The 113,429-nt window shown below is 70.6% G+C and carries 100 protein-coding genes and 4 pseudogenes (2 of these 104 only partly in view); 52 read left to right on the top strand and 52 right to left on the bottom strand.

What is annotated here, in order from left to right; all coding sequences use genetic code 11:
- Window positions 1-375: the 3' portion of a DUF421 domain-containing protein gene (locus J3A75_RS35080; protein ID WP_209651298.1), read on the top strand. The gene continues 108 nt to the left of window position 1, outside the view; 375 of the gene's 483 nt are visible here — the last part of the coding sequence; the start codon falls outside the window, past its left edge; it ends in the stop codon at window positions 373-375.
- 7 nt (window positions 376-382) lie between these two features.
- Here the strand turns inward: J3A75_RS35080 and J3A75_RS35075 are convergent, their stop codons facing one another.
- From J3A75_RS35075 to J3A75_RS35025, 11 genes are read right to left on the bottom strand one after another with little or no spacing between them, the layout of a single operon-like run.
- Window positions 383-679 (bottom strand): cytochrome C oxidase subunit IV family protein, encoded by a 297-nt coding sequence (locus tag J3A75_RS35075; protein WP_012329942.1) that lies wholly within the window; start codon window positions 677-679, stop codon window positions 383-385.
- Window positions 676-1,353 (bottom strand): cytochrome c oxidase subunit 3, encoded by a 678-nt coding sequence (locus J3A75_RS35070; RefSeq protein WP_012329941.1) that lies wholly within the window; start codon window positions 1,351-1,353, stop codon window positions 676-678. The genes J3A75_RS35075 and J3A75_RS35070 overlap by 4 nt, the downstream gene beginning before the upstream one ends.
- Window positions 1,350-3,047, bottom strand: coding sequence for a cbb3-type cytochrome c oxidase subunit I (locus tag J3A75_RS35065; RefSeq protein ID WP_209651297.1), 1,698 nt, complete (start codon window positions 3,045-3,047; stop codon window positions 1,350-1,352). The genes J3A75_RS35070 and J3A75_RS35065 overlap by 4 nt, the downstream gene beginning before the upstream one ends.
- A 28-nt stretch (window positions 3,048-3,075) precedes the next feature.
- Window positions 3,076-4,158, bottom strand: coding sequence for a cytochrome c oxidase subunit II (gene coxB / locus J3A75_RS35060; protein ID WP_043074979.1), 1,083 nt, complete (start codon window positions 4,156-4,158; stop codon window positions 3,076-3,078).
- Complete coding sequence (locus J3A75_RS35055; protein ID WP_209651296.1) at window positions 4,155-4,712, bottom strand: hypothetical protein; 558 nt, start codon at window positions 4,710-4,712, stop codon at window positions 4,155-4,157. Before J3A75_RS35055 ends, coxB begins: the two co-directional genes overlap by 4 nt.
- The gene (locus tag J3A75_RS35050; RefSeq protein WP_209651295.1) at window positions 4,705-5,670 is read right to left on the bottom strand and encodes a hypothetical protein; all 966 of its coding nucleotides are present in this window, start codon (window positions 5,668-5,670) and stop codon (window positions 4,705-4,707) included. Before J3A75_RS35050 ends, J3A75_RS35055 begins: the two co-directional genes overlap by 8 nt.
- Window positions 5,667-6,194, bottom strand: coding sequence for a c-type cytochrome (locus J3A75_RS35045; RefSeq protein ID WP_029357819.1), 528 nt, complete (start codon window positions 6,192-6,194; stop codon window positions 5,667-5,669). The genes J3A75_RS35050 and J3A75_RS35045 overlap by 4 nt, the downstream gene beginning before the upstream one ends.
- Complete coding sequence (locus tag J3A75_RS35040; RefSeq protein ID WP_116656538.1) at window positions 6,191-6,718, bottom strand: DUF3341 domain-containing protein; 528 nt, start codon at window positions 6,716-6,718, stop codon at window positions 6,191-6,193. The genes J3A75_RS35045 and J3A75_RS35040 overlap by 4 nt, the downstream gene beginning before the upstream one ends.
- Complete coding sequence (gene nrfD / locus J3A75_RS35035) at window positions 6,715-8,073, bottom strand: NrfD/PsrC family molybdoenzyme membrane anchor subunit (RefSeq protein ID WP_024827457.1); 1,359 nt, start codon at window positions 8,071-8,073, stop codon at window positions 6,715-6,717. The genes J3A75_RS35040 and nrfD overlap by 4 nt, the downstream gene beginning before the upstream one ends.
- Window positions 8,070-10,865 carry a 4Fe-4S dicluster domain-containing protein gene (locus tag J3A75_RS35030; protein ID WP_209651294.1) on the bottom strand — a complete coding sequence of 932 codons (2,796 nt, stop codon included), beginning with the start codon at window positions 10,863-10,865 and terminating at the stop codon, window positions 8,070-8,072. The genes nrfD and J3A75_RS35030 overlap by 4 nt, the downstream gene beginning before the upstream one ends.
- The gene (locus tag J3A75_RS35025; protein WP_024827459.1) at window positions 10,853-11,512 is read right to left on the bottom strand and encodes a cytochrome c3 family protein; all 660 of its coding nucleotides are present in this window, start codon (window positions 11,510-11,512) and stop codon (window positions 10,853-10,855) included. The genes J3A75_RS35030 and J3A75_RS35025 overlap by 13 nt, the downstream gene beginning before the upstream one ends.
- 298 nt (window positions 11,513-11,810) lie before the next feature.
- Between J3A75_RS35025 and J3A75_RS35020 the strand changes: the two genes are divergently transcribed.
- A complete protein-coding gene (locus J3A75_RS35020; RefSeq protein ID WP_127992982.1) occupies window positions 11,811-12,755 on the top strand; it encodes an SMP-30/gluconolactonase/LRE family protein in 945 nt (314 codons plus the stop codon).
- 196 nt (window positions 12,756-12,951) lie between these two features.
- A complete protein-coding gene (locus J3A75_RS35015; RefSeq protein ID WP_012329930.1) occupies window positions 12,952-14,742 on the top strand; it encodes a thiamine pyrophosphate-requiring protein in 1,791 nt (596 codons plus the stop codon).
- Between the two features lie 104 nt (window positions 14,743-14,846).
- Here the strand turns inward: J3A75_RS35015 and J3A75_RS35010 are convergent, their stop codons facing one another.
- Genes J3A75_RS35010 through J3A75_RS35000 form a run of 3 tightly spaced genes read right to left on the bottom strand, consistent with a single transcriptional unit; the run spans window position 14,847 to window position 16,808 of the window.
- Window positions 14,847-15,512: a dihydrofolate reductase family protein gene (locus J3A75_RS35010; RefSeq protein ID WP_043074975.1), complete on the bottom strand. Its 666-nt coding sequence runs from the start codon at window positions 15,510-15,512 to the stop codon at window positions 14,847-14,849.
- Window positions 15,505-16,005 carry a VOC family protein gene (locus J3A75_RS35005; RefSeq protein WP_029357825.1) on the bottom strand — a complete coding sequence of 167 codons (501 nt, stop codon included), beginning with the start codon at window positions 16,003-16,005 and terminating at the stop codon, window positions 15,505-15,507. Before J3A75_RS35005 ends, J3A75_RS35010 begins: the two co-directional genes overlap by 8 nt.
- Before the next feature lie 11 nt (window positions 16,006-16,016).
- Entirely contained in the window at window positions 16,017-16,808 is a 792-nt protein-coding gene (locus J3A75_RS35000) for a VOC family protein (RefSeq protein WP_043074974.1), read from the bottom strand.
- 99 nt (window positions 16,809-16,907) lie between these two features.
- Between J3A75_RS35000 and J3A75_RS34995 the strand changes: the two genes are divergently transcribed.
- Window positions 16,908-17,600, top strand: coding sequence for a winged helix-turn-helix transcriptional regulator (locus J3A75_RS34995; protein ID WP_029357827.1), 693 nt, complete (start codon window positions 16,908-16,910; stop codon window positions 17,598-17,600).
- 138 nt (window positions 17,601-17,738) lie between these two features.
- On the opposite strand, the gene J3A75_RS34990 is transcribed toward J3A75_RS34995, so the two are convergent.
- The 3 genes from J3A75_RS34990 to J3A75_RS34980 all read right to left on the bottom strand — a co-directional run bounded on the left by J3A75_RS34990 (window position 17,739) and on the right by J3A75_RS34980 (window position 22,999).
- Complete coding sequence (locus tag J3A75_RS34990) at window positions 17,739-19,778, bottom strand: YgiQ family radical SAM protein (RefSeq protein WP_209651293.1); 2,040 nt, start codon at window positions 19,776-19,778, stop codon at window positions 17,739-17,741.
- 137 nt (window positions 19,779-19,915) lie between these two features.
- A complete protein-coding gene (locus J3A75_RS34985) occupies window positions 19,916-22,234 on the bottom strand; it encodes a CHASE domain-containing protein (RefSeq protein WP_209651292.1) in 2,319 nt (772 codons plus the stop codon).
- A 132-nt stretch (window positions 22,235-22,366) separates the two neighbouring features.
- Window positions 22,367-22,999: a phospholipase A2 family protein gene (locus J3A75_RS34980; protein WP_012329923.1), complete on the bottom strand. Its 633-nt coding sequence runs from the start codon at window positions 22,997-22,999 to the stop codon at window positions 22,367-22,369.
- Between the two features lie 257 nt (window positions 23,000-23,256).
- Between J3A75_RS34980 and J3A75_RS34975 the strand changes: the two genes are divergently transcribed.
- On the top strand, window positions 23,257-23,517 hold the full coding sequence (locus tag J3A75_RS34975) for a hypothetical protein (protein WP_029357829.1): 261 nt from the start codon (window positions 23,257-23,259) through the stop codon (window positions 23,515-23,517).
- Window positions 23,518-23,543: 26 nt separating this feature from the next.
- On the opposite strand, the gene bhcR is transcribed toward J3A75_RS34975, so the two are convergent.
- Window positions 23,544-24,392: an HTH-type transcriptional regulator BhcR gene (bhcR, locus tag J3A75_RS34970; protein WP_029357830.1), complete on the bottom strand. Its 849-nt coding sequence runs from the start codon at window positions 24,390-24,392 to the stop codon at window positions 23,544-23,546.
- A 187-nt stretch (window positions 24,393-24,579) separates the two neighbouring features.
- On the opposite strand from bhcR, the gene bhcA reads away from it, so the two are divergent.
- From bhcA to bhcD, 4 genes are all read left to right on the top strand, one after another.
- Window positions 24,580-25,770 (top strand): L-aspartate--glyoxylate aminotransferase BhcA, encoded by a 1,191-nt coding sequence (gene bhcA / locus J3A75_RS34965; RefSeq protein ID WP_029357831.1) that lies wholly within the window; start codon window positions 24,580-24,582, stop codon window positions 25,768-25,770.
- A gap of 11 nt (window positions 25,771-25,781) precedes the next feature.
- Entirely contained in the window at window positions 25,782-26,741 is a 960-nt protein-coding gene (bhcB, locus tag J3A75_RS34960) for a beta-hydroxyaspartate dehydratase BhcB (protein WP_029357832.1), read from the top strand.
- A 34-nt stretch (window positions 26,742-26,775) separates the two neighbouring features.
- A complete protein-coding gene (gene bhcC, locus J3A75_RS34955; RefSeq protein ID WP_058621109.1) occupies window positions 26,776-27,933 on the top strand; it encodes a 3-hydroxy-D-aspartate aldolase BhcC in 1,158 nt (385 codons plus the stop codon).
- A gap of 150 nt (window positions 27,934-28,083) precedes the next feature.
- A complete protein-coding gene (gene bhcD / locus J3A75_RS34950; protein WP_209651291.1) occupies window positions 28,084-29,049 on the top strand; it encodes an iminosuccinate reductase BhcD in 966 nt (321 codons plus the stop codon).
- A 211-nt stretch (window positions 29,050-29,260) separates the two neighbouring features.
- On the opposite strand, the gene J3A75_RS34945 is transcribed toward bhcD, so the two are convergent.
- Window positions 29,261-30,619, bottom strand: a complete 1,359-nt coding sequence (locus J3A75_RS34945) for an 8-oxoguanine deaminase (protein WP_058607729.1) — start codon at window positions 30,617-30,619, stop codon at window positions 29,261-29,263.
- Window positions 30,620-31,059: 440 nt separating this feature from the next.
- Between J3A75_RS34945 and J3A75_RS34940 the strand changes: the two genes are divergently transcribed.
- The 6 genes from J3A75_RS34940 to J3A75_RS34915 all read left to right on the top strand — a co-directional run bounded on the left by J3A75_RS34940 (window position 31,060) and on the right by J3A75_RS34915 (window position 39,284).
- On the top strand, window positions 31,060-32,451 hold the full coding sequence (locus tag J3A75_RS34940) for a nucleobase:cation symporter-2 family protein (RefSeq protein ID WP_012329915.1): 1,392 nt from the start codon (window positions 31,060-31,062) through the stop codon (window positions 32,449-32,451).
- Window positions 32,452-32,463: 12 nt separating this feature from the next.
- Entirely contained in the window at window positions 32,464-35,301 is a 2,838-nt protein-coding gene (locus J3A75_RS34935; RefSeq protein ID WP_209651290.1) for a xanthine dehydrogenase family protein molybdopterin-binding subunit, read from the top strand.
- Window positions 35,298-35,843 carry a (2Fe-2S)-binding protein gene (locus J3A75_RS34930; RefSeq protein ID WP_012329913.1) on the top strand — a complete coding sequence of 182 codons (546 nt, stop codon included), beginning with the start codon at window positions 35,298-35,300 and terminating at the stop codon, window positions 35,841-35,843. The genes J3A75_RS34935 and J3A75_RS34930 overlap by 4 nt, the downstream gene beginning before the upstream one ends.
- Before the next feature lie 8 nt (window positions 35,844-35,851).
- Complete coding sequence (locus tag J3A75_RS34925; protein ID WP_209651289.1) at window positions 35,852-37,183, top strand: cytochrome c; 1,332 nt, start codon at window positions 35,852-35,854, stop codon at window positions 37,181-37,183.
- Between the two features lie 25 nt (window positions 37,184-37,208).
- Complete coding sequence (locus J3A75_RS34920; protein ID WP_089231010.1) at window positions 37,209-38,225, top strand: hypothetical protein; 1,017 nt, start codon at window positions 37,209-37,211, stop codon at window positions 38,223-38,225.
- A gap of 129 nt (window positions 38,226-38,354) precedes the next feature.
- Window positions 38,355-39,284, top strand: coding sequence for a LysR family transcriptional regulator (locus tag J3A75_RS34915; RefSeq protein ID WP_076729945.1), 930 nt, complete (start codon window positions 38,355-38,357; stop codon window positions 39,282-39,284).
- Between the two features lie 10 nt (window positions 39,285-39,294).
- Here the strand turns inward: J3A75_RS34915 and uraD are convergent, their stop codons facing one another.
- From uraD to J3A75_RS34900, 3 genes are read right to left on the bottom strand one after another with little or no spacing between them, the layout of a single operon-like run.
- Window positions 39,295-39,804, bottom strand: coding sequence for a 2-oxo-4-hydroxy-4-carboxy-5-ureidoimidazoline decarboxylase (uraD, locus tag J3A75_RS34910; protein WP_053621538.1), 510 nt, complete (start codon window positions 39,802-39,804; stop codon window positions 39,295-39,297).
- Window positions 39,801-40,757, bottom strand: coding sequence for an allantoinase PuuE (gene puuE, locus J3A75_RS34905; RefSeq protein WP_024827476.1), 957 nt, complete (start codon window positions 40,755-40,757; stop codon window positions 39,801-39,803). The genes uraD and puuE overlap by 4 nt, the downstream gene beginning before the upstream one ends.
- A gap of 40 nt (window positions 40,758-40,797) precedes the next feature.
- Complete coding sequence (locus tag J3A75_RS34900; protein ID WP_024827477.1) at window positions 40,798-42,051, bottom strand: urate hydroxylase PuuD; 1,254 nt, start codon at window positions 42,049-42,051, stop codon at window positions 40,798-40,800.
- A 275-nt stretch (window positions 42,052-42,326) separates the two neighbouring features.
- Here J3A75_RS34900 and uraH point away from each other — a divergent pair, with 275 nt between their 5' ends.
- Complete coding sequence (gene uraH, locus J3A75_RS34895; RefSeq protein ID WP_012329906.1) at window positions 42,327-42,680, top strand: hydroxyisourate hydrolase; 354 nt, start codon at window positions 42,327-42,329, stop codon at window positions 42,678-42,680.
- Window positions 42,681-42,732: 52 nt separating this feature from the next.
- On the opposite strand, the gene J3A75_RS34890 is transcribed toward uraH, so the two are convergent.
- Window positions 42,733-43,632: a helix-turn-helix transcriptional regulator gene (locus J3A75_RS34890; protein WP_024827478.1), complete on the bottom strand. Its 900-nt coding sequence runs from the start codon at window positions 43,630-43,632 to the stop codon at window positions 42,733-42,735.
- Between the two features lie 165 nt (window positions 43,633-43,797).
- On the opposite strand from J3A75_RS34890, the gene J3A75_RS34885 reads away from it, so the two are divergent.
- From J3A75_RS34885 to urtA, 9 genes are all read left to right on the top strand, one after another.
- On the top strand, window positions 43,798-44,379 hold the full coding sequence (locus tag J3A75_RS34885; RefSeq protein WP_209651288.1) for a DUF308 domain-containing protein: 582 nt from the start codon (window positions 43,798-43,800) through the stop codon (window positions 44,377-44,379).
- A gap of 162 nt (window positions 44,380-44,541) precedes the next feature.
- The gene (locus J3A75_RS34880; protein ID WP_058607734.1) at window positions 44,542-45,336 is read left to right on the top strand and encodes an ABC transporter permease; all 795 of its coding nucleotides are present in this window, start codon (window positions 44,542-44,544) and stop codon (window positions 45,334-45,336) included.
- A gap of 158 nt (window positions 45,337-45,494) precedes the next feature.
- Window positions 45,495-45,959 (top strand): urease accessory protein UreE, encoded by a 465-nt coding sequence (ureE, locus tag J3A75_RS34875; protein WP_012329902.1) that lies wholly within the window; start codon window positions 45,495-45,497, stop codon window positions 45,957-45,959.
- Window positions 45,953-46,636, top strand: coding sequence for an urease accessory protein UreF (locus J3A75_RS34870; protein WP_209651287.1), 684 nt, complete (start codon window positions 45,953-45,955; stop codon window positions 46,634-46,636). Before ureE ends, J3A75_RS34870 begins: the two co-directional genes overlap by 7 nt.
- A gap of 10 nt (window positions 46,637-46,646) precedes the next feature.
- Window positions 46,647-47,342, top strand: coding sequence for an urease subunit gamma (locus J3A75_RS34865; protein WP_012329900.1), 696 nt, complete (start codon window positions 46,647-46,649; stop codon window positions 47,340-47,342).
- 10 nt (window positions 47,343-47,352) lie between these two features.
- Window positions 47,353-49,065 carry an urease subunit alpha gene (gene ureC, locus J3A75_RS34860; RefSeq protein ID WP_012329899.1) on the top strand — a complete coding sequence of 571 codons (1,713 nt, stop codon included), beginning with the start codon at window positions 47,353-47,355 and terminating at the stop codon, window positions 49,063-49,065.
- Between the two features lie 42 nt (window positions 49,066-49,107).
- Window positions 49,108-49,734: an urease accessory protein UreG gene (gene ureG / locus J3A75_RS34855; RefSeq protein WP_012329898.1), complete on the top strand. Its 627-nt coding sequence runs from the start codon at window positions 49,108-49,110 to the stop codon at window positions 49,732-49,734.
- Window positions 49,735-49,736: 2 nt separating this feature from the next.
- Window positions 49,737-50,573: an urease accessory protein UreD gene (locus J3A75_RS34850; RefSeq protein WP_209651286.1), complete on the top strand. Its 837-nt coding sequence runs from the start codon at window positions 49,737-49,739 to the stop codon at window positions 50,571-50,573.
- Window positions 50,574-50,749: 176 nt separating this feature from the next.
- Window positions 50,750-51,982 carry an urea ABC transporter substrate-binding protein gene (gene urtA, locus J3A75_RS34845; protein WP_012329896.1) on the top strand — a complete coding sequence of 411 codons (1,233 nt, stop codon included), beginning with the start codon at window positions 50,750-50,752 and terminating at the stop codon, window positions 51,980-51,982.
- 88 nt (window positions 51,983-52,070) lie between these two features.
- Here urtA and J3A75_RS34840 read toward each other — a convergent pair whose 3' ends face one another.
- From J3A75_RS34840 to J3A75_RS34800, 9 genes are all read right to left on the bottom strand, one after another.
- Complete coding sequence (locus J3A75_RS34840; RefSeq protein ID WP_024827482.1) at window positions 52,071-52,490, bottom strand: RidA family protein; 420 nt, start codon at window positions 52,488-52,490, stop codon at window positions 52,071-52,073.
- A gap of 265 nt (window positions 52,491-52,755) precedes the next feature.
- The gene (locus J3A75_RS34835; protein ID WP_083743809.1) at window positions 52,756-53,742 is read right to left on the bottom strand and encodes an alpha/beta fold hydrolase; all 987 of its coding nucleotides are present in this window, start codon (window positions 53,740-53,742) and stop codon (window positions 52,756-52,758) included.
- Window positions 53,743-54,539: 797 nt separating this feature from the next.
- On the bottom strand, window positions 54,540-57,290 hold the full coding sequence (locus J3A75_RS34830; RefSeq protein ID WP_076729949.1) for a PAS domain-containing sensor histidine kinase: 2,751 nt from the start codon (window positions 57,288-57,290) through the stop codon (window positions 54,540-54,542).
- Between the two features lie 298 nt (window positions 57,291-57,588).
- Window positions 57,589-58,032 carry a hypothetical protein gene (locus tag J3A75_RS34825; protein ID WP_245372218.1) on the bottom strand — a complete coding sequence of 148 codons (444 nt, stop codon included), beginning with the start codon at window positions 58,030-58,032 and terminating at the stop codon, window positions 57,589-57,591.
- Between the two features lie 32 nt (window positions 58,033-58,064).
- Window positions 58,065-61,628 (bottom strand): PAS domain S-box protein, encoded by a 3,564-nt coding sequence (locus tag J3A75_RS34820; RefSeq protein ID WP_245365081.1) that lies wholly within the window; start codon window positions 61,626-61,628, stop codon window positions 58,065-58,067.
- An 8-nt stretch (window positions 61,629-61,636) separates the two neighbouring features.
- The gene (locus J3A75_RS34815) at window positions 61,637-62,446 is read right to left on the bottom strand and encodes a Crp/Fnr family transcriptional regulator (protein ID WP_012329890.1); all 810 of its coding nucleotides are present in this window, start codon (window positions 62,444-62,446) and stop codon (window positions 61,637-61,639) included.
- A 167-nt stretch (window positions 62,447-62,613) separates the two neighbouring features.
- Window positions 62,614-63,783 (bottom strand): hybrid sensor histidine kinase/response regulator, encoded by a 1,170-nt coding sequence (locus tag J3A75_RS34810; protein WP_209651284.1) that lies wholly within the window; start codon window positions 63,781-63,783, stop codon window positions 62,614-62,616.
- Window positions 63,784-63,791: 8 nt separating this feature from the next.
- Window positions 63,792-64,217 (bottom strand): response regulator, encoded by a 426-nt coding sequence (locus tag J3A75_RS34805; RefSeq protein WP_012329888.1) that lies wholly within the window; start codon window positions 64,215-64,217, stop codon window positions 63,792-63,794.
- The gene (locus tag J3A75_RS34800; RefSeq protein WP_209651283.1) at window positions 64,201-65,325 is read right to left on the bottom strand and encodes an ATP-binding protein; all 1,125 of its coding nucleotides are present in this window, start codon (window positions 65,323-65,325) and stop codon (window positions 64,201-64,203) included. The genes J3A75_RS34805 and J3A75_RS34800 overlap by 17 nt, the downstream gene beginning before the upstream one ends.
- Before the next feature lie 417 nt (window positions 65,326-65,742).
- Between J3A75_RS34800 and J3A75_RS36870 the strand changes: the two are divergent.
- Window positions 65,743-65,852, top strand: a pseudogene (locus J3A75_RS36870) (IS5/IS1182 family transposase); the annotation flags it as partial.
- Window positions 65,853-66,416: 564 nt separating this feature from the next.
- Here the strand turns inward: J3A75_RS36870 and J3A75_RS34795 are convergent.
- The 3 genes from J3A75_RS34795 to mobB form a co-directional block, all read right to left on the bottom strand.
- Window positions 66,417-66,770, bottom strand: a complete 354-nt coding sequence (locus tag J3A75_RS34795; protein WP_076729952.1) for an avidin/streptavidin family protein — start codon at window positions 66,768-66,770, stop codon at window positions 66,417-66,419.
- Window positions 66,771-66,908: 138 nt separating this feature from the next.
- Window positions 66,909-68,165 (bottom strand): gephyrin-like molybdotransferase Glp, encoded by a 1,257-nt coding sequence (glp, locus tag J3A75_RS34790; RefSeq protein ID WP_012329885.1) that lies wholly within the window; start codon window positions 68,163-68,165, stop codon window positions 66,909-66,911.
- Window positions 68,166-68,169: 4 nt separating this feature from the next.
- Complete coding sequence (mobB, locus tag J3A75_RS34785; RefSeq protein WP_012329884.1) at window positions 68,170-68,688, bottom strand: molybdopterin-guanine dinucleotide biosynthesis protein B; 519 nt, start codon at window positions 68,686-68,688, stop codon at window positions 68,170-68,172.
- Between the two features lie 249 nt (window positions 68,689-68,937).
- Here mobB and J3A75_RS34780 point away from each other — a divergent pair, with 249 nt between their 5' ends.
- From J3A75_RS34780 to fdhF, 3 genes are read left to right on the top strand one after another with little or no spacing between them, the layout of a single operon-like run.
- Window positions 68,938-69,252: a hypothetical protein gene (locus tag J3A75_RS34780; protein ID WP_012329883.1), complete on the top strand. Its 315-nt coding sequence runs from the start codon at window positions 68,938-68,940 to the stop codon at window positions 69,250-69,252.
- 58 nt (window positions 69,253-69,310) lie between these two features.
- On the top strand, window positions 69,311-71,029 hold the full coding sequence (locus tag J3A75_RS34775; protein WP_209651282.1) for an NAD(P)H-dependent oxidoreductase subunit E: 1,719 nt from the start codon (window positions 69,311-69,313) through the stop codon (window positions 71,027-71,029).
- A gap of 55 nt (window positions 71,030-71,084) precedes the next feature.
- Window positions 71,085-74,057 (top strand): formate dehydrogenase subunit alpha, encoded by a 2,973-nt coding sequence (fdhF, locus tag J3A75_RS34770; RefSeq protein WP_209651281.1) that lies wholly within the window; start codon window positions 71,085-71,087, stop codon window positions 74,055-74,057.
- Between the two features lie 139 nt (window positions 74,058-74,196).
- Here the strand turns inward: fdhF and J3A75_RS34765 are convergent, their stop codons facing one another.
- From J3A75_RS34765 to J3A75_RS34755, 3 genes are all read right to left on the bottom strand, one after another.
- Window positions 74,197-74,622 (bottom strand): winged helix-turn-helix domain-containing protein, encoded by a 426-nt coding sequence (locus tag J3A75_RS34765; RefSeq protein ID WP_312892951.1) that lies wholly within the window; start codon window positions 74,620-74,622, stop codon window positions 74,197-74,199.
- A gap of 105 nt (window positions 74,623-74,727) precedes the next feature.
- Window positions 74,728-76,716, bottom strand: a complete 1,989-nt coding sequence (locus J3A75_RS34760) for a molybdopterin biosynthesis protein (RefSeq protein WP_209651280.1) — start codon at window positions 76,714-76,716, stop codon at window positions 74,728-74,730.
- On the bottom strand, window positions 76,713-77,804 hold the full coding sequence (locus tag J3A75_RS34755) for a molybdopterin-binding protein (RefSeq protein ID WP_209651346.1): 1,092 nt from the start codon (window positions 77,802-77,804) through the stop codon (window positions 76,713-76,715). Before J3A75_RS34755 ends, J3A75_RS34760 begins: the two co-directional genes overlap by 4 nt.
- A 376-nt stretch (window positions 77,805-78,180) precedes the next feature.
- Between J3A75_RS34755 and J3A75_RS34750 the strand changes: the two genes are divergently transcribed.
- The 3 genes from J3A75_RS34750 to J3A75_RS34740 are packed head-to-tail and all read left to right on the top strand — an operon-like array spanning window position 78,181 to window position 80,401.
- Window positions 78,181-78,876: an ABC transporter permease gene (locus J3A75_RS34750; RefSeq protein WP_209651279.1), complete on the top strand. Its 696-nt coding sequence runs from the start codon at window positions 78,181-78,183 to the stop codon at window positions 78,874-78,876.
- Entirely contained in the window at window positions 78,873-79,583 is a 711-nt protein-coding gene (locus J3A75_RS34745) for an ATP-binding cassette domain-containing protein (RefSeq protein ID WP_209651278.1), read from the top strand. Before J3A75_RS34750 ends, J3A75_RS34745 begins: the two co-directional genes overlap by 4 nt.
- On the top strand, window positions 79,556-80,401 hold the full coding sequence (locus J3A75_RS34740; protein WP_209651277.1) for a substrate-binding domain-containing protein: 846 nt from the start codon (window positions 79,556-79,558) through the stop codon (window positions 80,399-80,401). Before J3A75_RS34745 ends, J3A75_RS34740 begins: the two co-directional genes overlap by 28 nt.
- Window positions 80,402-81,530: 1,129 nt before the next feature.
- Here the strand turns inward: J3A75_RS34740 and J3A75_RS34735 are convergent.
- Both J3A75_RS34735 and J3A75_RS34730 read right to left on the bottom strand, forming a co-directional pair.
- The gene (locus tag J3A75_RS34735; RefSeq protein ID WP_043074956.1) at window positions 81,531-82,466 is read right to left on the bottom strand and encodes a site-specific integrase; all 936 of its coding nucleotides are present in this window, start codon (window positions 82,464-82,466) and stop codon (window positions 81,531-81,533) included.
- A 264-nt stretch (window positions 82,467-82,730) separates the two neighbouring features.
- Window positions 82,731-83,098 (bottom strand): annotated as a pseudogene (locus tag J3A75_RS34730) (transposase); the annotation flags it as partial.
- A 1,005-nt stretch (window positions 83,099-84,103) separates the two neighbouring features.
- Here J3A75_RS34730 and J3A75_RS34725 point away from each other — a divergent pair.
- The 8 genes from J3A75_RS34725 to J3A75_RS34690 all read left to right on the top strand — a co-directional run bounded on the left by J3A75_RS34725 (window position 84,104) and on the right by J3A75_RS34690 (window position 91,911).
- Window positions 84,104-84,619, top strand: a complete 516-nt coding sequence (locus tag J3A75_RS34725) for an Hcp family type VI secretion system effector (RefSeq protein WP_043074955.1) — start codon at window positions 84,104-84,106, stop codon at window positions 84,617-84,619.
- Between the two features lie 197 nt (window positions 84,620-84,816).
- Entirely contained in the window at window positions 84,817-85,179 is a 363-nt protein-coding gene (locus J3A75_RS34720; protein WP_043074954.1) for a hypothetical protein, read from the top strand.
- A gap of 65 nt (window positions 85,180-85,244) precedes the next feature.
- The gene (tssI, locus tag J3A75_RS34715; RefSeq protein WP_209651276.1) at window positions 85,245-86,057 is read left to right on the top strand and encodes a type VI secretion system tip protein TssI/VgrG; all 813 of its coding nucleotides are present in this window, start codon (window positions 85,245-85,247) and stop codon (window positions 86,055-86,057) included.
- A protein-coding gene (locus J3A75_RS34710) for an IS3 family transposase (RefSeq protein WP_103984744.1) occupies window positions 86,000-87,168 on the top strand; the annotation gives its coding sequence in 2 pieces (ribosomal slippage) (window positions 86,000-86,267 and window positions 86,267-87,168; 1,170 coding nt in all). Before tssI ends, J3A75_RS34710 begins: the two co-directional genes overlap by 58 nt.
- A 15-nt stretch (window positions 87,169-87,183) precedes the next feature.
- Entirely contained in the window at window positions 87,184-88,452 is a 1,269-nt protein-coding gene (locus J3A75_RS34705) for a type VI secretion system Vgr family protein (protein WP_209651275.1), read from the top strand.
- A gap of 9 nt (window positions 88,453-88,461) precedes the next feature.
- Window positions 88,462-89,538: a DUF2169 domain-containing protein gene (locus tag J3A75_RS34700; RefSeq protein ID WP_209651274.1), complete on the top strand. Its 1,077-nt coding sequence runs from the start codon at window positions 88,462-88,464 to the stop codon at window positions 89,536-89,538.
- The gene (locus tag J3A75_RS34695; protein ID WP_209651273.1) at window positions 89,535-90,917 is read left to right on the top strand and encodes a DUF4150 domain-containing protein; all 1,383 of its coding nucleotides are present in this window, start codon (window positions 89,535-89,537) and stop codon (window positions 90,915-90,917) included. Before J3A75_RS34700 ends, J3A75_RS34695 begins: the two co-directional genes overlap by 4 nt.
- Before the next feature lie 4 nt (window positions 90,918-90,921).
- Entirely contained in the window at window positions 90,922-91,911 is a 990-nt protein-coding gene (locus J3A75_RS34690) for a type VI immunity family protein (protein WP_209651272.1), read from the top strand.
- Between the two features lie 694 nt (window positions 91,912-92,605).
- Here J3A75_RS34690 and J3A75_RS34685 read toward each other — a convergent pair.
- Window positions 92,606-92,875, bottom strand: a pseudogene (locus tag J3A75_RS34685) (transposase); the annotation flags it as partial.
- 220 nt (window positions 92,876-93,095) lie between these two features.
- Between J3A75_RS34685 and J3A75_RS34680 the strand changes: the two are divergent.
- Window positions 93,096-93,251 carry a hypothetical protein gene (locus J3A75_RS34680; protein WP_175654106.1) on the top strand — a complete coding sequence of 52 codons (156 nt, stop codon included), beginning with the start codon at window positions 93,096-93,098 and terminating at the stop codon, window positions 93,249-93,251.
- Window positions 93,252-93,311: 60 nt separating this feature from the next.
- Entirely contained in the window at window positions 93,312-93,476 is a 165-nt protein-coding gene (locus J3A75_RS34675; RefSeq protein ID WP_175654105.1) for a hypothetical protein, read from the top strand.
- Window positions 93,477-93,499: 23 nt separating this feature from the next.
- Here the strand turns inward: J3A75_RS34675 and J3A75_RS34670 are convergent, their stop codons facing one another.
- The 3 genes from J3A75_RS34670 to J3A75_RS37320 form a co-directional block, all read right to left on the bottom strand.
- The gene (locus J3A75_RS34670) at window positions 93,500-94,606 is read right to left on the bottom strand and encodes a nickel/cobalt efflux transporter (protein ID WP_076729016.1); all 1,107 of its coding nucleotides are present in this window, start codon (window positions 94,604-94,606) and stop codon (window positions 93,500-93,502) included.
- A 12-nt stretch (window positions 94,607-94,618) separates the two neighbouring features.
- Window positions 94,619-94,891 carry a metal/formaldehyde-sensitive transcriptional repressor gene (locus tag J3A75_RS34665; RefSeq protein ID WP_043074948.1) on the bottom strand — a complete coding sequence of 91 codons (273 nt, stop codon included), beginning with the start codon at window positions 94,889-94,891 and terminating at the stop codon, window positions 94,619-94,621.
- Window positions 94,892-95,042: 151 nt separating this feature from the next.
- The gene (locus J3A75_RS37320; RefSeq protein WP_209651271.1) at window positions 95,043-95,540 is read right to left on the bottom strand and encodes a helix-turn-helix domain-containing protein; all 498 of its coding nucleotides are present in this window, start codon (window positions 95,538-95,540) and stop codon (window positions 95,043-95,045) included.
- Between the two features lie 302 nt (window positions 95,541-95,842).
- Here J3A75_RS37320 and J3A75_RS34655 point away from each other — a divergent pair, with 302 nt between their 5' ends.
- From J3A75_RS34655 to J3A75_RS34630, 7 genes and pseudogenes are all read left to right on the top strand, one after another.
- Window positions 95,843-96,250, top strand: coding sequence for a hypothetical protein (locus tag J3A75_RS34655; RefSeq protein WP_209651270.1), 408 nt, complete (start codon window positions 95,843-95,845; stop codon window positions 96,248-96,250).
- 122 nt (window positions 96,251-96,372) lie between these two features.
- Window positions 96,373-96,651 (top strand): annotated as a pseudogene (locus J3A75_RS37460) (cyclic nucleotide-binding domain-containing protein); the annotation flags it as partial.
- A 275-nt stretch (window positions 96,652-96,926) separates the two neighbouring features.
- Window positions 96,927-97,073 (top strand): hypothetical protein, encoded by a 147-nt coding sequence (locus J3A75_RS36855; protein ID WP_245365022.1) that lies wholly within the window; start codon window positions 96,927-96,929, stop codon window positions 97,071-97,073.
- Window positions 97,074-97,167: 94 nt separating this feature from the next.
- Window positions 97,168-97,884 carry an HWE histidine kinase domain-containing protein gene (locus J3A75_RS34645; RefSeq protein ID WP_043074946.1) on the top strand — a complete coding sequence of 239 codons (717 nt, stop codon included), beginning with the start codon at window positions 97,168-97,170 and terminating at the stop codon, window positions 97,882-97,884.
- 102 nt (window positions 97,885-97,986) lie between these two features.
- The gene (locus J3A75_RS34640; RefSeq protein ID WP_209651269.1) at window positions 97,987-99,009 is read left to right on the top strand and encodes a chemotaxis protein CheB; all 1,023 of its coding nucleotides are present in this window, start codon (window positions 97,987-97,989) and stop codon (window positions 99,007-99,009) included.
- Between the two features lie 119 nt (window positions 99,010-99,128).
- Window positions 99,129-102,620 carry a CheR family methyltransferase gene (locus J3A75_RS34635; protein WP_029359769.1) on the top strand — a complete coding sequence of 1,164 codons (3,492 nt, stop codon included), beginning with the start codon at window positions 99,129-99,131 and terminating at the stop codon, window positions 102,618-102,620.
- Window positions 102,621-102,637: 17 nt separating this feature from the next.
- Window positions 102,638-103,048, top strand: a complete 411-nt coding sequence (locus J3A75_RS34630) for a response regulator (protein WP_116656936.1) — start codon at window positions 102,638-102,640, stop codon at window positions 103,046-103,048.
- 249 nt (window positions 103,049-103,297) lie between these two features.
- Here J3A75_RS34630 and J3A75_RS34625 read toward each other — a convergent pair whose 3' ends face one another.
- A complete protein-coding gene (locus tag J3A75_RS34625; protein ID WP_043074943.1) occupies window positions 103,298-103,528 on the bottom strand; it encodes a DUF6894 family protein in 231 nt (76 codons plus the stop codon).
- A gap of 839 nt (window positions 103,529-104,367) precedes the next feature.
- Here J3A75_RS34625 and J3A75_RS34620 point away from each other — a divergent pair.
- The gene (locus J3A75_RS34620) at window positions 104,368-104,574 is read left to right on the top strand and encodes a hypothetical protein (protein WP_043074941.1); all 207 of its coding nucleotides are present in this window, start codon (window positions 104,368-104,370) and stop codon (window positions 104,572-104,574) included.
- 506 nt (window positions 104,575-105,080) lie between these two features.
- Here the strand turns inward: J3A75_RS34620 and cyoD are convergent.
- Genes cyoD through cyoA form a run of 4 tightly spaced genes read right to left on the bottom strand, consistent with a single transcriptional unit; the run spans window position 105,081 to window position 109,176 of the window.
- Window positions 105,081-105,533: a cytochrome o ubiquinol oxidase subunit IV gene (gene cyoD / locus J3A75_RS34615; protein WP_164891417.1), complete on the bottom strand. Its 453-nt coding sequence runs from the start codon at window positions 105,531-105,533 to the stop codon at window positions 105,081-105,083.
- Entirely contained in the window at window positions 105,530-106,213 is a 684-nt protein-coding gene (gene cyoC / locus J3A75_RS34610; RefSeq protein WP_209651268.1) for a cytochrome o ubiquinol oxidase subunit III, read from the bottom strand. Before cyoC ends, cyoD begins: the two co-directional genes overlap by 4 nt.
- Window positions 106,210-108,219: a cbb3-type cytochrome c oxidase subunit I gene (locus J3A75_RS34605; RefSeq protein WP_209651267.1), complete on the bottom strand. Its 2,010-nt coding sequence runs from the start codon at window positions 108,217-108,219 to the stop codon at window positions 106,210-106,212. Before J3A75_RS34605 ends, cyoC begins: the two co-directional genes overlap by 4 nt.
- Before the next feature lie 51 nt (window positions 108,220-108,270).
- Entirely contained in the window at window positions 108,271-109,176 is a 906-nt protein-coding gene (gene cyoA / locus J3A75_RS34600; protein ID WP_312892961.1) for a ubiquinol oxidase subunit II, read from the bottom strand.
- Between the two features lie 398 nt (window positions 109,177-109,574).
- Here cyoA and J3A75_RS34595 point away from each other — a divergent pair, with 398 nt between their 5' ends.
- Complete coding sequence (locus J3A75_RS34595; protein WP_209651266.1) at window positions 109,575-109,736, top strand: hypothetical protein; 162 nt, start codon at window positions 109,575-109,577, stop codon at window positions 109,734-109,736.
- 465 nt (window positions 109,737-110,201) lie between these two features.
- On the opposite strand, the gene J3A75_RS34590 is transcribed toward J3A75_RS34595, so the two are convergent.
- From J3A75_RS34590 to J3A75_RS34580, 3 genes are all read right to left on the bottom strand, one after another.
- Window positions 110,202-110,948 carry a Crp/Fnr family transcriptional regulator gene (locus J3A75_RS34590; RefSeq protein ID WP_209651265.1) on the bottom strand — a complete coding sequence of 249 codons (747 nt, stop codon included), beginning with the start codon at window positions 110,946-110,948 and terminating at the stop codon, window positions 110,202-110,204.
- A gap of 187 nt (window positions 110,949-111,135) precedes the next feature.
- A complete protein-coding gene (locus J3A75_RS37455; protein WP_409518698.1) occupies window positions 111,136-111,444 on the bottom strand; it encodes an ATP-binding cassette domain-containing protein in 309 nt (102 codons plus the stop codon).
- A gap of 411 nt (window positions 111,445-111,855) precedes the next feature.
- Complete coding sequence (locus J3A75_RS34580; protein WP_053622223.1) at window positions 111,856-112,494, bottom strand: hemerythrin domain-containing protein; 639 nt, start codon at window positions 112,492-112,494, stop codon at window positions 111,856-111,858.
- Between the two features lie 678 nt (window positions 112,495-113,172).
- Here J3A75_RS34580 and J3A75_RS34575 point away from each other — a divergent pair.
- Window positions 113,173-113,429 carry the 5' portion of a hypothetical protein gene (locus J3A75_RS34575; protein WP_053622222.1) on the top strand. Its footprint extends 130 nt past the window's final position, so 257 of the gene's 387 nt are visible here — the first part of the coding sequence; its start codon is at window positions 113,173-113,175; its stop codon lies beyond the right edge, outside the window.

Below are 113,429 nucleotides of genomic sequence, written 5' to 3'. Positions count from 1 at the left end.
GGCCGGAGGACCTTCGGCAAGTGGTCGGCGCTCGATATCGTCGTGTCGATCATGCTCAGCTCCTCCCTCAGCCGGGCCTTGACCGGAAGCGCGCCGCTGTTCGGCACGATGGCGGCGAGCACGATCCTCGTGCTGCTCCACTGGCTGCTGGCGCAGGGCGCGACGCGGTCCTCGCGTCTGGCGCGGCTCGTCGAGGGTGCGGCGATCGATCTGAGCCGCGGCGGACGGCTCGACGAAGCCGCCTGGCTGCGCCAGTCGGTGAGCGCGGCGGATCTCGCGGAGGCGCTGCGGCAGGCGGGAATCGACAGCGTCGGCGAGACCGCCCGGATCACCCTGGAGCCCAGCGGCAAGATCACGGTGAAGCGGGCGAGCTGAGCCGGCGTCAGGTCCGCGCGAGGCGGCTCAGCACGTCGGCCAGGGTCAGCGTGAACAGGATCGCCGACCAGAACAGGCCGCAGGCGGCCGTCAGGCGGATCAGGGCCGGGGCCCGGACGAGGCGCATGAACAGGAGGGCCACGAGACCGGCCTGCGTGGCGGCGACGGCGAAGCTCACCGCCGGGTTCCAGGCGCCCAGCGGCGCGTAGGCGAGCGCGCAGCCGACCGCCAGCAGCGCCATCAGGCCGAGCCAGACCGGCAGCACGCGGCGCCAGATCGCGCCCGCGGAGACGGGGGCGCTCATCCCGCGCGCCCCACGAGGTAGAGGGCCGGGTAGAGGAACAGCCAGACCATGTCGACGAACCCCCAGTAGAGCGTCGCGACCTCGACCTGCGGGCTTCCGGGCAGGCGCCCGGGGTCCCGCCAGCCGATCCGGACCAGCCGCGCGACGAGGCCGACGCCGATCATCAGGTGGAGGCCGTGAATGCCGGTCGACAGCCAGTAGAAGCCGAAGAACAGCTGCGTGGCGGGCTCCTTGAGCTTGAAGGCCGCTCCCGGCACGAGGTGCTCGGCGATGTCCTCGCGATACTCCAGGCCCTTCACGGCCAGGAAGGCGAGGCCGAGGAGCGCGGTCGCCGCGAGGCACCACAGCGTCAGGCGGCGCAGGGACGGGTGGTCGGAGGCGCGCGAGGCGACGGCGGCGGTCAGCCCGCTGGTCAGGAGGATCGCGGTGTTGAGGGTGCCGTAGACGATGTTCGTCTCCCGGGCCGCCTGCGCGAAGGCCTCGGCGTGCTCCAGCCGCACGGCGGCGTAGAACAGGAACAGGGCCCCGAAGAACAGCACCTCGCTGGCGATGAAGATCCAGATGCCGAAGGTTGCGCCGAAGCGCTGGGCGGACAGCGCCGCGTCCTCGGGGAGCTTCAGCCCGTCCCACGGTTCGCGGAGCAGGGCGTCGGGGGCGACGGCGGGATCGCTCATGTCAGCGAGCCCTGCGAGGGGACGCGCGGCTGGTCCTGGAGGGGGACCGCGCCCTCCGGGTGGTAGTTGTAGGGCTTGCCGAGCACGGCCGGTCGACCGACGAAGTTGTCCCGCGGCGGCGGCGAGGTGGTGCGCCACTCGAGGCCCGCGGCGTTCCACGGATCGTTCACCGCCCGCGCGCCGAAGAACAGCGACCACGTCAGATAGCCGAGCGGCATCAGGTAGGCCGCCGCCAGCACCGCGGCGCCGGAGGAGGAGAGCACGTTCCAGACCTGGAATTCCGGCGGGTAGACGTGGTAGCGTCGCGGCATGCCGAGGTAGCCCGCGATGAATTGCGGGAAGAAGGTCAGGTTGAAGCCGAAGAACATCAGCACGGCTGAGAACTTCGCCCAGGTCTCCGGGTACATTCGACCGGTGAATTTCGGCCACCAGAAGTGCAGCCCGGCGAAGTAGGCCGAGACGGTCGCGCCGACCATGATGTAGTGGAAGTGCGCCACGACGAAATACGTGTCCTGCACGTGCACGTCGATCGGGATCGAGGCGAGGAACAGCCCCGTCAGGCCGCCCACCGTGAACAGGCCGATGTAGCCCAGCACGTAGAGCATCGGCGACTCGAACCCGACTTGCCCGCGATAGAGGGTGGCGGTCCAGTTGAACACCTTGATCGCCGAGGGCACGGCGACCACGAAGGACAGGAACGAGAAGATCAGGGCCGCGTAGGGCGACATGCCCGAGGTGAGCATGTGGTGGCCCCAGGTGAAGAAGCCGATCACCGCGATGGCCACGAGCGCGTAGACCATGAACTCGTAGCCGAAGATCCGCCGCCGCGCGAAGCAGGTGATCACCTCCGAGACGATACCCATGCCCGGCAGGAGCATGATGTAGACGGCCGGGTGCGAGTAGAACCAGAACAGGTGCTGGAACAGGATCGGGTCGCCGCCCTTCGCGGGGTCGAAGATCGGCAGGCCGAGGCTGCGCTCGGCCACGACGAGGAGCAGCGTCAGGGCCAGCACGGGGGTGGCGAGCACGAAGATCAGGCTCGTCGTGTACATGGCCCAGACGAAGAGCGGCAGACGGAACCACGTCATCCCCGGCGCCCGCAGCAGGTGCGTGGTCGCGATGAAGTTCACCCCCGTGGCGATGGTCGAGAAGCCGGAGACGAACACGCCGAGCACGCCCACCGTGACGGCGGTGTTGGAGAAGGTGGTGGAATAGGGGACGTAGAAGGTCCAGCCGGTGTCGATGCCGCCCGCCACGACGGCGGCGGCGGTGATCAGCCCGCCGACGACGTTGAGGTACCAGCTCGCGAGGTTGAGCTTCGGGAAGGCGAGGTCCCGCGCGCCGATCATCAGGGGCAGCAGGAAGTTGCCGAACGTGGTGGGGATCGACGGGATCAGGAAGAACCACACCATGATCACGCCGTGGAGCGTGAACAGCTTGTTGTAGGTGTCGGCGCCGACGAGGTCGGCCTGGGGCGTGAACAGCTCCAGCCGCACCATCGTGGCGGCCGCGCCCCCGATGAAGAAGAACAGGGTCACCGACAGCGCGTAGAGGATCGCGATGCGCTTGTGGTCGGTGGTCGTGAGCCACGATCCGAGCGTGCTCCCGGCCGCGAGGTAGCTCTCGGGCAGGCCGAGGGCCAGCTCGTCCGGGTCGGCGAGGCTGAGGGGGCTCTGCGCGACGCGGCTGCTCATGCGCGCTCTCCTGGTCGCCGGGACGGGGTCACGGCCGCACCGCCGGTCCGGCGGGGGCCGGGGTGTCGGAGACGGGGGCGCCCGGCACCATGGCGGGGCTGCGGGCGGGCGCGGTGCCCGGAACCCGCGACGACAGGGGCGGCAGGCCGGGCGTGCGGATCACCCGCGGGCCCGCGCCCAGCGAGCGGATATAGGCGGTGAGCTCCTGGATCTCCCCGTCCGACAGCAGGCCGGCGTAGCTCGGCATGACCGGCGCGTAGCCCGCCACGATGTCCCGGGCCGGCTGGAGGATCGAGTCGCGGATATAGGCCGCGTCGACCGTCGCGCGCTTGTCTCCCGCGAGCTGCACCGCCTGCCCCCAGATGCCGGCGAGGCTCGGGGCGTGGACCGACGAGCCCGGGGCGTGGCAGCCCGAGCAGCCCCGGGCCGAGAACAGGCGCTCGCCCTGGTGGGCGAGGTCGTCGCCCTCCGGCTGGGCCGAGAGCCAGGACGCGTAGTCCTGCGGCTCCATCACGATCACCCGGCCGAGCATCCGGGCGTGGTCGGTGCCGCAATATTCGGTGCACATCAGCTGGAACGTGCCGGTCTTGGTGGCCTGGAACCACGCCTCGGTCGTCTGATCGGGCACCGCGTCGCGCTTCAGCCGGAAGGCCGGGATGTAGAAGGAGTGGATCACGTCCTGCGAGGTCAGGACGAGGCGCACCGGCGCGTTCACCGGCACGTGCAGCTCGTTGATCTCGCGGGCGCCGTTGGCGCTCTGCGCCTTCCACATCCACTGCTTGCCGACGATGTGGACCTCGAGCGCGTCCTTGGGCGGCGAGAAGGCGGTGATCTCGGCCGACGCAGCCCACCAGAAGATGAAGACGAACACGAACAGCGTGGCGGCGGTCCAGCCGATCTCGAACTCGCGGGAGACCACTTCCGGCAGCGGCCCGCGGTCGGCCTTCGACCCCCGCCGGTAGCGGATCGCGAAGGTCACCACGAGGCCGACCACGAGGAGCACGATCAGCGCGGAGATGATCGTGAGGCCGATGAAGATCCGGTCGACCTTGGCGGCCTGCGTCGAGGCCGCCACCGGCATCAGCCAAGCGGGCAGGAGGGATTCCATCAGCGCTCCCCCTCGGAGGCGGCGCGCTGCGCGCTGCCGGGCTGCCCGTCGGGGGAGGGCAGGGCGCCCGAGGCGCCGCCCCGGCTGCCGAGAGGGGGCACCCGCTCGGGCTGGAGGGGCGCGGCGAAGCCGGCATCGCCCTGCGCTGCGAGGCGGGCCATCGCCGCGTCGACCGGCATGCGGGCGATGCCCTTCTCGCGGTCGATCCAGGCATAGCCCGTGAGCCGCGCCTTCTGCTCCCTCAGGAAGGCGTCGAGGTCGCGCGCCGGGGCACGCTGGAGGCGGGGCTCGGGGACATCGCGCGGCGGCCGCATCAGCGGCAGGGACACGGTGCGGGTGTAGTAGACGCGCAGGCCCGCCAGCGTCGCGCCCACGAAGACCACGATGAACAGGCCGGTCAGCAGCACCGGGCGCAGGGCCAGGACGGGCGCCTCCGTGCCGGGGCGGGCATGGCCGACCGCGTCGTCGTGGACGCCGGTGTGGAGCTGGCCCTCGGCCGGAGGCACCGGTCGGTCGGATGCTCGGTCAGGCGCTCGGTCAGGCGCTCGGTCAGACATGGCGCGGCCTCCCGGCGGCGCGGATGCGGGCGACGCGGCGGCCGACCGGCCGCGAGGCGGAGGCGAGCAGGGCGAGGCCCGGCACGGCGAAGAGGGCGGCGAGCCCCGCATCCGCGCCGTAGGCCGGGAGCACGTACCACGCGAGGTGCAGGGCGATTCCGACCAGCACGAGGAGCCCGACGACCCGCAGGGCGGCGGCGCTCCGGCGCAGCCTCGCGAAGAGCAGGGCCGCGAAGGGGAGGATCCCGCCGAGCGCGACGGCGGCGGCGAGCACGGCGACCCAGGCCCCGGTGCCGCGCGTCAGGTACCACGCCGCCTTGGCGGGCAGGTCGCCGTACCACGCGACGATGTAGGACATCAGGCCGAGGTAGAGGACGCCGAGCAGGCTCGCGAGGATCAGCCCGGCGAGGTCCGCGGCGCGGGCCTCGTCGAGCCCCGGCGGGCTCGCGACAGCGGCCCAGGCGAGGCCCGCCAGGATCTGGTGCAGGGCGATCCCCGCCGCGAAGGCGGACGAGGTGAAATGCGGCTCGACCGAGAGGATCCAGTCCACGGCCACGAGGCTGATCGTGAGCCCGTAGAAGCTCAGGCCCAGAGCCGCGACCAGCGGCCCGCAGCGCCCGGCGAGGTAGAGGAGGGCGAGGGCCGACCAGCCGGCGAGCGCGAGCGTCGCCCGCAGGTCGAACAGGGCCGGATCGAGATAGAGCCGGGCGACGTCCGGCTTCACCCTCCCTGCCTCGGCCGCCCAGGGATAGAGGGCGGGCAGGCCGAGCGCGACGCCGAGGAAGGCCAGGCCGGCGAGCGGCACCAGGGCGGCGGCCGGGCGCAGGGCGGGGGCCAGGGCCTCGCCCCAGCGTCCGCCGGTCACGCCGTGGATCAGCATCAGGACGAGGCTGCCCACCGGCACCGCACTCCAGACGAGCCACGCGACGAGCCAGCCCCGGGCGAGGGCGTCCATCATGGCAGGTGCTCCGCGAGGCCCGGCACCGCCGCGACGCGGGCTCCCTGGGAGAGCTGCAGCGCGCGGATGTAGGCGGCGATCGCCCAGCGGTCGCGGGGCTCCACGCGGTTGGCGTAGGGGTACATCACCCCGTAGCCTCGGGTGATCACGTCCACGAAGTACCGGGCGGGCGCCGCGCGCAGGCGATCCTCCTGGTAGGAGGGCGGCGGCGGAAAGCCCCGCTGCACGACCATGCCGTCGCCCGCGCCGGTATAGCCGTGGCAGGGGGTGCAGATCGCCTCGTAGCGCTCCCGGCCCCGGGCCAGCAGGGCCGCGTCGAGATGCGGCGGCGTGGCGAGACCGTCCGCGACGGCGAGGTCACCCTGAGCCACCGTTCCATCGGGCGGCGTCTGCGCCTCGGCGCCCCCGGGAAAGAGCGGCGCCTTGCCGTAGACTTCGTAGCGGTTCTGCACCCGCATCGACTGGTCGTCGCAGGCCGCGAGGCACAGGGCCGGCAAGGCGGCGAGGAGGAGGGCGGTCCTCATGCCCGCAACTCGGACACGAGGACCGCGCCGGCCTCCTCCAGCCGCAGCCGCAGCGCTGCGGGCTCGGCTTTCGGCGCGACGAGGAGCAGGAAGCGGTCCTGGCTCGCCCGCTCGAACTGCGGCATGTCGTGGACCGGGTGGTTGAGCCGCGGCAGGCCGCAGGCCCAGAGCATCGCGGCGAAGCCCGCGACGGCCGCCGCCAGCACTCCGAACTCGAACGGCACCAGGGTGAAGACCGGCCACGAATGGAGCGGCCGGCCGCCGGAATTCAGCGGGTAATCCACGACCGCGCTGTACCATTGCAGCCCGTACATCGCGGCCGCCGCGCCGAACCCCGCCACGGCCATCACGAACCGCACGGGGTTGCGCGCGGGCGGGAGCGCGCCGGACAGCTCCTCCAGCGGGAAGGGCGTGTAGGCGTCCAGCGGCCGGTGGCCGTCGCCGCGCACGAGGCGCAGGGCCCGCACCAGGGCGTCGGGGGTCTCGAACTCGGCGAGGAGCGGCGCGCTGCTGGAGGCACTCATGCGGCGGCTCCCGCCTCGTGGCTGAGCTGCCGGACCTCGTGCATCGAGACCGCGGGGAAGATCCGAACCAGCACCAGGAAGCCGAGCACGAACAGGCCGAGGGGCCCGAACAGGATCGCGAGGTCGTAGAGACTCGTATGGTAGGTGCGCCACAGGCTCATCGCGTGGCCGTGCGAGAGCGTGTTCCACACGATCAGGATGCGCTCGAACCACATCCCGACATTGATCACGACCGCGATCCCCGCGAGCACCCAGAGGTTGCGGCGCGCGAACGGGAACCACAGGGCCTGCGGCACGACGCAGTTGCAGGCGATCAGGGCGTAGTACAGCCAGCGGTAATCACCCGCGAAGAAGTAGCGCACGACGTCCCGGTCGGGATGCTCGCCCCCGTACCAGGCGGTGAACCATTCGGTGGCGTACGACAGGGTCATCACCACGCTGGCGAAGAGCATGACCTTGCCCATGACGTCGAAATGGGCCGGCGTGATCACCGCCTGGAGGTTCAGGCCCCAGCGGACGAAGATCGCGATCATCACGACCATCGCGAAGCCCGAATACATGGCACCGACGACGAAGTAGGGTGGGAAGATGCTCTCCTGCCAGCCGGGCATGAGGCTCGCGGCGAAGTCGAGGCCGACGATCGAGTGCACCGAGCAGACCAGCGGAACGGCCAGCGCCGCCATGGTCTTGTGGAAGGTCTCGTAGACCTGCCAGTGCCGGGCGGAGTTGCGCCAGCCGAGCGCCAGGGCGCCGTAGATCACCTGGCCCCGCCGGGTCGTGGCCCGGTCGCGCATCGTCGCGAGGTCGGGCAGCAGGCCGGTGAACCAGAACAGGGCCGAGAACAGGATGTAGCTGAGGATCGCCCAGAAATCCCACACCAGCGCCGAGCGCCATTGCGGCCAGAGATCCATGGTGTTGGGGTAGGGCGCCAGCCAGTAGGCGTAGAGCGGCCGCCCGAGATGGATGATCGGGAAGATGCCGGCGATCCCGGCGGCGAACAGGGTCATCGCCTCGGCGAAGCGGTTGATCGAGGCGCGCCAGCGCTGGCGCGTGAGCAGCAGCATCGACGAGATCAGCGTCCCGGCATTGCCGATGCCGATCCACCACACGTAGTTGGCGATGGAGAAGCCCCAGACGACGGTGGTGTTCACCCCCGACAGGCCGATCCCCACGGTGAGCACCGCGCCGACGGCGCCGAGCGTCACCAGCACGAAGGGCAGGGTCGCCAGCAGGGCGTAGACCCAGAGCCGGCCCGGTCCCCGTTTCTGGATCGGGTCGGCGATCGCCGCCGAGATCGCGCCGTGGCTGAGCTGCGCCGGGGCGATCCAGCGATGGGCCTGCGGGTCGCCGCTCATGTCCGGCCCCTGAGGTCGGGGTTCGGGGCGCGGAGATCCGCGAGGTAGGTGGTGCGGGGGCGCGTATTCAGCTCCTCCAGCAGGGCGTAGTGCCGTGGATCCTGCCGCAGGCCCAGGACCGGGTCGCCGGGCCGAGCGAGGTCGCCGAAGGTGATCGCGCGGGTCGGGCAGGCGGACTGACACGCGGTGGCGACGGCCCCCATCGGCCGCCCGTCGCGCGCGGCGTCCTGGCGCGCGTTGGCAATCCGCTGGACGCAGTAGGTGCACTTCTCCATCACCCCCCGGGCGCGGACCGTGACGTTCGGGTTGCGCTGCGCCTTGACGCTCTCGACGCCCATGGTCGCGTAGGGCTGGCCGTCGGCGTAGCCGAAGAAATTGAAGCGCCGGACCTTGTAGGGGCAGTTCGCCTCGCAGAAGCGCGTCCCGACACAGCGGTTGTAGACTTGGAGGTTCAACCCCTCGCCGTCATGGACCGAGGCCGCCACCGGGCAGACCGGCTCGCAGGGCGCGTGCTCGCAATGCATGCACGGCACCGGCTGGAAGCCGGCATTCACCGCCTCGGGCGTCCCGGAATCGTAGAGGTCGACCCTCAGCCAGTGCATCATCCGGCCCCGGGCGATCTCCTCCGGCCCGACGACGGGCACGTTGTTCTCGGACTGGCAGGCGACGACGCAGGCGTTGCAGCCGATGCAGGCGTGGGTGTCGATCACCATCGCCCAGGCATGGCCGTCCGCGTCGCCTGTCCAGGGGGTGAGCAGGGTCGGCCGGTCGTCGCCGATGCCCTCGGGCTCTGTGTCCTTCAGGTCCGCCAGCGCGATCTGGCGGAAGAGCTTCCGGGTCTCGCCCTCGATCTGCGTGTAATTCTGGGTGCGCAGCACCTCGCCCGGGCGGTCGAGCTGTTCGACGCTGACGCCCGCCAGCAGGCGCGGCGACGCCGCCGTGGCGAGGCGATAGCCGTCCGTGCCGATGCCGTTGCCGATCGCTCCGGCGCGGGGGCGCCCGTAGCCGAGCGTCAGGGCGCCGGCCCCCTCGGCGACGCCGGATTCGACCGCGACCAGCGCCTCGATGGTCCGGCCGTCCATCCCGAGGCGCACCACGTCGCCGGCCGCGAGACCGCGACGGGCGGCCTCCGCCACCGAGAGGGCGAGCGCGTTGCCCCAGACCTGCTTCGAGACCGGCTTCGGGCATTCCTGCAGCCATGCATTGTTGGCGTAGCGGCCGTCGTAGAGGCAGGGATCCGCTCGCAATTCGACTGCGAGGCCGGTGACGGGCCGGCGCGCCGGCAGGGTCGGGAGCCGCGCCGCGCCGGGGGCGACCGACAGGGCCGCGCTGGCGGGGATCACGCCGTCGTGCAGGGCCCGGCGCCACCAGCCCTCGAAATCGTCCCCGCCCCGGTCGCGCCACGTCGCGCGCACGAGGTCGTAGCCGGCGGTGGCGGCTTCTCCGGCGAGGAGCGCCAGGATCTCGTGGACCGAGCGCCCGCCGTAGAGGGGCCGCACCAGCGGCTGGACGAGGCTCGCCGTGCCGTCCGGCGCGCGCAGGTCCGACCAGCTCTCGAGCTCGTGCGCCAGCGGCAGGTGCCAGTGTGTGACGCCGGCGGTCTCGTCGCCGTGTGTCCCGGCATGGACCGAGAAGCCGGCCCGGCCGATCCGCTCGGCCAGGGCGAGGTCGGCGGGCGCCGTGTGGACCGGGTTGCAGCCGAGGATCGCGAGGCAGGTGACCGCGCCCCGATCGAGATCCGCCGCCAGGGCGGCGAGATCGGCGGGCGCCGCCTCCTCCGGCGGCAGATAGGCGACGGGTGCCTCGAGCCGCCCGTTGATCCAGTGGCCGAGGGCGTGAAGCTCCGGCGCGAGGGCGCCGCCCACGAGGACCAGGGCGCGGCCCTCCGCCCGCGTCAGGTCCGCCGCCACCGCGTCGGCGAACCGCGCCGTCTCCGGCGGCAGATCGGGCACGGGGAGCCCCGCGCCCAGCCCGTTGGCGATCGCGGCGAGCAATCCTCCCGCGTCGCGGGGCGACAGGGCGTGGCGGGCATCGGCCTTGATGCCGCTCTGGGTCAGCGCGGTCTCGGCCACGTAGAGCCGCCCGAACCGCGCTGGATCCCGGCGGCGCTCCATGAAGGCGCGGCTGAAGCGGATCTGGTCCGGCCCGGGCCCGAGCGGGTCGGCGCCGACGCAGAGGATCGTCTCGGCCCGGCCGGGATCGGACAGCGTCCGGTAGCGGCGGCCGAACGCGAGATCGGCGCCGCGCAGGGCCGCCGTGTCGTCCAGGGGCTCGTGGACGTGCCAGCGCGCCTCCGGCAGCGCCGCCAGCAGGGCCGCGATCTGGCGGGCCAGGGTCGGCGAGGTGACGCGTCCGGTGAGCAGGCGCAGCCCCCTGCCATTCTCCCGGCGCGCCTGCGCCAGGGGCGCGGCCAGGGCCCGCTCGGCCATGTCCCACGAGGCGATGCCGGTCTCCCGCTCGGTCACGGTGCGGGAGCGGTCGGGATCGTAGAGGTCGAGGATCGCGGCTTCCGCGAAGACGTCGGTGGCGCCGAGGCTGGCGGGATGGAGCGGGTTGCCCTCGATCTTGATCGGCCGCCCGTCCACCGCGATGGCGTGAACGCCCCGCGCCCAGCCGCCGAGGGAGAGCGCGGTGGCGTAGCGGACCGGCACGCCCGGCAGCAGCCGCTCCGGCTGGACCACGTAGGGCACCAGCTCCTCGGAGGGTTTCGCGCAGGCGCCGAGCCCCGCCGCGATGCCGGCGGAGAGCAGGCCCAGGGCCGTGCGGCGGGTCGGCGGGGTCAGCGGTGGCATATGGAGCACTCGCTGAGCCGGTCCGGCGACTTGACGTGATAGGCCTCGGCGAGCCGCGCCCCCGCGGCCTTCTGATCGGGCGGCGGCGTCCACGTCACGTCGAACACCGCCTCGCGGGGGCGCAGGTTGGGGCCCGGGTTCCGGTGGCAGTCGAGGCACCAGCCCATGGTGAGCGGTGCCACCTGCCGCACGAGCTTCATGGTCTGGATCGGCCCGTGGCAGGTGGTGCAGCCGACGCCCTTCGCCACATGCACCGCGTGGTTGAAGTAGACGTAGTGCGGCAGGGTGTGGACCTTGCGCCATTCGAGGGGGCGCCCCTCGGCGAGGCTGGTGCGCACGGGGGCGAGCATCGGCGCGTTGGTCCAGATCTGCGAGTGGCAGCTCATGCAGGTCTCGGTCGGCGGGATGCCCGGGAAGGCGGCCTTCTCCACGGAGGTGTGGCAGTAGCGGCAATCGATCCCGAGGCCGCCCACGTGGTGTTCGTGGCTGAACGGCACCGGCTGCTCGCGGGTCACGTCCTGCTGGGTGGCGTAGGGCGAGCGCCAGTAGGCGTAGGCGAGGCCCACCCCGAAGACCGGCGCGGCGGCGAGGGACACGAGGACCAAGCGGGCGACGGCGTCGGCGCCCGGTCGGAAGATCTGCACCATTCCGCGCGTCCGCCTCCGCGAGACATCGGATCCGTCGGTCGGTCGAGGTCTAGGGGAGGCCGGCGGGCCTGGCCTCGATCTATGTTTGTCTCGTCGGAGAACGCGGGCTCGATCTCGGGCGGCAGGCGTTCGGGCAAGACGGGCTCGGCTGGGTCGACGCGCGCAGAGGCCGCCTCCGGTCGGACCGATCGGTCGGGTCCGCCGACACCCGGGTCGAGCGAACGACATCTGACGAAGGCGATTGTTTTCTCGAGGGCCGCCGAGATCCGGTCCCCGACAGGCCTTTCGCCGGAGTGTCATGAACGCCGAAGCCGCATCGAACCTCCTGCGTCGACCCGGCCCGCCCGCGCCCGTGCCGCACGTCGATCCCCCGCGGGCCTCCGATCCGCGCTTCTCTGCGGTGGTGCCCCACCACGCCCGCCTCGTCTCGCTCTACGATCAGGCGACGTTCAGCGAGGGCCCGACGTGGTGGCCCGCGCGGGACATCCTGGTCTGGTCGGACATCGAGGGCCGCCGGGTGCTGGGCTGGCATCCGGACGGCTGCGTCCGCGTGGTGATCGACGCCACGCCGTTCATCAACGGCAACACCGTCGATGGGGACGGCAACCTGATCCATTGCGAGCACGGCAACCGCCGCCTGTCGCGCACCACGCCCGACGGGCGCACCACGCCGTTGGTCGAGACCTACGCGGGCCGCCGCTTCAACGCCCCGAACGACGTGGCCTGCGCCGCCGACGGCGCCCTGTGGTTCAGCGATCCCGCCTACGGCCTGCGGCAGCCCAAACAGGGCGTGCTCGACGAGTCGGAACTCGGCCATCACAGCGTCTACCGCTTCGACCCCGCCGACGGCAGCCTGCGGCGCATGGCCGACCTCGGCCAGCCGAACGGGCTCGCCTTCTCGCCGGACGGCCGCATCCTCTACGTCAGCGACACCTCGCGCACGGAGGGCGGGGACGGGCACACGATCTACGCCTATCCCCTGCGGCCCGACGGAGACCTCGGCGAGCGGCGCGTCCTCGCCCAGGTCGAGCCCGGCGTGCCGGACGGGCTCCGCGTCGATCGCCGCGGCTGGGTCTGGACGAGTTCGGGGGCCGGGGTGCAGGTCTTCTCGGCCGAGGGCCATCGTCTCGGACTGATCCCGACGCCGCAGGCCTGCTCGAATTGCTGTTTCGGCCCGGACGAGCGGCGCCTGTTCATCACCGCGAAGGAGCACCTCTACGCCATCGACCTGGCCGGCGGGTGAGGGCGCCGCGCGTCGCGGCCACCTCACGGGAACGTCAGAACGCCCGCGCATCCGGCAGGAACGCCCCCGGCGACCGCCGGTTAGCCCGTGACACAGGGCGCGACGCAGCGCGCCGAGTCAGGAATCCCGGCGCAGGTACCGAGGCGCGCCCCCCTCCGCAGGGACGCGCGGCCGCGCGGGATCGAGGAGCACCCCCATGGCCGACGCCGTCGCCGACTTCTTCTGGAAGCGCCTCGCCGAATGGGGCGTCAAGACGATCTTCGGCTACCCCGGGGACGGGATCAACGGGCTCCTCGGCGCGCTCCAGCGCAACGACCTGCCCTTCGAGTTCATCCAGGTCCGCCACGAGGAGATGGCGGCGTTCATGGCCACCGCCTACGCCAAGTTCACCGGCGAGGTCGGCGTGTGCCTCGCCACGTCCGGCCCCGGCGCGACGCACCTGCTCACCGGCATGTACGACGCCTATTCGGACCACGTCCCCCTGCTCGCCATCGCCGGCCAGCAGGCGCGCAACGTCAACGGGGCGCATTACCAGCAGGAGCTCGACCTCACGAGCGTCTACAAGGACGTCGCCGCCTACGTGCAGCAGGCGGCGAGCCCGGCCTCGGTCCGCCACATCGTCGACCGCGCCATGCGCATCGCCAAGGCCGAGCGGAAGGTCGCGGCGATCATCCTGCCCAACGACCTGCAGGACGTCCCCTACGAGGCGCCGGTGCGCAAGCACGGCAACACCTTCTCGGGCGTCGGCTACACGATGCCGCGGGTCGTGCCCTTCGACGCCGATCTGCGCCGGGCCGCCGACGTGCTCAATGCCGGCAAGAAGGTCGCGATCCTCGTGGGCGCGGGCGCGCTGCACGCCACCGACGAGGTGATCGCGGTGGCCAACAAGCTCCAGGCCGGCGTGGCCAAGGCGCTGCTCGGCAAGGCGGCGCTGCCGGACGACCTGCCCTTCGTCACCGGCACGATCGGGCTCCTCGGCTCCAAGCCCTCCTCCGACATGATGGCCGAATGCGACACGCTGCTGATGATCGGCTCGGGCTTCCCCTGGGCCGAGTTCCTGCCCGAGGAGGGGCAGGCCCGCGGCGTGCAGATCGACATAGCCCCTGAGATGCTGTCGCTGCGCTATCCGATGGAGGTGCCGCTCTGCGGCGAGTCGGCCGAGACCCTCACCGCCCTGCTGCCGCTCCTGGAGCAGAAGAAGGAAGGCGGCGCTTGGCGCGCCGGCATCGAGAAGGGCGTCGCCTCCTGGTGGAAGGAGGCCGAGGATCGGGCCATGGCCAAGGCCGACCCGGTGAACCCGCAGCGCGTCACCTGGGAGCTCTCGCCGCGCCTGCCCGAGCGGGTGATCGTCACGTCGGATTCCGGCTCCTGCGCCAACTGGTACGCCCGCGACCTGAAGATGCGTCGCGGCCAGATGTGCTCGCTCTCGGGCGGCCTCGCCTCCATGGGCGCGGCGGTGCCCTACGCCATCGCCGCCAAGGTCGCCCATCCTGACCGGCCGGTGATCGCGCTGGTCGGCGACGGCGCCATGCAGATGAACAACATGGCCGAGCTGATCACGGTGGCGAAGTACAGGCACCGCTGGTCCAACAAGACCTGGATCTGCTGCGTGTTCAACAACGAGGACCTGAATCAGGTCACCTGGGAACAGCGGGTGATGGAGGGCAACCCGAAGTTCGAGGCGAGCCAGACCATCCCGAACGTGCCCTATCACAAGTTCGCCGAACTGATCGGCCTGAAAGGCATCTACGTGGACGATCCCGCCCGGGTCGGCCCGGCCTGGGACGAGGCGCTGGCGAGCCCGGTGCCGGTGGTGCTGGAGGTCAAGACGGATCCCGAGGTGCCGCCGCTGCCGCCCTTCTTCACGCTGGACCAGGTGAAGAACTTCATGTCGATGCTCGGCAAGGGCGACCCCAAGGAGCGTCACCTGCTCGCCGACACCGCCCGGCAGGTGCTGAGCTCGGTCCTGCCCGGCGACAGGAAGTAGGGCCGGGACCCGGTTCCGATCATGCGTGGTCAGGGTCCGCCGGATCCTGGTCCGGCCGAACGGTGAGCCTCCGGATCTCACTCGGCGGCCTGCTGGGCGCCTGCCTACCAGCGACCCGCCGCCTGGCGCTGGCGGAGCGCGCGCTCGTCCGCGCTCGGGGGTTTGGTGGCGAAACTGCCGGTCCGAACCGCCCCGTCCCGCGCGAGCATCGCGACGTGGACACCCTTCGGCGAGTGGGTCTGCTCGACCAGCGTCCAGGTGCGGGCCGCCGACGGGTCGTCCGCGTACCAGCGCTTGCCGCGACCGAGCATGACCGGGAAGGTGATCAGGACCATCCGGTCGATGAGGCCCGCCGGGAGCAGCGCCGGGTAGAGCATGCTGCTGCCCTGGATCAGGAGGTCGGGCCCGTCGCTCTCCTTGAGGCGGGAGATCGCCGCGACAGGATCGCCAGCGAGCCGGAAGCTGTTGTTCCAGCCGAGCGCCCCGTCGGACGCGGTCACGACATGCTTGCGGATCGCGTTGAAGGTCTTGCCGATGGGCTGATCGGCGTTGTGCGGCCAGTAGGCGGCGAAGATCTCGTAGGTCCGTCGACCGAGAAGCAGCTCGTAAGCGCCTCCGAGCAGCTTGCCCATCGGCGCGGCGAGGGATGCGTCGAAGTACGGGAAGGTCCAGCCGCCGTGCGCGAAGCCGGTCTGATCCTCCTCCGGTCCGCCCGGCGCCTGGATCACCCCGTCGAGGGACTGGAAGAGGGAGCCGGTGATCTCACGCATGGGCCGAGTCTCCGCGGATGGCGGCCTCGATCCGGGCGATGTCGATCCGGCGCATGGTCATCATGGCCTCGAACGCGCGCCGGGCCGCTTCCCTGTCGGGGTGGCTGTTGGCGCGCAGGAGCGCGCGCGGGGTGATCTGCCAGGAGAAGCCCCAACGGTCCGTGCACCAGCCGCACTGGCTCTCCGCACCGCCGTGGCCCACGATGGCGTCCCAGTACCGGTCGGTCTCTGCCTGATCCTCGGTCAGCACCATGAAGCTGACCGCCTGATTGGCCCGGAAGGCGGGGCCGCCATTCAGGCCGATGAACGGCCGGCCGAGCACCGTGAACGCGACCGTGAGTTCGTCGCCCGCGGACCCGCCGGGGAAATCCGATGGGGCGTTCATGGGGGCGCCGACATGGCTGTCGGGGAAGGTCGCGGCGTAGAATTCCGCGGCCCTGCGGGCTTCGCCGTGGTCGAACCACAGGCAGGTCGTCAGCGTGTCGCTCGCCATCGCCGCCTCCCTCACGACGCGTGCCGCGGGCCGGCGAGGCCGAGCCGGTTGCCCGCGGGATCGGCGATGTTGGCCGCGTAGCTGCCACCGGGGATCGGGTCCGGCCCCTGGAGGACCGTGCCGCCCAGATCCCGGACAGTCGCGAGCGCGCCGTCGATGTCGGCCACGTGGACGTACCAGTTCCACCGGGCCGGCGTGCCGGTGGCCGCGCTCGACATCACCGCGCCGGGGCGCAGGTCGCCCCGCCCGATGAAGGCGTACTCGCCCATGTCGCCCATCGGCATGGCCCCGAGCTTCTCCCAGCCGAAGAGCGCGCCGTAGAAGGCGAGGGCCGCCGCGGGATCGGGAGTGGCGAGCTCGATCCAGACGCCGTGGCCGCGGGTCCGCTCCGTGCCGAGGGGTACCGGCCCGAAGGCCCGGCTCGCGCCGGGATTGGCCGGATCCATCACGGCGAAGATCACGCCCTGCGGGTCGCTCACCATGGCGAAGCGGCCGACATGGGGGATGTCGACGGGTCCGAACGGGACCGCGCCACCGAGTTCGACCGCGCGGGCCGCCACGGCGTCGACGTCCCGCGTCGCGAGGTAGATCGCCCAGCCGGGAAGGCCGGGCGCCTCGGGCATCGACCGGCGGATCCCGGCCACGGGCACCCCGTCGGCCTCCGCGATCCGGTAGCCGCCGTGCTCGGGCATCGGCGACGGCGCGACGCGCCAGCCCGCGACCGCCTCGTAGAAGGCCTGTGCGGCGTCCGGGTCGGTTCCGTTCAGCTCGAACCAGATGGGTGTCCCCTCGGCGGGTGGCATCGGGCGCTCCTCCGTGACAATCGGCGCTACGGCCGCTCCGCGGCGCCCCCTCCGGCCCCGCTTTGCCCAGGCTCGCACTCTCGGTTACACAAAGCAACCATGAAGTCAGAAAAAGTAACTGTTTCGGCGTCCGGGCCGCGCGAGCGCGTCTACGACGACGCCTGCGGCACGGCCCTCGCGCTGGAGTTCATCGGCGAGCGCTGGTCGCTGCTGATCATGCGCGAACTGGTCTACGGCCCGCGCCGCTTCGGCGAGATCCGGGCGAACCTGCCGGGGATCAGCGCGAACGTGCTGACGCAGCGGCTCGAGAGCCTGGAGGCTGCGGGCATCGTCCTGCGCTACCGGCTGCCGTCGCCGGCCAACGTGCAGGTCTACGATCTCACCGACTGGGGCCGCGACGCCGCGCCCCTGATGCGCGACCTGGGCCGCTGGGCCGCCCGCTCGCCGCGGCACGACCCGAGCCTGTTCATGTCGGCGGCCTCGGCCATGATGTCGCTCCAGGCCCTGGTCGATCGCGGGCGCGCGGCGGCGCTGTCGGCGACGGTCGCGTTCCACTTCCCCGGCGAGGATTTCGTCGCGACGGTCGCCGGCGGCGAGATCCGCGTGCGCCGGGGCGTCGCGGAGGCGCCCGACCTCGCCTTCACCGGCGACACGCTGGCGCTGCGCCGCACGATCTACGGCAAGGCGCCCCTGGACCGGGACGGCGCCGGCGGCACGCTCGCCGTCGCGGGGGCGGTCGACCTGGCGCGGTCCTTCATCGACCTCTTCACCCTGCCGGCCAAGGCGGGCTGAGGCGCCCGTCGCGCGGGCGCGACGGCCTCCTCGAACGGGCGGACCAGCCCGGGATCGCACCGGGCCGCGCTCAGGGGCGCCGGCCAGCGCGGGTCGGGGCCGGTTCGGCGCTCACCATGACCCGACGCGCCGGACCCGTCACTTGCGCAGCGGCACGCCCTTCGTGGTGAAGCGCTGACCGCCCGGACGGTACACGGGTCGCGGCTGGCCGCCCGAGCGGCCCGCGCCGGCCCCGGTTCCCGGCGGCTGCGAGAACGGCACGAGCTGGTCCGGCCGCGGCCCGATGAGATCGGCGCGGCCCATCTCCCGCAGGGCCTCGCGCAGCAGCGGCCAGTTCTCGGGGTCGTGGTAGCGCAGGAACGCCTTGTGCAGCCGTCGCTGGCGCAGCCCCTTGATCGCCTCGACCGGCTCGCTGCCGCCGCGGCGCACGCCCCGCAGGGGGTTGATCTCGGTGTGGTACATCGCCGTGGCGGTCGCCATCGGCGAGGGCAGGAACGTCTGGACCTGGTCGGCGCGGTAGTTGTTCTTCTTGAGCCAGAGCGCGAGGTGCATCATGTCCTCGTCGGTCGTGCCCGGATGCGCCGCGATGAAGTACGGGATCAGGTAGTACTTCTTCCCCGCCTCCTTGGCGGCGGCGTCGAACATCTCCTTGAAGCGGTCGTAGGTGCCGATCCCCGGCTTCATCATCTTGTCGAGGGGGCCGCGCTCGGTGTGCTCGGGCGCGATCTTCAGGCGGCCGCCGACGTGGTGGGTGACGAGCTCCTTGATGTATTCGGGACTTTTGACCGCGAGGTCGTAGCGCACGCCCGAGGCGACCATCACCTTCTTGACGCCCTTCACCTCGCGGACCTTGCGGTAGAGCCGGATCAGGTCGTCGTGCGACGTGTTCAGGTTCGGGCAGACGTCCGGGAAGACGCAGGAGGGCAGCCGGCACGCCGCCTCGATCTTCGGGTCCTTGCAGGCCATCCGGTACATGTTGGCGGTCGGGCCGCCGACATCCGAGATCACGCCCGTGAAGCCCGGGGTCTTGTCGCGGATCCGCTCGATCTCGCGCAGGATCGAGCCCTCCGAGCGGTTCTGGATGACGCGGCCCTCGTGCTCGGTGATCGAGCAGAAGGTGCAGCCGCCGAAGCAGCCGCGCATGATCGTCACCGAGAACTTGATCATGTCCCAGGCGGGAATCTTCGCGTCGCCGTAGGACGGGTGGGGCGCGCGGGCGTAGGGGAGGTCGTAGACCGCGTCCATCTCGTCGCTGGTCAGCGGGACCGGGGGCGGGTTGAGCCACAGGTCGCGGTCGCCGTGGCGCTGGACGAGGGGGCGCGCGTTGCCGGGATTGGCCTCCCGGTGCAGGACGCGCGAGGCGCGGGCGTAGGCCTCCTTGTCGTCCTTGACCTGCTCGTAGGCGGGCAGCCGGATCACGGTCTCGCCCGGCCGGCGGGTCGCGGCCTCGTCCGTCGAGTCGAGGTCGTCGGCGGGCAGCTCGGTGTAGTGGGCGGGCACGCGGCGGAACAGGGCGACGCCCCGGATCGCGTCGAGCTGGTGCGGCGCCTCGCCGGCCGCGAGGCGGTTCGCCACCTCGACCACGGCGCGCTCGGCGTTGCCGTAGATCAGCAGGTCCGCCTTGGCGTCCGCCAGGATCGAGCGGCGCACCTTGTCGGACCAGTAATCGTAGTGCGCGATGCGCCGCAGCGACGCCTCGATGCCGCCGAGCACGACCGGCACGTCCTTGAAGGCCTCGCGGCAGCGCTGCGTGTAGACGATGGTGCAGCGGTCCGGGCGCCGGCCGCCCTCGCCGCCGGCCGTGTAGGCGTCGTCGTGGCGCAGCCGCCGGTCCGCCGTGTAGCGGTTCACCATCGAATCGAGGTTGCCGCCGGTGACGCCGAAGAACAGGTTCGGCTTGCCGAGTGCCTTGAACGGCTCCGCCGACTGCCAGTCGGGCTGCGCGATGATGCCGACCCGGAAGCCCTGCGACTCGAGCAGCCGGCCGATGATGGCCATGCCGAAGCTCGGGTGGTCCACGTAGGCGTCACCCGTCACCAGCACGATGTCGCAGGACTCCCACCCGAGGGCCGCCATCTCGGCGCGGCTCATCGGCAGGAACGGCGCCGCAGGCCCGCGCGGCGACGGCGTGCGGACGGGGGGCGCCAGGGGGCGGTCGGCGGTCGCTTGCAGTTCCATGATGCCCCTGCATAGGCCTCCGGGGCCGCGATCTCAACGAATGGCAGGGCGGCGATGGCCGCGGCCGTGCCGCCGGAGGGCGCCCTGCGCCGATCCGGCGCAGGGCGGGAGCGCCCGCGGGCCGCCGCCAGGGCCAGTCAGGTTCCGCGCGCGATCATCTCGCGGATGCGGGCGGCCAGGGCCTCCACGGCGAACGGCTTGGTCAGCACAGCCATGCCGGGCTCGAGACGCCCGTCGCCCGGCAGCGCCGACTCGGCGAAGCCGGTGATGAACAGCACCTTCAGGTCCGGTCGGCCGACGCGCGCGGCGTCCGCCATCTGGCGCCCGTTCATGCCGCCGGGCAGACCGACATCCGTGACGAGCAGGTCGATCCGCGCGCCCGACTGCAGCACGCTGAGCCCGCCCGCGCCGTCCGCCGCCTCGATCGCCGTGTAGCCGAGGTCGCTCAGCACGTCCGTCACCAGCATGCGCACCGTCGGCTCGTCGTCCACGATCAGCACGGTCTCGCCCGCCTCGGCCGGCGCCATCCGGCCTCTGCCCGGGTCGGGCCCGTCCGCGTCCGCCTCGCCGAAATGCCGCGGCAGGTAGATGCACACATTCGTGCCCCGGCCGACCGTCGAGTTGATCCGGACCTGTCCGCCCGACTGCTTGGCGAAGCCGTAGATCATCGACAGGCCGAGGCCGGTGCCCTCGCCCATCGGCTTGGTGGTGAAGAACGGATCGAACGCCCGGGCGACGACCGCCGGCGGCATGCCGGTGCCGGTATCCGACACGCACAGCGACAGGTACGGCCCCTCCGGCATGTCCTGCGCCTCGGCCCGCTGCCGGTCGATCCAGCAATTGTCCGTCTCGATGGTGATCCGGCCGCCCTCCGGCATCGCGTCCCGCGCGTTGATGCAGAGGTTCAGGAGCGCGTTCTCCAGCTGGGACGGGTCCGCCAGGACGGTCCAGAGCCCGTCCGCCCCGACGTGCCGCACCTCGACGCTCGGCCCGACCGTGCGCTGGATCAGGTCGAGCATCCCGCGGACGAGCCGGTCGGCGTCGATGGCCTTGGGCGCCAGCGTCTGGCGGCGCGAGAACGCGAGCAGGCGGTGGGTCAGGGCCGCGGCCCGCCGGGCGGCCCCCTGGGCGGCGGCGATGTACTTGCCGACATCCTTCGACCGGCCCTGGGCGATGCGGGCCTCGATGAGCTCCAGCGAGCCCGAGATGCCCGCCAGCAGGTTGTTGAAGTCGTGCGCCAGCCCGCCGGTGAGCTGGCCCACCGCCTCCATCTTCTGCGACTGGCGCAGCGCCTCCTCCATGCGCGCCCGCTCCTCCCCGGCCTGCCGCAGACGGTCGGCCGCCGCCCGGAGATCGCGCGTCCGCTCCTCGACGCGGGCCTCCAGCGACGCGTTGAGCTGGCGGATCTCGTCCTGCGTGCGGCGCTGCCGGTAGGCCGCGAGGGCCAGCAGCGCGGTGGCGAACAGGCCCCCGCCGCAGACGAGCCAGATCTCCGGCAGCGCCGAGCCGCGCCGGGGCGAGACGCGCTGCGCGAACGCGACGGTCCAGGTGCGGCCGCCGAGCTCGAGATGCGCCTCGCGGGTCAGGCGCCCCGCCCCGGCGGCGGGGACCCGCGCGGACCGGTGCAGCAGGTTCGCCTCGCTCGGCGCGCCGTCGTAGATGGCGAAGGCCGCGTCCTCCTCGGCCTCGGCCGCCACGATGCTGTTGAACAGGTCGTCGGCCCGGAAGGCGCCGAACACGAAGCCCAGGAAGCGCCGGCGCCGGTCTTCGAGGTCGGGCGGCACGGCGCCGCCGGCATAGACCGGCATGGCCACGAGGAAGCCCGCCTGCTTGTTCGCGTCGATCTCCTGCACGAGCTGGATCCGCGCCGAGGCGGCCGGCCGGCCGGTGTCCCGGGCGCGCTCGACCATGTCGCGCCGCACCGGGTCGGACATCACGTCGTAGCCGATGGCGGCGAGGTTGCGCGGGTTCGGCGGCTCGGCGAACAGGACCGGGCTGATCATCGGGTTGTCGGTGGGCGGCCGCACCCGGAACTTCTCGACGCCCAGCGCCTCGGCGCGCGCGGCGAAGGTCTCCCGCGCCGAGGCGGGCAGGGTCGGCGTGAAGCCGATGCCGAGGAAGCCGGGATAGAGGCGCTGCAGCTCGATCCGCTGCACGTAGGCCCGGAACTGGGCCAGCGTGACGGTGTCGTCCTCGGCGGCGAACAGGCCGGCGGCGCCGCGCAGGAGGGCCGTGTAGGTGCGGAACTGGTCCTCGACGGTGCGCAGCTCGATCTCGGTGGCGTGCTCGAAGGTCAGGCGCTCGCGCAGCGCCGCCGCCTGCCACGTGAGGGCGGTGCTGACCCCGGTCGCGAGCAGGCCGGCGGCCAGGATCGCGGGCGCGATCCACCGCGCCGCGCCCGCCCCCCGGCGGGCCGCGCTCGCATCAGGACCCTGCGATGAGGAGAGGTGGGGCAAAGGGCGAGACCGGACTTCGACAGCGGCCCGTCAAAGCAGGCATGCGCCGGGATGCAAGCCCATGGTGGCGTCACCGGGGCGGATTCGCGCGCCGCGGCAGCCCCGGCGACGGCCGCCGGCCGCGCGCGGCTCTCAGGGCGCGCGGCACGCCATCGCGGTCGCGGCCTCGATCACGCTCAGCGCCCGGCGCCGCACCTCCAGCGCCGCGTTCGGGCTGTCCGAGACGGCGGAGGCCTCGCGCTTCAGCGCCGCGTCGCAGGCGCACGAGCGGTATCCCGCCGTGTCGTAGCAGGCGTCGTGGCGCATGCACGCCGCATCGAGGGCGTCGGTCGGCGGCAGCCCCTCGCCGCGCTGCCCCGTGCCGCAGTAATTGCCGTGGAACAGCTCCTTGCCGGCGATGACCCGGCCCAGGTCGCCCTTCGGCGGTGCCGGCGCCTCGGCCCGGCCGCTCGGGTTGAGGTCGTTGGCCGGCCCGCCCGCCTTCGACCCGGAGGAGCGCAGGGCCTTCGGGATGCCGGAGCGCTCGCCCGGCTCGTTCAGGGCCTCGCCGGCCCGGCCGTTCGGGTCGGAGATGTCCGGGAGCGGCGGGGGCGGTCCCGGGCGGGGCTCGCCCGGCTCGACGGTGGCGGCGGGCAGGCCCCGGACGTCCTGCACGTCTTGCTGGACGCTCTGGACACGTTGAGGATCGCGGACATCCTGCGCCCTGGACGGGTGCGGGCAGGCGACGAGCAGCAGCCCGAGCGTTGCGAGGAGAGACGGTCTCACGGTTGGCCCCCGATTCAGCGGCCCCTCAACTCAAAGCTCGGCTTTCCCGTTCCGGAATTTCGTCCACCCCGGTTACGGGGCCCTGTACGCGCGTCGCGCGGCCGGGGGCGGCACCGGGCTGTTCGGTGCCGTGCGCGGGCGCACGGGTGTCTGGCTGGCGGGTCGGGCCGCGTGTTGGACCGCGGGTTGGCCGATCCCACATCTCGAGGAACGCGGCCGGGCTGATCCCGGCGACAGATCTGAGCTGGACCGCCGCCATGACCTCTCGTCTACTGATCGGCGCCCTGATCGGGATCGGCCTCTCCGGGCCCGCCCTGTCCGGGCCCGCCCTGGCGCAGAGCTTCACGGCCCCCGCCGGCATCCCGGCCGTCACGGCTCCCGGGGGCCTCCAGGGCCGCGCGGCGGTCGCGGATCCGCGCACGGCGCCGGACGGGCGCGCCGGTATTCTCGACGCCGGCGGCAGACGCCCGCCGACGGTCGGAATCGCCGATCCGCGCCGCCCGCATCGCGAGCGCTAGGGCGCTCCGCGCCGGAGCCCCACTGGTCAGTCCCGGTCGGGCTCGTCCGGCGCCTCGGTCGTCGCGGCGGGCGCGCCGAGGGCGCGCGAGACCGCGGCGGCGCCTCTCCGCACCCGCTCGCCGATCGCGCGCAGCTTCTCGTCGGACAGCCGGTGCGTCGGCCCCGACACCGAGATCCCCGCGATGGCCTCGCCGTGGACGTTGAGGATCGGGGCGGCGACGCAGCGCATCCCGATGCTCCGCTCCTCGTCGTCGATCGCGTAGCCCCGGCGGCGGGTCGCCTCGACGTCGTCGCGCAGCTGGTCCAGCGAGCCGATGGTCTTGTCGGTGAAGCGCGCGAAGGTCCTCCCCCGGAACAGGCGCTCGGTCCGGGCCGGCGCGTAGGTGCTCAGCAGCGCCTTCCCGATGCCCGACGCGTGCAGCGGCGACAGGGATCCCGGCGGGAAGAAGGCGCGGATCGTCTCGTGGGTCTCCACCTGGCTGACGAACAGGACGTTGCCGTCCTTCTCGACGCCGAGATTGGAGGTCTCGCCGGTCTCCTGCATCAGCGTCCACATCATCGACCGGCTCCGCTCGACGACGTTGTGGCGGCGCAGGAAGGCCGATCCGAGCCGGTAGGCCTCCGCACCGACGTGCCACTCCTGCTTGTCGGCGCTGATCTCGACGAGTCCGCGGCGCTCGAGCGTCGCGAGGACCCGGTGCATGGTCGCGACGGATTGCTCGAGCCTCCCGGCCAGTTCGGAGAGCGTCAGCCCGTCGCCGCCCGCCAGAACGTCGAGGACATCGAGGGCGCGGTCGAGCGCCTGGATGGTCGCCGTGGGCTTGGCGCCGCCGAACCCTTTCGGCCGCCCGCGCCGCCGGTTTCCCGTATCCATGGCGTCCTCGCCCCTCCCGGTCCCCGCCTTCCGTAGAGTGGAAAATTTTTTCTCTCAACGGAAAAAGATAAGCCTCTGCCGCGACGCGCGTTTTCAGGGCCTGCGCTATAATGAAAAACTTTTTCAAAAAAATATCAATGCGGCGGGGGCGGTGCTATCGTCCGCGTATTGGAGGAGAGCGCCGCCGATGTTCGCACAGAATCCCGTCTTCATTCCCGGCCCGACCAATATGCCGGAAGTGCTTCGTCGCGCGGCCGACATGCCGACGCTGGATCATCGCTCGCCGCTGTTCGCGCAGATCCTCCACCCGGCGCTCGCCGGCGTGAAGACGGTGCTGAAGAGCCAGGACGCCGAAGTGTTCGTCTTCCCGTCGACGGCGACCGGCGGGTGGGAGACCGCGCTCTCCAACACGCTCAGCGCCGGCGACGCTGTGCTGGCCGCCCGCCACGGCATGTTCAGCCATCGCTGGATCGACATGACCCGCCGCCACGGCCTCGATGTCCGTGTGATCGAGGCCCCCTGGGGGGAGGGTCTTCCGGCGGACCGCTTCGCCGAGGCCCTCGCGGCCGACACGGCGCACCGCATCCGGGCCGTGCTCGTCACGCACAACGAGACGGCGACCGGCGTCCGCTCGGACGTCGCCGCCGTGCGGCGCGCCCTCGATGCCAGCGGCCACCCGGCCCTGCTGCTGGTCGACGGCGTCAGCTCGATCGCCTCCATGGATTTCCGCATGGATGAGTGGGGCGTCGATGTCGCCGTCACCGGCTCGCAGAAGGGCTTCATGCTGCCCGCGGGCCTCGCCATCGTGGCCTTCTCGCCGAGGGCCATGGCCGCCACCGCGACGGCCACGCTGCCGCGGACCTATTTCGACGTCCGCGACATGGCGAAGGGCTACCCGAACGGCGCCTACCCCTACACGCCGGCGGTCGGCCTCCTGAACGGCCTGAAGCTGTCGACGGAACTGCTCCTGGCCGAGGGGCTCGACAACGTCTTCGCCCGGCACCGCCGCATCGCCGACGGCATCCGCGCCGCCGTCGCCGCCTGGGGCTTGGAGCTGTGCGCCGCGCGCCCGGACCTCTACTCGGACACGGTGAGCGCGATCCGCACCCCGGAGGGCTTCGACGCCACGCGGATCGTCACCCACGCGGCGCGCCACTACGACGTCGCCTTCGGGGTGGGGCTCGGCGAAGTGGCCGGGAAGGTCTTCCGCATCGGCCATCTCGGCAGCCTGACGGACGTGATGGCGCTGTCGGGGATCGCCGCGGCCGAGATGGCGATGGCTGATCTCGGCCTGCGCATCGAGCTGGGATCGGGGGTCGCGGCCGCGCAGGCGGTGTACCGCCGCGCCCCGGCCGCCGGCCTGCGCGCGGCCGCCTGAGGGGGAGCGCCATGGAAAGCGCCCTGATCACGCCCACCCTCGACGACGTTCTGGCTGCCCACGCGCGCATCCGGCCGCACATCCACGAGACACCGGTCCTGACCTCGCGGCTCCTCGACGAGGCGGCCTGCGCGCAGCTGTTCTTCAAGTGCGAGAACCTGCAGAAGGCCGGCGCCTTCAAGGCGCGGGGTGCCTCCAACGCCGTCTTCAGCCTCACGGACGCGCAGGCCGCCCGGGGCGTGGCGACCCACTCGTCGGGCAACCACGGCACCTGCCTGTCCTACGCGGCGGGCCGGCGCGGCATCCCCTGCACGGTGGTGATGCCGCGCACCGCGCCCCAGGCGAAGAAGGACGCCGTGCGCGGCTACGGCGGCCGGGTGGTGGAGTGCGAGCCGTCCACCTCCTCCCGCGAGGCCGTCTTCGCCGAGGTCGTCGCCGAGACCGGCGCGGAGTTCGTGCACCCCTACAACGATCCCCGGGTCATCGCCGGGCAGGCGACCTGCGCCCGCGAGCTGATCGCGCAGGTCCCCGATCTCGACGCGGTGATCGCCCCGATCGGCGGCGGCGGCATGGTGTCGGGCACCTGCCTGACCCTGGCCGGGCTCGCCCCGCACATCGCCGTCTACGCGGCCGAGCCCGAGCAGGCGGACGACGCCCATCGCAGCCTGAAGGCCGGGCGGATCATCGCGGACGACGCGCCGGTGACGGTCGCCGACGGGCTGAAGGTGCCGCTGAAGGACCTCACGTGGCACTTCGTCCGCCACCACGTCGCCGACATCCTCACGGTCTCCGAGGCCGAGATCGTCGCGGCGATGCAGCTGATCTGGAAGCGGCTGAAGATCGTCACGGAGCCGTCGAGCGCCGTCGCCCTGGCGGCGGTGCTCAAGAACCGCCCCGTCTTCGCGAACAAGCGGGTGGGCGTGATCATCACGGGCGGGAACGTCGACCTCGACGCGCTGCCCTGGCAATAATGGGAGGCTTACAATGCAGCTGAACGCCCGGCACATGAACGCCCGGACGGCCGATCTCGAAGTCGGCTTCGACGTCCCGGCGCTGCCCGGCATGCGCGAGGACGAGATCCAGACGCCCTGCCTGATCCTCGATCTCGACGCGCTGGAAGGCAACATCCGCAAGATGGGCGACTACGCCAGGGCGCACGGGATGCGCCACCGCGCCCACGGCAAGATGCACAAGTCCGTGGACATCCTGAAGCTCCAGCAGAGCCTCGGCGGCGCCTGCGGCGTCTGCTGCCAGAAGGTCTCGGAGGCGGAGGTCTTCGCCCGCGCGGGCATCACCGACATCCTCGTCTCGAACCAGGTGCGCGACCCGGGCAAGATCGATCGGCTGGCGCGGCTGCCGCGCCACGGCGCCCGCATCATCGTCTGCCTCGACGACGTGGCGAACGTCGCCGAACTCTCGGCGGCGGCGCAGAGGCACGGCACGCAGGTCGACTGCTTCGTCGAGATCGATTGCGGCGCCGGCCGCTGCGGCGTGCGGACGACGCCCGAGGTGGTGGCGATCGCCCAGGCCGTCCAAGCCGCGCCGAACCTGCGCTTCGCGGGGCTCCAGGCCTACCAGGGCGCCATGCAGCACATCGACGGCTACGAGGAACGGCGCGCCAAGCTCGACGCGGCCATCGCCCAGGTGCGCGACGCCGTCGCGGCGCTGAACCGGGTGGGACTCGAGCCGGAACTCGTCAGCGGCGGCGGCACCGGCAGCTACTATTTCGAGGCCGGATCCGGCGTCTACAACGAGCTGCAATGCGGCAGCTACGCGTTCATGGACGCCGATTACGGGCGCATCCGCGACCGGGACGGCAACCGCATCGACGCGGGCGAGTGGCAGAACGCCCTGTTCATCCTCACCAGCGTGATGAGCCACGCCAAGGCCGACAAGGCGATCTGCGACGCGGGCCTGAAGGTCCAGTCGGTCGATTCCGGCCTGCCCTTCGTCTTCGGCCGCGACGACGTGACGTACATCAAGTGCTCGGACGAGCACGGGGTGATCGAGGATCCCGAAGGCAGGCTGAAGGTCAACGACCGTCTGCGCCTCGTCCCCGGCCACTGCGATCCGACCTGCAACGTCCACGACTGGTACGTCGGCGTGCGCAACGGCCGGGTCGAGACGCTCTGGCCGGTCTCGGCCCGCGGCAAGGCCTACTGACTCGCGCTGCACACACTCCGTCGCTGCGGGCGCAGCGCGGCGATCCGGGGACGCGCCGCGCCTGAAAAGGGCCCGCTGCCCTGGGGCGCCTGGCTCCGCCCGCGATGACGGAGGCGATACGACGGCTCACGAACCGAGGAGACATCCGCGATGATCATCGTTCCCGAGCACGCGATCGACGGGCTGCTGACCGAGGCGGAGTGCTTCGGCGCCGTCGAGCAGGTCTTCGCCTCCATGGCGCGGCGGCGGGCCGGGAACTTCCCGGTCGTCCGGGAAGCCATCGGCCACGCCGACGCGCTCTACGGCTTCAAGTCCGGCTTCGACCGGGACAGCCTCGCGCTCGGGCTCAAGGCCGGCGGCTTCTGGCCCGGCAACGCCGCGAAGGGCCTGACCAACCACCAGTCGACGGTGTTCCTGTTCGACGCCGATACCGGGCGCTGCCGGGCCGTGGTGGGGGGCAACCTCCTCACGGCGCTCCGCACCGCCGCGGCCTGCGCCATCTCCATCCGGCACCTCGCTCGCGAGGGCGCGCGCGTGCTCGGCATGATCGGCGCGGGCCACCAGTCGGCGTTCCAGCTGCGCGCGGCGCTGGTGCAGCGGCCGTTCGAGCGGGTCCTCGCGTGGAACCTGCATCCCGGCATGTTCGGCCGGATGGAGGCGGTGGCGCGGGAGCGCGGCGTGCCGTTCGAGGTGGTGGACCTCGACCGCCTCGGCGCCGAGGCCGACGTCGTCGTGACGATCACGTCCTCCTTCGCGCCGATCCTGAAGGCCGCGCAGGTCCGGCCGGGCACGCACGTCGCCTGCATGGGGACGGACACGCGCGGCAAGCAGGAGGTGGAGGCCGAACTGCTCGCCGCCGCGACGGTGTTCACCGACGAGGTCGCGCAGTCGGTCAGCCTCGGCGAGGCGCAGCACGCCGTCGCGCGGGGGCTCCTCGCCGCGGATTTCATCGTGGAGATCGGCGCGGTGATCAACGGCGATCATCCGGGCCGCGTGTCGGACGCCGAGATCACGGTCTTCGACGGAACCGGGGTCGGACTGCAGGACCTCGCGGTCGCCGCGGTGGCCGTCGACCGTGCTCTGGCGAAGGGGCTGGCGACCGAGGTGGGTTTCTGACCGGCTCGACGGGCGCCGCCCACGGGTGAGGGGCCCGGTTCTGTCTCCGCTCTGCGGATGGCGATGATCATATCTCCAGCGGATCGCGACGCTGATGCGGGAGCGCGACGCCCCCCCCGTGCGCTAGTGGGGACCCGCGCCCGATCGTGAAGTCGCGCTGCCGAACCCGATGTCTGGATCCGCGAGTCCCTGTGCGGGGGAGGGGCGCGGCCTACGCCTCGTCTCGCACCAGGGCCGCCGCGAGGGCGTTGTGGCGGGCGGCCAGCGCCTTCGTGTCGAGGGTGGTCAGGCGGCCCTCGCGGACCACGATCTTCCCGTTGATGACGCTCCAGGCTACCGTCTGCGGCGCGCAGAAGGTGAGGGCGGCGACGGGGTCGTGCAGCGCCCCCGCCATGCCGAGACCCCGCAGGTCGAAGGCGACGATGTCGGCCGCCATGCCGGGGGCCAGCGCGCCGATATCGTCCCGGTTCAGCACCTTCGCGCCGCCGAGCGTCGCGATCTCCAGCGCCTCGCGAGCCGTCATGGCCGCCGGTCCGGAGCCGACGCGGGCGAGCAGCATGGCCTGCCTCGCCTCGCCCAGCATGTGCGACCCGTCGTTGGAGGCCGAGCCGTCGACGCCGAGCCCGACCGGAACGCCCTCGCACCGCATCTGCCGGATGGGCGCGATGCCCGAGGCCAGGCGCATGTTGGAGCACGGGCAGTGCGCCACCCCGGTCCCGGTCCGGCCGAACAGCGCGATGCCGGCGCGGTCGAGCTTGACGCAGTGGGCGTGCCACACGTCGGGGCCCGTCCAGCCCAGGTCGGCGGCGTACGCCGCCGGCGTCATTCCGAATTTTTCCAGGCTGTAGCGGACGTCGTCGTCGTTCTCAGCGAGGTGGGTGTGGAGCGAGACGCCGTAGTGCCGGGCCAGTTCGGCCGCGTCGCGCATCAGGCCGCGGCTCACCGAGAACGGTGAGCAGGGCGCCACCACGATCCGGCGCATGGCGAAGCGCTCCGGATCGTGCCAGCGCTCGATCAGACGGCGCGTGTCGGCGAGGATCGCCGCCTCGTCCTCGACCACCGAGTCCGGCGGCAGACCGCCCGCGCTCTCCCCGACGCTCATCGCGCCGCGGGCGGCGTGGAAGCGCATGCCGATCTCCTCGGCGCCCTCGATGGAATCGTCGAGCCGGCAGCCGTTCGGGTAGATGTAGAGGTGGTCGCTCGACGTGGTGCAGCCCGAGAGGATCAGCTCCGCCATCGCGGTCTGCGTCGAGACGCGGACCATCTCCGGCGTGAGCCGGGCCCAGATCGGGTAGAGCGCCTTCAGCCAGCCGAACAGCTCGGCGTCCTGCGCGGCCGGCACCGCGCGGGTGAGCGTCTGGTACATGTGGTGGTGGGTGTTCACGAGGCCCGGCAGCACTGCGTGGCCGCGCATGTCGAGGACGGTATCGGCCCGCTGCGGCACCTCGGCGGCGGGGCCGACGGCGACGATGCGGTTGCCCTCCACGTAGACCGCGCCGCCGGGGATCTCCCGGCGCTGCGCGTCCATCGTCACCAGGATGTCGGCGTTCGTCAGCAGCAGGGAGGTCATCGCGTCTCTCCGGGTGCGCCCTGGAGGCCGCGCCGGATGGGCCGCGCCGCCTCCCCACGGCCAGATGCCGCCCTATGGCAGCAGGAACGCCGTGCCGGGCGCACCGTCTCGGGGCCGTCAGCGGGCCGCAGCATACGGCAGCAGCCACCGGCCACCTTGGCGATTTTTCGCAAACTGCTTCCGAAATCCCGGCATGGCATTCGCGGCCAGCCATGCAAGGTTTGAGAGCCAGCCAAGTCGGCAGCGCATGACCCCGGAGCGGCCGCCGAGAGCCCGCTCCCCCGCGCCCGGGCGTGCCGCCACGGCCCGCCCTGCGACTGGCCCCACACCCGCTCCTGGCGGCCCGGACCCGGAAGAGGTCCGGCCACCGCTGCCGGGTCCCTGACGACACCATCGCGGGACGACGCCTCGACAGGTCCCGGCTGGCGGAGGACACGCCCATGACGTCTCACGACAGGACAACGCGCGAGGTGGACGCGGTCGACGCGATCCCGCCGCTTCCCAAGCTCCTCGCCTACGGCATGCAGCACGTGCTCGTGATGAGCGCGGGGGCGGTGGCGCCGCCGCTCATCCTCGGCGCGGCGATGAACCTGCCGACCGAGACGGTCGCCTACCTCATCAACTGCGACCTGCTGGTGACGGGCATCGCGATCCTGATCCAGTCCCTCGGCCTGGGGATCTTCGGCATCCGCCTGCCGGTCATCATGGGCGTCAGCTTCGCGGCGGTCGGCCCGATGGTGGCGATGGCGCAGGACCCGACCATCGGCCTGCCGGGCATCTTCGGCGCGACCATCGGGGCGGGGGTGTTCGGGCTGCTGCTCCGGCCGTTCTTCTCCAAGCTGGCGAGCTTCTTCCCGCCGCTGGTCACCGGCACGGTCATCCTGATCATCGGCGTCACGCTGCTGCCGGTCGGGATCAACTGGGCGGGCGGCGGCTTCGGGGCCGCCGATTTCGGCGCCCCGGTCCATCTCGGCGTCGCCGCCTTCGTCCTGGCGGTGATCCTGGTGGTCAGCCGCTTCGCCACCGGCTTCGTCGCCAACGTCGCCGTGCTGATCGGCCTCGTCGCGGGCCTGTGCCTCGCCTGGCCGCTCGGCCTGTTCCGCCTCGACGGGCTGGCCGAGCGCCCGCTCATCGCCCTCGTCACGCCGTTCCACTTCGGCTGGCCGACCTTCCACCTGACGGCCGTGGCGGCGATGTGCATCGTCATGATGGTCACGCTGGTCGAGTCGACCGGCATGTTCCTGGCGGTGGGCGACATCGTCGGGCGCCCGGTGGACAAGCGGACCCTGACCCGCGGCCTGATGGCCGACTCGCTCTCGACGCTGATCGCGGGCTGCCTCAACACCTTCCCGCACACCTCGTTCTCGCAGAACGTCGGCCTCGTGAACATGACGCGGGTGCGCAGCCGCTACGTCACGGTCGCGGCGGGCTTCATCATCCTGGGCGTCAGCCTCCTGCCCAAGGTCGCCTTCGCGGTGGCGTCGATCCCGCCGGCCGTGCTCGGCGGCGCCGGCATCGTCATCTTCGGCATGGTCGCGGCGGCGGGGCTCAAGATCGTGAGCGGCGCCGATCTCGGGGACCGCCGCAACCAGATCGTCGTCGCGGTCAGCATCGGCCTGAGCCTCATCCCGATGGCGGCGCCGAAGCTCTTCGCCGCCACGGCGCCGGACTGGGCCGGGCCGATCCTGCACAGCGGGATCACCCTCGGCGCCATCGGCGCGATCGTCCTGAACCTGCTGCTGAACTCGGACCGTCTCGGTGCCGGGGCCGAGCACCGCGCCGCCGACGCGGAGCCCGACTTCGCGCACGCGGCCGTCCTGGACCGGGCCTGAAGGGGAGACGTCATGTCGACCGAGACCATCGGGGCGCTCTCGCGGCGCCACTTCCTGAAGGCCGGCGCGGCGGCGAGCGTCGCCGTGAAGGTCTCCTTCCTGGCGCCCCCGGCCCGGGCGCGGCTCGCCGAGACCGGCCTGTCCGCCGGCTCCCCGTGGACCGCGCCGGGTCGGCCCCGCTACCGCCTCGACGCCGTCGCCAAGGTCACGGGCGCCAAGACCTTCTCCCGCGACTACCGGGCCCGCGACCTCGCCGGCTGGCCCGACGGCCAAGCCCACGCCTTCCTCGTCGCCGCGACCCGCGCCGACCGCCGCTTCACCGGCCTCGACCTGTCGCGGCTCCCGGCCTCCCTGCGGCCGGACCGGATCGTCCGGCACGATGACCTGGTGGCGGACGGGGTCTCGGTCCCGCACGCCGACTTCTTCGGCGACTGGTTCCTCGTGCCCCAGGGCGAGACGCCGCGGCTGCTGGGGCAGCCGGTGGCGATCCTGATCTACGACGACTTCCCGCGCTTCGCCGCGGCCAAGCGCGCCCTGCGCTTCGCCGACGACGTCGTGCGGTACGGCGCGGAGACCGGTCCCAGGCCGCCAGCCCATTACGGCGCCTCGCGCTGGGTGCGGATCGAGGGCGACGCGCCGGACGCGCCCGACCGGTTCTCGCCGTTCGAGCAGTCCCCGATCTTCGCCGGCTTCTCCGGCGACGAGCCCGCTTGGCCGGAAGCCGGCGACGACGGTCCCGTCGCCCGGGGCATGGCGGCGGCGGCCGCCATCGCGGCCGAGATCGACGGCGCCGGCGCGGACGCCCTGGTGATGCGGCGGACCTACCGGTCGCACTCGACGGACGCCTCGGCCATGGAGGCCGACAACGGCAACGTCTGGTACGATCCGGCCACCGGCACGCTGCGCCTGATGATGGCGACGCAGTCGCCCTACGACGTCGCCGAGGCCGCCGCCGCGCTGGTCTCGAAGTCCCGGTTCCCGCTCAGGGAGGTCGATCTCAAGGTCGGCTACACGGTCGGGTACGGGACGAAGGACCACCACATCTTCCCGTTCCTCTGCGTCGTGGCCGCGCTCTACGCGGGCGGGCGGCCGGTGCGCCTCGCCAACGACCGGTTCGAGCAGTTCCAGAACGGGCTGAAGCGCCACGCCTTCCGGATGGACACCGTCCTGCTGGTGGACCGGGCCAGCGGCCGGTTCCGGGCCATGACCGGGCGCTTCGCCTGCGACGGCGGCGGGCGCCCCAACTACTCCGTCGCGGTCTCCTTCGTCGGCGCCACCGCGGCGCAGTCGATCTACTACCTGCCGAAGAGCGACTTCCAGGCGATCGCCCTGGCCTCGCGGGCCGTGGAGGCCGGATCGACCCGGGGCTTCGGCACGCTCCAGACCATGTCGGCCACCGAGATGATGGTCGACGAGGCGGCGGCGCTCCTGGACATCGACGCGATCGACCTGCGCCTGCGCAACGTGCTCCGCTCGGGCCAGCGCAACAGCCAGGGCGCGGTCCCGGCCGGGGCGCTGCGCAACGCGGAGATCCTGACGAAGGCCGCCGCGCACCCGCTCTGGCGGGACCGGGCGGCGCGCAAGGCCGCCTACGAGGCCGCCCATCCCGGCCGCCGCTACGGCGTCGGCTTCGCGCAGGTGCACAAGGATTACGGCACGGGCGCCGAGGCGGCGGTCGCGTCGCTGGAGCTCGACCCGCGGGGCCGCCTGAGCCTGCGCCACGTCGCCCACGAGATGGGCCCGGGCGTCACCACCTCGCAGGCGGTCATGGTGGCCGAGATCCTCGGCCGGGTCCCCGGCGAGACCGCGTTCGGCGTGGTGCGCTGGCCCGAGATGCCCCTCGAGACCTCCGACCAGCCCTACACGACGTCCCAGGAGGAGGAGGACCGCCGGGCGCAGAACCCCCGCTGGACGCCGCGCTTCGCCTCGCCGATGAGCGCGACCAACTCCGCCTACTACCTCGGCCACGCCACCCGGACGGCCGCGCGGTTCCTCGTCGACCACGCCGTCTGGCCCGCCGCCCGCGCGCTCTGGGCGCGGGGCGGCGGCGGCGGGGCGCTGGCCTCCTACCACGTGGTCGCCCGCGACGAGCTGCGGCTGGTGGACGGGCAAGTGCTGGGCGGCGGCCTGCCGCCGCTGTCCCTGGAGGCGGTGGCCGCCGAGGCGCACCGGCTCGGGCTGCCGGTGGGCGTGACCCTCCACACCTTCAACCGCTGGCAATGGGCCGAGGCCGAGTTCGACCTGCCCGCAACGGGCCGGACGCGCCTGCCGATCGACGCCCTGGCGGTGCGCTACGGCGCCGGGGCCCCGCCCGAGCGCCGCGCCCTGATGGCGGATGCGGGCTGGCACTTCGTGCCCCGGGCGGCGGTCTTCTACCCGCCGACCCAGCGCAACAATGTCGGCACGACCTACTACGCGCCGATGGCCACCCTGGCGGAGGTCGCGGTCGACACCGCCAGCGGCGACGTGACGATCCTGTCCCACCACTCGATCCTCGAGTGCGGCCGCCAGATCGTGCCCGCGCTGGTCTCCGGCCAGGTGCAGGGCGGCCTCGCCATGGGGATCGGCCACGCCCTCAAGGAGGTGCTGCCCCTCTACGAGGACGGCCCCGGCGACGGCACGTGGAACTGGAACCGCTACGAGCTCCCCCGCGCCCGCGACGTGGCCCCGTGGAACCAGACGGTGGAGATCCTGCCGCCGCTCTCCGAGACCGACCCGCCCAAGGGCATCGCCGAGGTCGTGATGATCGCCGTCGTCCCGGCGCTGGCCAACGCCGTCGCGCACGCGATCGGCCACCGCTTCCACGAACTCCCCATCCGGCCCGAGCGCATCCGCGAGGCACTGGCATGAGCGCCGCCATCGAGATCAAGGACCTCTCGCTCCGCGTGAACGGCGCGGCGGTCGGTCCGATCCCCGTCCCCGTCGGCACGAGCCTGCTCGACGTCCTGCACGAGTGGCTGGGCCTCACCGGCAGCCGCATGGGCTGCGGGCAGGGCATCTGCCACGCCTGCACGGTGATGCTGGAGGAGGCGGCCGGCCCGCGGGAGATGCGCGCCTGCATCACCGGCGCCCACTGGTTCGAGGGACGGAGCATCCGCACCGTCGAGGGCCATGCCCGCACCGCGCCGGACGGCACCGTCGTGCTCTCGCCGGTCCAGCAGGCCTTCATCGAGAATTTCGCCTTCCAGTGCGGCTACTGCACGCCGGGCTTCGTCACCGGGGCGAGCGTGCTCATCGAGCGCCTGCGCCGCGAGCCGATCCGCCGCGACGAGGTCGAGCGGGTCGTCACCGAGGCCCTCGACCGCCACATCTGCCGCTGCACCGGCTACGTCCGCTACCATCAGGCGGTGCGCGACCTCGTGCTGGCGACCCCCGGTCTGGTGACCGCCTGAGGCGCGCCGTGCGGATCCCGTCCCTCCTCACCACCCCCGCACGGCGCGTCGGCGCCGGGCTCGCCGCCGCCCTCGCGGTCGCCGTCTCGGCGGCCGGCCTCGTCGCCTCCGGCGCCCTGGAGCGCAGCGTCGTCGCGCGCGACGTCGAGACCCCGCTGAGCGCGGAGGCCCTGCGCGGCCTCGCCCCCCGCGGCGCCAAGGTCGCCGCCGCGGCCGACTGCTTCGCCTGCCACACCGCCCGGGGCGGCGCGCCCTGGGCGGGGGGCCTTCCGCTAGAGACGCCCTTCGGCACGATCCACGCCACCAACATCTCGCCGAGCCCGCAGGGCATCGGCGGCTGGAGCCGCGCCGACTTCCACCGGGCCCTGCGCGACGGGATCGCGCCGGGCGGCCGCCACCTCTACCCGGCGATGCCCTACACGTCGTACCGCGGCCTGACGCCGGAGGATGTCGACGGGCTCTACGCCTACCTGATGACCCGCGCGCCGGTCGCGATCGAGAACAGGACCAACACCCTCGCCTTCCCGTTCGACCAGCGCTGGACCCTGGCGGCCTGGAACCTCCTGAGCCTGCCGGCCACGGTCGCCGCGCCCGATCCGGGCCGCTCTCCCCTGTGGAACCGGGGCCGCTACGTCGCCGACGCCCTCGGCCATTGCGGCGAGTGCCACACGCCGCGCAATGCGATCCAGGCCCTGCGCGCCGACGCCGCCTATCGGGGCGCCACGATCGAGGGCGTGGAGGCGCCCGACATCACCCCCGCGGGCCTCGCGCGGATGGGCTTCACCCCGCACGGGCTCGTCGGGTTCATGCGCAGCGGCCTCTCGGCCCAGGGCGGCGCGACGCACCAGATGTTCGACGTCGTGCATTTCTCGACGCAGCACATGGGCGAGGCCGACCTTACGGCGCTCTCCGCCTACCTGTTCGACCGCGACGCCCTGCCGGCCGAGCCCGAGACGCCCGTCGCCGCCACCCCCGCGCCGATCCCCGCGGCGGTCGCGGCCCGCGGACGGGCCAGCTACGCCGGCCTCTGCGCCGGCTGCCACGGCGGGGCGGGGGAGGGGATTCCCCACGTCTCGGTGCCGCTGCGGACGAACGCCGCGATGCGGGTCGCGGGCGCGGGCGGCCTCCTGCGGGCGATCCTCGCTGGGCTCCCGGCGCAGCGCTTCCCGGGCAACGAGCGCATGGAGGCCATGCCGCCCTTCGCCGCCCTGATCGACGACGCGGCGCTCGCCGACCTCGCGACCTGGATGCGGGCCGAGTGGGGCGGGCAGGGTCAGGCGGTCACGCCGAACGAGGTCGCGCGCCAGCGCGCGGGTTTGCGGGCCGACGCTTCGAACTGAAGGCGGCCGGGAGGAGGGGGTGGACATGACCATGGCTTGTCGGATCGCGGCCGCACTGCTGCCGCTCGGGATGACGTGCGCGGCGGGGGCGCAGGACCTCGGGACGGCGTCGTCGGCGCCGGTGGCACCCGAGGCCACGACGGTGGTGGAGGACGGCCCGTTCTTCCTCTTCGCCGACACCCAGATCAGCTACCGCTACCAGTTCCCCACCGTCTCGCCGGGCGTCCAGATCCAGCGCCCCGACGGCAGCTTCGTCTCCCGCGAGGCGCCCAAGCAGATCCTGAACATCTCCCACGCCGATGCCTGGGCCTATGGGACGAACTTCTTCTCCCTCGACATCCTCAAGTCCGGATCCCAGTTCCCGGCCGGCACCACCAACGCGCCTGGCTCCGTCGCCGCCCCGTTCTTCGCCGATTACGGCAACACCGAAGCCTACGGGCTGTACCGCGGCACGCTGAGCCTCAACGCGCTCACGGGCACGAAGGCCTTCACCGTTCCCGGCCTCGTCAAGGAGGTGTCCCTCGCCTTCGGCTTCGACGCCAACGCCCAGAACGACGCCTTCGGCTCGAAGAAGCGCGACATCGTCGGCGGCCTGAACTTCGCCTTCGACGTGCCGGCGGGCTTTCTCAACCTCTCCGTGCAAGCCTACAAGGAATGGAACCGGAACGGGTTCAATCTCCAGCCGGACCGCGACCAGAGCTTCGACACAGTTCCGGAATTCGAACTGGTCTACAGCTTTCCCCTGACCTTCACGGGGCTGCCGCTCAGCCTCGTCGGCTTCAACAACATCGTGCTGCCGAAGGGGCGCGGCGTCCGCAACCCGGCCGCCTTCGCCTTCAACCCGCCCCGCGGGCTCGAAGTCCTGTCGCGCACCAATCTCGTACTCGACCTCGGCAAGCTCGTCTACGATCGGCCCAACCGGGTCGATGTCTTCGTCGGCTTCCAGTACTGGCACAACAAGTTCGGGAACGTCGAGACCGCGACCTTCAAGGGCACCGAGGAGAAGAGCTTCCTCGCCGGGGTCGCCTTCCACGTGTTCTGAGGGACGGCGCGGTCGGGCCCCTTGCCGAGCCGCCGCAGCCCTCGCGGCCGGGAGACGACCGGCGCAGTGTCCGAACGCGCCCGGGAAATTTCGTTGACAGCTTCCGGATGCGTCTGAAGATCTCGACGCATGATGTCCCTCGAGAGCATCCGCATCTTCTTACGCTCGGCGGAGACGGGGAGCTTCTCGGCGGCCGGCCGCTCGCTCCGGTTGTCACCGTCGGTGGTGAGTTACCGGATCCAGACCCTGGAGGAGCATCTCGGCTGCCTGCTGCTGACCCGCACGACGCGGCGCATGAGCCTCACGGAGGCCGGCCGGATCTTCTACGACCGCTGCCTCGACATCACCGCGGCGGTGGAGCAGGCGGAGAAGAGCGTCGAGACCGCGGGCGCGGTGCCCCGCGGGGTGCTGAAGGTGACGGCGCCGCTCGGTCTGGGCCGCCGGGTCGTCGCGCCGCTCGTGCCGCGCTTCCGCGCCCGACACGGCGAGACCGATCTCCGCCTGCGCCTGTCGGAGCACCTCCTCGACCTCGTCCAGGAGGCGGTCGACGTCGCGATCCGCCTGTCGCAGATGCGCGACTCCACCTTCACCCTGCGCAAGGTCGCGGAGATCGACCGGGTGCTGTGCGCGGCGCCGGCCTACCTGGCCGAGCACCCCGCGCCCGCCGAGCCGGCGGACCTGCTGCAGCACGAGTGCCTGCTGCTGCGCTATCCCGGCTCCGAGCAGTTCCGCTGGACCCTGGTGGACGGGCAGGAGACCGTGACCCTGCCGGTCGCGGGGCATATCGATGCCGACGACGGCGACACGCTCACCGCCTGGGCGCTCGCGGGCGAGGGCATCGTCCTGAAGCCGCTGTTCGAGGTCGCGGCGCACCTCGCCGAGGGCCGGCTCGTGCAGGTCCTGGAGCACACCCCGCCGACCAGCGTGACGCTCGGCCTGCTCTACCCGTCCCGCAAGATGCTGTCGGCCCGGACCAAGACCTTCGTCGACATGACGCACGAGGCGCTGCGCCAGCACGTGAGCGAGCAGCTCGCCCTGGTTGGCGCCCGGGCGGTCTGACGCGGGCGCGTCAGTCCGCGACGAGGGCCTCCAGGCGCAGGGCGGCGATCCGTCCGACCTGCCGCAGGGCCTCGGCCCGCTCGGCCTCCGGCGGGTTGCCGAGCCGCTGCTCCAGCCGGGCGAGGATCGCGTCGCGGTCGAGGCCCCGGACCGCGATGATGAACGGGAAGCCGAAGCGCTCGGCGTAGGCCCGGTTGAGGTCCTGCAGTCGCGCCACCTCCGGGGAGGGGCCGCTCAGCAGGCCGCTTCCGGCCTGCTCGCGGCTGGAATGCGCGGTGAGCTCGCCGCGCTGGGCGGCCCGCCCGGCGAGCTCGGGATGGGCCCGCAGGAGGGCGAGCTGACGGACCCGGTCGGCGCCGGCCACCGCCGCCTCCATCGCCGCGTGCAGGTCCGCGCGCGCCGCGAAGGGCCCGCGGTCGAAGGCCGCCTCGGGGACCCAGGGGGAATGCTCGTAGACCTCGGCGAGGAGGTCCACGAAGGCGTCGCGCGCGAGCGCGTTGAGCGCGGCGACGGTGATCACGGGATCGTCCTCTCCGGGGTCGGTCCCGCCGCCGGGGCGCCGGGAGGATGGTGGGCCGCCCAGTGCCGGGCGATGTCGATCCGCCGGGTCACCCAGACGTCGGGCCGGGCCAGGACGTGGTCGAGGAACCGGGCGAGGGCCGGCAGGCGGGCGGGGCGCCCGACGAGGCGGCAATGCAGCCCGATCGACAGCATCTTCGGGGCGCTCGCCCCCTCCTCGTAGAGGCAGTCGAAGGCGTCGCGCAGGTGCGCGAAGAACTGGTCGCCCGACGGGAAGCCGCCGGGGACCGAGAAGCGCATGTCGTTGGTGTCGAGGGTGTAGGGCACCACGAGGTGGTCCCGGCCGGCGACCTGCACCCAGTAGGGCAGGTCGTCGGCGTAGCTGTCGGAATCGTAGAGGAAGCCGCCGTGCTCGACCACGAGCCGCCGGGTGTTCGGGCTGTCGCGGCCGGTATACCAGCCCAGCAGCGTCTCCCCGGTCAGGCGCTGGATCGTCTCGACCGCGCGGGCGAGGTGCTCCCGCTCGAGCGCCTCCGGGACGTCCTGGTAGGGCAGCCAGCGCCAGCCGTGGCCGGCGATCTCGTGGCCGTCGCGGAGAAAGGCCTCCACGGCGGCCGGGTTGCGGGCGAGCGCCTGCGCGACGCCGAAGACCGTGAGGGGCGCACCGCGCTCGCGGAACAGGCGCAGGATCCGCCAGACGCCCGCGCGCGCCCCGTACTCGTAGAGGCTCTCCATGCTCATGTGCCGGGCGGGGAACGGCGTGGCCCCGGCGATCTCGGAGAGGAAGATCTCGGCGTGGGGGTCGCCGTCGAGGACGGAGCGCTCGCCGCCCTCCTCGTAGTTCAGCACGAACTGGACGGCGACGCGGGCGCCGCCGGGCCAGCGGGCGTCGGGCGGCGTCTCGCCGTAGCCGACGAAGTCGCGCGGGGGGCCGTCGGTATGCGGTGCGGTCACGGGCGGGATCCTGCGTGGGGCCGGAGGCGGGGCCTGACGGTTATCGCGCGGTCAGCCAGCGGGCGAGCGCCGCCCGCTCCTCGGGCTGCATGTCGGTGATGTTGTTGGGCGGCATCGCGTGGGTCAGGACGGCCTGCAGGCGGATGGCCGGCGCGAAGCGCGCGACGTGCTCGGGGCTGTCGAGGAGCACGCCCTTGGGCGGGCCCGTCATGCCCGGCCACAGGGGCTCGGCGGCGTGGCACATGGCGCAGCGCGTCCCGACCACGGCCATCACGGCGTCGTCGACCGCGGGGCCCTCGAGGGCGCCTGTCCCGGCCGCCGCGAGGCTGATCGCCGGGGCCGAGGCCGGCTCGGCGGCGGCCGACAGGCCGATCCGCTCGCGGGCGCCCGGCGAGGAGGCGACGCTGATCGCCACCGCCGCCGCCACGCAGGCCGTCGCGACGCCCCAGGTCCACCAGCGGTCGCCCCCGCCGGCGTTGCGCACGTTGAAGTAGTGCCGGACCACGCCGCCCGCGATCACCACGAGGCCGACGATGCTCCAGCTGTAGGGTGAGGACCACGCCATCGGGTAATGGCCGGACAGCATGAAGAACAGCACCGGCAGCGTCAGGTAGTTGTTGTGGGACGAGCGATTCTTCGCCTGCTTGCCCCAGGCGGGGTTCGGGACCCGGCCCGCGACCAGCTCGGCGATCGCCCTGCGCTGGTTGGGCATGATGACGAAGAAGACGTTGCCGGTCATCCAGGTCGCGATCACCGCGCCCGTGTGCAGCATCGCGGCCCGGCCGGAGAAGACCTGCTGGAAGCCGTACGCGAAGGCGACCACGGTGAGGAACACGGCGGCCGCGAGCAGCGGCGGCCGGTTGGCCAGGGGCGAGCGGTTGAGCCCGTCGTAGATCAGCCAGCCGAGGGCGAGGGCGCCGAGGCCGATGGCCGCCCCGGTCATCGGCGTGATCACGCGGACCGCCGGATCGATCAGGTAGAGGTCGGCCTGACCGTAATAGACCCAGCACAGCAGCGAGAAGCCCGACAGCCAGGTCGCGTAGGATTGCCACTTGTGCCAGATCAGGTGCTCCGGCACGCGGTCGGGCGCGACGAGATACTTGCGCACCTGGTAGAAGCCGCCGCCGTGCACCTCCCAGGCCTCGCCGCCCTTGCCGGTCGGGATTGCCGGAATGGCGCGCAAGCTGGCGTCGAGATGCATGAAGTAGAACGACGCGCCGATCCAGGCGATCGCCGCGACGACGTGGGTCCATCGAATGAGGAACCCGCCCCATTCGTGCAGGATCGGATACATGGGACGGATCCTCCGCGATCTGTCACAGGGCCGGGTTCGGCCTCGATCGCGGCTCGTGGTTCGGCCCGAGCCGCTGCCCCGGGTGTGCCCGGAACCGGGGCCGGCAGCGACCCGACCCGGCGCCAAGGACCTTCAAAATCGTTCGGAAAATGCCGGGCGCTTTCCGGGTTGTCCGAGCCCCCGCCGCGTGCTCCTCTCGCCCGTCTCCTTCGGCCCGACGGACCTCCGCCCGCAGCGGGCGGCGGGCGCGGGCCTCTCCGTCCGGGAGGACGCCGATGGGCCATCTTTCGACACACGTCCTCGACACGGCCGCGGGCAAGCCGGCGGCCGGGGTCACCGTCGAGCTCCGGCGCCTCGCCGAGGACGGCACCGGGGAGATCCTCGCGTCGGCCACGACCAACGGCGACGGGCGGACCGACGCGCCCCTCCTCGCCGGCGAGGCCCTGACGCCCGGGACCTACGAACTCGTCTTCGCCGTCGGCCCCTATTTCGCCGGGACGGGCGCCGGCGCCGAGCGACCCTTCCTCGACCGCGTGCCGGTGCGCTTCTGGGTCTCGGACCCCGACGCCAAGTACCACGTGCCGCTGCTCATCACCCCGTGGAGCTACGCGACCTATCGCGGGAGCTGACACGGGGATGGGCCGGCATCGGCCCGGGCGGAGCGGGTCGGAGCGCCGGAACTCAGCTTTCCAGCCGCGCTCCGGCCGCTCGACCGGTCGCCTCCCTGGGCGAGTGGCCGAACAGCGCCTTGTAGGCCCGGCTGAACGCCGCCTCCGACTCGTATCCGACGCGCAGCCCGATCTCGCCGACGCGCCCGTCGCCCGCGGCGAGCATGTCCCGCGCGAGGTTCAGCCGCCACTCGTTCTGGTAGCGCAGGGGTGAGCGACCGACGAGCGCGTTGAACCGCTCGCAGAAGCTCGAGCGCGACATGCCGGCGACGTCCGACAGGGTCTCCACGCTCCAGCGCTGCAGGGGCCTCTCGTGCATGACCTTGAGGGCGCGGGCGATCCGGGGATCGGCCAGGCCGGCGAGCCACCCCGATGTCCGGCCGAGATGAACCCAGGTCCGCAGCGTGCGTATGACCGCGAGGTCGATGATGCGGGAGATCATCAAGGCCGCGCCGGGTTCGGCGTCGGTCGTCTCGACGAGCAGGAAATGCACGAGGCCGTCGAGCCACCCGGCGCCTTCCTCGCGCCGGATGCAGATGTGCTGCGGCAGGAGCGCGATCATGCTGCGGAGACTGTAGGGATCGAACCAGAATCGGCAGACGACGACCTCCGCGCCCTCGGAGGCGATCAATCGCCCGGTTCCGAGGCCGTGGGGCAGGAACAGCAGGTCGCCGGCGCCGACTGTAAGAGCCGCCGCACCGCCTTCAAGGCGCAGGGCGCCCGCGACCACCACGAGGACGTGACCTGCGCCGACATCCAGATCCAGGCGCTCGCCCGGCGCGACCGGCCGGGATTCGACGCGGTCGCCGGTCAGGCGGATCTGGGCGAGCACGTGTGAGAGCAGGTCGCCGGAGGCCGCGCTGCGCGGACCGCCATCCGGAAGATCGGTCAAGTTTTCCAGCGTTTCCGACATGGTCGGCCTCGGCCCCCGATCCTACACGTGGATCCATCGCAGCGCGTATTCGCTCGGCGTATCCGGATCAACAAAGCTATAAATCGGCACCTGTCGTGTCCATCTGGGATGTTCACGAATAGATCCGGCCCGCCGCTCCGCGCTCATGACACGAAGGAGCCGACGATGAGAGCCGTCCCGCAGCACGATCGCGATCCTGCGTTGCCCTGGCTGAGCGCCTATTACTTCGTGCGTGCCGGGGTCGCCGCCGGCTGGGTGGCAGCCGCCCTCGCGTTCGGCAGAGGCATGCCGGCCGTCGCCGCGACGCTTCTGGTCGCGTATCCCGCTTGGGACGCGCTCGCCAACCTGGTCGACGCGCGGCGCAACGGCGGCCTCGCGGACAATCCCAGTCAGGCCCTCAACGCGGCGATCAGCTCGGTGACCGCGCTCGCGGTCGCCGTCGCACTCGGATGGGGGCCGAACGCGGTGCTCGCGGTGTTCGGCGCCTGGGCCATCCTCTCGGGACTGTTCCAGCTTCTGACCGGCGCGCGGCGCTGGAGGGCCGGCGCACAGTGGGCCATGGTCCTGAGCGGCGCCCAATCTGCGCTCGCCGGAGGCTTCTTCATCAAGCAGGCCGCCGGCGCCGCGGTCCCCGGGATCGTGGATGTCGCGCCCTACGCGGCGTTCGGCGCCTTCTATTTCCTCGTCTCTGCGGCCTGGCTGAGGGTGGCGATCATGCGGGACGCATCGCGGACGCGCGCCGCCTAGGCGGCGCGCGTCCGCGCGGGCCGGGCCTCGATCAACGACCCGGATCTCCCGGACACCGCGCCGAGGGGGCGACGTCGGACTGCAATCGCCCCCGAGAGAGCCTCCGCACATCTGCACCGTCGTCTCGTCCGGCCCTTCCCGGACCAGCAGAGGCCATGTTCCATGCGCGAGCGATCGAGCGCGAAGTCGCGAAAGAGTCCGTTCGAGGCCTACCTGCACGTCCTGCACGCGCTGATCCTGCGCGACATGCGCACCCGCTTCGGCGCGTCGATGTGGGGCTACGGGGTCGTCGTCCTCTGGCCGTGCGTGCACGTCTTCGTGCTGATCACGATCTACACGGTTCAGAAACTGGCCGCGCCGCTCGGCGACGACAGGGCGCTGTTCTTCGCGACGGGCGCCGTTCCCGTCCTCGTCTTCCAGTACATCTCGCGCGAGGTCATGAAGTCGGTGATCACCAATCGGCCCCTGACCTACTACCCGCAGGTGAGGCTGTTCGATCTGGTGTTCTCCCGCGTGCTCGTGGAGATCGTGACCGGCTTCCTGGCGTTGCTGGTCGTGAGCGCCGTGCTGGTCGCGCTCGGCACGGACCCGGTGCCGGCGGACCCGCTGACGGCGGTGGGCGGCTATCTCGCCGCCATCACGCTCGGGATCGGGATCGGCACGATCAACGTCGCGATCATCGGCTTCTTCCCCGGATGGCTGATCGGTTACGCCCTGTTCAGCATCGTCCTGTACGTCTCCAGCGGCGTTCTCTTCCTGCCGAGCTATCTGCCGGAGAGGCTCTATTACTGGGCCAAGTTCAACCCGGCCCTGCAGCTGGCCGAATGGATGCGGTCGGCCTATTACCCGGCCGCCGGACTTCAGGTCGACCACCTCTACGTCATCATGTTCGGCCTGACAGCGGCGAGTGTCGGCCTGTGCCTGGTCGTGCGCGGCGGCGGCCGGCTGCAGGGCTGAGCGGGGACGGGACGCCCGAGCCCGAGGGCGCCGTGCCGCGGTCGGCCGCGGCCGCCCGGGCATCGAAAGAGGCCGCCCCGCGTCGCCCGGAGCGTCGACGGACTCGCTTTTGCTAGGCGCTCCCGCGGACGGATCCGGACGGGGGAGGAGCGGCCGACATGCGCGTCATTCATCGCATCCTGGGCAGCCGGCAGGACGCCGCGATGGCGCATCGCCTGCACCATCTCGCGCATCACGGCGCGGTGGACGTGCTCGTCGTGTCGAGCACCGACGTCGCCCGGCGGCGGATCCGCGCGACCACCCAGTCCGGCGAGGAGATCGCCCTGGCCCTGCCGCGGGACGAGCCGCTCTTCGACGGGGCCGTGCTGGCGCTGGACGCGGACCGCGCCCTCGTCGCACGGGTCGGCGCCGAGCGCTGGCTTCGCCTCGTCCCGGCAAGCCAGGCCGCCGCCCTCGAACTCGGCTACCACGCCGGCAACCTCCACTGGCGGGTGCGCTTCGCCGAGGGAGCCCTCCTGGTGGCCCTGGACGGGCCGGCCGACGACTACCTCGTCCGCCTCGGCGCCCTCGTCACCGACGGACAGGTGACCCACACCATCCTCGACGAGGCGGCGCCGTGCTGAGCCGGCTCCTGTCCCTCCAGCAGGCCGACGCCGCGTTCCCGAGCGGGAGCTTCGCCTTCTCCAACGGGATCGAGGGCCTCATCGCGGGCGACCCGGCCTTCGACACGGAGAGCCTGACGCGGACGCTCACGGCCCTCGTGCGCTTCCGCTGGGCGGAGAGCGACCGCGTCGGCCTGATCCTCGCCCATCGCGCCGGCCCCGATCCGGTCCGGCTCGGCCGCGTCGACGCCGCCGTGGAGGCGGCCACGCTCGTCGAGGCGATGCGCACCGGGAGCCGGCGCAACGGCGCCTCCCTGCTGACCACGCACGCGCGGCTCGCGACACCCGGTGCCGCGGAGATCCGCGCCGCCATCCGGTCCGGGCTCATGCTCGGGCACCTCGCCACCGTGCAGGGCGCCCTGTGGCGCGCCCTGGGCCTGTCGGAACCCGAGGCGGCGGCCATCGCCGGCTATCAGCTCGTCTCCGGCCTGGTCTCGGCCGCGGTCCGGCTCGGGCAGGTCGGCGCCATCCAGGGTCAGCAGGCCGTGCAGGCGGTGCTGCCGCTCGTTGCGGAGATCGCCGAGCGGCCGGTGCCGGACGACCCCGACGGCGCCATCGTCCTCACGGGCTTCACGCCGCTGATCGAGGTCGCCGCGATGCGGCACGCGCGCGCCGACCTGCGCCTGTTCGCCAACTAGGGAGCGCGCGATGCTGCTCACGCCCACCGAGCTCGAACGTCTCACGATCTTCACCGCGGCCGAGCTCGCGCGCAAGCGCCGCGCCCGCGGCCTCAAGCTCAATTACCCGGAGGCGGTGGCGCTCATCACCGACGAGATCCTGGAGGGCGCGCGCGACGGGCGCAGCGTCGCCGACCTGATCGGCTGGGGCTCCACGATCCTGTCGATCGAGGACGTGATGCCGGGCATCGCCGCCATGCTGCCGATCCTGCAGGTCGAGGGCGTCTTCCCGGACGGGACCAAGCTCGTCACGGTCCACGAGCCGATCCGCGCCCGGGAAGGTGCTCCCGCCGACACCCTCGAGCCCGGCGCGATCCTGCCGGCCGACGGCGCGATCGAGCTCGCCGCGGGCCGCCCGCGGGTCACCCTCGACGTCGTCAACACCGGCGACCGCCCGGTCCAGATCGGCTCGCACTACCACTTCTTCGAGGTGAACCGCGCGCTCGACTTCGACCGGGCGGCGGCCCTGGGACACCGCCTCGACATCCCGGCCGGGACGGCGATCCGCTTCGAGCCGGGCCAGCGCAAGACCGTGACGCTGGTCGGCTTCGGCGGCGCCCGGGAGCTGACCGGGCTCAACGACCTGACGCAGGGGACCCTGCCCGACGACGCGGCGCGGGCGGCGGCCCTCGCCCGCGCCAAGGCCCGCGGCTTCAAGGGCGCCTGAGGAGAGTGCCATGGTGACGATCCCGCGCCGCGACTACGCCGCCCTCTACGGGCCGACCACCGGGGACGGGGTGCGGCTCGCCGACACCTCCCTGGTGGCGGTCGTCGAGCACGATCACGCCGTCTACGGGGACGAGTGCCTGCACGGAGGCGGCAAGACCCTGCGCGACGGGATCGGGATGGCGCCCGGGGTGACCGCCGCGCAGGGGGCGCTCGACTTCCTCCTGTGCAACGTCGTGGTGATCGACCCCGTCCTCGGCATCCAGAAGGGCGATCTCGGCATCAAGGACGGGCGGATCGTGGCGCTCGGCAAGGCCGGCAACCCGGCGATCATGGACGGCGTCGACCCGCGCCTGATCGTGTCGGCCGGGACGACGGTGCGGGACTGCGAGGGCCTGATCGCGACGCCCGGGGCCATCGACGTGCACGTGCATTTCGATTCCGCCGGCCTGCCGGACCACGCGATCGCCTCGGGCGTCACGACCCTGCTCGGCGGCTCGCTCGGGCCGATCACGGTCGGCATCGATTCCGGCGGCCCGTTCAACACCGGCCGCATGCTCCAGGCCGCCGAGGCCTGGCCGGTCAATTTCGGCTTCCTCGGGCGCGGCAACACCCACCGGCCGGCCGCCCTGAAGGAGCAACTCGAGACCGGCGTGCTCGGCCTCAAGATCCACGAGGACTGGGGCGCGATGCCGGCCGCGATCGACGCCTGCCTGGGCTTCGCCGACGCCTACGACTTCCAGGTCCAGCTCCACACCGACACGCTGAACGAGTCGGGGTTCGTGGAGGACACGCTGGCGGCGATCGGCGGCCGCACCATCCACATGTACCACACGGAGGGGGCCGGGGGCGGCCACGCGCCGGACATCATCCGGGTCGCCGGGCTGCCGCACTGCCTGCCGTCGTCGACGAACCCGACCAACCCCTACACGGTCAACACCTTCGACGAGCACCTCGACATGACGATGGTGTGCCACCACCTCAACCCGGCCCTTCCGGAGGACGTGGCCTTCGCGGAGAGCCGCATCCGCGCCCAGACCATCGCGGCCGAGGACGTGCTCCACGACATCGGGGCGATCGCGATGCTCGGCTCCGACAGCCAGGGCATGGGCCGGATCCACGAGGTCATCTGCCGGACGTGGCAGCTCGCCTCGAAGATGAAGGACCAGCGCGGCCCGCTCCCCGAGGAGAGACCGGGCTTCGGCGACAATGCCCGGATCAAGCGCTACATCGCCAAGTACACGATCAACGCCGCGCGCACCTTCGGCATCCAGGACCATATCGGCTCGCTGGAACCCGGCAAGATGGCCGACATCGTCATCTGGCGGCCGGCCTTCTTCGGGATCAAGCCGGAGCTCGTGATCAAGGGCGGCTTCATCGCCTGGGGCGCGATGGGCGATTCCGCCGCCTCGCTCATGACCTGCGAGCCGATGCTGATGCGCCCGCAATGGGGCGCCTTCGGGCGCGCCAAGCAGGCGCTCTCGGCCTGCTTCGTCCATCCCCTGGCGATCGAGGCCGATCTCGGCGGCCGGCTCGGCCTCCGCAAGGCGCTCCTGCCGGCCCGCGGGACCCGCACCCTCACGAAGGCCGACATGCTCTGGAACGACGCCTGCCCGGAGATCCGCGTCGACCCGCAGACCTTCGACGTCTTCGTCGACGGCGTGCTCGCCACCTGCGAGCCGGCCCGGACCCTGCCGCTCGCCCAGCGCTACATGCTGCGCTGAGCGCCGCCGAACCCCGACACCCCTCTCACGGCCCAGCTCCCCATGACCGACGTGACTCCCGCGAACGCCGCCCGGATCGGGATCGGCGGCCCGGTCGGATCCGGCAAGACCGCGCTGATCGAGCGGCTGATTCCCGTGCTGCAGGCGCGGGGCGTCGATCTCGCGGTGATCACGAACGATCTCGTCACCAAGGAGGATGCCGAGCGGCTGCGCCGCTCCGGGCTGATCGATCCGAGCCGCGTCGAGGCGGTGGAGGCCGGGGCGTGCCCGCACACGGTGATCCGGGAGGATCCGACCCTCAACATCGCCGCGGGCGACGCGCTGGAGGCGCGCTTCCCGGGGCTGCAGCTGCTCGTCTTCGAATCCGGCGGCGACAATCTCGCCTCGACCTTCTCCCTCGACCTCGTGGACTGGTGGATCTTCGTGATCGACGTGGCCGGCGGCGACGACATCCCGCGCAAGCGCGGTCCGGGCGTGCTGCGCTGCGACCTCCTCGTGATCAACAAGATCGACCTCGCGCCGCATGTCGGCGTCGACCTCGAGGGGATGCTGGCGGAGGCCGCGCGGGTCCGGGGCGGCAAGCCGGTGATCGCCACGAACGCGCGCGCGGGCCTCGGCATCGACCGGGTGGCGGATGCCATCGGCCGCGCCGTGCTGTTCACGCCCTAGCCGTGCCCGACGACATCCAGACCGGCCGCCGCGCGACGGCCCGCCTCGGCTTCGTGCGCGGCGGCGGCACCAGCGTGCTCGCCGACCAGCACGTGCCGTACCCGTTCCACATCACCAAGCCGTTCCGCCTGTATCCGCAGCGGCCGGAGCTGATCACCCTGTACCTGCAATCGGCCTCCGGCGGCCTCTACCGCGGCGACCGTCTCGGCCTCGACATCGCGATGGGTCCGGGCTCGGCGGCGCACGTCACCACCCAGGCCGCCACGGTCGTCCATCGCAGCGCCGATCGGCCGGCCCGCCAGGACACGCGGATCCGCGTCGCCGCGGACGCCTTCCTGCACTGCGTGCCCGATCCCCTGATCCTGTTCCCGGGCGCCGCCCTCTCGGCCACGACCCAGATCACGCTCGAGCCCGGCGCCCGGGCCGTCGTGTCCGAGAGCATCGCCTGCCACGACCCGGAGGGCCGCGGCAGGCCGTTCGACCGGGTCGAACTCGGCCTCGGCATCGAGACGGCGGCGGGGGCAGTCCTGGTCCGCGAGCGGGCCCGCATCGCCGGCGCGGAGTTCGACGCTCCGGACTCGCCGCTCGGCCCGTGGCGGGCCTACGGCGCCATGGTCATCCTCGGTCCGGCCCCGTGCCTGCCCGACCCCGGGGACGTCCAGGCCGCGGCCGACCGCACCGGCTGCCGGGCCGGGCTCAGCCCGCTGCCGAACGCGGCCGGCCTCGGCCTCCGGCTCCTCGCGCCCGACGGCGGGACCCTCGCGGCGGGCCTGGAGGCGGCCGCCGGCCGCGCCTTCGCGGCGCTGACCGGCCTCGCGCCGGCGCGCCGCCGCAAATAGACCCCGACGCCCGGCACGCCGCCGCCGATATGGGCAGGCTGCCGATGTTTTCATCTTGAGGAAAGATATTTTCTTTGGAAGAAATATGCGTGCGGAGACGATCCCCTGCGTGACGGCTGATCCGCTGCGGATGGGGCGGCTCAACCCTCTCGGACGATCGGAAGGATCAGCCCGCCATGGTGACAGACGATCCCGCGCACTTCACCCTCCGCCGGCGCCTGCTGCTCGGCCTGGCGGCGGCGCCGCTGGCGGCCTCGCTGCCGCGCGTCGCGGCGGCCGCCGATGCCGGCGGGCTGGCGGTGACCGACCGCGAGGTGACGGTCGGCATCCTGCACTCGATCACCGGCACCATGGCGATCTCCGAGACCGGGCCGAGCCAGGGCGAGAAGCTGGCGATCCAGCAGATCAACGACGCCGGCGGCGTGCTCGGCCGCAAGATCAAGATCATCCAGGAGGACGGCGCCTCCGACTGGCCGACCTTCGCCGAGAAGGCCAAGAAGCTCCTCGTCAACGACCACTGCGCCGCCGTGTTCGGCTGCTTCACCTCGGCGTCGCGCAAGGCTGTGCTGCCGGTCTTCGAGCAGTACGGCGGCCTGCTCTACTACCCGACCTTCTACGAGGGCCTGGAGCAGTCGAAGAACGTCTTCTACACGGGCCAGGAGGCCACCCAGCAGATCCTCGCCGGCCTCGACTGGGTCCACAAGGAGAAGGGCGGCGACAGCTTCTACTTCATCGGTTCCGACTACATCTGGCCGCGCACCTCCAACAAGATCGCCCGCAGGCACATCGAGACCGTGCTCAAGGGCAAGGTCGTCGGCGAGGAGTACTTCCCCCTCGGCCACACGCAGTTCAACTCGGTGATCAACAAGATCAAGCTGACCAAGCCGAAGGTGATCTTCGCGACGATCGTCGGCGGCTCGAACGTGGCGTTCTACAAGCAGCTCAAGGCGGCCGGCATCGACCTGTCGAAGCAGGTGCTGATGACGCTGTCGGTCACCGAGGACGAGGTCGACGGCATCGGCGGCGAGAACATAGCCGGGGCCTACTCGTGCATGAAGTACTTCGAGTCGATCCAGAACGAGAACAACAAGGCGTTCGTGGCCGCCTTCAAGAAGATGTGGGGCGAGAAGACGGTCATCGGCGACGTGACGCAGGCGGCCTATCTCGGCCCGTTCCTGTGGAAGATGGCCTGCGAGAAGGCCGGCTCGTTCGACGTCGACAAGGTGGTGGCGGCCTCGCCGGGGCTGGAGTTCAAGGGCGCGCCCGAAGGCTACGTGAAGATCGACGAGAACCATCACCTCTGGTCGAAGACCCGGGTGGGCCGGGCCAAGCCCGACGGCCAGTTCGAGATCGTCTATACCAGCCCCGAGCTGATCAAACCCGACCCGTTCCCGAAGGGCTACCAGTGAGGCGCGCGGCCGGGTGATCCGGCGGGCGCGGGGAGACCGGGCCGAACAGCATCCCCGCAGGACATCGTCCCCGCGCGGGCGACGCGGCTCAGCCCTCGCGCGCGTCCGACGACGGCGGAGCCGCGCCGCCGCGATGGGCGATGAGGTCGATCTCGACCAGGGCGTCATAGGCGAGCCCCGTCGTGCCCACGCAGGTCCGGGCCGGCAGCCGGTCGGGCGGGAAGAAGGACTTGTAGGTGTCGTTGAAGGCGGCGTAGTCGCGCTTGAACTCCGTCAGGAAGGCGCGCGCCACGACGACGTTCTCGAGGCCCAGACCGAGGCCGGCCAGGACTGTACCGAGATTGGCCATCACGTTGCGGGTCTGCGCCTCTATCCCGTCGGGCAGGACGCCGGGCCTGTCCGGGGTGTCGGGCATCTGGCCGGTGACGAAGACGAAACCGTCGACCTCGACCGCGTGGCTGAACGGGGCGACCGGCTGCGGCCCTCCGGAGACCATGTGAAACAGCATGGCCGACGAGGCTGAGTGGGGTTGCGGCACCGCGATCTCCCTTTACGACGGGCTCGACCGGCCCGATCTTCGTGCTCCAGGGCCGCGACCGTAAGGTCACGAGCGGGCCGGGGATAGTGTCGGCCCGGCGGCCGGATCCGAGCCGCCCCCGGCGGATCCCGATCACCCCGAAGCCGATCGTGCCGATCGCCGCTCGGGCCGGAGGAGGCCGGCCGCACGCGAACTGCGTGCGACGGCACGAACCATTCCTGAGCGGTGGACAGGCTCAGAAGACCCGCCGGATCTCCTCCGCGATCGCGTCACCGTCGGTTTCGAGGGCGAAATGCCCGGTGTCGAGGAAGGTGACGCGCGCCTCCGGGATGTCGCGCCGGAACGCCTCGGCTCCGGGCGGGACGAAGAACGGGTCGTTGCGGCCCCAGACGGCGAGCAGTTTCGGACGGCGCGCGCGGAAGAAGGCCTGGATCAGCGGGTAACGCTCGAGATTGCGCTTGTAGTCGAGCTTCAGCGTCACCTGCCGGTCGGCATTGCCCGGCCGCGCCAGGATGGCGGCGTCGAGCGTGTACGCCTCGGGCTCGATGCGGGACGGGTCGGCCACTCCGTGGACATAGGCGGCCTTGACGCCGTCGAGGGTCATGCGGGCGCGGATCGCCTCGACGGCGGTCTCGTCCGGCGCCGCCCAGTACGCCCGCAGCGGCGCCCAGGCCGCCTCGCCGAGCCCGTCGAGATAGGCATTGCCGTTCTGGGAGACGATACCGGCGACGCGGTCGGGACGGGCGAGCGCCAGATCCCACGCGACCGGCGCCCCGTAATCGAACGCGTAGAGGATGTAGCGGTCGAGGCCGAGCGCGTCGACGAACGCTCCCATCGTGCGCGACAGCGACGCGAAGTCGTAGACGTAGGCGCGATCCTCCGGCACCTGCGTGAACCCGAAGGAGGGCAGGTCGGGCGCGATCAGGCGGAAGCGATCGGCCAGCTTCGGCATGAGGTGCCGGAAGTAGAAGGACGAATTGGCGAAGCCGTGCAGCAGCAGGAGGACCGGGGCGTCCGGGCGGCCAGCCTCCCGGTAGAAGACGTCCACGCCGTCGGCCCGGACGGTTCCGTGGCGGACCTCTCCGGCCTGCGCGGGGCGGAGCTCCGCCCGCGCGGCCCCCACCCCCACACCCGTCGCCAGCACACCGCCGGCGAGAAGATGCCGCCGCGTCGCGCGGGCGAATCCGCGCCCGGTGACCTCAGGTCCGTACTCGTGTCGCATCGTGGCGCGCCTCAGGCTGGCGGGACGGAACGCGTCGAGCTCGACGGCCGCGGGGTCGAACGGCGCGACCGCTGAGAGGGACAGCGGCACGCCTGACCGGGCGGCCCGGACGCGCGGACCCGATGGCGAGACCATCATGCAGGGACGCGGCGCGGATCAGAACAGGGTGTCGCTGCAATTCACCCTTCCGCGCCGTGAAACGGTCGACGGGCGTCGCGGCGAAGGATCCGCTCACGAAAGTCCAGCGCTCCTCTCGAGGGTGTCGCGAAGTCGAGGAACGCCCGTACCTTGAGCGGGGCGGTCCCTGCCCGACCTGGACGAGGCGGATCGGGATCGGGTCGAGTTCGAACGGTCGCAGCACCAGCGCCTGCCGCCCCGCCACGACGAGGGGAGCCGCTCAACCTCGGCATCCTCAGGAAGAAGACGGACGTGTGAGTCCAGCACGATCGCTGCTTCGAGCCACGGGACGGTTCTCGCCACGCTCCAAGGCCGGGCTTAGGATGGCCGTTCGAAGGGCGTCCTCGAAGACAGCTCAGGCCATCGACCGGAGGGTCTCGTCCGCGGCGAGCGCCCCGCAACTCGCGATGCCGTCGCCGTGGTGGCGCCCGCCATCAGGGTATCGGCGGCCTCCATGGCCGCGACGACCTTCTGCGCCTCCGCCGCGAGCAGGAACGCGGCATAGAAGGGGTTCAGCGTGACGGCTCCGGTCGGTCAGTCGCATGCGGCAAAGCCGAGGCGAGGCCCCGGTCCCTGCGGACGCTGACGCGGGTCGCCACCCACGGGGCGGGCGGCGAGGTTCAAGCCTCAGCGATGAGGTCCTTGATGCGGGTGGCGAGCGTTTCCAGCACGAACGGCTTAGTCAGGACCTGCATGCCGGGGCGCAGGTAGCCGTTCCCGAGGACCGCGTTCTCCGCGTAGCCGGTGATGAACAGCACCTTCAGGTCGGGACGCCGTTCGCGGCCGGCATCCGCCATCTGCCGTCCGTTCATGCCGCCGGGTAGCCCGACGTCGGTCACCAGCAGATCGATGCGCACGTCCGACTGCAGCACCTTGAGTCCGGCGACGCTGTCGGCCGCCTCGATGGCGGTATAGCCCAGGTCCTCCAGCACCTCGGTGACCAGCATCCGCACCGAAGGCTCGTCGTCCACGATCAGCACCGTCTCGCCCTGGCGGGCCTGCCCCACCTCGGCGAGCCTTCGCGCGACCTCGTCCTCGTCGGCCTCGCCGTAGTGCCGCGGCAGGTACAGGCAGACGGTCGTGCCCTCGCCGACCTCGGAGTAGATCCGCACCTGGCCGCCGGACTGGCGGGCGAAGCCGTAGACCATGGACAGGCCGAGGCCCGTGCCCTCGCCGGTGGGCTTGGTGGTGAAGAACGGTTCGAACACTTTGTCGACGAGGTCCGCCGACATGCCGGTACCGGTGTCGGTGACGCAGACGCTGAGGTACTGGCCGGGAGACAGGTCGTGCTGGCGGCCACCCGCCTCGTCGATCCACTTGTTCGCGGTCTCGATGGTGATGCGGCCGCCATCCGGCATCGCGTCACGCGCGTTGATGCACAGGTTGAGAAGCGCGTTCTCCAGCTGCCCCGGATCGATCAGTGCCGGCCACAGCCCCGAGAGCCCGACGACCTCGAGGTGGATCGATGGGCCGACCGTCCGCCGGACCAGCTCCTCCATGTCCTTGACCAAGCGGTTCACGTTGGTCGGCTTGGGGTCGAGAGTCTGACGCCGGGAGAAGGCGAGCAGGCGGTGGGTCAGGGCGGCGGCGCGCTTGGCCGCGCCCTGGGCGACCGTCATGTAGCGCTCGAGGTCGCCCATCCGTCCCTGGGACATGCGGGTCTGCATCAGCTCCAGCGAGCCGGAGATGCCGGCGAGCAGGTTGTTGAAGTCGTGCGCGAGGCCGCCGGTCAGTTGCCCCACCGCCTCCATCTTCTGCGACTGCCGCAAGGCCTCCTCGGTCCTGGCCAGCGCCTCGGCCTGCCGCTTGATTTCGGTCACGTCGCGCACCGACGAGTAGATGAGCCCGTCGCGCGGCACCGCGTTCCACGACAGCCAAAGGTAGCTGCCGTCCTTGCAACGGTAGCGATTCTCGAAGGTAAGCTGGGCCTCCCCGCGCGCCAGGCCGCCGGCTGCCGACACGGTCGCGGCGACGTCGTCGGGGTGGACGAAATCGAGGAACGGGCGCGCCTTCATCTCGGCGTCGGTCCACCCGAGGGTCCGGGGCCAGGCGGGGTTGAGGCTGACGAAGTAGCCGTCGAGGCTGGCCACGCAGAGCAGGTCGGACGACGCCTGCCAGATCTGGTCGCGTTCGGCGGTCCGGGCGGCGACCTGGCGGGCGAGGTCGGCCTCGGTCTGCGCCCGAACGGTCACGTCCTGCACGAAAACATGGAAGCCGTCGACGCGGCCGCCGGCGTCCCGGCGCGGGAGGTAGCGGATCTCGGCGACCCGGTGGCGCCCGTCGCGATGCGGCCAGTCCATCTCGAAGGTGACCGGCTCACCGCCGAGAGCCCGGTCGATGAAGGGTCGGCGTGCCGAGTACGCGTCCGGCCCGAGCAAGTCCCTGACATCCCGACCGACGATCTGCCCGGCCGGGACGAAGAACCAGTCGTCATAGGCCTCGTTGGCGAACCGGTAGACGTGGTCCGCGCCGATGAAGGCGATGAGCACCGGCAGGGCGTCCGCGATCAGGCGGAGTTCCCGCTCGCCGGCTTCGGCGCGCTCTTCGACCCGGCGCCGCTCGGTGATGTCCGAGAAGAAGACGGCGACCCGGTTCGCCGCGGCCTCGCCGGTCCGCAAGGCGCGCACGTCGAACCAGCGCCCGAACACCTCGGCGAAGTGCTCGAAGTGCGCGGGCTCCCCGGTCAGGGCGACGCGCCCGTAGGTGTCGAACCAGTGTCGCTCCAGGTTCGGCGCGAACTCGCTCACCCACTTGCCGGCAACGTCGGCGCCAGTCTGCCGCACGAAGGCAGGGTTGGCTTCGACGATGCGGTAGTCGACGGCGCACGCGCCCTCGAACCTGATCTCGATGATGCAGAACCCGACCTCGATGCTCTCGAACAGGGTCCGGTAGCGCGCCTCGTTCTCGCGCAGAGCGACCTCGGCGCGTGTGCGCTCCGTGACGTCGTGGCCCTCGACGAAGATGCCCGCGACCCGACCGTCCGCGCCAGCGACCGGCTGGTAGACGAAGTCGAAGTAGCGCTCCGTGGCCGGGCCGCCCGGGTCGGGTTGAAGGTCGAGCCTCGCGCCGGTCGCCCGGTGGGCTCGGCCGCTACGGAACACCTCGTCGAGCAGGTCGACGTAGCCCTGAGCGGCGGCCTCCGGCAGCGCCTCGGCGACGGTGCGGCCGGCCACGTCGCGACCGTCGACCATGCGCTGGTAGGCCGCGTTCGTCAGCGTGAAACGGTGCTCGGGCCCGCTGAGCAGGGCGACGAAGCTCGGGGCCTGCTCGAACATCTGCGCGAGGGAGGCCGAGTGCCCGCGCAGGCGCCGAACCTCGGCTTCCAGTTCCTCGCGGGACAGCGTTCCCGGGTCCGGTAGGGGTAGGTGCATGATCGCTCGACAGGTTCCGGCCGCATCGCTCGCGACGGGTCAGAAGACGCATTGGTTGTGGTGAGCGGCTCCGGCCCGGCGGGCGGGATACCGGCGAGATGTGTACCGCGCGGTCATGGAGCGTTGACCGGACCGGGGGGCGGATCGCCGATGGGCGGCGGAGGCTCGCCTCCCGGGCGCGGCGTGTCAGATTGCATGGTGAAATCCCCGGGGTGCGCCTGTCGAGCGGCGGACGTCAACGCGCACAGTTTCCGGCGGATGCGCCCTCGGCCGCCGCTTTCCACCTCGTTCAATCCCTTTACCCGAACGTTAGCGCCGCTCGTTGCCGCAGGGCGTCGCGCAGGGCCGGGATGCGGCCGGCCCGCCTGGCCGCGACGCGCAGGACCGCCTCGCGCAGGGGGCTTTCCAGGAACGGGCGGGCGACGGACGGGACGCCTTCCGGCAGGTCGCCCGGTCGCGGGGTCATCTGCGCCGAGACCGCGACCAGGGCCGCGTCCGGGCGGCGGAGGACCACCTCGCGCGCGGGGGCGAGGCCATCCACGGAACCCGGCATGCGGCCGTCGGTTACCGTCAGGGCGACCGCGCCGTCCAGCCGTTCGAGCGCCGGTGCGGCGTTCCCGGCCTCGACCACCTCGTAGCCCCCGGCTTCGAGGTGGTCGCAAACCTCCAGCCGGAACAGCATCTCGTCCCGGACCACCAGGGCCGTCGTCGGGGTCGGGCAAACGGTCGTGGCGCGCGGCAACGGTCGGGGCCGCCCTCCGTTGCGCCGCATCCTCAGCCGGTGGCCTGAAAATCGGTGAGCGCGGCCTCTATGACGCAGCTCACCCCCTCGGGACGGTAGTCGAGTGCGAGGCTGGCGCTGACCTGTGCCGTCAGGCCGCGCTCGATCAGGCGCGACCCGAAGCCCTTACGAGCCGGCGGCACGACCGGCGGGCCGCCGCGCTCGGTCCAGGCGATGCGCAGGCGCGGCGCCGCTGCCGGCCCGACCAGGGCGGCCTCGACCGTGACGGTCCCGTCAGGCACCGATAGCGCGCCGTACTTGACCGCGTTGGTGGTCAGCTCGTGCAGGGTCAAGGCGAGGGACAGGACGGCCTTTCCGCCGATCTCGACGTCCGGACCCACGAAGGCGACGCGGCGCCCCGCCGATTCCTGCACGCCGACGCCTTCCCGGACCACAGCCGCCAGGGAGGCGCTCTCGGCGGCGCCGCCGAGGAGCACGTCATGCGCCTTACCGAGGGCGACCAGCCGGCTGCCGAGGACCTCGCGCGCCGTGTCCATGTCGGCCGCGCCGCGCAGCGTCGAGGCGGCGATGGCCTGCACCATCGCCAGCAGGTTCTTCATGCGGTGCGAGAGTTCCTGGTTGAGCAGGTCCTGCCGTTCCTCGGCCCGATGGCGGGCGTCGATGTCGGCGACCGCCACGACAGCGCCGACGATCGTGCCGCTCTCGTCGCGCATCGGCACGCCGACGATCTCGATCCAGACCCGGGTCCCGTCGCCGCGCTGGTAGTGGCATTCGAGCGCCGCGTGTTCGGCACCCTCGCGGATGATCCGGCTCAACGGGTACTCTTTGGGCTCGACGCGCCGTCCGTCCTCGTGGAAGGCGACCCACTCCCCGTAGCTCTCGGCGTTCGGCGATGGCAGCACCGGGTGACGGAAGATCTCCTCCAGCCGGCGGTTGCCGCCGACGATGCGACCCGAGGGCGCTTCCGCGAACAGGATGCCCACCGGCACGGTATCGAGGACCGCCCGAAGCGACGCCTCACTCGCTTGCAGGGCCTGCCGGGCGCGGTGCTGCTCCGTCAGATCGCGGGTGACCGTGCCGTAGCCGAGCAGCTCGCCATTGCGGTCGCGGACCTGGAAGATGTTGTAGTGCACGGGTACGCCCGCGCCGGTGGCGAAGTTGCGGAAGTGCAGCTCGCCCTCCCAGAACCCGTCGCGCTCGGCCGCGGGAAGGACATCCGCGAGGATCCGGTCGTGCTCCCCCGGCACGAAGTAGTCGAGGATGCGGTTGGTCCGGGCGGCAAGATCGGGCAGCCCGACAAGCCGGCGGCCGGCCTCGTTGACGAAGTCGACCGTTCCGTCGGGTGCGGCGAGGCCGATGAAGTCACGCGACTGCTCGACGAGGGCGGCGAGCTTGCGCGCCTCCGCCTCCGCCCGGCGCTGGTCCTCGACGTCGACCAACACGGTCACGGCGGCCTGGATCGTACCGTCCGCGTCCCGCACGGGACCACTCGACACCTCCAGAGGCCGGACGAGGCCGGTAGCGGCGTTGCGATAATGCATCTCCTCGGCTCGCACGGTCTCGCCGTGACGCAGGGCCCGCAAGGTCGGATAGTCACCCGGCTCGTAGCGGCGCCCGTCGGGATGCTGCGCGCCATACGAGACGTAGCGGGCGTCGCCCTCGGTCCCGAGCCCGTGCCCGAGGAGTTCCTCGGCCCTGGCATTGATGACCGACGGCACCTCCGCCGTGGCGCCCGCTATAGAGATCCCGACCGGCGCCTGCTGGAAGACCGCGTGGAGCAGGCCGCGTTCCAGGGCGAACCGGCGCTCGCTCTCCCGCAGCGCGTCCTCCGCCTGCTTGCGTGCGCTCAGGTCGAGCATCGCGCCGATCATGCGTCTCGCGCGTCCTTCTGCGTCGCGGATGACGTAGCCGCGGTCGAGCACGTGGGCGTAGGAGCCGTCGGCGCGCAGGAAGCGATACTCTTCGGTCCAGGCGGTCCCCGCGCCGTCGATGACCGCGTGGATGGCGGAATCGATGCGGGCTCGGTCCTCGGGATGGATGTGCGCGATCCACCATTCGCCGGTCGGCTCGACCGCGCCGGAGGCATGGCCGTAGGCTTCGTTGAGGGCCTCGTTCCACAGGACGTGGTTCGTCGCCAGGTCCCAGTCCCAGATCGCGTCGTTGGTCGCCCGCGCGACGAGCCGGTAGCGCTCCCGGCTCTCCTCCAGCCGGGCGACGGCTTCCTTCTGCTCGGTCCGGTCGCGCAGGATCTTCACGAAGCCGATGGCGGCGCCGTCCTCGTCGCGCAGCGCCATCATCTCGCCGTTCGCCCAGAAGCGCTCGCCGTCGCGGCGCAGATGCCAACGCTCGTCGATGCCGCGGCCGTTCTCCATGGCGGACCGCATCTCCTTGTCGGGGATGCCGTCACGCCGGTCCTCGGGCGTGAAGAACGCGTCGGCAGGCTTGCCGCACATCTCCTCGGAGCGCCAGCCCAGGATGCGCGTCGCGCCGGAGTTCCAGTCGGTGACGCGGCCTTCGAGGTCCAAGACGATGATGGCGTAGTCATGCGCGCTGTCGAACACGGCCCGGCGACGGTACTCGGTCCGCGAGGCCTCGCTCCTGGCGGCGACCTCGCCCGCCTCGGCCAGGCCCGTGGCGACCGTCGCGGCGAAGACCGTGGCGGCCCTGAGGTCGTCCTCCGAGAAGGCGGCGGGCCGGCTCGACTGCAGCTTCAGGACGCCGACCACGGTGCCGCCGCGGCGCACCGGGACGAGGAGGCAGGAGCGCAGGCGCGAGCTCTCCAGCACGTCCCGCTTCGCCCGCGGGTCTCGGAGGACGTTCGGGACGAGGAGCGGGATGCCCTCCCTGAGGCAGGCGCCGGCGAGGCTCCCCTGGACCGGGAAGCGGAGGCCGAGATGCGGCGTCAGGTCGTCGGTGACGGCGCGATAGACCAAGTCCTCGCCGTCGCGCATTTCGACCGCGCCGGCCTCCGCTGCCGGCACGGCACGCATGGCGCCGGCCAGGACCGCCCTGAAACTCGCGTCGAGATCGCCGCCGGTCGCGACGACCGCGGCGAGGGTCTCGGCGATGGCCGTACGCTGGCGCTCGCCCCGGTCGCGCTCGGCCAGGGCGCGGCGGAGCACCAGCTGGTCCACCACCTGTCGCGCGAGGCGCTCAAGATTCTCGACCTGGGCCGGTGTCAGCCCTCCCGGGCGGGGTGCGTGGTCGATAACGCAGAGGCTTCCCAGGACTTCGCCTCCGGGGCTTCGCAGCGGCGCGCCGGCATAGAAGCGCAGGTGCGGCTCGCCGGTCACCAAGGGGTTGCCGAGTGTGCGCGGGTCGAGCGTCAGGTCCGGGATCTGCAGCACGCCCGTTTCGGCGAGGACGAACTTGCACACCGAGCGGTCGAGGTCGGTCTCGCAGGGCGGGAAGCCGGCGCGAGCCTTGAACCATTGCCGGTCTCGGTCGAGCAGGCTGATCAAGGCCACTGGCGCGGCGCAGAGCTGGCGGGCGAGGTGGACGATGTCGTCGAAGCCGCGTTCGGGCGGCGTATCGAGGATGCCGAACGCCGCGAGCGCGAGAAGCCGCGCGTCCTCCTCGATCCGGGCGACAGGCATGACTTGGTTCACGGGCTCCCCTCCCGCACGACCGTCGATGGCGGCCGGAGTCTCTCGGGCTCGGCGACGTCGACGGCGATGATCCGCCCGCCGGGCGCGTAAACGGCGCCCATCACTTCCTCGAAGTGCCGCCGCACGGTGGCATGGCACTCGCAGGCTCCGGCCTCGGCGCGGGCGCGGTCCGGCAGCGTGATGCGCCCGTGTCCGATGCCGATCAGCCCTTCGCGCTGCATGCGTCCGAGGACTTCGGTCAGGTACGCTCGTCTCACGCCGAGCATGTCGGCGAGGAGCTCGTGGGTGACCGGCAGTTCGGCGGTGCCGATCCGGTCCTGCAGGGTCAGGAGCCAACGCAGGCAACGCCGCTCGATGGTATGGGCGGCGTTGCAGGCCACCGACTGCAGCACCTGGGCGAGCAGGCAGTCGGCGTAGCGCACGAACAGGTCGCGGATGCCCTTGGAGGCGTGCTTGGCCGCGGACAGACGCGCGGCGTCGATCCGGATGACGGGCCCGCCAACCTGGACCACCGCCTGCCCGAACGCCGGCAGGTAGCCGTGGCTGACGACGCCGCCCATGGCGCCTTCTCGGCCTATCGTCGCTGTCTCGACCGACTTCCCGTCGATGAGCGGCACCACCAGGGTCACGACGCAGCGTTGCGCGGGGAAAGTGACGTGGCTGACGTCGTCGCCGGCGCGAAACAGCACGTCGCCGCGACTGACCTCGCGACGCTCGACGTGCGGGGCCAGCAAGGCGCGGTCGGCCGCGTTGAGGGCTTCGAGCAGCAGGTTGCCGTCGATGGAAGACGATTTTCGGGCAGTCACGAGAGCGGTCCGGGCCGGGGCGGCCGAATTGTCCAGTAGCGGACTTCCGGGCGCGAAGATGTCCGATATCTGACAACTGGCGGCGAAGTGACCGCCGCGGCACGGGATTTTAGCTGTCGATCGCCTCGACTAACGCCGACGGACAACGGACGGTGCGCGCCGGCGGGTCAGGTGAGCGCCGCGACGGACGGGATCGGCCCCGACACGACGGGGGCCGGCAGCCGAAATCGGAAGGTGGTTCCCCGGTCGATGGCGCTCGTCACGGTCAGCACGCCCCCCTGGCGCTCGACGAGGTCCCTACAGAGCAACAGGCCGAGCCCGCTCCCACGCTCACCCGCCGTGCCGTTCGTCGTCGTCCGCCTGTCCAGGCGGAACAGGTCATCGACCTTGCCCGGCGGCATGCCGATGCCGGTGTCGGTCACCGAGATCTCGACCTCGTCGCCGTCGCGCCGACCGGCCACCGTGACGGTTCCGCCCGGCAGCGTGAACTTGACCGCGTTGCTCACGAGGTTGCGCAGCACCGTGGCGAGCATGTCCCGCTGTGCCCGAACGACGACCCGGTCGCACGTTACCACCAGGCCGATGCCCTTATCGGCGGCAGCCTCGGACGCACCCTGCATCACCTCGGCCGCCAAGGCGTCGAGACCGACGTCGGTCAGGGCCACCGCCATCGTGTCCATCTGCAGGCTCGCCCAGGAGAACAGGCTTTCGAGCAGGTCATAGGCCTGCGTCGCCGCCTCGTGGATGCCCTTCGCCCGACGTTCCACGGACGCGGGGTCGCGCGCCGCGACGGCCTTGCCCAGCACCTCGGACAGGCCGAGCAGCGCCTGGAACGGATTGCGCAGGTCGTGGGCGATGATCGAGAACAGGAGGGACTTCTGCCGGTTCAGCGTGTCGAGTTCGAGCGACTTCGCCTCCGCCTCGCGCCGCGCCGCGGCGAGCTCCGCCTGGAAGGCTTGTCGGGCCTCGGCGTAGCGGATTGCACGGGCCAGGCCGGAGGGCGTGACCGCGGCCTTGTCGAGGTAGTCCAGCGCCCCCGCCCGCATCAGCCGGGTCGCGAGGTCCGGGTCGGCCTCGCCGGTCAGCATCAGCACCGCCCGCGCCTGCCCCTCGGCCGCCAGCAGCGTCCTGAGCAGCGCGAACGTGTCGATGCCGGGCAGCCGGTAGTCGAGCAGCACGCAGTCGAAGGTTTCCTCCGCGGCGAGGCGCAGGCCCTCGTCGCCTCCCGGCGCCTCCGTCAGCGAGTGCTTGAGGCCGGACTTGGCCAGCGCCCGGCGCACGGCCGCCCGGTCGACCGCGTCGTCGTCGATCAGCAGGATGCGGGTCGGGGTCGTCACGGGGTCGGCTACGCCGGGAACTCCACGACCTTCCAGTAATGCTCGAGCAGCGCGACCGCCTCCATGAAGGTGTTGGCCGGGTCGCGCTTGACGATGTAGCCGGCGACGTTGTGCCCGTAGGCGCGCATCCGGTCCTCGTCGGCCTTCGACGTGGTGATCATGAACACCACCGCCGAGCGCAGGTCCTCGTCGGCGCGCACCGCCTCCAGGAACTCGATGCCGTTCATGCGCGGCATGTTCAGGTCGAGCAGGACCAGGTGCGGCTTGGGCAGGCGCTCGCGCCCGTTCTCGCCGCGCAGGATCTCCAGGGCCTCGATGCCGTCGCGGGCGACGGTGATCGGGTTGCCGATCTTGCTCTTCTTGAAGGCGCGCTTGAGTCCCTGGACGTCGACCTCGTCGTCGTCGACCAGCAGGATGTTAACCGTCGAACCCATCCGTCCGCCCCTTCCCGCCGTCGAGCGGCCACGTGAAATGCACCGCGAGGCCACGCCCGTCGGAGCCGTCCGCGAGCCAGACCTTGCCGCCCTGCCGGTCGACCAGCTTGCGCACGATAGCGAGCCCCATGCCGCTGCCCTCGACCTCGTCGCGGGGCTTGAGCGTCTGGAACATGCCGAACACGCGTTCGCGGAACTGCTCGGGGATGCCCGGCCCGTCATCGGTCACGACGAACTCGACCGCGCCCCCCGACGGTTTGGCCTCCACCCGGATGTGCCCTTGGGCCGGCCGGTCGTGGTGCTTGATGGCGTTGCCGATCAGGTTCTGCAAGGCCTGGGTGAGGGGCGCCCGGGGGGCCTGTATCGTCGGCAGGGAGGCGTCTGCCGAGATGGTGAAGCCCTTGGGTGGGCTGACCAGGACGGCGAGCTCCCCGACCAGCGCCCGGGTGTCGACCGTGTCCATGGTCGCGTCCGCCCTTCCCGCCCTGGAGTAGGCCAAGAGGTCGTCGAGGAGGCTGTCCAGCCGACGCACGCGGCTCTTGAGGAGCTCCATGTTCGTTCGCACGTCGCCGGTCAGCGAGCCTTCCAGATCCTCCTCGATCCACCCGACGAGGTTCTCGATGCCGCGCAGGGGCGCCTTCAGGTCGTGGGAGGCGACGTAGGCGAACTGCTCCAGTCCCTCGTTCGAGCGGCGCAGGTCGATGGCGTGACGGGCGAGCCGGCGCTCCAAGCCCTTGCGCTCGGTGATGTCGGTGTTGGTCCCGAACCAGCGCAGGATGCGTCCGTCGGATCCGCGATGGGGTTGTGCCAGCGACAGGAACCAGCGGTACTCACCGTCGGCGCCGCGGAGCGGGAAGGTATCCTTCCACGGCTCGCCGGTCCGGAACGCCTCGCTGATGCGTCCCACCACGCGCTCCACGTGGTCGGGGTGATGGACGTCGCGCCAGCCCCATCCACGCATCTGCTCGATGGTGGTGCCGGTGTAGTCGTACCAGCGGCGGTTGTACCAGATGATGTCGCCGTTCGGCTCGGCCACCCAGGCCATCTGCGGCAGTGCGTCGGCCAGCGCGCGAAAATCGTCCGCCGTCAGGTTCGCGGCTCGCTCCACCCAGCTCTCCTTCGTCGAGGCGGCGGGTGAGACGGTGAAGAACAACTCTTCCCGATCGGGAACCGGCGCGGGCGCCAAGTGGGACTGGAAGGCGGCGGTGGCAAGGCCTGCCGACGCGTGACCGGATTCACCGATGCTCGCCACCTCAGCATCGCCTCGACGACGGCGATCTCGAACGATCGGACGACGCGGACCCGATGCGCGACGGGACGCGGGCCATGAGGCGCCGCCCGTTGGATGAGGCTGCCGAGCGGGAGGATCGCGTTGAGGCGGTGGGCGACCTGGTGGCCCGCGAGCCTCCCTGCGCCAAACCCTACCGTCCCGGCGCGCGGCCAACGCATCCGCCCTACGGAGCGGCGCGCACTGGCAGCTGCCATGCTTCATCTGCCGGGGTGAAAGAGAGGGCGGACCGGGTGCCTGTCCGGCCAACTCAGAAACTGGGGCGCGTTGCGACCCGCTGTGTTCGCTCGACCTGCAACGATCTCGCCGCTGTCGCGCGCGTTTCCTGTGTCATCGCATGGACTTGAAGGAGTCCCCGACCCGAGGGATGGCTCGAGGCAGCTTTGTGAGGGCAGGCTTCCGGAGGCGGCGGTGGGCCGCGATGGCGTTCCCCCCGAGACGCTCAACACGCGCTCCGTTGTTCTCCCGCAAAAGGATGAGCTGTATCGGCTTGGCAGCCTTCAGGGCCGCCAAGTGATCGGATAGCTGGCGCACGAACGTCTGCGGTGGCGGTGCTGCCTGGGCGGGCTTCTACGACCGCGTTGGCTCGGTGAGAGGCCGCCCGCTTCGAACTGGGCTTCGCCGAAGCAGTTCCGCTGTCGACCCTATTACGGCGCGCCGGATCGGCAGCACACGCAGCACCAGACAGTCAGCTTCGCGCCCCTCCCGGCCATTCCGCTGGACTGGAAGACGTTCCGCAAGCGGACGCCCCCACGTGCGAACAGCCATTCGCTGACCCGATGCCGAGAGGACGGGTTGGAGGACGCAGCGGCAAGCCGATCGTTGTCGGCGATGAACGCGCCGACCGCTCCTCCCTTCGATCGCGCCGCCCGCTCCTCAGGATGACATCGAGGATGGAAGCGGCCCTGCCATCATGAACAGGCGTTCTCGACCTTTGAGAAGATGGTCGTCTCGAGGGCGATGGGGTTGTCCTCTGCCTTCGGCTTGGAACACCGCTCGACGGCATGAAAGACCGCGTGGATCTCCTCGGCCGTTTCCTCGTCGGCGCGCACGAGACGCCCGGTCCAGGCCGTGATCTCCTGCGGCGACGACGTGCTGGTCACGAAGCCGATGATGTCGCCCTCGGCCGTGCCGACGAGGATGCGGCTTCGATGCGTCTGCGCAGGGCCGGGATTGGCGGCGGTGTAGGTCCCGGAGACGGCCTCGCCCATCTGGAGGAGGCGAAGTTCCGCGCCTGCTCGGCTCCGCCAGACACCATCGAACATCGTTGCCCAAGCCCGCCGACCGAGCGGCCGCTCGCACGGCCTATCACAAGCGATATAGCAGATTTGATATAACGAAGGCGCGGGCCCGGCAATGCTCGGGCGCGGTCTGTGTCCCGTGAGGCTCTGCGTGCGGCCTCGCTACCAAAGGACTTCGTGCGGATGGAACCGCACGACGTCGCCCGGCACGACCTCGGTCCGGTTATCCTCCAGTTCCACGAGGCCTTCGGTCTCGGTGAGCGATGACAGCATGCCCGCGCCGTCGCGCTGGAACTTCCGGACTTCCCAGGTGCCGTCGGCGTCCCGGGCGAGGCTGACCCTGACGAACTCTCTGCGGCCCGCTCGCTTCCGGTAGGAGAAGGCCGCCCTGGCGGTGAACCCGCGCGGCGGCGCGTAAGCCTCGCCGGCGAGCCGGGCGAGGAGCGGCCGCACGACGAACAACAGGGTGACGTAGACGGCCACCGGGTTGCCCGGGAGGCCCAGGAACGGCTTGCCGTCGATCATGCCCATCGCGACCGGCCGCCCGGGCTTGATTCCCAGCCTCCAGAAGACGAGGCGCCCGATGGTCTCGACGGCGGTCTTCACGTGATCCTCGTCACCGGTCGACACGCCGCCCGAAGTCAGGATCACGTCGTGCTCGGCGGCCGCCGCCGAGAGCCTCGCCGCGAGCGCCGTCGGGTCGTCACGGATGACGCCGAGATCGCTCGCCGCGACGCCCATCCGCCGGAGAAGCGCGAGCAGCAGGACGCGGTTCGAGTCGTAGATCGCGCCTGGTCTCAAGGGCGCCCCCGGCTCGACGAGCTCGTTGCCCGTCGAGAACACGCCGACCCGTAGGGTGCGGCGAACCTTCAACGTGCGCAGGCCGACCGCGGTCGCCAGAGCCAAGTCCTGCGGCCGGAGACGCCGGCCGGCCGCGATGATCGACGAGCCCTTGGCCGCGTCCTCGCCGGCGTCGCGGCTGTTGGCGCCGCGCTTCAGCCCGAGCGGCAAGGACACCCGGCCGTCGGGCAGGACGTGGACGTCCTCCTGCATGAAGACGGTGTCGGCCTCGGCCGGCATCGGGGCCCCGGTGAAGATCCGGGTAGCCGAGCCCGCCGCCGACACGCCCTCGGACGACCCGCCGGCCGCGACGACCGCGCCGACCGGCAGCACCGTCGCATCGGAGGCGCGCAGGTCCGTGAAACGGACCGCGTAGCCGTCGACGGCCGAGTTGGGGAACGGCGGGACGTCGATGGGCGCGACGCAATCCTCGGCCAGGATGCGTCCGTCGGCGTCCTGGACGGGAACGTCCTCGGTGCCGACGACCGCTACGAGCCGCTCGCCGAACAGGGCGTGCGCGTCCTCGATGGTCATCAGGGGGCCGCCGAACGCGAAGCAGTCGTCGCTGAGCTGGGCCATCCGGCTAGAGCCTCCCGAGGACGTCTTCGAAGGGAACGGCGACGTCGAGCATCAGCCCCGTCACCGCCTCCGGGTCGTTCAAATCTACGACGGGAATGCCCGAGGCCGGAAATCCGACGTCGCTCGCGATGCCCACGATGGTGGGGTCCAGAGGATGGAGAGGCGGGCGGCCGTTCTCGGCGCGATGGACCTCGAGCTTGGGGATCGGCTCCCGCTTGTAGCCTTCCACGACGATGAGGTCGCAGGGGCTGATCCGCCGCAGGAGCTGAGCCAGGGTCGCTTCCGCCTCGTCCCGCAGCTCGTGGACCTGGGCCCACCGGCGGCCCGACGACACGAGCACCTCGACCGCCCCCGCCCTGCGGTGCTCGTACGAGTCCTTCCCGGGCCAGTCTGTGTCGAAGTCGTGGTGGGCATGCTTGAGGGTCGCCACCTTCACGCCGCGGGCGACGAGCACGGGGATGGCCCGAACCAGCAGGGTGGTCTTGCCAGCCCCGCTCCACCCGGCAAGTCCGATCACGCGCATGCCGGACACCTCTGACCGCCTCCCTCGCGACGTTTCCACTGCCCCGCACGATGTCTCAGAGCAAGCGTCAGCCACGCCGTCGGGGCGCGTGACCCCGCCTCACGCAAATTGAAACGACTTCAAAAACGATATAACACCTCCGCTATAACGGCTGCCATTTGGTATGCCACGAGCGAACGCCACGCCAACGGACCCGAACGGGCACGCCATGCACGACTCCGACCTTCCCTTGATCGCGCAGGCATGAGCATGAGCGACGCATCCTCTGCGGCGGACTGGGCCGCCATCGTGACGGACGCCTACTGCGCCGACGCGAAGCCGCCGCTCACGCAGGAGCTCGCGGACCGCGTTCGCGACGCGCTCGCGGGGACGATCGCTTCCTCGACCGCGGACGCCTCGAAGTCCCTGATGGACCGCCTGAACGCCACCCTCGACGCGTTCGAGATCGAGCTTCGCTCCGTCGTTGGGCCCAGGATCACCTCCCTGGACGCGGCGACGGGAGCCGTCGCGATGGAACATCGGTCCGAGGCCGGCCAGCCGCTTCGGGCCTTCGGCGGCCAGTAAGCCCCGACCGTCAGGACGCCGCGACTAACCGCCCCAGCAGTTGGAAATCAGATATCGCATGAGTGAGGCACCGGGGACCGTCAGAAACTTCTCGCATCCCGGCCGGGGGCGAAACAAGGCGCGCAGCGTACCCAAGGGTCGCCAGGTCGAGCCGCGGGCGAAGGTCGAGATCGAGGAGCTTCTCGGCTCCCGCTCGCGCCAGCGCGACCTGCTCATCGAGCACCTCCACCTGATCCAGGACACCTTCGGCCAGATCAGCGCCGAGCACTTGGCGGCGCTGGCCGACGAGATGGCCCTGGCCTTCGCCGAGGTCTTCGAGACCGCGACCTTCTACGCGCATTTCGACGTGGTGAAGGAGGGTGACGCCGCCATCCCGAGGCTGACCGTCCGGGTCTGCGACAGCATCACCTGCGCGATGTTCGGCGCCGACGAGTTGCTGGAGACGCTCCAGCGGGAACTCGCCTCCGACGCCGTCCGCGTCGTGCGCGCGCCCTGCGTCGGCCTGTGCGACCACGCGCCCGCCGTCGAGGTCGGGCACAACTTCCTGTACAAGGCCGACCTCGCCTCCGTGAGGGCCGCGGTCGAGGCCGGCGACACACACGCCCATGTCCCGGACTACGTGGATTACGACGCCTATCGGGCCGCCGGCGGGTACGCGACCCTGGATCGGCTCCGCAGCGGGGACCTTCCGGTCGACGACATCCTGAAGGTGCTCGACGACGGCGGCCTGCGCGGCCTCGGCGGCGCGGGCTTCCCGACGGGGCGCAAGTGGCGCTCGGTGCGCGGCGAGCCCGGACCCCGGCTGATGGCGGTCAACGGGGACGAGGGCGAGCCCGGCACCTTCAAGGACCAGCTCTACCTCAACACCGACCCGCACCGCTTCCTCGAAGGGATGCTGATCGGCGCCCACGTCGTCGAGGCGCCGGAGGTGTATATCTACCTGCGGGACGAGTACCCCATCTCCCGCGAGATCCTGACGCGCGAGATCGCGAAGCTCCCCGAGGGCGGCCCGCGCATCCACCTGCGCCGCGGCGCCGGCGCCTATATCTGCGGCGAGGAATCCTCGCTGATCGAGTCCCTCGAGGGCAAGCGCGGGTTGCCGCGGCACAAGCCGCCGTTCCCGTTCCAGGTCGGCCTGTTCAACCGTCCGACGCTGATCAACAACATTGAGACGCTGTTCTGGGTCCGCGACCTGATCGAGCGGGGCGGCGACTGGTGGAAGAGCCACGGCCGCAACGACCGCGTCGGCCTGCGCTCCTACTCGGTCTCGGGACGCGTGAAGGAGCCGGGAGTGAAGCTCGCCCCGGCCGGCCTCACCATCCAGGAGCTCATCGACGAGTATTGCGGCGGCATGGCCGACGGCCACACCTTCGCGGCCTACCTGCCGGGCGGCGCGTCGGGCGGCATCCTGCCGGCGTCGATGAACGACATCCCGCTCGATTTCGGGACCCTGGAGAAGTACGGCTGCTTCATCGGCTCTGCCGCCGTCGTGATCCTGTCGGATCGGGACGATGTGCGCGGCGCCGCGTTGAACCTGATGAGGTTCTTCGAGGACGAGAGCTGCGGGCAGTGCACCCCCTGCCGTTCGGGGACCCAGAAGGCCCGCATCCTGATGGAGCAGGGCGTCTGGGACACCGAGCTCCTGGGCGAGCTGTCCCAGTGCATGCGGGACGCCTCGATCTGCGGCCTCGGCCAAGCCGCCTCGAACCCGCTCAGCAGCGTCATCAAGTACTTCCCGGACCTGTTCCCCGCCCCCCGCGCCGCGGCTGCCGAGTGAGGCAACCGATGGTGCCGGCGAACCCTATCCCGATGTCCGAGCCAGGAGCGGCCGCATGAGCAACGCCCCCGAACAGCGCGGCGACAAGACCGAGAAGCCCGAGATCCGGGCCGACGGGCTGCAGGATGCGGGCGGGCCCGCGTCGGGCCCGAAGCCGGGGGCCGGCGGCTCCTACTCGGAAGGGGCGAAGGCGGGCGGCCAAGCGGCCCCTGAGCCGTCGGGCCTGCACGATCTGAAGGGGCGGCCGACCGCCCCCCCGACCATCGCGTTCGAGCTCGACGGACAGCAGGTCGAGGCCGCCCCCGGCGAGACGATCTGGGCCGTCGCCAAGCGCCTCGGCACCCACATCCCGCACCTCTGCCACAAGCCCGAGCCCGGCTACCGCCCGGACGGCAACTGCCGCGCCTGCATGGTCGAGATCGAGGGCGAGCGCGTGCTGGCCGCCTCGTGCAAGCGCACGCCGGCCGTGGGCATGAAGGTCAAGTCCCCGACCGAGCGCGCCACCAAGGCCCGCGCCATGGTGCTCGAGCTGCTCGTGGCCGACCAGCCCGAGCGCGCGACCTCGCACGACCCGACCTCGCATTTCTGGGTGCAGGCCGACTTCCTCGACGTGTCCGAGAGCCGCTTCCCCGCGGCCGAGCGCTGGACCGGCGACTTCAGCCACCCGGCCATGAGCGTCAATCTCGACGCCTGCATCCAGTGCAACCTCTGCGTCCGCGCCTGCCGCGAGGTCCAGGTCAACGACGTCATCGGCATGGCCTACCGCTCGGCCGGCGCCAAGGTCGTGTTCGACTTCGACGACCCGATGGGCGGCTCGACCTGCGTGGCCTGCGGCGAGTGCGTCCAGGCCTGCCCGACCGGCGCGCTGATGCCGTCCGCCTATCTCGACGCCGAGCACAAGACCCGGACGGTGTACCCCGACCGCGAGGTGACCTCGCTGTGCCCCTATTGCGGCGTCGGCTGCCAGGTCTCCTACAAGGTGAAGGACGAGAAGATCGTCTACGCCGAGGGCGTGAATGGCCCGGCCAACCACAACCGGCTCTGCGTGAAGGGGCGCTTCGGCTTCGACTACGTCCACCACCCCCACCGCCTGACGGCGCCGCTGATCCGCCTGGACAACGTCCCGAAGGACGCCAACGATCAGGTCGACCCGGCCAACCCGTGGACGCACTTCCGCGAGGCGACCTGGGAGGAGGCGCTCGACCGCGCCGCCGGGGGCCTCAAGACGGTCCGCGACACGCACGGCCGCAAGGCGCTCGCCGGCTTCGGCTCGGCGAAGGGCTCGAACGAGGAGGCCTACCTCTTCCAGAAGCTGGTGCGGCTCGGGTTCGGCTCGAACAACGTCGACCACTGCACCCGCCTGTGCCACGCCTCGTCGGTGGCGGCCCTCATGGAAGGCCTGAACTCGGGCGCCGTGTCGGCGCCGTTCTCGGCGGCGCTCGACGCCGAGGTCATCATCGTGATCGGCGCCAACCCGACCGTGAACCACCCGGTGGCGGCGACCTTCCTCAAGAACGCCGTGAAGCAGCGCGGCGCCAAGCTGATCGTCATGGACCCGCGCCGGCAGGTGCTGTCGCGGCATGCCTACAAGCACCTCGCGTTCAAGCCCGGCTCGGACGTGGCGATGCTCAACGCGATGCTCAACGTGATCATCGAGGAGGAGCTCTACGACGAGCAATACATCGCGGGGTACACGGAGAACTTCGAGGCGCTGAAGGAGAAGATCGTCGAGTTCACGCCGGAGAAGATGGCCTCGGTCTGCGGCATCGACGCGGAGACGCTGCGCGAGGTCGCCCGGCTCTACGCCCGCGCCAAGTCCTCGATCATCTTCTGGGGCATGGGCATCAGCCAGCACGTCCACGGCACTGACAACTCGCGCTGCCTGATCGCGCTCGCCCTCGTCACGGGGCAGATCGGGCGCCCCGGCACCGGCCTGCATCCGCTGCGCGGCCAGAACAACGTCCAGGGCGCGTCCGACGCCGGCCTGATCCCGATGGTCTATCCGGACTACCAGTCGGTCGAGAAGGCCGCGGTGCGGGAGATGTTCGAGGAGTTCTGGGGTCAGAAGCTCGACCCGCAGAGGGGCCTCACCGTCGTCGAGATCATGCGCGCGATCCACGCCGGCGAGATCAAGGGCATGTTCGTCGAGGGCGAGAACCCGGCGATGTCCGACCCCGACCTGAACCACGCCCGGCACGCCCTGGCGATGCTCGACCACCTCGTCGTGCAGGACCTGTTCCTGACGGAGACCGCCTTCCACGCCGACGTGGTGCTGCCGGCCTCCGCCTTCGCCGAGAAGGCCGGCACCTTCACCAACACCGACCGTCGCGTGCAGATCTCGCAGCCGGTGGTGTCCCCGCCGGGCGACGCGCGGCAGGACTGGTGGATCATCCAGGAACTGGGGAAGCGCCTCGGCCTGCCCTGGAACTACGGCGGTCCGGCCGACATCTTCCGCGAGATGGCCATGGTGATGCCGTCGTTCAACAACATCACCTGGGAGCGCCTGGAGCGCGAGGGCGCCGTGACCTATCCGGTCGACGCGCCGGACAAGCCCGGCAACGAGATCATCTTCTACGCCGGCTTCCCCACGGAGAGCGGGCGCGCGAAGATCGTCCCGGCCGCCGTGGTGCCGCCGGACGAGCTGCCGGACGACGACTACCCGATGGTCCTGTCGACCGGCCGCGTGCTCGAACACTGGCACACCGGATCGATGACCCGGCGCGCCGGCGTCCTCGACGCGCTGGAGCCCGAGGCGGTCGCCTTCATGGCCCCGAAGGAGCTCTACCGGCTCGGGCTGGAGCCCGGCGACACGATGAAGCTGGAGACGCGCCGCGGCGCCGTCCACCTGAAGGTGCGCTCCGACCGCGACGTGCCGGTCGGCATGATCTTCATGCCGTTCTGCTACGCCGAGGCCGCGGCCAACCTGCTGACGAACCCGGCGCTCGACCCGATGGGCAAGATCCCCGAGTTCAAGTTCTGCGCGGCCCGGGCCTCCGCCGTCCACGCGACGCCCATGGCCGCCGAGTAGGCGGCGAGATCTCCGGCGGCGCGCCCGGGCGTGCCGCCAGACCTTGACGGTGGACATCTGCAGTATCCGGCCGGCAGGGCCGGATCCGGCCGGGAGTCTGCCCGTGATGGCGGCGCGCCGCCGCGCGGCGTCCTCGATCCTAGGGGGCGGGCTTCATCAGCGAAGCGAGGAGGTCGAGTTCGGCTGCCACGGCCTCCGAGGCGAGCCGCTCCATGCGCAGGTAACTCTCGAGGATGGCGTCGCCCGTGCTCGTCAGCGTCGCGCCGCCGCCCCGGCGTCCCCCCTTGCTCGCGGAGACGAGCGGCTCCTGGAAAGCCTTGTTCAGCGTATCGATGAGGTACCAGGCTCGCTTGTAGCTCATGCCCATCCGGCGCCCTGCGGCGGCGATGGAGCCGGTGTCGCGGATGCCGCTCAGAAGCGCGGCCTTGCCCGGTCCCAGCAAGGTGTCCGAGCCGAGCTCGATCCTCAGACTGATGCTCGTGTCCTCGCCCAATGCCAACCGCCGCTTCGATGGAGGCCCCAGCGCCTCGCAGGCGTCCCTACTTGAAACGGCATCGTCGATCATCTCGGCGAGCGACAGGATCGCCCCTTTCGTCCCACCGAGGTGTGTCCACCGCGTCGCGGGTCAGGGGCACGCCGCCCGCGGCGAGGCCGGCAGATCAAGCGCGCGTCACGAGGTCTCTGCGGCGGGCGAGAAGCCCAGATCGCGCAGTGCCGCGGCCGTCCCGGGCTCACCGAGCAGTCTCAGGAAGGCCGCGAGCGCCGGCGCCCCCTTGGCGCGCTCGCAGTACGCGAGGTCGTAATGCTCTTCCGTCAGCGGACGGAAGCCCAGGCCATAGGCGTCCGCGACGCTCGCTATGGCCACGCCCCAGTCCGCCCTGCCTTGTGCGACCGCCGCGGCGACGGCGTTGTGCGAGCGCGGCTGGTTCCAGAACCCGGCCGGCCGGGCACCGTTCAGCAGCCCGTCGACGAGCAGGCGCGTGCCCGATCCGGCGTTGCGGTTGACCATCACGGCGTCGGGGTCGGACAGCGCCGCGGCGACCGCGTCCGCGGCGTTCCGGCCTTCGAACCTGGCGTCGCCGCGGCGAAACACGACGCCCTGGAGGCGGCGCCAGCCGGGCGCGAGGGACATCCCTTCGGCGAGGAACGGGGCATTGTACCGGCCCGTCTCGGGATCGAAGAGGTGCATGGCCGCGACGTCGCATTCGCCGCGCCGCAGGGCGGCGAGACCGCCGGCCGACCCGACCCAGATGGTTCGGGCGCGGTAGCCGCGCTCGGCGAGCAGGCCGACCACCCGGTCCAGACCGATGCAATGGCTGCCGACGATCGTCAGGTCGGGCGCCCGAACGCCGGCGCCCAGGCGGACCACGGCGACGCCCTCTCCGGCCTCGACGCCGGCGCGCGCGGCGGGAACCGCGAAGAAGCCGTCCGCTTGCGAGAACGCCGTGACCGAACCCGAGCCCTTCGGCAGCGGCAGGGCGATCGTCCCCTCGGGACCGAGGGCCAGCGAGGTCATCACGAACTCGGTGCGACCGAGCTCGGAGGGCACACGCTGGGACACGCGCGCCGCGATCGTCTCGTCCTCCCGCGGCGGCAGCCCGGCGAGCGCCCGCACGAAGGGAACGACGAAGTCGTGGAAGGTGAACATCGCGGAGGTGGGAAATCCCGGCAGGACGATGATCGGCCTGCCCTGAGCCACCGCCACGCAGAGCGGCTTCCCCGGCTTGAGCGCTACGCCGTGGAACAGGATGCCCGGCTCGCCGAGGCGGGACAGCACCCGGTGGGAGACGTCGCCGGCCCCTTTGGACGTGCCCCCCGAGAGCACGACGAGGTCGCTGTCCCGGAGGGCGGAGTGGAGGGCTGCCTCCAGGACGGCGGCGTCGTCGCGCACGATCCCGAGCCGGACCGGTTCCCCGCCGTTCTCGGTCACCGCGGCCGCGACGATCGCGCCGTTCGAGTCGTAGATCGCGCCTTCGGGCAGGGGCTCGCCCGGTGCGACCAGCTCGTCCCCCGTGGAGAGGACGGCGACGCGCGGGCGTCGGGTGACGTCGACGGCCGGAAGGCCGCACGCCGCCAGCATGCCGATCTCGCGGGCGGTGATCCGCGTGCCCTCGCGCAGCACCGTCTCGCCGCGTGCCATGTCGGCCCCGGCGTATCCCACGAACTGCGCCGGCCGAACGGCGGTCAGAATGTCGACGGCGAGGCTCCGGGCGTCGAACTCCGAGTGCTCGACCATCACCACGGCGTCGGCGCCGCGCGGGATCATACCGCCGGTGGAGATCGGCGTCGCCGTTCCGGGCTGAACGACGACCGTCGGCGCGACACCGCAGGCGAGGATCTCGCGGTTCAGCGCGAGACGCCGCGGGCTCGCCGGCCCGGCTCCTTCCGTGTCGGCCGCGCGCAGGGCGAATCCGTCGACCAGGGAACGGTCGAAGGGCGGAACGTCCATGGGCGAGGCGACGTCGCGGGCGAGCACGCGCCCGAGCGCTTCCTCCAAGGGCAGCGTCTCGGACGGCAGGCGCGTGTGCGGGACCGCCGCCCGGAACGCCGCGAGCGCGTCGTCCCGGCTCATCACCCTGAGAAACTGCTCCTGGCTCGAGGCCGCGGCGAGACGCGCGGCGAAATCCACCGCCTCGTCACGGTCTGCGTCGCCGCTCACAGGGCCCAAACCTCTGCCTCCTCGCCAGTCCGGAAGCCTTCGCTCTCCGGCTCGACCACGACGATCCCGTCCGCCTGCACCAACCGACCGAGCGGAAGCCCGGCTCCGCCGAGCGGCTCGACGCCCTCGGACGCGCTCCGGACGAAGACGACCTCGGACAGACCGATCGACGAGACGATCTTCCGTACGAGGACATGCCGCCGAGGCCCGCGGTCCTGCGCGCCGGCGAGCCTCGCGATGAGAGGACGGCCCAGTGCCAAGAACGCGGCGAGCGCCGCCTCGGGACGCCCGGGCACCAGAAGAACCGGCCTGCCGGCTGCGGAGCCGACGGCGGTGGTTTCCCCGGGCCGCAACGCGATGCCGTGCGCGCGGACTTCTCCGGCGAGGCCGAGGGCCGCCGCGCTATGGTCCGAGCGGCCGAAACCGCTTCCCCCGACCACCAGCACCGCGTCCGCCGTGCCGCCGCGGATGGCCGCGACGATGTCCTCGACTCCCCGGGCGCGAACGGCCTCGGTCACCCCGCCTGCCCGCGCGATCAGACGCCTGAGCAGGGGCGACACGGTATCGAGGCTCGACGTCCCCGCGGTGACGACGCGCAAGAGTGGCTGTCGGACGTCTATCGTCTCCAGGCCGGCCGCCTCCAGGACGAGCAGGTGAAGCGGCTCGATCCGGGTGCCCGCCTCGATCAGCCTCGCGTTGTCAGCGACGTCGTCGCCCGCCCCGCACACGCCTTCCCGCGTGGCGATGTCCGCGACGACCGTCCCGTCCGCGTATCCCTCCGGGGGCAACACGGCGTCGGTGCCGGAAGGCAGCGGCTGTCCCGCCTCGACCCATGGCGGTGGCCGCGCCAGGAAGATCGGCGCGTAGGCCGACGCGCCTCCCACCGCAGCGGCCTCGACCGCGAATCCGTCTCGCACCGCCGTCATGGCCGCGGGCACGGCGGAGCGCGCGACGACCGCTCCCGCGGCGATGCATCCGAGCGCCGCTTCGAGCGGAACGGTCGCGGGGGCGACGGGCGCAGACTCGCCGCTGAGCAGGTTCGCCGCCTCCCGAAGTGGGATCAGCGCCGAGGACGCATTTCGGACCATCCTGGCGGCGATGCGCCATCCGGGTTCGAGGATCAAGGGCCGGCGCGGCGGTCGACCCGGCATGCGCCGCGTTCGCGTACCGAGAGAAGCCGCGTCGGCGAGAATCCGGGCGGCCCGCCCGGAGCGCGGCACCGACGACGCCTCCGACGGGCAGGTTCCCCCGCAGAGGGGCTCACATCCCCGACGGACGGCGATGGCCACTTCGAATGTCCCGACGGCACGACAACAAGCGCTCCGGGCGATATGCTCACCCGGTATCCGCGCGCTCCCTGGTAGGCATGACAGGACCATTCCGCCGAACCTGCGTCTCGAGGTCGGCCTCATCGGCTGATCTCGCCATCCGCCGCGTCCCGTTCCTGAGGACCGGCCCGGGCGCGTGATGCAGACGCTCCAGGACATCCTCTCCCGCCTGTTCAGCCTGGATCGCGACGTGCTGGCGATCGCGTGGCTGTCGCTGCATGTCAGCCTCACCGCCGTCGGCATCGGCCTCGTGCTCGGCATACCCCTGGGTGCGTTCCTGGCTGTGGCCCGCTTTCCCGGACGCGGCGCCGCGGTCGGCCTGCTGAACGCCTTCATGGGGCTGCCGCCGGTGCTCGTCGGCCTCGCGCTCTACCTCGTCCTCTCCCGCTCCGGCCCGCTCGGCCCGCTCGGCCTGCTGTTCACCCCCGGCGCGATGATCGCCGCACAGGCGACGCTCGCGACCCCGCTCGTCGCCGCCCTGACGCAGCAGGTCGTCGCCGACGCCCGGGTGCATCTCGGCGAGCAGCTGCGCTCCCTCGGGCTCTCCGCACCGCGTCAAGCCGGGGCGATGATCTACGACGTGCGCTTCTCCCTCGTGACCGCGGCGCTCGCCGCGTTCGGCCGGGCGATCTCGGAGATCGGCGCGGTCCTCGTCGTCGGCGGCAACATCGACGGGTATACCCGCACGATGACGACGGCGATCTCGCTGGAGACCCAGAAGGGCGATCTCAGCCTCGCCCTGGCGCTCGGCCTCGTGCTGATCGGCCTCGTTCTGGTGGTGAACGTCGCCGTGGCCTTGCTCCGCCGCCACGCCGCGCGCGTGTACGGATGAGCGCGGCGCCGGCCATCCGCCTCGAGGACGTGACGCTGTCTCTCGACGGGCGAACGGTGCTCGACCGTCTCTGCCTGGAGGTCGTTTCGGGCAGCGTCACGGCGGTCATCGGACCGAACGGAGCGGGCAAGAGCGTCACGCTCAGGGTCATCGACGGGCTCCTGCGACCCGACGGCGGGACGGTCCGGGTCGGCCCGCACCGGCGGGCCTTCGTGTTTCAGCGGCCCGCGCTGATCCGCGCGACCGCCGCCGCGAACGTCGCGCTGGCTCTCGGAAGCCTGCCCCGTCCTGCGCGCGCCGCGCGGGTGCAGGAGGCGCTCGCCCGGGTCCGACTCGCGGAGCGCGCATGCGATGCCGCGACGCGGTTCTCCGGCGGCGAGCAGCAGCGGCTGGCGCTGGCCCGCGCCTGGGCGGTCGGACCCGACCTGCTCCTCCTCGACGAGCCGACCGCGAACCTCGACCCGGCTTCGACCGAGATCGTCGAGGGGCTGGTGTCCGCGATGGCGCGGGCGGGCACCACGGTGGTGCTCGTCTCACACAATCTCGGGCAGGTGGCGCGCCTCGCCGACACGGCGATCGTGCTGGCCTCCGGCCGCGCCGTCGAGCATGGTCCATCCCGCCAGATCCTGTTCTCGCCCCGCACGTCCGAGGCGCGGGCCTACCTCGCCGGGGAATTGCCGTGGACCCCTTCCGTCGTCGCCTCCTGACCCTGGGATTGGCCGCGCTCCTGAGCGCGGCCGGCCTCCTGCCATCGGCCGACGCCGAACCGACCGCGATCGTCGTCGCCTCGACGACCTCGACCGAGCAGTCCGGCCTGTTCAAGCACATCCTCCCGCTCTTCCGGGAGACGTCCGGGATCGACGTGAAGGTCGTCGCTCTGGGCACGGGCCAGGCGCTCGACGCCGCGCGCCGCGGCGATGCCGACGTGGTCCTGGTCCACGACCGTCCGGCCGAGGACAAGTTCCTCGCCGAGGGCTTCGCGAAGAGGCGGTACGACGTGATGTACAACGATTTCGTGCTGATCGGCCCGGCCTCCGATCCGGCCGGCGTGCGCGGCCTGGGCGTGCGCGAGGCCTTCGCCAAGCTCGCGGCCAGCAAGGCGGCGTTCGTGTCGCGCGGTGATCGTTCGGGCACCCACAGCGCCGAGTTGCGCAGCTGGAGGGAGGCCGGCGTCGATCTCGCCGCCGTGCGCGGTCCTTGGTACCGGGACGTCGGCCAGGGCATGGGCCCCGCGCTCAACGCGGCCTCGGCTCTCGGCGCCTACATCCTCGCCGACCGGGGGACGTGGCTCGCGTTCAAGAACCGCGCCGACTTGGTCATCCTGGTTCAGGGGGATCCGAGCCTGTTCAACCCCTACGGCGTGATGCTGGTGAACCCCGACAGGCACCCCGGCGTGAAGGCGAAGGAGGGGCAGGCCTTCATCGACTGGCTTGTCTCGCCGGAGGGGCAGGGGGCGATCGCGGGCTACAAGGTCGGTGGCGAAGAGCTGTTTTTCCCGAGCGCGGGTGCGCTCACGACGCGCTGACCCGGTATCCGCGATTTGGGGAACCGGACCGGCGTCGACACAGGCTGGAGCAGAGGATCGGAGGCCATGAGCCGACCGCTCAACCTCATCATGCCCGAACGACCGCGCGAGCCCCGCCGCGAGGGGTGCCGCAAGACTACGGCGACCGGGGAGAGCCACTATGGTGCGGGCGCTCCCCCATCCGTCCCGGTCGTCCGCGAGGATGGGCGGTCGATCTCGCTGAAGTCCGCCATCGTGCCGCTCCAAGCCGCACAGGGGCGATGACCGGGACGGTCGTGATGATGCGGGATGTCACGATCCGCGTCGCCGAACCGAAGGTGCTGAAACAGCGTTCGGCGAGGCCACCGAGGCTCGTGCGGGTCCATCGACGCGAGGGCGCGCGTCGACGGACCCGCAGGTGCACGACGTCCTTACGGACATCATCGTCACAGAAGACGGTGTCTGGCCGGAATCGGGTCGAGCGCGACTGTGCTGCGAAGCTCGAACGGTATCCGCACTGCCTGACTTCTCAGCCGATGCGGCCCCGGCCTGCCCTGGATGATGCTCGCCCCGAGCCTCGATCCGGAAGATCCGGGTCTCTTACGGCGACATCACCGGAGCGCTAGAGTCGGGAGACGCCGGCCGCGCGAGCCGGCCCGCTCACAGAGAAAGCATCGGATCTTCTCGCGACATCGAGAGCTGCAGCGATCGTTTCGGGTGCCCGGACGCCGTGCGCTGACGATCCTGCCGTGAGATCCGCTCCATGGCCGATGTTTACTGAGATCCAGCCGTTTCGCGCGAGCGGAGCAGCGCTATCAGCCCTTCGGCCAGCCCAACTCGCAGCGATGCCATCCAACGCCGCCCGATTGTGTGTCGGATCTGCTCCGAAGCGGGCGAGCCGCTTCCGGCCAGCTCCGGTCGTTGGCGCGGATCAGACCGCCGCTCAGCGGACCTTCCGAGCGCCCAGTCAGGATCGACAGCGGCAGATTGAGCTCGGGATGCGGAGGATCTGCCCCTGGTGCATGTCGAATTCGCGGGCCGGCCGACCCCGGTAGGATTTCAGAAGCGTCGGCAACGGCTCCAAACGGTCGAGATGGACTTCGATCGATCGGACCAGAGGCTGTAACGTCGCAACGCCGGCGGGTCCGCTTCAGAGGCCCAATTTGCGGCCGGGATGAGCGTCGGAAAGCTTGGCTCTGCGAACGTATCCACGCATCGTCTTGAGATCCCGATGCCGTGAATGGCTCATGATCTCCTCGTCCCGTGATCCGCGTCTGTAAGCCTCGGTGATGAAGCCCGCGCGGAACCCGTGTGCTGAGATGCGCTCGCGGGGCCCAGCAACGAGGCCGGCCTCTGCGGCGCGTTTCTGAACGATACGTCCGATCGAATCCGGATGAAGACCCGCTTCCATCACGGTTCCGTCGGCTCGGACAGCGCGGAAGATATGGTTCTCGGTGGGCGCCGCCTTTAGCCAACGCCGAAGCGCCGCGACGGGACACGTCGCGACGTTCTCGCCGGCCAGGACGGTCACGATCGTGCCCTCGCCCTCCTGATCGCCTTTCGACTGGGGCAGGAACACGTCGACCGCACCTTCGCGGAAGGCGACGTCCTCGAAGCGGATCCGCGCGATCTCGGAGCGCCGGAACGCTCCGGCGAAGCTCATCAGGAACAGCGCGCGATCACGAAGAGCCGCAACCGTGCCTTCACAGGCGGCGACGATCTGGAGGGTCTCGGGCACGCCGAGCGCGGCGGCCTGCTTCTTCGGCCGACCGTAGCGCCGGAACATACCGCGCAGGGCTGCCCGCACGGCCGGATGGGCCGGGATCCACGGCAACCCTTGGAGCTTGTGCGCCTGACCGATCGTGACGAGCCGGCGCTCGATCGTGGCGCGCTTGTGAGTCTCGGCCATCGAGGTGAGATAGCTCGCCACCTGCTCGGGGCCCGCGGGCAGGGGCTCGAGATCGTGGGTGCGGCACCAATCCGCGTAGTGCTGCCAGTCGGCGCGGTAGGCCCGGCGGGAATTTTCCGAGAGCGCCTCGTCGGCAAACGCGCGGGCGCGGGCGGCAAGCGTAGCGGGCAGCGTCATGGCTCTCTCCCTCAATCGAACCTGAGCGTAACGCTACGTCTGATAAGAAAGGGTTATCAGACGTTGGTCGAGCGGAGGGCGGCAGAGCGGCCGCTGACCGGAACGGCCCTGCGTCCAGTCAACGGCATCGCCAGCAATCCGTCGATCAGCGGACGCGCCCGGGTCCTCACGGCCACAGGATACTGGGGCGTCTCCGCAAACTCCAGTGAGCCGAAGCATGGTCATGGCGAGGGTGACCGTGGCGAGGTCGTTGGCAGTCCGCTTCTCGGTGGAGGAGCCGCCCTGACTGCGCGCGAGCGCCTCGCCGACGACCTCGACTGTGCCGTCACCCCCCGATGGCGCTGAACCGGCGTGCCCCGGCGGCGTACTGGTGGGCGCACCACCGTGGCGTCCGCGCAGCGCGGATCCCAGTCCACGGCGCCGCGGGCGTCCGCCTGCGCCTGCAGGCGCTGCAGCACCCGGTCGGACACGCCGGCCTCGCGCCGGCGGTAGAACCGGCTCGACACGGTTCCGGCCGCCCCGTAGCGGGCCGGCAGGTCCTCCCAGGGCACACCGGTACGCACGATCCTACGCAGGATCCAGAGCATGCCGTTGAGCATTTGGCAGTGATCCTCCGCAGGCCGGCCCGTGCGCGCTGTGAACCCGTTGCAGAGACGCCCTAGGCGCGGAGGTTCTCGTCGACCCTGGTATTCTGATACTCTTCAACACGGCCGCCGAAGATGGCGACTGCCTCGGCGAAGCCGGCCCCCGATCGGCGCGGATCTTCGCGCCCTTCGCCGGTTCGACATCAAAAATCCAGCCTGGGCATTTTGTACGCTCCGAGCGAATTTTGGCACGCGATTTATACGCTTGAACACCATATGCGGTCACGGTCTAAGGTTTCCGTTTTGTGGGCGGAATGGATCAAGCTGTTTCCGGCATGGCAGACTGTAGCTGACTCGGCACCCGTAGCAGCGCCGGATCGCGCGTGGGGGAGGGGAGGCGAACTAAGTTATCGGAGATCGGCTGAGCCCCTTGTTGTGGGAATAACTCTTGCAGATTATACGAATTTTTTGTCTACGATGCTGTAATTCGCATAAGGACGGTGTTACGGAACGCAGCGCGTCGGCCGTCCCGGCCCGTGTGCGCCCTCGCCGGGCAGGCGACCAACCCGGTAAGCCCTCCACCCGACCGACAACCTGTGCGGTGCATCCTCGCCCGTCTCCAGGGCTGTCGCGCTTACCGATTGTCCGGACGGTTCGGCCATTTCTGGCCGAACGCCCCGATCGAGCGTTCTCAATAGCTTAGCCGTTCCCTGAAGCTGGAGCAGTTCGAACCGCATCAAATTCCGCTGCCATCGCAGCAGCTTACCCCACTTAAAAAGTTCGGCCAGTTCTGGCCAAGCCCTCGGCCATCCTTGGCCAAGTTTTTCCACTTCCAGGCGATCGCCAGGACGCGTATACGCCAAGCATACCTGATCACCATGCAAGACCAGGCGCTTGTGCGATCAAGCACACAACCGGATCTCTGAGGATAAGATTGGCACGAACTCTGCCATATTTATCCGCGCAGGGCCGAGAACGGCGGGATCATCCCGACCCCCGCCCGGACGATCGCACGATCGACCCGGGCCGGCCGCAACCGCACCGGGAGAGACCATGCCGACACCCGCCTATATCTCGATCGAGGGCTCGACCCAGGGCAACATCACCCAGGGCGCCTTCACCGAAGCCTCCGTGGGCAACATCTGGCAGGAAGGCCACGAGAACGAGATCCTCGTCCAGGCCATCGACCACCGCGTCACCATCCCGCGCGACCCCCAGTCCGGCCAGCCCTCGGGTCAGCGCGTCCACCTGCCGTTCAAGTTCACCGCGCCGCTGAACAAGGCGACCCCGCTGCTCTACAACGCGCTCACCTCGGGCGAGATGCTGACCAAGGTCGAGGTCAAGTGGTTCCGCACCAGCTCGGCCGGCAAGCAGGAGCACTTCTTCACCACCCGCTTGGTCGACGCGACCATCATCGACATCGACGCCCAGCTGCCGCACTGCCAGGACGCGCGCAACGCCGACTTCACCCAGCTGGTCGCCGTGTCGCTGTCCTACCGCCGGATCGAGTGGGAGCACACCGTCGCCAGCACGTCGGGCGCCGACGACTGGCGCAAGCCCAAGGCCTGAGCCGGACAGCCTGAGCCGGACGGCCTGAGCGGCGGAGGGCGAGCCGATGCGCGCCTCGGGCGGCCCACGCGCCGGACGGCCCGGACAGCTCCGCCTGGTCCAGCCTCGCGTCCCGCGCGACGAAGCGCGCGCGGACGCGGGGGGCCCAGGACGAGCCGGCCGCGGCCGATCCCCCACCGCGGCCGATCCCGGCCCGGATGGTCCGGCCCCCCGCCCGGCTGCCGGGGCGGTGGCCGGGCTGGCGCGACCGCGCCCGCGACCTCGCGCTGGTGCCGACCGCCGCGGTCACCGCCCGGGCGATCCAGGTGTTCTCCGCCGACCCGGCCGGGTTGTTCCTCGACCTGCCCGGTCACCCGGCCCTGGCGTTCTGCGCCGTGCCGGACGGCCGGGACGGGATGCCGATTCTCCTGGGCCTGCTCACGCTCGGCCCGGGGCTCGGCCTGATCGGCCCGGTCGGCCTCAGTCGCCCGCACTCCCGGCTCGGCCCGATCCTGGGCGCGGGGCTCGCCGCCTTCTGGCTGCAGCGCTTCGTCCTCCACGTCCCCGGCTGCACCCCCTGAACCGGCACCCCTTCCTTGAGCCGGCCCCCGCCGGCCGGGACCGCCACCGCCTTCGAGAGATCCCGATGATCGCCCTGCCCGCCGAGATCACCCAGCCGCTGAGCGCGGTCGAGCGCGACTTCACCCTCGCGTTCACCGCCGACGGCCTGCCGGACGCCGATCTCGCGGTCACGGGCTTCCGCCTGGAGGAGGCGATCTCGAGCCTGTTCCAGGCCGAGATCGCCCTGGCCTCGCCCGACCCGGGGCTGGACCTGACCGCGCTCCTCGACAAGCCGGCGCGGCTCACCGTGCTCGACCGCTACGGCCCGCCCCGCCACGTCCACGGCGTGCTCGCCCTGGCCGAGCGCGGCGACACCGGCGCGCACCACACGCGCTACTCCGTCCTGCTCATGCCGGCGCTGCACCGCCTGCGCTTTGCCGCCGATTGCCGGATCTTCCAGGCGAAGCGCGTGCCCGAGATCGTCGAGGCGGTGCTCGAGGAGACCGGCGTCACCGCCTACCGCTTCGCGCTGACCGAGCCGCACCCCGCGCGCGAGTACTGCGTGCAGTACCGGGAGACCCACCTCGCCTTCATCGAGCGGCTGCTGGCCGAGGAGGGCATCGCCTACCACTTCGAGCATACGGAGGGCGGCCACACCCTGGTGCTCACCGACGCCACCAAGCTCGCGCCCGACGCGCCGGGCGCGGAGGCGATCGAGTACAACGCCGAGCCCGGCGGCACGGTGAAGGGCCCGCATGTCGGCCGGTTCACGTGGCGGGAGGTGGTGTGGACTTGCTCCGCAAAAGTGGAGAGCTCTTTTCCTGAAGGAGGAGGGTTCCGATGGCAGACCGGAAGCAGACCTTTACCCCCGAGTTTCGTGCTGAGGCGGTGCGATTAGCGCAGACGAGCGGGCGGTCCCGCCGCGAGGTGGCCGCCGATCTCGGCGTCGGGCTCTCGACGCTGCGCAACTGGATCGACGGCCGGCGTGAGCGGGAGATGGACAACCCGCCGGCCGATCGGCAGGAGGACATGGCCGCCGAGCTCAAGCGCCTGCGGCGCGAGAACGAGGTGCTGCGCCAGGAGCGGGAGATCCTGAAGCGGGCCACGGCTTTTTTCGCCAAGGAGGGAAGTCGATGAGGTTTCGCCTCGTCGACGCGGCGAAGAAGGACTTCCCGGTCGCGCGCCTGTGCAAGGTCCTCGATGTCAGTCCGAGCGGCTATTTCGCTTGGAAGAACCGTCCGGCCTCGACGCGGCAGCGCGAGGACCTCGTGCTACTCGCCCATGTCCGATCCGCCTTCACGCTCTCGCACGAGACGTACGGCAGCCCACGCATGACCCACGAGTTGCGTGAGCAGGGTTTGGCGGCAGGCCGAAGACGCGTGGCCCGGCTGATGCGGGAGAACGGGCTCAAGGCTCGCCAGCCGCGGCGCTTCCGGCGCACGACGGACAGCGGCCACGCCTTCCCGATCGCGCCCAACCACCTCGACCAAGACTTCACGGCGGCCGGGCCCGATCGCAAGTGGGGAAGCGACATCTCCTACATCTGGACGCGGGAGGGTTGGCTGTACCTGGCGGTGGTCCTCGACCTGTACTCTCGACGGGTCGTCGGCTGGGCGGCGGGCGACCGCCTTCACAAGCAACTCGCGCTGACCGCGCTGCGACGAGCCCTCGTTGTCCGGCAGCCCGGATCAGATTTGCTCCATCATTCCGACCGCGGCAGTCAGTATTGTTCGAACGAGTATCAGGCAGAACTACGAGGACATGGCATCGTGATTTCGATGTCTGGCAAGGGAAATTGCTTCGACAATGCGATGGTCGAGACGTTCTTCAAGACGCTGAAGAGCGAGTTGGTCTGGCGCACCGCGTTCCAGACGCGAGCCGAGGCCACCGTCGCGCTGGCCCATTACATCGATGGCTTCTACAATCCCCGCCGCCGTCACTCGGCGCTGGGCTACACCAGCCCTATCCAGTTCGAGAGGGGCTTCACCCACCAAACCGCTCTCCATTAAACCGGAGCAAGTCCAGTGGCGCCCTCCGACGTGGTCCAGCGCGACCACTTCTTCCGCAACCCCGTGCACGACTTCGAGGCGCGGGCGCAGGCGAGCGCGCTCAACGGCCTGACGCGCAAGCTGGAGATGTACGACTACCCCGGGCGTTACAAGGCGGACGCGGTGGGTCGGGCGTTCACGCGCTACCGGCTGGAGGGGTTCCGGGCTGAGGCGAGCCACGGCGAGGGCGCGGGGCGGTGCGCGCGGCTGCTGCCGGGGCACCGGGTCGCGCTGACCGGGCATCCCGACCCGGCGCTGAACCGGCGGTTCCTGGTGGTGGCGGCGAGCCACGCCGGCAGCCAGCCGGGGGCGGTGGAGGGCGATGCCGGCGACGGCGGCGCGTACCTGACCACGTCGTTCCGGGTGATCCGGCACGACACGCCGTACCGGCCTGACGCGCCCGCCAAGCCGCGGGTGGAGGGCCCGCAGATGGCGATCGTGACCGGTCCGGCGGGCGAGGAGATCCACTGCGACGCGTTCGGCCGGGTGAAGGTGCGCTTTCCCTGGGACCGGTCGGGGCGGGCGGACGACACGGCCTCGTGCTGGATCCGGGTGAGCCAGGGCTGGGCGGGGGCGAGCTGGGGCCAGATGGCGCTGCCGCGGGTCGGCCAGCACGTGATCGTGGACTTCCTGGAGGGCGATCCCGACCAGCCGATCATCACGGGCCGGGCCTACAACGCGCGCGAGCCGGTGCCGTACCCGCTGCCGGCCAACAAGACGCGGATGACGATCCGGTCGAAGACGCACAAGGGCGAGGGGTTCAACGAGCTGCGGTTCGAGGACGAGCAGGGCCGGGAGGAGGTGTTCGTCCACGCGCAGAGGGACATGCGGGTGAAGGTGCGCCACGACCGGCGCAAGCGGGTGGACCACGACCAGTCGGAGAGCATCGGCCACGACAAGGCGATCGATGTCGGCGGCAACCACGTCGAGACGATCGCGCAGAACAAGCAGCTCGCGGTCGGCCTGAACATGAACCGCACGGTCGGCCTGACCTCGTCGGAGGAGGTCGGGATGATGAAGAACACCGTCGTCGGCGCCAATCAAAACGTCATTGTCGGCGCGCTGAAGGTCGAAAAGATTGGAAAGAAATACAGGCTCGAAGTCGGGGAGGAGCTTGAAATCGTCGTCGGAAAATCACGGTTCGTCATGGACAAGGAGGGGAACATCACCCTTCAGGGTGAGACGCACACACACTCTGCGTCCGGGCCGATCCAGATGAACGGCAAGACCATCGATCTGAATTGACGGTGGCCCATGATCGGAACGAACGAGAGCCCCTTTTCGGCCATAGGCTTCGAACAAGTCCATCGCGACGGCCAGAGGATGGCCGTCGTTGCCGCACGGGTCCGCTATAAACTTACTCCGGGCGGTCGTCTGACACGAGACAACACCGACGCGCTCGTCCTTTCCGACACGTACGAGCACGCGCCGGCAAACTCACCGCTCCTCCGAGTGAGCGACTTGGTTCCGTTCCGGCCGTTCGCCGACGTAACCCTCATCGGCCAAGCGCATGCTCCGGAGGGGAAGGAGGCGGCTGCGTGGATGATTGGATTGCGTGTCGGCGATCAGCCAACTGTCTACCGCGTCACCGGTCCCCGGGAATGGATGGCCGTCTCGGCGGGAAAGACGGATGGATTTGTTCTGAGTGCCCCGAAGTCGTGTAATAGTATTGCCATCGATTATCGCCAAGCCAGCGGCGGACGGGTCATCGGCGATCCGGCTTGGAATTGCGATCTTCGCAATCCCATCGGAGCAGGGCTCGTCCATAGGACGTACACGTCGCCCGCCTTCCGCTATGTGGCGCCGACCATTGAAGATCCTGAGGCACCGGTCACCGACGCGTTCGCGCAACCGGAGCCTGTGGGCTTCGGTCCGATTCCACCGTCTTGGCAGCAACGGCTCCAATATGCTGGAACGTTCGACGACGGGTGGTTACGACGCGATCATCCGCGCCTGCCACGCGACTTCAGGTATCAATTCTACCAAGTCGCTCATCCAAGACTGATTTTCCGTAAATATCTTCCGGCCGGCCTGCGAATTTCCGCGGTCAATCTGGCGCGCGACCATCGACAGGTTGATTTCCGATTGCCCGATGAGGAGCCCCTTGCCCGCTTCCAATGGGTCGATGGGCGGGAGGTGACCGCGCGGATGAACCGGGACGGTCTGCATATCGATATGCGCACCGAGCCACCATGGACGGTCGACGTGACGTTCCGCGTCTGGATCGAGATCTGCCCGCGCTTCCAGAAGGTCGATCTCATCCACGCCGATTCACGCGGTGCGGGCGGCTTGCCGGCCTCTGGTGAATTCGGTCTCGAGGAGGCGGCATGAGCATCCCGCGCGAGGGCAGCCGGGCGACGGCGGAGGGTCTGCTCGTGTCGATCCATCCGGACGTGTGCTTGACGCCGATGGGCAACATGATGGTGCCGGTGCCCTACACGATCTGGGCCCGGCAGTCGGACGAGGCCAACACGACGCCGACCGTCCGCTTCACGGCGCAGCGGACTCACAACCTGGGCTCGCTGATCACCACGTGCCACGGCGACGAGGCGGGCACGGGCGGCGGGGTGAAATCGGGCACGCATAACGGCATCTGCGAGCCGCTCGACCACTCGGCCACGGTTCGCGCGCAGGGCAAGCCGCTGGTCCGGCATGCCGACACGTGGTGGATGAACACCCGGAACACACAGGGCCGGCTGATGTACGTGAAGGGGCCGGACGAGGCCTCGCCGACGCCGCAGTCGCGCCAGAGCTGGATGGCGCCCACGCCGGCCTCGGCCCGGTCCGGACCGGTGATGTCGGATGCGTCCGATCCGCAGGCTCAGTTCTGGAAGCCGGGCTCGCAACTGGCCCTGCTGGATACGGGCGCCTACGCGCGGCAGCTGGCCGCCGCGGAGGCGGAGGTCGCGGCTGCCGAGGCGGAGGTCGCCGCGGTCGCGGCCCGGGGCGGGGCGGCGGTTAGCTCGGAGGCGGAGGCGGGCGCCGCCGGGGCCGAGTTCGGTCCGGTGGAATGGGGCCTTGCTGCGGTCATCATCGGCGGGACGGTGGTCTACGGGGGGTACCAGCTCTACCGCGCCCGGCAGAGATTAGCAGAGGCCCAAGCCAAGCTTAAGGCGCTGCAGGCAAAGGAGCGGAGGGGAGCGACGGTTGGACGGACGGAGGCCAACGTCAATGTGTCCGGTTCGACGAAGAGCGCCTGCGACGAGATCTGCGAGGTCGCCTGCGCATGCCAGAAGGACAAGGGCGACCATCATACGTACACGGCCTGCGTGTCGAGGAAGCTGCGTGAGCGATACTACGACCCGAACGGCCCGAAGTATCCGGACAAATCACCTCGCCGTCCGAGGGCGCCTGCGGCCGACGGGCCACGTCCGGAAGTGAGTTACAAGCAGGATGAGCATGGGATCTATCGCCCAGTGATGAGCAAGACAGACACGGATATGCCGTCGAGCCAGATCCCGATCACAGGCGCACCCCGGCCGGACATCTCGTGGTGGAAGTACGGGAAGCCTTGGAAAATGTTTGAGCTGAAATTTACCGATAAGACTTTGACGGAAATGCAAAGAAGAGGCCTTTACAGGGACATAGCAGCAGATCAAGGGTTGGATCCGGATAACGATCTGATCAATCTGGACATCGATAAAGATTGCGATTGTAGTTCCGAAAGTGGCAGAGCCTCGGAAGCGGGATCTCAGAGATGCAAGGACTAGCCCGATGATCATGCCGAGCGATCTTAGATCGGATCCCAAAGACATCGAAGAGAGGGGGATCCTGCGCGATGACAGGCGTCAAAAGATCCGATCGCGGGTTGGCGTGTTGGTGTCACTGTATTTCGAGCGCGGCTGGGAGCAGGCTAGGCGAGCGGCAGTGCGGCAATGCCTGGATGAATATATCGCTATACCAGAAAATAAGATCGATCATTATCAGCTTCCCAACGACACTTTTCTACGCAAATGGGATCGGTCGAGCATTCCTAAGGAGTACCAAGACATCGACAAGATTGGTGACCATGAGAATCTGTATCACTTTATGACCGAAAGCCACGCCGAAGAGAGAGACGACCCGTCCCTTTGGATGTTCATAGCCTTCGGATTTAGCAAGAACAATATTCGTCGCCGGTTATCCGGTGTAAAGGCCTACTTCGCGCCCAGCTACCTGTGTGCGGATCCGGATCGGTTCGTCGATCTAATCAGGCGCTGGGCCGGGCGACTGCAGGTGTCGCATGGATCCGGCGGTCTGGGGGCGCTCTCCATCCCGGGCGCCGAGACAGTAGAGGATGCCTACTACTATCCATGGCTGACTCAATATCCCGGCCTCGAATACGACGCTATGGGCGACTACTTCTCCGAAAGCTGGAAGGACGAGGGCTACAAGCGGCCGCGCTCGTCGAATTGGCTGACGGTGCTCGGCGCGGACAACGTGGCCGCGCTGGGCGGTCGGGAGGCGATCGAGGCCCGGCTGACCTCGGGCATGCAGCTGATCCCCTGCGGCCAGGGTGTGCTCGTCCGGGCCAGTCCGTTGCCCACCCTCGGCGACGCTGCCAACGGCGGCATCCCCGAGGGCTACCGCACCATCGCGCGCATCATCAAGCCCATCCGCTTCGAGGGATATCAATACAGCATCATCAAATTGCCCCCCGAATTGAACACTGGCCGCGGAGGTCGCTTGGCCGAAACGCTTAAGTGGATTCGCCGCTTCGATTGACGTCTGCAAGGAGCCGGACGAGGCCTCGCCGACGCCGCAGTCGCGCCAGAGCTGGATGGCGCCCACGCCGGCCTCGACGCAGTCCGGACCGGTGATGTCGGATGCGCCCGATCCGCAGGCTCAGTTCTGGAAGCCGGGCTCGCAACTGGCCCTGCTGGATACGGGCGCCTATGCGCGGCAGCTGGCCGCCGCCGAGGTCGAGGTCGCGGCTGCCGAGGCGGAGGTTGCCGCGGTCGCGGCCCGGGGCGGGGCGGCGGTCGCACGTCCCCGGGCTGATCCCGTAGGGGGGCTGCGGCTGCATCTGCCCCGGCCACCTCGTCGGCGACAAGCACATCCAGCTCGCTGGGCTGACCGGGGACGCGCGACCGGTGCATCTCGACTTCCCGGGCGAGGCGCTGGCGGTGGCGTTCGCCGAGCCCGGGGGTGCGGTCAAGGTCCGGCCGATGGTGCTGGACACGGTGTCGCCGGACGTGGCGGCGCCGCTTTGGGCCGAGGCGCGGGTGTTCCTGAGCTGGCGGGTGCGGTTCGAGCCGGACCGGTACGCGACCGCCACGATCCTGCGCCGACCGGGAACGGGCGTGCCGGGCGCGGGTCCGGACGCGGCTTCCATACGGATCAGGGTCAGGCGCGGGGGCGTGCGGCATGAGCGAGGGTCGGATCTCGGCGCGCAAGACCAACTCGCCTTTCAGCGTAAAGCTGTAGCCCGCTTCAGGATCTCTCGCTCCTGGCGCAGGACCTCGTTCTCACGGCGCAGGCGCTTGAGCTCGGCGGCCATGTCCTCCTGCTGATCGGCCGGCGGGTGGTCCATCTCCCGCTCCCGCCGACCGTCGATCCAGTTGCGCAGCGTCGAGAGCCCGACGCCCAGATCGGCGGCCACCTCCCGGCAGGACCGTCCACCCGTCCGGGCCAGTCGCACCGCCTCAGCCCGAAACGCGGAAGTAAAGGCCTGCTTCCGGTCTGCCATCGGAACCCTCCTCCTTCAGGACAAGAGCTCTCCACTTTCTCGAGGCAAGTCCAATCCAGCTCACCTCCGCGGATCGCCGGCTTCAGCCCGGCCTCGAGCGGTGACACCGGCCATACGGCCAGCCAGACGGAGACGCGTACTACCTTGACGATCGACCCGAGCCGCACCCCGCTGCATCAGGCGTCACGGCACGCATCCCGACCTTCCCGGATATAGACGGGTGATCACGACAGAAGGGCGGGGGCGGTGGGCCCCCCTCCCCTACGCGGCCGAGCCCCTGCTGACGGTGGGGCCGGACGACGCGGCGGTGGCGCTGGAGGCCGCCCTGCCGCGCCGGGCGGCGGGGTTCGTGCGGGAGGGCAGCCGGCGGAGGTGAAGCCGGAGCGTTCCCGTTCACGCGGTTCGGGACAGTGCCGGGTCCGATGCGCCTCGTGAGATGCGAGGCGACGAGCGGCGCGACGCCCCCGCCCTGACCCGGGAGCGCGCCGTCGCGGCCCTCGCCGCGCAGGTGAGCCGCGAGGCGCCGGTGATGGCCTATGCCGACGGGTCCCGGCGTTGGGCGCCGACCTCGCCCTCAGCCTCGCGCTGGTCCTGCTCCTGAGGCGGGCCCCGGTCCTCGGCCGTCTACGGCGTCACGGCGGCGACCGGCCCGCGCACGTCGTGGAGCCCCTGCCAGCCGAGATAGCCGGTGTAGAGCCCCACCAGCACGATCAGGCCGGCCGAGGCGTAGGGTGCCCGCGCCGCGACCGCCGAGAGGCCCGGCCAGCGCCCGGCCGCGTGCCGCAGGCCGAGCGCCGCCACGACACCTGCGGCGACCAGGGTCAGGGCGAGGCCGATCCCGAAGCACAGCACCAGGGCGAAGCCGAGGCTGAGCTGCTTCAGCTGCATGCACAGCAGCAGCACGGTGATCGCCGCCGGACAGGGAATCAGTCCGCCCGTGAGGCCGAACAGCATGATCTGGCCCGTGGTCACGCTGCGCCCGGCGAAGCGGCGCTGGATGTCGGCCGCGTGGGCGCGGGCATGGGCGTCGTCCGCCTCGCCGAGGTCGAGCGCGCCGGAATGATCGTGGTCGTGCTCCGCGAAGGCGAGGTCGTACGTCTCCGCGCCGAGGCCCAGGCGGACCGTGAAGGCGTGCGGCTCCGGGATAATGTCGCGGCTCTCGAGGTACCCGTCGCGCGCCACGAAGGCGAAATCCTGATGCCCGCCGTCGGGCCGGATCGTGGTCAGGTGCAGCGCCTGCGCGTCGGGCAGCGACTTGTCCGTGGCCGCGATGCGCCAGCGCGGCGGCACGCCCTCTTCGAAGATCGTCAGGGTCAGCGCCCCCGCCGCCGTGGCGATCCGCCGGGACTCGGCCTCGTGGTGATGAGGCGCGTGATCGTGGTCGTGTTGGTCCCGCCGGATCTGCCAGGCCGTCCAGGCGCCGATCGCCAGGATGAGCGCCCCCGCGATGAGCTGGAGGCGCGCTTCCGCCGCCTCGCCCATCCAGGCCTGCCCGAAACGCTGGCCGATCAGGGCGATCGCCCAGACCACCGCCGTGTGCGAGAGCGCGGCGCACAGGCCGAGGAGCACCGCCTGCCGCACCGTGCCCCGGATGGCGACGATGAAGGCGGCCATCAGCGTCTTGGAATGGCCGGGTTCGAGCCCGTGCAGCGCGCCGAGCAGGATCGCCGTCGGCACGAACAGCCAGACATGCCCGGTGCCCTGCTGGAGGAGATCGGGAAGGCTGGGCACGGACGGCTCCTCTCACTTGAGATAGGTGCGGACCAACTCGATCAGCTCCGTCGCGCCCTGGGCGCGCTCGGCCTCGGTCGGGGGATCCACGACGTGATGGCGGATGTGATCCTCCATCAGCTCGGCGGTCAGGCCGTTGATGGCGCCGCGCACGGAGGCCACGAGCATCAGCACCTCGGCGCAACCGCGCTCGGCCTCCAAGGCCCGCTCCACGGCCTCCATCTGCCCCTTGAGGCGCCGGACCCGGCCGAGCAGCTTCGTCTTGTCCTTGATCGTGTGCGACATGGTAGGGCCATCCCTATAAGATAGGGGGGTACCCTATGCAAGCGGAGACAGACTGGGGCGGGCAAGGCCTGAGGCCGGCCTCGTACACGGCGGCCCCCTGCGTCTGTGGACGATGGAAACCGCGCCTCCGCTCGGGGCGCTGCCGGCGGGCTCAGCGCAGGCGGGTGAAGCGGGAGGGGCTGAGCCCCTTGTTCTCGCGGAAAACGTTGATGGAATCGCTGAGGGTTCCGAACCCGACCGACACGGCCGCGCTGACGCCCTGCCGGAGGAGCCGGGCCGCCGCGTCGAGAAGGAGCGCCGCGAGATGGGCGTGGACCGGCTGCCCGGCGCGGTCGCGGAACCCGTATTCGAGCGGCTTCTCGTCGATGCCGACCTCCCGCGCCAAGCGCTCGATCGTCCAGCCATTCCTGAAGTCGCGTTCGAGGCCCGACAGGCGCGCATCACCGGCCCGGATCAGGTCCTCGCCCGAGGCGGGGCCGCAACAGGCGTAGAGCAGCGCGGGGCCGGCCAGACCGACCGTGATCTCGGCGGCAACCGGCTCGATCCGCGCCACCTCCAGCCAGCCCGGCCGGGCCAGCCCCTCCGCCACCGCGTCCTGCCAGGACCGGGGCGGAGCTGGGGCCGCCGCGGCGCTGGGTGGATCCGACACCCCTCCGGCCCATCCTCCGCAAGCTTCGATCTTGTGCCGACGGCCTCGATGCCGGCCCCGAGACCGGCAGCCGCGATCCTCTGGAACTACGATGGCGCGCGACGTAGATTTTTTGGCCAGGCCGTAGCCTAGAGAGGATCTTAAATAGTGCAGGCGCGTCCGGGTCTGTTGCCATTCCCGCGCTTGCGTCCGGAAAACCTGCCCTTTCTCGGCCGGAGGGCGATTCGGTCCGGCTCGAAGAGCTTGCAGTCACGTCGAACAAGCGCGAGCAGCGCCTCGATAGGGTCGACGGTGCCGTCTCCGTGGCGAATGCGGCGCCGCTGGCCGACCACGACGTCCGCGAGAAGTCCGATCTGCAGGCGCGCTGCGCGCTCTGCGGCGGGCTCGAATCTTCGAGCCCCTTGCGCCACCACATCACGTCGGATCGCGGCAGCAAGTCAGCCATCTCTCCGATCCTCATCATCGGCGCGGGCCGGCTTCTCTGCCTCCTCGTCACCTGCGACGCGGGCGCCATCCACGCAGGACGGACGACCGCCGGCCTAGACCAGCGTCACGAAGAGCCGGCGGCAATCTTCCAGAACCGGGCCGTCGTCAGCCGGCCGGCCTCTTCGACTCAGCAGGGCCGCTCCTCACCGGCTGCCCGGAGAGAGAACCATGACTCAGGTTCCCATCCAGGCCGATCCCGCCCAAAAATGATCAGCACGCACTGAAGCATACGATTACCGCTCAGCAGGAGGCGGGAGAAAGCTTTTCAGGAGATAACCTGCTTAAATCTCGCCCATCGAGGTTTCCGCGTAGTTTCGATCAGCTATCCCGTCGCGGAGACGTCGCCATGTCAAACCCGCTCTCCCGCAAGCGGCAGCGCTACGTCCCTCTCTCAGAGACCGATCTGAAGTTGCTAGCCGGGCCGATGGCTCAGGGCCGCGTGGTCGCCGCGCGCGAGGACGTCATCCACGAGGGCGACGACCCGCGCGGCATCAACGTCATCCTCGCTGGCTGGGCCTGCCGCTACAGGCAACTCGTCGATGGGCGCCGTCAGAATGCGTCGCTCCTCCTTCCGGGCGACGCCTGCGATCCGCACATGTTCCTTCTCGAACCGATGGACCACACGATCGGGGCGGTCACGCCCGGTCTCCTCGGCGAGAACACCGGCTCCGCCCTGCAGGCGATGACTGGCCGCAGCCTGCAGCTTGATCGGGCCTTCCACCACGAGGCGCTAGCCGCCGCGGCAGTCCAGCGCGAACGGACTGTCAGCCTCGGTTGCCGCACCGTGATCGAGCGCCTCGCGCTTTGTTCTGTGCGCTGCTGGCGCGGCCGGCGGCGGTCGGTCTCGCAGACGCAGCGAGCTGTCCGTTGCCAATCACGCGGAGCGATCTCGCGGTCGCGATGGGCCAGACCAGCGTGCACATCAACCGCACGCCCCAAGAGCTGCGCGGCCAAGGTCCGATTACCCTGCGCTGTCGCCGTCTGACCATCCACGATCCAGTGGCCCCGGCTCGGCCCGCACATTTCGATCGGCCTCTCTTCACCTGACGGCACACGTTGAGCCTGCTGTTCCAAGGCCCGCATGAACCGCACGCACGCGTTCTGACTTGGCAGAGATACCCGGCATCGACGGAGGCGCGGCATGACAGATCCCGATGACGCGGCGGACCAGCTCGCCGCCCTGCGCGCCGACAATGCGCGCCTGCGCCGGCTGCTCGATGAGGCGGGTATGCCCGATAGCCTGCGCCACGGCGTGCGCAACACCATGGCGATGCTGCGTACGATCATGCATCGGTCCGCGGAGAGCGCTGAGGAGATCGACACCTACGTCGCCCACCTGGACGGACGCCTGGGCGCCATCGCCCGGGTGCACGCCATCACGGATGCGTTCGGCGAGGCCAGCCTTCACACGCTCGTCTCGGACGAGCTCATGGTCCATCTCGTGCGCGAAGGCGAGCGGGCCACGATCGCCGGCCCCCCTGTAAGACTTCGGCCTAAAGCAGCGCAGGTGCTGGCGATGGCGCTGCACGAGCTGACGAGCAACGGGATCGAACACGGATCCCTCGCGCTCCCGCAAGGGCGGGTGACGGTGGCATGGCAGATCAGACCGGGTGAGCCGGAGCCGATCCTCGCGCTGATGTGGAACGAGACGGGCGGGAGAGAGGTGGCGCGGCCCACACGTCGCGGCTTCGGCACGACCGTGATCGAGGACGTGCTCGCCTACGAACTCGAAGCCCGGTCGGCCCTCAATTACGAATTGGATGGCCTGCACTGCAGCCTGCTCATCCCGTTCACCGACCAGGTCGGACGCGTGGTCATCACGGAGGCCGAGCGGGATGCAGGCGATGGACGCGACTGAGAACACCCGGAGGACCTCATCCCCGGCACCCCCGGCACCGCGCTCGCGGTGCTCGGACGAACTGGGCCGAGCACGGCCCTCGATGCTCCAACGAGATCGGTCATGATGAACCGCGACATCATCGTCATCGGGGGCTCCTCCGGCGCGACCGCACCGCTCAAGGCGATCCTCGGGGCGTTACCGGTAGACCTGCCGGCGGCGGTCTTCGTCGTCGTGCACATCCCGGCCCGCAGCCTCGGCCTGCTCGCGACGGTCACAGCCGCGGCCGCGCATATGCCGGTCCACGCCGCGCGGGACGGCATGGCTATCGCGCCCGGCAACATCTACCTCGGCGTGCCCGATCATCACCTGATCGTGCGCGACGGCCAGATGAGGCTCGGTCGCGGCCCCCGCGAGAACATGGCCCGCCCATCCATCGACCCGCTGTTCCGCTCCGCCGCCGCGGCCTACGGCTCGCGGGTCATCGGCGTGCTGCTCAGCGGACTACTCAACGATGGCGCCGCCGGGCTGGAGGCGATCAAGCGCTGCGGCGGGATCGCGATCGTGCAGGACCCGGCGGACGCGATCGCCGACGAGATGCCGCTCAGCGGGATGGCTGCGGCCGGCGTCGACCTCGCCCTTCCGAGCGCCCGCCTCGGCGACGTTCTATCCGAACTCGTGCGGGAGCCGGCCGGACCGCGGCTGCCGGTGCCGCCCGAGATCCGCCTGGAGGTCGACATCGCCGCGGGCGAGCGCATCGACAGCGATGTGCTGCGCCGGATCGCCGATCCCGCGGCGCTCACCTGTCCACACTGCAGCGGCGTCCTGTCCAAAGTCCGCGACGCCAAGCCGCTGCGTTTCCGCTGCCAAGTGGGTCACGCCTACACGGCGGAGGTGGTCGCCAAAGAGCAGGAGAACGCCGTCGACGAGGCCCTGCGCGTCGCGCTGCGCATCATCGAGGAGCGGGCCGAACTCGTCGCCCGCATGGCGCAGGATGGCCGAAATTCCGGACGCCCGGCGGTGGCGGATATGTACGACGAGCGCGCCGCCGAGTACCGAGGCTACGCGGAGACGATCCGCCGCGCGGTCCTGCTGTCCCTACCCGAGCCCGAATCGTCCGGAAGCGAGGGCACGCAGGAGGAGTAAGGCATCCAGCCTCGGTCACGTTGCGGCCCCGCCGTGGTACACGGGCCCGACATTTCACGCACGCGCTGCTCGCAGCGGGACCGCCGCTGTCACCGGGCCTCGCATCACGGCGATCCAGCATGACCGAACCCGATGTGAGCCCGCCGAGGACGACCGCCTACCTCGCCCTGAGCGCGTCGGCCGCGAGCACCGGATCGCTGCAGCACATTCTCACCCGGATGCCGCGACTGGATGGCGTGGCGGTGATCGTGGCCCTGCAGCACCGGGACGCCCTCGACGAGGAGGGGTTCCGGCGCGCCCTGGCGGCGGCCGGGCTCGAACTGGCGGATGTCCGGGACGACGCCCTCATCGAGGCCGGACGCACCTACCTGATCGGCGCCGACCTCGTCGTGGACGTCCAGAACGGACGCTTCCGCACGCGTCCAGCGAACGAGGTCGGCGGCCGGGGCATCATCGACAGCTTCCTCGTCTCACTCGCCCGCGACGAGGACGGCCGCAGCATCGCGGTCGCGCTGGCGGGAACTGCCGGGGACGGGACACTCGGCTTCAAGGCGATCAAGGAGGCGGGCGGCCTCACGCTCGCCGAGGAGACCGCCGAGTCCAGGGCCGGCGAGCTGACCTCGAGCGATACCCCGGCGGCGCTGGCCGACGCCGTCCTGTCCCTCGACGACCTCATCGAGCGCGTGGCGTCCGCCGCCCGCCAGCTCGCCGCCGAGGAGGTTGCCACCCCGGCCGTCTCCAAGGCGGCGCTCACGGCGATCGCAGGGGTGCTGCGCAACAGGACCGGTCACGACTTCCACGGCTACAAGCCGGGAACCTTCCTGCGCCGGGTCCAGCGCCGGATGCAGGTTCTCTCGGTGGTGACGGTCGAGGGCTACGTCGAGGCGCTGCGCAACCAGCCGGACGAGGCCCAGGAGCTCTTCAACGATCTCCTGATCGGCGTCACCCAGTTCTTCCGTGACCCGAAGGAGTTCGAGATCCTGGAGCGGGACGTGATCCCGAAGCTGTTCGCCGACAAGGAACGGGACGATCAGATCCGGGTCTGGGTGATCGGCTGCTCGACCGGCGAGGAGGCGTACTCGCTGGCAATCCTGCTGCGCGAGCACATGGCCACCCTCGACGTCGTTCCCCAGGTCCAGATCTTCGCGACCGATCTCGACGGTCGGGCCCTGGCTTCGGCACGGGCCGCCCGCTTCGCCAGCACGATCAGCGAGGCCCTGTCGCCCGAGCGGTTGGCCCGCTGGTTCGTGAAGGAGGGCAACACCTACTGCCTCGTGAAGGAGCTGCGCGAGATGTGCATCTTCTCGCAGCACTCGATCATCAAGGACCCGCCGTTCTCACGACTCGACCTGATCTCGTGCCGCAACCTGCTCATCTACCTCGACGCGGAGTTGCAGGGCCGGGTCATCCCGCTGTTCCACTTCGCCCTGAAGTCCGAGGGCGCCCTGTTCCTGGGCAACTCCGAGAACGTCTCGCGCCACACCGAGCTGTTCGCGCCCATCGACGGTCGCTCGCGCATCTTCCGTCGCCGGGAGACCGGCTCCCGCATCTTGCCGGACTTCCCGTTCGCGGCGCCGGATCGCCGGATCGGCGTGTCCGCCACCGCCGAGGAGCGGGTCCGGCCGAACGGGGTGACGCTGACGCGGCGCGCGGAGCGGCTGGCGGAACGCTATGCCCCCGCCTACGTGATCACCGACGCCTCGTACAACGTTCTGCACTTCTCCGGGCGGAGCGGGCGCTACATCGAGCCCGCCGGTGGCACAGCCAGCCTGAACCTGCTGCAGCTCGCTCATCCGGACCTGCGCCTCCACCTGCGCGCCGCGCTGGCGAAGGCCGATGAGACCGCTCAGACGGTGCAGATCGATGGCTTGCAGATCGGCCGGAACGGCGCGAGCCTGTCGGTCGACCTCGTCGTCGAGCCCATGCGCGACGATCCGGCCGCGCGCGGCTACTTCGTGCTGTTCAAGGAGGGCGGTCCGAAGGCGGTCGCCGGCGGCGACAGCGCCGCAGGTGGCTCAGGCGCGTTCGAGCACACCCGACGCCTCGAGGCCGAGCTCGGAGCCACGCGCGAGCGCCTGCAGGCCACCATCGAGGAGCTGGAGAGCACCAACGAGGAGCTGAAATCCTCGAACGAGGAGTATCAGTCACTCAATGAGGAGCTGCAATCGACCAACGAGGAGTTGCAAACCTCGAAGGAAGAGCAGCAATCCGTCAACGAAGAACTGACCACGGTCAACGGCGAGCTCGGCCATCGGGTTCAGGAGCTGGGTCGAGCCAACAGCGATCTGAAGAATTTTCTCGAGAGCACGCAGATCGCGACGATCTTCCTCGACAACGAGTTGCGGGTGACCAAGCACACGCCCGCCGTCACCGAGATCTTCCATCTCATCGAGACGGACGCTGGCCGCCCGATCGGCCATATCAAGTCGCGCATCGCCTATGAGGAGTTGCAGGACGATGCCCGACGCGTTCTTCGCACCTTGAGCGTGGTCGAGCGCGAGATCACCAACTCGACAACGGGCGCGCAGTACCTCGTCCGGGTCCTGCCCTACCGCAGCGTCGACAACTTCATCGCCGGTGTCGTGATCACCTTCGTCGACATCACCGAGCGCAAGCGGGCCGAGGAGCGTCAGCGCGCGAGCGAGCGGCGGCTCCTCGCCCTGATCGAGGGTATCCCGCAGCTGGTCTGGCGGGCGGCAGAGGATGGAAAGTGGACTTGGGCGAGCCCGCAATGGTCCGCCTATACCGGACAGACGGAAGCGCAGAGCCGGAATCACGGCTGGCTCGACGCCCTGCACCAGGACGACCGTGGTCCAGCTATCGAGGCTTGGCGCGATGCCACGCGAACCGGCGTCCTGCAGATGGAAGGTCGTCTGCGCAACGCCGGCGATGGCAGCTACCGGTGGTTCCAGACGCGCGCGATGCCGGTCCGCGGCGAGCGCGGGGAGGTGGTCGAGTGGCTCGGCACGTCGACCGACATCGACGATCTGCGCCGAATGCAGGAGCAGCAGCACGTCATGGTCGCCGAGCTGCAGCATCGCACCCGGAACCTGCTCGGCGTGGTGCAGTCGATCGCGCAGCAGACCGTCGCGGCGAGTGACACGCTAGAGGCGTTCGATTCGGCGTTCAACGAGCGGTTGGCCGCCCTCTCGCGCGTTCAGGGACTGCTCTCGCGCGCCGGCGAGGAGCCGATCACGCTATCGGCACTGATCCGGAGCGAACTCGACGCGCTCGCCGCCGCGAACCTGCAGGAGCGGATCGTGCTCGACGGACCCGACGTTCGCGTCCGCAAGGGGGCGGTGCAGACCTTCGCGCTGGCCCTGCACGAACTGGCCACCAACGCGCGCAAGTACGGCGCGTTCTCCAACGCACATGGCCAGCTCAGCGTGAGGTGGCGGATCCGCGAAAGCGACGGGCAGATGCCGCGGCTCGTGCTCGAATGGGTCGAGACCGGCATTGACCGCCGACACGGGACAGGGAGCGGTGCGCCGAAGAACGGCTACGGCCGGGAGCTGATCGAGAACGCGCTTCCGTACGCGCTCGATGCCACGACGCGCTATGAACTCGGTGAGGCTGAGGTACGTTGTCTGATCGAGCTTCCATTGGCCTGAGGCTTCCAGAGGCATGGATGACGATGGGCACACCGAGCGATGATCTGGACGCTCTGTCAGGCCACAAGGTGCTCTTGGTCGAGGACGACTACTTCATCGCCGACGCGATGCGGCGGATGCTGTCGAGGACCGGCGCAGAGGTGCTCGGTCCCGTGGCAACGGTCGATAGAGCCTTGGCGCTGATCGCGGCGAGTTCCAAGATCGACGTGGCTGTCCTCGACATCAATCTGCGCGACGTGATGGTCTTCCCCGTCGCGGACGCTCTGGAGACCCGCGGCGTGCCGTTCGTCTTCGCCACGGGCTATGAAGGCACCGCTATTCCCGCGCGCTACGCGCACGTTCAACGCTGTGAGAAGCCGGTGGGGATGGCCGCCCTCGCGAGCGTCTTGTCGAACGAGATCAACACGGACCGAGGGGCGCTCCTCTGAGCGCAGCGGCGTTCCTGGCGGTGGCACAGCCCGCTCCGAACGTGTCAGCCTGCCTGTCGCGCGCGAGATCTCCGCAAAACTGCTCGGCACATGCCGGCGAGGGGAGATGATAGCTGAACTGGAGCAGGACAGGGATGGGGTGAAGCGGACGACCGCTCGCGCCCAACGCGGCCGCCCAGCTGGTTCCGGCGAAATCACCTAAGCGGGCGCGTGTCGTCTCCATCGGCCCTCCCCGTGGAGGAGAGAGGCTCACTGGTCGGTGATCGTGATGCTGATGCGGGCACACATCACGCGCCGCCCAAGCTCGTCGCGTGCGCTCGCGGCGAACTCGTCGATACCTCGCTCTTCGCCTTCGTCGCGGAGGATTTCCGTCAGGGCGGTGCGAAGCAGGCAGCGCAGTGCCGCCCTGTCCGGGAGCACGGTCCCCTCCTCGTCGATCGCATCCACGTGGTCGAACGTGTCAATGAAGTAGCGCGGCACCCACGCCTCCCTGATCGGATGCTCTTCTCCAAGCTGGCCGAGGTTAGAAGGGATGGTTCGCCCCGTCTGTGCTGATGCGGCCTGGAGGCGGTGATGACGCTTCCCAACCTGACTAGTCGTACCGATCTCGATCGATGCCGCAGAACGCTGGAGATCGTCGGGGCGCGACGCTCCTTCGGCAGGACCAGCCTGAGCCGGCTTCGGATCGTGTCGCCGTCTGATGTAGCCTGTAGCCGGAGGGCAGGCCGTCGATCCGCTCGAGAGCGGAACCGACGGACGCGAGACGCAGCGTCTCGGCGTCCCGGATCCACAGAACGTCCGCCGAAGCGCCTGCGAACTGACGGAAGCGCTCCTCGCTCCCGCGCCGCGCTTCCTCCGTCTGGCGCCGCTCGGTGATCGAGTCCCGCTGGAACGAGCCAGCGCCGATGTATTTCGCGCCGCCGGAGCAGCATATGGAGTCTATCTCAACGACTGGCCAGGCGCCTCCGGTAGGAGCGCCGGGACATCCCTCGGAATGGGGCAGCTTCCCGAGCGGGCCCACGATCGGCACCTCGGTACGACCCGCAGCAATCCGCGATCGCGCGACGACGAGAGCACCGGCGGGCCGGGTTCGGGGCCGCTGAATGACGCCCTTCGACGCCTCGGCCGTGATGCCGGATTGCGAAGCCCGCGATACGGCAGGCGACGTGGTCACAGGTGTCCAGGACCGGCCCGTCACGGCGGCAATCCACCCTGCGTGATCGGGCGGCCGGACCATTCACAAGCCACGGGCGGGGGCCGTTGGAACCGCTGACCGTTGGTCAGTTTAACCTGGGTAAGAAATGCGTAGGACCGGTCGGATGAGCTTCACTGTTGTGAACGGCAGAGACGACCACGAGCTGGAGGACGCGGTCCGTCGAGGTGTCGCCGACGGGTTAGCCCGGTTGCTGCGGGTGCCCGGACACCCCGACAGCGTCCAGGCGATGCTCGACAAGGACGCGCGCGCCGAGAGAGACGGCCCGAAGCCTTGTATCCGAGCCCCCGCGGACTCGGATCAAAACGCCTGACGCGCCGTCTCGCCCGGTTCTCAGCATTGCCGCCCGAGAGCGGACGGGCAGAAACCTCTCCGTTTCCACCACCCTGCCTCACCGAGCCTCCCGCGAGCGGACGCTCCCGGGTTCTGCAAGGGGGCTCGCGAGGCCGGGACGGCGACGCCCGCTCGGCGAGCCCAGGGAAGCGGCCAGCGGAACATCAACCCTGGGCGGCCTGCGAGATTTGAGTCGGTCGACAGCGCGTCGGCGCCCAAATCCGACCTGAAGCTTCTTAACCGGATCGCGGCCCACGGATCATCGCAATCGCGGAGAAGCATGGGGCACGAATGAGCGAGGCGGCGGCATCGCGATCCATCCACCGTGGGCGCTCGTGAACTTGAGCGACACGAGCCACAGAAGCTGGGCCGGTTGTACGCCCGGCCCCTTCACCGGGGATTCGAGCCACGCTCCGACGGGCGCCCCGGGGCCGCCCGTAGCCGCACGATCGGCGCGCGAAAGGCGGCTCGCGATCGCGCGGCGCGTCAGTGCCGCATCGGCCGGGTCATGGGCATCGCGGGCTGGGACGATTGCGGACTGGATGACGGGGGCGTCGCCGGCATCATGTTGGAATTCATGTTGCTCATGATCCAGACCGAGCCGCCGATCAGCAGCACCACGAACAGGACGCCGAAGGCCAGTGCCATGACGTTGTTGATGTTGTCCGGCCCGGTGGTGATGTGGAGGAAGAACACGAGATGCACGCCCATCTGGGCGATGGCGAAGACGATCACGGCCACGGGGACCGCCGGCGCCCACACGAACTTGGCGTGCACGACGGCAAAGGAGCAGACCGTCAGCAGGGTCGCGAGCGCGAGGCCGATGAGATAGCCCCGGATGCCCTTGCCGATATCCTCCTCGGCAAACTCCTCCCCCGGTGCGACCTCGGTCTGGTGCCGATCGAGATCCTCCGCGCTGGCGTGGTCCGCGTGGCTCATGTGATCGACCCCATCAGGTAGACGACGCTGAAGACTCCGACCCAGACGATGTCGAGGGCGTGCCAGAACAGGGCGAAGCACAGGGTCCGGCGCACGATGTCGGACCGGAATCCCTTGGTCAGCACCTGCGCCATCATGGTGAGCAGCCAGAGCAGGCCGACCGTGACGTGCAACCCGTGGCATCCGACGAGCGTGAAGAAGGAGGACAGGAAGGCGCTCCGGGACGGGCCGGCGCCGCGCTGGATCAGGTCGTGTAACTCCATCACCTCCAGGGCCACGAAGCCCGCGCCCAGGCAGAACGTCACCGCCATCGCGGTCTGGAAGAGCAGCATCCGGCGAGCCGAGAGCGCGAGGCTCGCCATGCCGCAGGTGAAGCTCGACAGGAGGAGCAGCGCCGTCTCGATGGCGATCCGGTCCAGGTCGAAGATCTCGGGACCGGTCGGCCCGTCCGAGACGCCGCCCTGTAGCACCGCGTAGCTCGCGAAGAACGACGCGAACATCACGATGTCGCTGAGGATGAAGATCCAGAAGCCGTAGGCGACGATGATGCGCTTCGGCGAGGGGCCACCGGTCCCGCGGCCGGTGGCGCGGGACTCGCCGTGGCCGTCCCGAGTGTGGCCGAGGTGGTAGGGGTCACCGCGCAGCGCGGTGACCCAGGCGGGGGACGCGGTGCCGCTCATGCCGCCCTCCGCTGGCCCGCGCCGTGGAGCGCCTCGAGCCGGGTCGACCGGTTCGCGCGGTTGACCTTGGCGACCTCGGAAGCCGGGATCTCGTACTCGACCGTGTCGCGCCAGGCGAAGGCCACGAAGGTGACGAAGGCCCCGAGGAACCCGGCGGCGGCGAGCCACCAGATGTACCAGATCATCGCGAAGCCGATCAGCGTGGAGAAGAAGGCGCAGATGAAGCCGGTCGGGCTGTTGAGCGGCATCTCGATGGGCTCATACGCGGGCTCCTCGCGCAGGCGCATCTGCTCGCGGGCGCGGCTCTTGATCGCCCAGTACGCCTCCTCGCCGTGGACTTCCGGCAGGGCCGCGAAGTTGAACACCGGCGGCGGCGAGGCCGTGGCCCATTCGAGGGAGCGGCCGTCCCAAGGGTCGCCCGTGATGTCCCGGAGGGACTCGCGGCGGCGGATCGAGACCACGAGCTGCACCACTTGGCAGACCACGCCGGCGAGCATCACCGCGACGCCGAAGGCCGAGACCAGGATCCAGGGGCGCCAGTCGGCCACGTCGTAGTGCTGCATCCGGCGGGTCATGCCGAGGAGGCCCAGCCAGTAGAAGGCGCCGAAGACGATGACGAACCCGGTGATGCCGAACCAGAACGCGGCCTTGCCCCACCACTCGTTGAGCTGGAACCCGAACGCCTTGGGGAACCAGTAGGTGTAGCCGGCGAAGGCCCCGAACAGCACGGCCGAGACCATCACGTTGTGGAAGTGCGCCACCAGGAACATGCTGTTGTGAAGCACGAAGTCGGCGGGCGGGATGGCCAGCAGCACGCCGGTGGCGCCGCCGACCACGAAGGTCACCATGAAGCCCAGCGACCACAGCATCGCTGTGGTCAGCCGGACCCGCCCCCCGTACATCGTGAACAGCCAGTCGAAGATCTTCACGCCGGTCGGCACCGCGATGATCATCGACGTGATGGCGAACACGCCGTTGACGTCGCCGCCCGGTCCCATGGTGAAGAAGTGGTGCAACCACACCATGAACGAGAGGATGAAGATCGCCATGGTGGCCATCACCATCGACCGGTAGGCGAAGAGCGGCTTGCCCGAGAAGGTCGAGATCACCTCCGAGAACACCCCGTAGGCCGGCAGCGCCAGGATGTAGACCTCCGGGTGACCCCAGGCCCAGAACAGGTTCATGAACATCATCGAATTCCCGCCGTGGGAATCCGTGAAGAAGTGGAAGCCGAGATACCGGTCGAGGATCAGCATCGCCAGCGTGGCGGTGAGGATCGGGAAGGCCGCGATGATGAGCAGGTTCGAGGCCAGCGCGGTCCAGCAGAACATCGGCATGCGCAGGTAGCTCATGCCGGGCGCGCGCATCTTCAGGATGGTCGTGACCAAGTTGACGCCCGACAGCAGCGTCCCGACGCCGGAGATCTGGATCGCCCAGAGGTAGTAATCGACGCCGACGCCGGGCGAGTAGGTCACCTCGGAGAGCGGGGGCGCAGGCCACCAGCCGGTGCGGGCGAACTCGCCCACCACCAGTGAGACATTCACCAGCAGCGCGCCCGAGGCCGTGAGCCAGAAGCTGACCGAATTCAGCGTCGGGAAGGCGACGTCGCGCACGCCGAGCTGGAGCGGCACCGCGAAGTTCATCAGCCCGATCATGAACGGCATGGCGCCGAAGAAGATCATGATCACCCCGTGGGCCGAGAAGATCTGATCGTAGTGCTCGGGCGGAAGGTAACCCCCGGCCTTGTAGGCGACGGCGTGCTGCGAGCGCATCAGGATCGCGTCCGAGAAGCCGCGGATCAGCATCACCAGCGCGAGGATGCAGTACATCACGCCGATGCGCTTGTGATCGACACTGGTGATCCACTCGCGCCAGAGATACGGCAGGTGGCCGGCGATCACGACCCAGGCGACGACCCCGAGCGCGATGAGCGCGACCACCGCGCCCGCCACGAGGGGGACCGGCTGGTCAAGCGGGATCGCCGAGAGGGTGAGCTTGCCCAGCATGGAATGATGTCCTCGCAGTCAGGAGCCGCGTCTGGCGGGGGCACGCCCCGGTCAGGAGCCGCCTTTGGGCCGCACGCCCTCGACGCCGCTCCCGCCCGGCCCGGGGCCGGGCGGCACGGTCTGGGCAACGATGCCGTCGAACAGGCCGGGTTCGATCGCGCCGAAGCTGCGCGGGGCGTCGAGGGTGCCCTGCTTGGCGATCTCCGCGTAGGACGCCCTGTCGAGGGTGGCGCCCGAGCCCTGCGCGCCCTTCACCCAGTCGGCGAAGGCCGCGTCCGAGACCGCTCGCACCGGGAAGTGCATGTCGGAGAAGCCGTCGCCGCTGAAATGGGTCGACAGTCCGCGAAGCTCGCCCTCCTGATCGGCCATGAGGTTGAGCGTCGTGACCATGCCGCGCATCGTGTAGATCATGCTGCCGAGCTTCGGCACGAAGAACGAGTTCCAGACACTGCTGGAAGTCAGCCGAAAGCGGACCGGGGTGGCCGCCGGCACGACCAGTTCGTTGACGCTGGCGACCCCCGCCTCGGGGTAGAGGAACAACCACTTCCAATCCAGCGAGACCACCTGGACCTCGAGGGGCTTCTTGTCCGAGTCGAGCGGTGTTGCCGGGTCGAGCCTGTGCGCGCCGATCCAGGCGATGGCACCCAGGAACGTGATGGTCAGGAGAGGTACGGACCAGACGACCAGCTCGATGCGGCCCGAGAACGCCCAGTCGGGCCGATAGCGGGCGCGCGGATTGGCTTCCCGGTACCAGAGCGCGAACACCACCGTGGCGATCATCGTCGGCACGATGATCGCCAACATGATGATCGTGGCGATGATGAGTATATTCGCCTCGGCGGCTCCGACGGGGCCTTTGGCGTCGAGGATGTTGTGCTGCTGGCACCCGCAGAGGAGCGGCAGCACGGCAGCGAGCGCGAGCGGGCGGAGCAGTCCACCGCGGCGGGAGAGCGTCACACGGGTCAAGCGGCCGGGCCGCTGCGCGAGCACTGAGACCGTAAAGTGCTCATTCGGAAGCTCCTGAACAGGTCACTGTCTCGATCGACGACCATAGCGTTATATCGGACGCGCAGAGCACCGAAATAACACCCGTTAGGACATATTGCCGAATATCTGCAACCTATGTTCGGTTTTTTAATTTCTCTGAGATCGGAGGCGGCATCGACGAAATTGCAGGCGCGACTTTAACATGAATGCTATGCGGCGGCCGGGGATGGGCGTACGGCGTTGCTTCCGCCGAGGCCGTGATCGCGCCGCATGCAGCAGTGTTTCCGCTTGCCCGAGATCGGGCACCGCGCCGGGCCGGGCGTCCTGAGATGCGAGCTTGGCAGTCCGGTTCGTGCAGGGCGGCCGGCGTGACCGGACAAGCCGGCGCGCTTCTGCTGGCCACCGGCTTCGCGTTGGGCTGCGCCGGGATCTACGGCCTGCCTGCCTGGGCGCGCGCCGGGCTGGGGATCCTGCTTCGCGTGGCGCTGTGCCTCGTCCCGGCGGTGTACGTCATGGTCCTCTCGCGCTAGAGCTGCGCCCGATCGTGGAGCAAGGGCCACGTCGTGTGCGTATCCGGCTGCGGCGAGGCAGTTGCGGCACGCCTGCGCGGTGAAGCGGTTGAGCGCCTGCCGATGGCAGCCCACGGGTCGACGACGGTGCGGGCTGCTTAGGTCCGGAGGAGGCGCTCGAGCTTGGCGACGTCGAAGCTCCGCAGCTTGCTGTTGACGGCGCGGTCGGACGTGGCGCACGCGGTTCTCGCGGTCGAATCAGACCCGGATCGCTCCGACGCGCTGGGTTTGCGGGCGCGCTCGGCGCCGAGCCTGCGACCCGCGTTCCGGGCCGGTCGCCCTTTCGTGGCCGGGTCGCGCGCGGAGTGTCCCACCGTCAGACTCCTCGCCGGGCCACGCCGGCGAGGCGAGAGGACATCCGAACCGGTGATCCTGAAATCAGGGCGGGCGTGAGCGGACGTTCGCCCCACCCCTTTTCGGTCAGGATCAAGCAGCCGCTCGCATCTCCAAGTACAGGTAGGTTGGGTCGAACTCAGAAGCCTGCAGCAAGTCATCCCAGGCCTCGATCACCAACGTCTGGTGCCGAAGCGTGATCAGTGCGCGGCTGCGCATCTCCCGCAGCACGCGGTTGATGTGCACGGGCGTGAGACCCAGCGCGTCGGCGAGGTCCATCTGAGTGACCGGCAGCGGGCAGCGGTAATCGCCGGCCAGTCCCACCGCTCGAAGCTTCAGGTAAAGCTCGCAGAACAGGTGACCGATCCGCTCGAACGCCGTGCGGCGGCCCATGCCGGTCATCCACGCGCGGACGACCGCTGCGTCGAGCAGAGTGTCTCGCCACAGGAGCGTTGCGACGCTGGGAAAGCGTGCCGTCAGCTCTCGCAGGCTCTCGCGCGCGATGAACGCGACGGTCGCGTGCTTCACCGTGGAGAGGCCGTAATCCATGGTGTGGGCGTGCAGACCCTGAAGATCTGGCATGTCGCCCGCGATATGGAACGATAGGATTTGCCGCTTGCCCTGGCTGAGTAGCTTGTAGCGGCAGACCCAACCATCGAGGATGAGGCAGCATTGCGTGGGCTGTTCGCCGTCGCGCACGATGTCCTGCCGAGCACCGAGGATGTGGATCCTCATCGGCAGGCTCTGAATGGCCTGCCGCTCTTCCTCAGAGAGGGTGCCGATGCTCTCCAGCTTGCGGATGAGCACGTCGATGCCGTGGTGGCCGAAACTGGAGGGCATATGGCTTCCTCTTGGGTCGCAGGTGGAAGCACACGGCTCTTCCGGCCGTCAGCACCTGTTTCGAACCGGCTGACGATGAGCGCGATGATAGATCGATGATATCGCGGGACCCTGACCTAGATGTATTTATGAAAATGTTTCTAGCTTGGCGTTATTTCATACACTTCCGAGCTTCTGATGGCGTCGGTTAAAGATGTGCGTGCCAGCATCCTGAGGAATGCTGATCGGCGAGAGCGAACCCGTCTCTCGCTCCTTCTCCAACGGTTGCGCCTGTTGACATCGGCGTCGGCTCGTTTCGCCGGGCGCTCTGAGGGGCTGCGTCGAGCGTTGCCGAGGAGGTTGGGGCGCGAGCGGGCCCGGCCTGGATCGCCATCTCGAGGTCGAGGGCCGAGGTCGCCCCGTCGAGGAGGAGGATCGGCGCCCGCTTCCGCAGCGCCCGGGCGATGCCGATGCGCTGGCGCTGGTCGCCCGAGAGGCGGGCGCCGCGCTCGCCCACGATGGTGTCGTAGCCGTCCGGCAGCCGGCGCACGGAGCCGTCGCAGGCCGCCGCCCGCGCGGCCGCGACGATCGCCGCCGCGTCGGCGTCGGGCCGATCCCCTCACCCACACTCCGGCCTTGAGAGACCCGCATCCACCTGCCGCCGCTCGGCGACGGCGTCCTCTGGCTCGCGCCGCTTCGTTCCCCTGTGTCCGCCCCCGTTCTGGCTCGGAAGCCATACGTCGGGGCGGACCACCTCATCGGGGGGCGGATCAGGCGGGGCTGAACATCGCCCCGCGCCGTCGGGATCCCGCCAATGGGGGATCGGCATCCTGCGCCTCGGGCCGCGTCGCGTACGGGCCCTGCCCGCAACGCACGGCACCGAGCCCCGTCGGCCTGCGGGCAGATCGGGCGCCGTGGCTGGCCGCAGTCACCGCGGCATCGGCCGGACCGCCCGCTGGGGAACGCGCTCTCCGGCCTCGGCCATTCGGCCCGATCGCGACTGGCCGAAGCGTCCGCCGTTCCAGATCAGATAGCCGAGACCGGCGGCCACTCCGGCGAGCGTCGCGATAAGGGCGAACTCGCTCGACATGCCCCGCGCCACGGTGCCTCGGCGCCGAGACCGAAGGGCGTTCGTCTTCGCTCGCACGAACGCCCGTGTGGCAGCGGCAACCTCCTCGGGCGCGAGAAGCATCTGCGCGGCGGGGATCAGTTCATGCACGTGACGGTGTAGGTGCTGATCCACCAGGAACGTGACATCTTCGAAGGTGTCGAGCCAGCCGGCGGAGGCCGTCTTGCGGCGACGGGCGAGTTGCTGGAGCTGTCGCCTGAACTCCGCGTGGCCGCGGTTCAAGTCTTCGATCAGCGTGCGCGTCCGGCCCTCTCGGCTCAAGGGTCCGTACAAGCTTGCACCGAGCCCGATCGCGTGCAGATCAAGCTCGTCCATGAGGTCAGCCAGCATCTGCTCGCGGCTGCCGACCGCTCTGGGGTCGTTGAGAGCGTATGGTATCTCACGGATCAGGCCACCGATGTTCTCGTGGTCGCGCTCAATGAGTTGCCAAACGTCCATGCACGTCTTCCTCACCGGTGAAACTACCAGTTCTGAACACCGTGTGCCCGCTGAGCGTTCCTGATCGAGGTCGTGCCGACCCGGGCCACCCCCTCAGATGCGTGCCCGAGGATAGGGCGACGGCGTGCCGGAGTACCGCTTCGGGTCCCGCGGACAGCCGGTATGCACCCTGCGATGGCTGAACTTCCGATTGCCGTTCGCGGCGTACGATCCCGAGAGCACCGAGGCGCTGGGGCAGGACGGGCAGCGCGTCGGCGCCATCACGGGGGCGCTCCCGGCCTCAGCGACGCTGATCTGGCGCCAGACACCCGCGATCTTCGCTTCACAGGTCCGATCATCGAGCGTCGCCACGCTCGCGGGGTGCCAGGCCGGGACGGATTGCGCCAGCCCGCGATCGTGCGAACCGGCGCGACGGAATGCCGGCGCTCAGGTCATCCGCGGAGGTCGTTCCCGCACGTCCTGCAGGGCGAGCTCGCGTCGGACCGCGCGGCGCCGCTGCCTGCCGGCGCATCCTGTCCGAAGGGGCGGCAGAGGCGTTCGACGCTCGTGCGAGCGGCCGCAGGGCGGCCCCGGCTTGTCCGAGCGCCGGCGGGTGGGTGCGAGACCGCCCTCACCCGTGCAAGGCAACCCCGCTTCTGGCCGCATGGCCCAACGGTCACGCTTGCCGTAGCCCGTGGGATGGCTTCCAGTTTCGCACCCACCATGCTCCCCGACGCCGCCGCCCTGTGGCGCAGCGCTATCGAGGACCTGTCTCCGCACGTCTCGCCGTGCCGGTATCTCGTCCCGGCCCGCTGGGCGCCGATACGTGAGGCCGCCATCGATTTCTGCGACCGTCTCGGCGCCGAGGCGCACGCGCTCGGCTGGACGGCGGCCGAACTGTTCGCGCTTCACCCCGAGCACGGGACGCTGCGGATCGAGGTCTGCGGGGTGATGAT

Source organism: Methylobacterium sp. PvP105, from assembly GCF_017876975.1.
Classification (GTDB): Bacteria; Pseudomonadota; Alphaproteobacteria; order Rhizobiales; family Beijerinckiaceae; genus Methylobacterium; species Methylobacterium radiotolerans.
The sequence above is the reverse complement of the archived record's forward strand: the minus strand, read 5'-3'. Positions and strand labels throughout refer to the sequence as shown.

Excerpts from the sequence above, each read along its gene's own strand:
- J3A75_RS35075 (WP_012329942.1), bottom strand. The coding sequence starts at position 679 with ATGAGCGCCCCCGTCTCCGCGGGCGCGATCTGGCGCCGCGTGCTGCCG.
- J3A75_RS35070 (WP_012329941.1), bottom strand. The coding sequence starts at position 1,353 with ATGAGCGATCCCGCCGTCGCCCCCGACGCCCTGCTCCGCGAACCGTGG.
- J3A75_RS35065 (WP_209651297.1), bottom strand. The coding sequence starts at position 3,047 with ATGAGCAGCCGCGTCGCGCAGAGCCCCCTCAGCCTCGCCGACCCGGAC.
- J3A75_RS35055 (WP_209651296.1), bottom strand. The coding sequence starts at position 4,712 with ATGTCTGACCGAGCGCCTGACCGAGCGCCTGACCGAGCATCCGACCGA.
- J3A75_RS35050 (WP_209651295.1), bottom strand. The coding sequence starts at position 5,670 with ATGATGGACGCCCTCGCCCGGGGCTGGCTCGTCGCGTGGCTCGTCTGG.
- J3A75_RS35045 (WP_029357819.1), bottom strand. The coding sequence starts at position 6,194 with ATGAGGACCGCCCTCCTCCTCGCCGCCTTGCCGGCCCTGTGCCTCGCG.
- J3A75_RS35040 (WP_116656538.1), bottom strand. The coding sequence starts at position 6,718 with ATGAGTGCCTCCAGCAGCGCGCCGCTCCTCGCCGAGTTCGAGACCCCC.
- nrfD (WP_024827457.1), bottom strand. The coding sequence starts at position 8,073 with ATGAGCGGCGACCCGCAGGCCCATCGCTGGATCGCCCCGGCGCAGCTC.
- J3A75_RS35030 (WP_209651294.1), bottom strand. The coding sequence starts at position 10,865 with ATGCCACCGCTGACCCCGCCGACCCGCCGCACGGCCCTGGGCCTGCTC.
- J3A75_RS35025 (WP_024827459.1), bottom strand. The coding sequence starts at position 11,512 with ATGGTGCAGATCTTCCGACCGGGCGCCGACGCCGTCGCCCGCTTGGTC.
- J3A75_RS35020 (WP_127992982.1), top strand. The coding sequence starts at position 11,811 with ATGAACGCCGAAGCCGCATCGAACCTCCTGCGTCGACCCGGCCCGCCC.
- J3A75_RS35015 (WP_012329930.1), top strand. The coding sequence starts at position 12,952 with ATGGCCGACGCCGTCGCCGACTTCTTCTGGAAGCGCCTCGCCGAATGG.
- J3A75_RS35010 (WP_043074975.1), bottom strand. The coding sequence starts at position 15,512 with ATGCGTGAGATCACCGGCTCCCTCTTCCAGTCCCTCGACGGGGTGATC.
- J3A75_RS35005 (WP_029357825.1), bottom strand. The coding sequence starts at position 16,005 with ATGGCGAGCGACACGCTGACGACCTGCCTGTGGTTCGACCACGGCGAA.
- J3A75_RS35000 (WP_043074974.1), bottom strand. The coding sequence starts at position 16,808 with ATGCCACCCGCCGAGGGGACACCCATCTGGTTCGAGCTGAACGGAACC.
- J3A75_RS34995 (WP_029357827.1), top strand. The coding sequence starts at position 16,908 with ATGAAGTCAGAAAAAGTAACTGTTTCGGCGTCCGGGCCGCGCGAGCGC.
- J3A75_RS34990 (WP_209651293.1), bottom strand. The coding sequence starts at position 19,778 with ATGGAACTGCAAGCGACCGCCGACCGCCCCCTGGCGCCCCCCGTCCGC.
- J3A75_RS34975 (WP_029357829.1), top strand. The coding sequence starts at position 23,257 with ATGACCTCTCGTCTACTGATCGGCGCCCTGATCGGGATCGGCCTCTCC.
- bhcR (WP_029357830.1), bottom strand. The coding sequence starts at position 24,392 with ATGGATACGGGAAACCGGCGGCGCGGGCGGCCGAAAGGGTTCGGCGGC.
- bhcA (WP_029357831.1), top strand. The coding sequence starts at position 24,580 with ATGTTCGCACAGAATCCCGTCTTCATTCCCGGCCCGACCAATATGCCG.
- bhcB (WP_029357832.1), top strand. The coding sequence starts at position 25,782 with ATGGAAAGCGCCCTGATCACGCCCACCCTCGACGACGTTCTGGCTGCC.
- bhcC (WP_058621109.1), top strand. The coding sequence starts at position 26,776 with ATGAACGCCCGGACGGCCGATCTCGAAGTCGGCTTCGACGTCCCGGCG.
- bhcD (WP_209651291.1), top strand. The coding sequence starts at position 28,084 with ATGATCATCGTTCCCGAGCACGCGATCGACGGGCTGCTGACCGAGGCG.
- J3A75_RS34945 (WP_058607729.1), bottom strand. The coding sequence starts at position 30,619 with ATGACCTCCCTGCTGCTGACGAACGCCGACATCCTGGTGACGATGGAC.
- J3A75_RS34940 (WP_012329915.1), top strand. The coding sequence starts at position 31,060 with ATGACGTCTCACGACAGGACAACGCGCGAGGTGGACGCGGTCGACGCG.
- J3A75_RS34935 (WP_209651290.1), top strand. The coding sequence starts at position 32,464 with ATGTCGACCGAGACCATCGGGGCGCTCTCGCGGCGCCACTTCCTGAAG.
- J3A75_RS34930 (WP_012329913.1), top strand. The coding sequence starts at position 35,298 with ATGAGCGCCGCCATCGAGATCAAGGACCTCTCGCTCCGCGTGAACGGC.
- J3A75_RS34920 (WP_089231010.1), top strand. The coding sequence starts at position 37,209 with ATGACCATGGCTTGTCGGATCGCGGCCGCACTGCTGCCGCTCGGGATG.
- J3A75_RS34915 (WP_076729945.1), top strand. The coding sequence starts at position 38,355 with ATGATGTCCCTCGAGAGCATCCGCATCTTCTTACGCTCGGCGGAGACG.
- J3A75_RS34900 (WP_024827477.1), bottom strand. The coding sequence starts at position 42,051 with ATGTATCCGATCCTGCACGAATGGGGCGGGTTCCTCATTCGATGGACC.
- uraH (WP_012329906.1), top strand. The coding sequence starts at position 42,327 with ATGGGCCATCTTTCGACACACGTCCTCGACACGGCCGCGGGCAAGCCG.
- J3A75_RS34890 (WP_024827478.1), bottom strand. The coding sequence starts at position 43,632 with ATGTCGGAAACGCTGGAAAACTTGACCGATCTTCCGGATGGCGGTCCG.
- J3A75_RS34885 (WP_209651288.1), top strand. The coding sequence starts at position 43,798 with ATGAGAGCCGTCCCGCAGCACGATCGCGATCCTGCGTTGCCCTGGCTG.
- J3A75_RS34880 (WP_058607734.1), top strand. The coding sequence starts at position 44,542 with ATGCGCGAGCGATCGAGCGCGAAGTCGCGAAAGAGTCCGTTCGAGGCC.
- ureE (WP_012329902.1), top strand. The coding sequence starts at position 45,495 with ATGCGCGTCATTCATCGCATCCTGGGCAGCCGGCAGGACGCCGCGATG.
- J3A75_RS34865 (WP_012329900.1), top strand. The coding sequence starts at position 46,647 with ATGCTGCTCACGCCCACCGAGCTCGAACGTCTCACGATCTTCACCGCG.
- ureC (WP_012329899.1), top strand. The coding sequence starts at position 47,353 with ATGGTGACGATCCCGCGCCGCGACTACGCCGCCCTCTACGGGCCGACC.
- ureG (WP_012329898.1), top strand. The coding sequence starts at position 49,108 with ATGACCGACGTGACTCCCGCGAACGCCGCCCGGATCGGGATCGGCGGC.
- urtA (WP_012329896.1), top strand. The coding sequence starts at position 50,750 with ATGGTGACAGACGATCCCGCGCACTTCACCCTCCGCCGGCGCCTGCTG.
- J3A75_RS34840 (WP_024827482.1), bottom strand. The coding sequence starts at position 52,490 with ATGCTGTTTCACATGGTCTCCGGAGGGCCGCAGCCGGTCGCCCCGTTC.
- J3A75_RS34835 (WP_083743809.1), bottom strand. The coding sequence starts at position 53,742 with ATGCGACACGAGTACGGACCTGAGGTCACCGGGCGCGGATTCGCCCGC.
- J3A75_RS34830 (WP_076729949.1), bottom strand. The coding sequence starts at position 57,290 with ATGCACCTACCCCTACCGGACCCGGGAACGCTGTCCCGCGAGGAACTG.
- J3A75_RS34820 (WP_245365081.1), bottom strand. The coding sequence starts at position 61,628 with ATGCCTGTCGCCCGGATCGAGGAGGACGCGCGGCTTCTCGCGCTCGCG.
- J3A75_RS34805 (WP_012329888.1), bottom strand. The coding sequence starts at position 64,217 with ATGGGTTCGACGGTTAACATCCTGCTGGTCGACGACGACGAGGTCGAC.
- J3A75_RS34795 (WP_076729952.1), bottom strand. The coding sequence starts at position 66,770 with ATGTTCGATGGTGTCTGGCGGAGCCGAGCAGGCGCGGAACTTCGCCTC.
- glp (WP_012329885.1), bottom strand. The coding sequence starts at position 68,165 with ATGGCCCAGCTCAGCGACGACTGCTTCGCGTTCGGCGGCCCCCTGATG.
- mobB (WP_012329884.1), bottom strand. The coding sequence starts at position 68,688 with ATGCGCGTGATCGGACTTGCCGGGTGGAGCGGGGCTGGCAAGACCACC.
- J3A75_RS34780 (WP_012329883.1), top strand. The coding sequence starts at position 68,938 with ATGAGCGACGCATCCTCTGCGGCGGACTGGGCCGCCATCGTGACGGAC.
- J3A75_RS34775 (WP_209651282.1), top strand. The coding sequence starts at position 69,311 with ATGAGTGAGGCACCGGGGACCGTCAGAAACTTCTCGCATCCCGGCCGG.
- fdhF (WP_209651281.1), top strand. The coding sequence starts at position 71,085 with ATGAGCAACGCCCCCGAACAGCGCGGCGACAAGACCGAGAAGCCCGAG.
- J3A75_RS34765 (WP_312892951.1), bottom strand. The coding sequence starts at position 74,622 with ATGATCGACGATGCCGTTTCAAGTAGGGACGCCTGCGAGGCGCTGGGG.
- J3A75_RS34755 (WP_209651346.1), bottom strand. The coding sequence starts at position 77,804 with ATGGTCCGAAATGCGTCCTCGGCGCTGATCCCACTTCGGGAGGCGGCG.
- J3A75_RS34745 (WP_209651278.1), top strand. The coding sequence starts at position 78,873 with ATGAGCGCGGCGCCGGCCATCCGCCTCGAGGACGTGACGCTGTCTCTC.
- J3A75_RS34735 (WP_043074956.1), bottom strand. The coding sequence starts at position 82,466 with ATGACGCTGCCCGCTACGCTTGCCGCCCGCGCCCGCGCGTTTGCCGAC.
- J3A75_RS34725 (WP_043074955.1), top strand. The coding sequence starts at position 84,104 with ATGCCGACACCCGCCTATATCTCGATCGAGGGCTCGACCCAGGGCAAC.
- J3A75_RS34720 (WP_043074954.1), top strand. The coding sequence starts at position 84,817 with ATGGTCCGGCCCCCCGCCCGGCTGCCGGGGCGGTGGCCGGGCTGGCGC.
- tssI (WP_209651276.1), top strand. The coding sequence starts at position 85,245 with ATGATCGCCCTGCCCGCCGAGATCACCCAGCCGCTGAGCGCGGTCGAG.
- J3A75_RS34700 (WP_209651274.1), top strand. The coding sequence starts at position 88,462 with ATGATCGGAACGAACGAGAGCCCCTTTTCGGCCATAGGCTTCGAACAA.
- J3A75_RS34695 (WP_209651273.1), top strand. The coding sequence starts at position 89,535 with ATGAGCATCCCGCGCGAGGGCAGCCGGGCGACGGCGGAGGGTCTGCTC.
- J3A75_RS34690 (WP_209651272.1), top strand. The coding sequence starts at position 90,922 with ATGATCATGCCGAGCGATCTTAGATCGGATCCCAAAGACATCGAAGAG.
- J3A75_RS34675 (WP_175654105.1), top strand. The coding sequence starts at position 93,312 with ATGCGAGGCGACGAGCGGCGCGACGCCCCCGCCCTGACCCGGGAGCGC.
- J3A75_RS34665 (WP_043074948.1), bottom strand. The coding sequence starts at position 94,891 with ATGTCGCACACGATCAAGGACAAGACGAAGCTGCTCGGCCGGGTCCGG.
- J3A75_RS36855 (WP_245365022.1), top strand. The coding sequence starts at position 96,927 with ATGGGCCAGACCAGCGTGCACATCAACCGCACGCCCCAAGAGCTGCGC.
- J3A75_RS34645 (WP_043074946.1), top strand. The coding sequence starts at position 97,168 with ATGACAGATCCCGATGACGCGGCGGACCAGCTCGCCGCCCTGCGCGCC.
- J3A75_RS34640 (WP_209651269.1), top strand. The coding sequence starts at position 97,987 with ATGATGAACCGCGACATCATCGTCATCGGGGGCTCCTCCGGCGCGACC.
- J3A75_RS34635 (WP_029359769.1), top strand. The coding sequence starts at position 99,129 with ATGACCGAACCCGATGTGAGCCCGCCGAGGACGACCGCCTACCTCGCC.
- J3A75_RS34630 (WP_116656936.1), top strand. The coding sequence starts at position 102,638 with ATGACGATGGGCACACCGAGCGATGATCTGGACGCTCTGTCAGGCCAC.
- J3A75_RS34620 (WP_043074941.1), top strand. The coding sequence starts at position 104,368 with ATGAGCTTCACTGTTGTGAACGGCAGAGACGACCACGAGCTGGAGGAC.
- cyoD (WP_164891417.1), bottom strand. The coding sequence starts at position 105,533 with ATGAGCCACGCGGACCACGCCAGCGCGGAGGATCTCGATCGGCACCAG.
- cyoC (WP_209651268.1), bottom strand. The coding sequence starts at position 106,213 with ATGAGCGGCACCGCGTCCCCCGCCTGGGTCACCGCGCTGCGCGGTGAC.
- J3A75_RS34605 (WP_209651267.1), bottom strand. The coding sequence starts at position 108,219 with ATGCTGGGCAAGCTCACCCTCTCGGCGATCCCGCTTGACCAGCCGGTC.
- J3A75_RS34590 (WP_209651265.1), bottom strand. The coding sequence starts at position 110,948 with ATGCCCTCCAGTTTCGGCCACCACGGCATCGACGTGCTCATCCGCAAG.
- J3A75_RS34580 (WP_053622223.1), bottom strand. The coding sequence starts at position 112,494 with ATGGACGTTTGGCAACTCATTGAGCGCGACCACGAGAACATCGGTGGC.